At 72.4% G+C, this 113,303-nt stretch carries 103 protein-coding genes, 1 other RNA gene, 3 pseudogenes and 1 riboswitch (2 of these 108 cut by a window edge); of the genes and pseudogenes, 60 read left to right on the forward strand and 47 right to left on the reverse strand.

The genetic code is table 11. The features are described 5' to 3' along the window. A protein-coding gene (locus IE257_RS01675) for a PIG-L family deacetylase (RefSeq protein WP_189963767.1) crosses the window boundary here: on the forward strand, positions 1–2,309 show its 3' portion. It extends 574 nt beyond the left edge of the window; the window shows 2,309 of its 2,883 coding nt (coding positions 575–2,883); the start codon falls outside the window, past its left edge; the stop codon is at positions 2,307–2,309. 178 nt (positions 2,310–2,487) lie between these two features. Further along, positions 2,488–4,560, forward strand: a complete 2,073-nt coding sequence (locus IE257_RS01680) for a PIG-L family deacetylase (RefSeq protein ID WP_189963769.1) — start codon at positions 2,488–2,490, stop codon at positions 4,558–4,560. 50 nt (positions 4,561–4,610) lie between these two features. Here the strand turns inward: IE257_RS01680 and IE257_RS01685 are convergent, their stop codons facing one another. Beyond that, positions 4,611–5,621: a helix-turn-helix transcriptional regulator gene (locus tag IE257_RS01685; protein ID WP_189963771.1), complete on the reverse strand. Its 1,011-nt coding sequence runs from the start codon at positions 5,619–5,621 to the stop codon at positions 4,611–4,613. Between the two features lie 93 nt (positions 5,622–5,714). Here IE257_RS01685 and IE257_RS01690 point away from each other — a divergent pair, with 93 nt between their 5' ends. Both IE257_RS01690 and IE257_RS01695 read left to right on the forward strand, forming a co-directional pair. Further along, positions 5,715–6,113, forward strand: coding sequence for a VOC family protein (locus tag IE257_RS01690; RefSeq protein ID WP_189963773.1), 399 nt, complete (start codon positions 5,715–5,717; stop codon positions 6,111–6,113). Between the two features lie 49 nt (positions 6,114–6,162). Further along, a pseudogene (locus IE257_RS01695) lies at positions 6,163–7,150 on the forward strand (IS481 family transposase). Between the two features lie 22 nt (positions 7,151–7,172). Here the strand turns inward: IE257_RS01695 and IE257_RS01700 are convergent. Beyond that, positions 7,173–8,189, reverse strand: coding sequence for an SRA domain-containing endonuclease (locus IE257_RS01700; RefSeq protein WP_189963775.1), 1,017 nt, complete (start codon positions 8,187–8,189; stop codon positions 7,173–7,175). Positions 8,190–8,299: 110 nt separating this feature from the next. On the opposite strand from IE257_RS01700, the gene IE257_RS01705 reads away from it, so the two are divergent. Further along, positions 8,300–9,475 (forward strand): HNH endonuclease, encoded by a 1,176-nt coding sequence (locus tag IE257_RS01705; RefSeq protein ID WP_229920060.1) that lies wholly within the window; start codon positions 8,300–8,302, stop codon positions 9,473–9,475. Positions 9,476–9,553: 78 nt separating this feature from the next. Then, a complete protein-coding gene (locus IE257_RS01710; RefSeq protein ID WP_189963777.1) occupies positions 9,554–9,763 on the forward strand; it encodes a hypothetical protein in 210 nt (69 codons plus the stop codon). Positions 9,764–9,978: 215 nt separating this feature from the next. Here the strand turns inward: IE257_RS01710 and glnA2 are convergent, their stop codons facing one another. Then, positions 9,979–11,340 carry a gamma-glutamylpolyamine synthetase GlnA2 gene (gene glnA2, locus IE257_RS01715; protein WP_189963779.1) on the reverse strand — a complete coding sequence of 454 codons (1,362 nt, stop codon included), beginning with the start codon at positions 11,338–11,340 and terminating at the stop codon, positions 9,979–9,981. Positions 11,341–11,512: 172 nt separating this feature from the next. Between glnA2 and IE257_RS01720 the strand changes: the two genes are divergently transcribed. From IE257_RS01720 to IE257_RS01735, 4 genes are all read left to right on the forward strand, one after another. Further along, positions 11,513–11,911 carry a hypothetical protein gene (locus IE257_RS01720; protein WP_189963781.1) on the forward strand — a complete coding sequence of 133 codons (399 nt, stop codon included), beginning with the start codon at positions 11,513–11,515 and terminating at the stop codon, positions 11,909–11,911. A gap of 57 nt (positions 11,912–11,968) precedes the next feature. Then, the gene (locus IE257_RS01725; RefSeq protein WP_189963783.1) at positions 11,969–12,670 is read left to right on the forward strand and encodes a thioredoxin-like domain-containing protein; all 702 of its coding nucleotides are present in this window, start codon (positions 11,969–11,971) and stop codon (positions 12,668–12,670) included. Next, entirely contained in the window at positions 12,667–13,389 is a 723-nt protein-coding gene (locus tag IE257_RS01730; RefSeq protein ID WP_229920061.1) for a DUF305 domain-containing protein, read from the forward strand. The genes IE257_RS01725 and IE257_RS01730 overlap by 4 nt, the downstream gene beginning before the upstream one ends. A gap of 203 nt (positions 13,390–13,592) precedes the next feature. Then, a complete protein-coding gene (locus IE257_RS01735) occupies positions 13,593–14,012 on the forward strand; it encodes a CBS domain-containing protein (protein WP_189963786.1) in 420 nt (139 codons plus the stop codon). On the opposite strand, the gene IE257_RS01740 is transcribed toward IE257_RS01735, so the two are convergent. Continuing rightward, on the reverse strand, positions 13,997–14,887 hold the full coding sequence (locus IE257_RS01740; protein WP_229920096.1) for an alpha/beta fold hydrolase: 891 nt from the start codon (positions 14,885–14,887) through the stop codon (positions 13,997–13,999). The two genes, IE257_RS01735 and IE257_RS01740, sit on opposite strands and share 16 nt — an antisense overlap. A gap of 80 nt (positions 14,888–14,967) precedes the next feature. Next, entirely contained in the window at positions 14,968–15,669 is a 702-nt protein-coding gene (locus IE257_RS01745; protein ID WP_189963787.1) for a DUF998 domain-containing protein, read from the reverse strand. Between the two features lie 72 nt (positions 15,670–15,741). Between IE257_RS01745 and IE257_RS01750 the strand changes: the two genes are divergently transcribed. The 4 genes from IE257_RS01750 to IE257_RS01765 all read left to right on the forward strand — a co-directional run bounded on the left by IE257_RS01750 (position 15,742) and on the right by IE257_RS01765 (position 21,268). Further along, a complete protein-coding gene (locus IE257_RS01750; RefSeq protein ID WP_189963789.1) occupies positions 15,742–16,197 on the forward strand; it encodes a DUF6153 family protein in 456 nt (151 codons plus the stop codon). Positions 16,198–16,421: 224 nt separating this feature from the next. Then, positions 16,422–18,035, forward strand: coding sequence for a multicopper oxidase family protein (locus IE257_RS01755; protein ID WP_189963791.1), 1,614 nt, complete (start codon positions 16,422–16,424; stop codon positions 18,033–18,035). A gap of 122 nt (positions 18,036–18,157) precedes the next feature. After that, positions 18,158–19,420 (forward strand): DUF4352 domain-containing protein, encoded by a 1,263-nt coding sequence (locus IE257_RS01760; protein WP_189963793.1) that lies wholly within the window; start codon positions 18,158–18,160, stop codon positions 19,418–19,420. Positions 19,421–19,513: 93 nt separating this feature from the next. Continuing rightward, the gene (locus IE257_RS01765; RefSeq protein ID WP_189963795.1) at positions 19,514–21,268 is read left to right on the forward strand and encodes an NAD+ synthase; all 1,755 of its coding nucleotides are present in this window, start codon (positions 19,514–19,516) and stop codon (positions 21,266–21,268) included. 13 nt (positions 21,269–21,281) lie between these two features. On the opposite strand, the gene IE257_RS01770 is transcribed toward IE257_RS01765, so the two are convergent. Next, positions 21,282–22,310 (reverse strand): endonuclease/exonuclease/phosphatase family protein, encoded by a 1,029-nt coding sequence (locus IE257_RS01770; RefSeq protein ID WP_189963797.1) that lies wholly within the window; start codon positions 22,308–22,310, stop codon positions 21,282–21,284. Between the two features lie 288 nt (positions 22,311–22,598). Between IE257_RS01770 and panB the strand changes: the two genes are divergently transcribed. From panB to IE257_RS01785, 3 genes are all read left to right on the forward strand, one after another. Then, complete coding sequence (gene panB, locus IE257_RS01775; RefSeq protein ID WP_189963799.1) at positions 22,599–23,468, forward strand: 3-methyl-2-oxobutanoate hydroxymethyltransferase; 870 nt, start codon at positions 22,599–22,601, stop codon at positions 23,466–23,468. A gap of 120 nt (positions 23,469–23,588) precedes the next feature. Further along, positions 23,589–24,602, forward strand: coding sequence for an ATP-binding cassette domain-containing protein (locus IE257_RS01780; protein ID WP_189963801.1), 1,014 nt, complete (start codon positions 23,589–23,591; stop codon positions 24,600–24,602). Beyond that, positions 24,599–25,450 (forward strand): ABC transporter permease, encoded by an 852-nt coding sequence (locus tag IE257_RS01785; RefSeq protein WP_189963803.1) that lies wholly within the window; start codon positions 24,599–24,601, stop codon positions 25,448–25,450. The genes IE257_RS01780 and IE257_RS01785 overlap by 4 nt, the downstream gene beginning before the upstream one ends. Before the next feature lie 56 nt (positions 25,451–25,506). Here the strand turns inward: IE257_RS01785 and IE257_RS01790 are convergent, their stop codons facing one another. After that, complete coding sequence (locus IE257_RS01790; protein WP_189963805.1) at positions 25,507–28,857, reverse strand: AfsR/SARP family transcriptional regulator; 3,351 nt, start codon at positions 28,855–28,857, stop codon at positions 25,507–25,509. Between the two features lie 72 nt (positions 28,858–28,929). Here IE257_RS01790 and IE257_RS01795 point away from each other — a divergent pair, with 72 nt between their 5' ends. Next, on the forward strand, positions 28,930–29,730 hold the full coding sequence (locus IE257_RS01795; RefSeq protein ID WP_189963807.1) for a site-2 protease family protein: 801 nt from the start codon (positions 28,930–28,932) through the stop codon (positions 29,728–29,730). Here IE257_RS01795 and IE257_RS01800 read toward each other — a convergent pair. Next, the gene (locus IE257_RS01800; RefSeq protein WP_189963809.1) at positions 29,727–29,918 is read right to left on the reverse strand and encodes a hypothetical protein; all 192 of its coding nucleotides are present in this window, start codon (positions 29,916–29,918) and stop codon (positions 29,727–29,729) included. The genes IE257_RS01795 and IE257_RS01800 overlap by 4 nt on opposite strands. A 241-nt stretch (positions 29,919–30,159) precedes the next feature. On the opposite strand from IE257_RS01800, the gene IE257_RS01805 reads away from it, so the two are divergent. Continuing rightward, positions 30,160–32,199, forward strand: a complete 2,040-nt coding sequence (locus IE257_RS01805; protein WP_189963811.1) for a TerD family protein — start codon at positions 30,160–30,162, stop codon at positions 32,197–32,199. Between the two features lie 87 nt (positions 32,200–32,286). On the opposite strand, the gene npdG is transcribed toward IE257_RS01805, so the two are convergent. Continuing rightward, on the reverse strand, positions 32,287–32,991 hold the full coding sequence (gene npdG, locus IE257_RS01810) for an NADPH-dependent F420 reductase (RefSeq protein WP_189963813.1): 705 nt from the start codon (positions 32,989–32,991) through the stop codon (positions 32,287–32,289). Positions 32,992–33,085: 94 nt separating this feature from the next. On the opposite strand from npdG, the gene IE257_RS01815 reads away from it, so the two are divergent. Beyond that, entirely contained in the window at positions 33,086–33,694 is a 609-nt protein-coding gene (locus IE257_RS01815) for a hypothetical protein (RefSeq protein ID WP_189963816.1), read from the forward strand. Positions 33,695–33,697: 3 nt separating this feature from the next. Here IE257_RS01815 and IE257_RS01820 read toward each other — a convergent pair whose 3' ends face one another. After that, on the reverse strand, positions 33,698–33,946 hold the full coding sequence (locus IE257_RS01820) for a hypothetical protein (RefSeq protein ID WP_189963818.1): 249 nt from the start codon (positions 33,944–33,946) through the stop codon (positions 33,698–33,700). A gap of 71 nt (positions 33,947–34,017) precedes the next feature. Between IE257_RS01820 and map the strand changes: the two genes are divergently transcribed. After that, complete coding sequence (gene map / locus IE257_RS01825; RefSeq protein WP_189963820.1) at positions 34,018–34,875, forward strand: type I methionyl aminopeptidase; 858 nt, start codon at positions 34,018–34,020, stop codon at positions 34,873–34,875. 78 nt (positions 34,876–34,953) lie between these two features. On the opposite strand, the gene IE257_RS01830 is transcribed toward map, so the two are convergent. The 4 genes from IE257_RS01830 to IE257_RS01845 all read right to left on the reverse strand — a co-directional run bounded on the left by IE257_RS01830 (position 34,954) and on the right by IE257_RS01845 (position 39,418). After that, entirely contained in the window at positions 34,954–35,601 is a 648-nt protein-coding gene (locus IE257_RS01830; protein ID WP_189963822.1) for a biliverdin-producing heme oxygenase, read from the reverse strand. A gap of 202 nt (positions 35,602–35,803) precedes the next feature. Beyond that, positions 35,804–36,463, reverse strand: a complete 660-nt coding sequence (locus IE257_RS01835; protein WP_189963824.1) for a PhzF family phenazine biosynthesis protein — start codon at positions 36,461–36,463, stop codon at positions 35,804–35,806. 19 nt (positions 36,464–36,482) lie between these two features. Beyond that, positions 36,483–37,922, reverse strand: a complete 1,440-nt coding sequence (locus tag IE257_RS01840; protein WP_189963826.1) for an HtaA domain-containing protein — start codon at positions 37,920–37,922, stop codon at positions 36,483–36,485. Positions 37,923–37,972: 50 nt separating this feature from the next. After that, entirely contained in the window at positions 37,973–39,418 is a 1,446-nt protein-coding gene (locus tag IE257_RS01845) for an HtaA domain-containing protein (protein WP_189963828.1), read from the reverse strand. A 115-nt stretch (positions 39,419–39,533) separates the two neighbouring features. Here IE257_RS01845 and IE257_RS01850 point away from each other — a divergent pair, with 115 nt between their 5' ends. The 6 genes from IE257_RS01850 to efeU all read left to right on the forward strand — a co-directional run bounded on the left by IE257_RS01850 (position 39,534) and on the right by efeU (position 46,317). Next, a complete protein-coding gene (locus tag IE257_RS01850) occupies positions 39,534–40,550 on the forward strand; it encodes a heme/hemin ABC transporter substrate-binding protein (RefSeq protein ID WP_229920062.1) in 1,017 nt (338 codons plus the stop codon). Position 40,551: 1 nt separating this feature from the next. Beyond that, positions 40,552–41,946 (forward strand): iron chelate uptake ABC transporter family permease subunit, encoded by a 1,395-nt coding sequence (locus tag IE257_RS01855; RefSeq protein ID WP_229920063.1) that lies wholly within the window; start codon positions 40,552–40,554, stop codon positions 41,944–41,946. A gap of 17 nt (positions 41,947–41,963) precedes the next feature. Then, on the forward strand, positions 41,964–42,782 hold the full coding sequence (locus IE257_RS01860; RefSeq protein WP_229920097.1) for a heme ABC transporter ATP-binding protein: 819 nt from the start codon (positions 41,964–41,966) through the stop codon (positions 42,780–42,782). Positions 42,783–42,970: 188 nt separating this feature from the next. After that, positions 42,971–44,122: an iron uptake system protein EfeO gene (gene efeO, locus IE257_RS01865; RefSeq protein WP_189963832.1), complete on the forward strand. Its 1,152-nt coding sequence runs from the start codon at positions 42,971–42,973 to the stop codon at positions 44,120–44,122. 30 nt (positions 44,123–44,152) lie between these two features. Next, positions 44,153–45,424, forward strand: coding sequence for an iron uptake transporter deferrochelatase/peroxidase subunit (efeB, locus tag IE257_RS01870; protein ID WP_189963834.1), 1,272 nt, complete (start codon positions 44,153–44,155; stop codon positions 45,422–45,424). Positions 45,425–45,450: 26 nt separating this feature from the next. Then, positions 45,451–46,317 (forward strand): iron uptake transporter permease EfeU, encoded by an 867-nt coding sequence (efeU, locus tag IE257_RS01875; protein ID WP_189963836.1) that lies wholly within the window; start codon positions 45,451–45,453, stop codon positions 46,315–46,317. 54 nt (positions 46,318–46,371) lie between these two features. Here the strand turns inward: efeU and IE257_RS01880 are convergent, their stop codons facing one another. From IE257_RS01880 to IE257_RS01890, 3 genes are all read right to left on the reverse strand, one after another. Further along, positions 46,372–46,935 carry a GNAT family N-acetyltransferase gene (locus IE257_RS01880; RefSeq protein WP_189963838.1) on the reverse strand — a complete coding sequence of 188 codons (564 nt, stop codon included), beginning with the start codon at positions 46,933–46,935 and terminating at the stop codon, positions 46,372–46,374. Positions 46,936–47,008: 73 nt separating this feature from the next. After that, positions 47,009–47,875 (reverse strand): PhzF family phenazine biosynthesis protein, encoded by an 867-nt coding sequence (locus IE257_RS01885; RefSeq protein ID WP_189963841.1) that lies wholly within the window; start codon positions 47,873–47,875, stop codon positions 47,009–47,011. 101 nt (positions 47,876–47,976) lie between these two features. Beyond that, positions 47,977–48,738: an SDR family oxidoreductase gene (locus tag IE257_RS01890; RefSeq protein WP_189963843.1), complete on the reverse strand. Its 762-nt coding sequence runs from the start codon at positions 48,736–48,738 to the stop codon at positions 47,977–47,979. A gap of 108 nt (positions 48,739–48,846) precedes the next feature. Here IE257_RS01890 and IE257_RS01895 point away from each other — a divergent pair, with 108 nt between their 5' ends. Continuing rightward, positions 48,847–50,169, forward strand: a complete 1,323-nt coding sequence (locus IE257_RS01895) for a Bcr/CflA family multidrug efflux MFS transporter (protein WP_189963845.1) — start codon at positions 48,847–48,849, stop codon at positions 50,167–50,169. A gap of 63 nt (positions 50,170–50,232) precedes the next feature. Next, positions 50,233–51,231 (forward strand): small ribosomal subunit Rsm22 family protein, encoded by a 999-nt coding sequence (locus IE257_RS01900; protein WP_189963847.1) that lies wholly within the window; start codon positions 50,233–50,235, stop codon positions 51,229–51,231. A 6-nt stretch (positions 51,232–51,237) separates the two neighbouring features. Here IE257_RS01900 and ddaH read toward each other — a convergent pair whose 3' ends face one another. Beyond that, the gene (ddaH, locus tag IE257_RS01905) at positions 51,238–52,110 is read right to left on the reverse strand and encodes a dimethylargininase (RefSeq protein WP_372453030.1); all 873 of its coding nucleotides are present in this window, start codon (positions 52,108–52,110) and stop codon (positions 51,238–51,240) included. 81 nt (positions 52,111–52,191) lie between these two features. On the opposite strand from ddaH, the gene IE257_RS01910 reads away from it, so the two are divergent. Together IE257_RS01910 and IE257_RS01915 are read left to right on the forward strand one after the other, a co-directional pair. After that, the gene (locus IE257_RS01910; protein ID WP_189963851.1) at positions 52,192–52,803 is read left to right on the forward strand and encodes a TetR/AcrR family transcriptional regulator; all 612 of its coding nucleotides are present in this window, start codon (positions 52,192–52,194) and stop codon (positions 52,801–52,803) included. A gap of 170 nt (positions 52,804–52,973) precedes the next feature. Then, a complete protein-coding gene (locus IE257_RS01915; protein WP_189963853.1) occupies positions 52,974–53,723 on the forward strand; it encodes a bifunctional DNA primase/polymerase in 750 nt (249 codons plus the stop codon). A gap of 116 nt (positions 53,724–53,839) precedes the next feature. Here IE257_RS01915 and yaaA read toward each other — a convergent pair whose 3' ends face one another. Then, entirely contained in the window at positions 53,840–54,643 is an 804-nt protein-coding gene (gene yaaA, locus IE257_RS01920) for a peroxide stress protein YaaA (RefSeq protein ID WP_189963855.1), read from the reverse strand. Between the two features lie 142 nt (positions 54,644–54,785). Between yaaA and IE257_RS01925 the strand changes: the two genes are divergently transcribed. Beyond that, the gene (locus tag IE257_RS01925) at positions 54,786–56,243 is read left to right on the forward strand and encodes an RNB domain-containing ribonuclease (protein WP_189963857.1); all 1,458 of its coding nucleotides are present in this window, start codon (positions 54,786–54,788) and stop codon (positions 56,241–56,243) included. Positions 56,244–56,313: 70 nt separating this feature from the next. Here the strand turns inward: IE257_RS01925 and IE257_RS01930 are convergent. After that, a pseudogene (locus tag IE257_RS01930) lies at positions 56,314–56,421 on the reverse strand (MerR family DNA-binding transcriptional regulator); the annotation flags it as partial. A gap of 77 nt (positions 56,422–56,498) precedes the next feature. On the opposite strand from IE257_RS01930, the gene rnpB reads away from it, so the two are divergent. Together rnpB and IE257_RS01940 are read left to right on the forward strand one after the other, a co-directional pair. Then, positions 56,499–56,900, forward strand: an RNA gene (gene rnpB / locus IE257_RS01935) — RNase P RNA component class A. Positions 56,901–57,078: 178 nt separating this feature from the next. After that, the gene (locus IE257_RS01940) at positions 57,079–57,426 is read left to right on the forward strand and encodes a hypothetical protein (RefSeq protein ID WP_189963859.1); all 348 of its coding nucleotides are present in this window, start codon (positions 57,079–57,081) and stop codon (positions 57,424–57,426) included. 6 nt (positions 57,427–57,432) lie between these two features. Here the strand turns inward: IE257_RS01940 and IE257_RS01945 are convergent, their stop codons facing one another. Genes IE257_RS01945 through IE257_RS01955 form a run of 3 tightly spaced genes read right to left on the reverse strand, consistent with a single transcriptional unit; the run spans position 57,433 to position 60,367 of the window. After that, a complete protein-coding gene (locus IE257_RS01945) occupies positions 57,433–58,767 on the reverse strand; it encodes a bifunctional RNase H/acid phosphatase (RefSeq protein WP_189963861.1) in 1,335 nt (444 codons plus the stop codon). Next, positions 58,767–59,510, reverse strand: coding sequence for a zinc ribbon domain-containing protein (locus IE257_RS01950; protein WP_189964738.1), 744 nt, complete (start codon positions 59,508–59,510; stop codon positions 58,767–58,769). The genes IE257_RS01945 and IE257_RS01950 overlap by 1 nt, the downstream gene beginning before the upstream one ends. Continuing rightward, a complete protein-coding gene (locus tag IE257_RS01955) occupies positions 59,507–60,367 on the reverse strand; it encodes a Nif3-like dinuclear metal center hexameric protein (protein ID WP_189963869.1) in 861 nt (286 codons plus the stop codon). Before IE257_RS01955 ends, IE257_RS01950 begins: the two co-directional genes overlap by 4 nt. Before the next feature lie 458 nt (positions 60,368–60,825). Here IE257_RS01955 and IE257_RS01960 point away from each other — a divergent pair, with 458 nt between their 5' ends. Next, on the forward strand, positions 60,826–61,920 hold the full coding sequence (locus tag IE257_RS01960; RefSeq protein WP_229920064.1) for a hypothetical protein: 1,095 nt from the start codon (positions 60,826–60,828) through the stop codon (positions 61,918–61,920). An 81-nt stretch (positions 61,921–62,001) separates the two neighbouring features. On the opposite strand, the gene IE257_RS01965 is transcribed toward IE257_RS01960, so the two are convergent. The 3 genes from IE257_RS01965 to chsH3 are packed head-to-tail and all read right to left on the reverse strand — an operon-like array spanning position 62,002 to position 64,957. Beyond that, positions 62,002–62,943: a 3-oxoacyl-ACP reductase gene (locus tag IE257_RS01965; RefSeq protein WP_189963871.1), complete on the reverse strand. Its 942-nt coding sequence runs from the start codon at positions 62,941–62,943 to the stop codon at positions 62,002–62,004. 24 nt (positions 62,944–62,967) lie between these two features. Continuing rightward, entirely contained in the window at positions 62,968–64,044 is a 1,077-nt protein-coding gene (locus tag IE257_RS01970) for a Zn-dependent alcohol dehydrogenase (RefSeq protein ID WP_189963873.1), read from the reverse strand. Positions 64,045–64,102: 58 nt separating this feature from the next. Continuing rightward, positions 64,103–64,957, reverse strand: coding sequence for an enoyl-CoA hydratase ChsH3 (chsH3, locus tag IE257_RS01975; RefSeq protein WP_189963875.1), 855 nt, complete (start codon positions 64,955–64,957; stop codon positions 64,103–64,105). A 298-nt stretch (positions 64,958–65,255) separates the two neighbouring features. Between chsH3 and IE257_RS01980 the strand changes: the two genes are divergently transcribed. The 3 genes from IE257_RS01980 to IE257_RS01990 all read left to right on the forward strand — a co-directional run bounded on the left by IE257_RS01980 (position 65,256) and on the right by IE257_RS01990 (position 66,605). Beyond that, a complete protein-coding gene (locus tag IE257_RS01980) occupies positions 65,256–65,609 on the forward strand; it encodes a DNA-binding response regulator (RefSeq protein ID WP_229920098.1) in 354 nt (117 codons plus the stop codon). Positions 65,610–65,788: 179 nt separating this feature from the next. Continuing rightward, the gene (locus IE257_RS01985) at positions 65,789–66,349 is read left to right on the forward strand and encodes an RNA polymerase sigma factor (RefSeq protein ID WP_189963879.1); all 561 of its coding nucleotides are present in this window, start codon (positions 65,789–65,791) and stop codon (positions 66,347–66,349) included. Then, positions 66,336–66,605 (forward strand): hypothetical protein, encoded by a 270-nt coding sequence (locus IE257_RS01990; RefSeq protein WP_189963881.1) that lies wholly within the window; start codon positions 66,336–66,338, stop codon positions 66,603–66,605. The genes IE257_RS01985 and IE257_RS01990 overlap by 14 nt, the downstream gene beginning before the upstream one ends. A 297-nt stretch (positions 66,606–66,902) precedes the next feature. Here the strand turns inward: IE257_RS01990 and IE257_RS01995 are convergent, their stop codons facing one another. The 4 genes from IE257_RS01995 to IE257_RS02010 all read right to left on the reverse strand — a co-directional run bounded on the left by IE257_RS01995 (position 66,903) and on the right by IE257_RS02010 (position 71,703). Beyond that, the gene (locus IE257_RS01995) at positions 66,903–67,418 is read right to left on the reverse strand and encodes a YcxB family protein (RefSeq protein WP_189963883.1); all 516 of its coding nucleotides are present in this window, start codon (positions 67,416–67,418) and stop codon (positions 66,903–66,905) included. 45 nt (positions 67,419–67,463) lie between these two features. Next, positions 67,464–68,654, reverse strand: a complete 1,191-nt coding sequence (locus IE257_RS02000) for a lipid-transfer protein (RefSeq protein ID WP_189963886.1) — start codon at positions 68,652–68,654, stop codon at positions 67,464–67,466. A 15-nt stretch (positions 68,655–68,669) separates the two neighbouring features. Then, positions 68,670–70,802 carry an acyl-CoA dehydrogenase family protein gene (locus IE257_RS02005; RefSeq protein ID WP_189963888.1) on the reverse strand — a complete coding sequence of 711 codons (2,133 nt, stop codon included), beginning with the start codon at positions 70,800–70,802 and terminating at the stop codon, positions 68,670–68,672. A gap of 67 nt (positions 70,803–70,869) precedes the next feature. Continuing rightward, positions 70,870–71,703, reverse strand: coding sequence for a PIG-L family deacetylase (locus tag IE257_RS02010; protein ID WP_189964742.1), 834 nt, complete (start codon positions 71,701–71,703; stop codon positions 70,870–70,872). Positions 71,704–71,845: 142 nt separating this feature from the next. On the opposite strand from IE257_RS02010, the gene IE257_RS02015 reads away from it, so the two are divergent. Then, entirely contained in the window at positions 71,846–72,436 is a 591-nt protein-coding gene (locus IE257_RS02015) for a hypothetical protein (RefSeq protein ID WP_189963890.1), read from the forward strand. A 28-nt stretch (positions 72,437–72,464) separates the two neighbouring features. On the opposite strand, the gene IE257_RS02020 is transcribed toward IE257_RS02015, so the two are convergent. Genes IE257_RS02020 through IE257_RS02030 form a run of 3 tightly spaced genes read right to left on the reverse strand, consistent with a single transcriptional unit; the run spans position 72,465 to position 75,213 of the window. Further along, complete coding sequence (locus tag IE257_RS02020) at positions 72,465–74,102, reverse strand: serine/threonine-protein kinase (RefSeq protein ID WP_189963892.1); 1,638 nt, start codon at positions 74,100–74,102, stop codon at positions 72,465–72,467. A 36-nt stretch (positions 74,103–74,138) separates the two neighbouring features. Next, positions 74,139–74,405 (reverse strand): DUF397 domain-containing protein, encoded by a 267-nt coding sequence (locus tag IE257_RS02025; protein ID WP_189963893.1) that lies wholly within the window; start codon positions 74,403–74,405, stop codon positions 74,139–74,141. Beyond that, positions 74,365–75,213 carry a helix-turn-helix domain-containing protein gene (locus IE257_RS02030; protein WP_189963895.1) on the reverse strand — a complete coding sequence of 283 codons (849 nt, stop codon included), beginning with the start codon at positions 75,211–75,213 and terminating at the stop codon, positions 74,365–74,367. The genes IE257_RS02025 and IE257_RS02030 overlap by 41 nt, the downstream gene beginning before the upstream one ends. 206 nt (positions 75,214–75,419) lie before the next feature. On the opposite strand from IE257_RS02030, the gene IE257_RS02035 reads away from it, so the two are divergent. The 4 genes from IE257_RS02035 to IE257_RS02050 all read left to right on the forward strand — a co-directional run bounded on the left by IE257_RS02035 (position 75,420) and on the right by IE257_RS02050 (position 79,244). Beyond that, a complete protein-coding gene (locus IE257_RS02035) occupies positions 75,420–76,061 on the forward strand; it encodes a class I SAM-dependent methyltransferase (RefSeq protein WP_189963897.1) in 642 nt (213 codons plus the stop codon). A gap of 89 nt (positions 76,062–76,150) precedes the next feature. Next, positions 76,151–77,149 carry an N-acetylmuramoyl-L-alanine amidase gene (locus tag IE257_RS02040; protein WP_189963899.1) on the forward strand — a complete coding sequence of 333 codons (999 nt, stop codon included), beginning with the start codon at positions 76,151–76,153 and terminating at the stop codon, positions 77,147–77,149. A gap of 151 nt (positions 77,150–77,300) precedes the next feature. Beyond that, on the forward strand, positions 77,301–78,134 hold the full coding sequence (locus IE257_RS02045; RefSeq protein WP_189963902.1) for a DUF5336 domain-containing protein: 834 nt from the start codon (positions 77,301–77,303) through the stop codon (positions 78,132–78,134). A gap of 99 nt (positions 78,135–78,233) precedes the next feature. Further along, on the forward strand, positions 78,234–79,244 hold the full coding sequence (locus IE257_RS02050; protein ID WP_189963904.1) for an LLM class F420-dependent oxidoreductase: 1,011 nt from the start codon (positions 78,234–78,236) through the stop codon (positions 79,242–79,244). 11 nt (positions 79,245–79,255) lie between these two features. Here the strand turns inward: IE257_RS02050 and IE257_RS02055 are convergent, their stop codons facing one another. Continuing rightward, positions 79,256–79,681 carry a hypothetical protein gene (locus IE257_RS02055; RefSeq protein WP_189963906.1) on the reverse strand — a complete coding sequence of 142 codons (426 nt, stop codon included), beginning with the start codon at positions 79,679–79,681 and terminating at the stop codon, positions 79,256–79,258. A 516-nt stretch (positions 79,682–80,197) separates the two neighbouring features. Then, on the reverse strand, positions 80,198–80,767 hold the full coding sequence (locus tag IE257_RS02060; RefSeq protein ID WP_189964744.1) for a hypothetical protein: 570 nt from the start codon (positions 80,765–80,767) through the stop codon (positions 80,198–80,200). Positions 80,768–80,946: 179 nt separating this feature from the next. Here IE257_RS02060 and IE257_RS02065 point away from each other — a divergent pair, with 179 nt between their 5' ends. Then, positions 80,947–81,249, forward strand: coding sequence for a hypothetical protein (locus IE257_RS02065; RefSeq protein ID WP_189963908.1), 303 nt, complete (start codon positions 80,947–80,949; stop codon positions 81,247–81,249). A gap of 4 nt (positions 81,250–81,253) precedes the next feature. Here the strand turns inward: IE257_RS02065 and IE257_RS02070 are convergent, their stop codons facing one another. From IE257_RS02070 to IE257_RS02080, 3 genes are all read right to left on the reverse strand, one after another. Further along, positions 81,254–82,336, reverse strand: a complete 1,083-nt coding sequence (locus IE257_RS02070; protein ID WP_189963910.1) for a prenyltransferase/squalene oxidase repeat-containing protein — start codon at positions 82,334–82,336, stop codon at positions 81,254–81,256. Further along, positions 82,333–83,067 (reverse strand): class I SAM-dependent methyltransferase, encoded by a 735-nt coding sequence (locus IE257_RS02075; protein WP_189963912.1) that lies wholly within the window; start codon positions 83,065–83,067, stop codon positions 82,333–82,335. The genes IE257_RS02070 and IE257_RS02075 overlap by 4 nt, the downstream gene beginning before the upstream one ends. Before the next feature lie 64 nt (positions 83,068–83,131). After that, positions 83,132–84,451 (reverse strand): glycosyltransferase family 4 protein, encoded by a 1,320-nt coding sequence (locus tag IE257_RS02080; protein ID WP_189963914.1) that lies wholly within the window; start codon positions 84,449–84,451, stop codon positions 83,132–83,134. A gap of 217 nt (positions 84,452–84,668) precedes the next feature. Between IE257_RS02080 and IE257_RS02085 the strand changes: the two genes are divergently transcribed. After that, positions 84,669–85,292, forward strand: a complete 624-nt coding sequence (locus tag IE257_RS02085) for a TetR family transcriptional regulator (RefSeq protein ID WP_189963916.1) — start codon at positions 84,669–84,671, stop codon at positions 85,290–85,292. Between the two features lie 19 nt (positions 85,293–85,311). On the opposite strand, the gene IE257_RS02090 is transcribed toward IE257_RS02085, so the two are convergent. The 3 genes from IE257_RS02090 to IE257_RS02100 all read right to left on the reverse strand — a co-directional run bounded on the left by IE257_RS02090 (position 85,312) and on the right by IE257_RS02100 (position 88,202). Beyond that, positions 85,312–86,334, reverse strand: coding sequence for a hypothetical protein (locus IE257_RS02090; RefSeq protein WP_189963918.1), 1,023 nt, complete (start codon positions 86,332–86,334; stop codon positions 85,312–85,314). Between the two features lie 171 nt (positions 86,335–86,505). Next, complete coding sequence (locus tag IE257_RS02095; RefSeq protein ID WP_189963921.1) at positions 86,506–86,739, reverse strand: ferredoxin; 234 nt, start codon at positions 86,737–86,739, stop codon at positions 86,506–86,508. Next, a complete protein-coding gene (locus IE257_RS02100; RefSeq protein WP_189963924.1) occupies positions 86,739–88,202 on the reverse strand; it encodes an aldehyde dehydrogenase in 1,464 nt (487 codons plus the stop codon). Before IE257_RS02100 ends, IE257_RS02095 begins: the two co-directional genes overlap by 1 nt. A gap of 192 nt (positions 88,203–88,394) precedes the next feature. Between IE257_RS02100 and IE257_RS02105 the strand changes: the two genes are divergently transcribed. From IE257_RS02105 to IE257_RS02135, 7 genes are all read left to right on the forward strand, one after another. Continuing rightward, on the forward strand, positions 88,395–89,582 hold the full coding sequence (locus IE257_RS02105; RefSeq protein WP_229920065.1) for a Strvi_7410 family MBL fold metallo-hydrolase: 1,188 nt from the start codon (positions 88,395–88,397) through the stop codon (positions 89,580–89,582). 94 nt (positions 89,583–89,676) lie between these two features. Further along, positions 89,677–89,746, forward strand: a riboswitch (cobalamin riboswitch). A gap of 137 nt (positions 89,747–89,883) precedes the next feature. Further along, on the forward strand, positions 89,884–91,137 hold the full coding sequence (locus IE257_RS02110) for an SCO2321 family membrane protein (protein WP_189963926.1): 1,254 nt from the start codon (positions 89,884–89,886) through the stop codon (positions 91,135–91,137). Then, complete coding sequence (locus IE257_RS02115) at positions 91,137–91,802, forward strand: SCO2322 family protein (protein ID WP_189963928.1); 666 nt, start codon at positions 91,137–91,139, stop codon at positions 91,800–91,802. Before IE257_RS02110 ends, IE257_RS02115 begins: the two co-directional genes overlap by 1 nt. After that, positions 91,799–93,271: an energy-coupling factor transporter transmembrane component T gene (locus IE257_RS02120; RefSeq protein ID WP_372453028.1), complete on the forward strand. Its 1,473-nt coding sequence runs from the start codon at positions 91,799–91,801 to the stop codon at positions 93,269–93,271. The genes IE257_RS02115 and IE257_RS02120 overlap by 4 nt, the downstream gene beginning before the upstream one ends. After that, positions 93,268–95,016, forward strand: coding sequence for an ABC transporter ATP-binding protein (locus tag IE257_RS02125; protein WP_189963930.1), 1,749 nt, complete (start codon positions 93,268–93,270; stop codon positions 95,014–95,016). The genes IE257_RS02120 and IE257_RS02125 overlap by 4 nt, the downstream gene beginning before the upstream one ends. Then, positions 95,013–95,954 carry an ECF transporter S component gene (locus IE257_RS02130; RefSeq protein WP_229920066.1) on the forward strand — a complete coding sequence of 314 codons (942 nt, stop codon included), beginning with the start codon at positions 95,013–95,015 and terminating at the stop codon, positions 95,952–95,954. Before IE257_RS02125 ends, IE257_RS02130 begins: the two co-directional genes overlap by 4 nt. 300 nt (positions 95,955–96,254) lie before the next feature. Beyond that, on the forward strand, positions 96,255–96,659 hold the full coding sequence (locus tag IE257_RS02135; RefSeq protein WP_189963932.1) for an aggregation-promoting factor C-terminal-like domain-containing protein: 405 nt from the start codon (positions 96,255–96,257) through the stop codon (positions 96,657–96,659). A gap of 161 nt (positions 96,660–96,820) precedes the next feature. Here IE257_RS02135 and IE257_RS02140 read toward each other — a convergent pair whose 3' ends face one another. Then, positions 96,821–97,990: a steroid 3-ketoacyl-CoA thiolase gene (locus IE257_RS02140; RefSeq protein WP_030390693.1), complete on the reverse strand. Its 1,170-nt coding sequence runs from the start codon at positions 97,988–97,990 to the stop codon at positions 96,821–96,823. A 242-nt stretch (positions 97,991–98,232) separates the two neighbouring features. Here IE257_RS02140 and IE257_RS02145 point away from each other — a divergent pair, with 242 nt between their 5' ends. Beyond that, a complete protein-coding gene (locus IE257_RS02145) occupies positions 98,233–99,477 on the forward strand; it encodes a cytochrome P450 (protein WP_189963934.1) in 1,245 nt (414 codons plus the stop codon). A 742-nt stretch (positions 99,478–100,219) separates the two neighbouring features. Here the strand turns inward: IE257_RS02145 and IE257_RS02150 are convergent. Continuing rightward, positions 100,220–102,286 carry a bifunctional glycosyltransferase 87/phosphatase PAP2 family protein gene (locus tag IE257_RS02150; protein ID WP_189963936.1) on the reverse strand — a complete coding sequence of 689 codons (2,067 nt, stop codon included), beginning with the start codon at positions 102,284–102,286 and terminating at the stop codon, positions 100,220–100,222. A 295-nt stretch (positions 102,287–102,581) separates the two neighbouring features. On the opposite strand from IE257_RS02150, the gene IE257_RS02155 reads away from it, so the two are divergent. Both IE257_RS02155 and IE257_RS02160 read left to right on the forward strand, forming a co-directional pair. After that, positions 102,582–102,785 (forward strand): antitoxin, encoded by a 204-nt coding sequence (locus IE257_RS02155; RefSeq protein ID WP_189963938.1) that lies wholly within the window; start codon positions 102,582–102,584, stop codon positions 102,783–102,785. 160 nt (positions 102,786–102,945) lie between these two features. Then, on the forward strand, positions 102,946–103,278 hold the full coding sequence (locus tag IE257_RS02160; protein ID WP_189963940.1) for an antibiotic biosynthesis monooxygenase family protein: 333 nt from the start codon (positions 102,946–102,948) through the stop codon (positions 103,276–103,278). Positions 103,279–103,633: 355 nt separating this feature from the next. Here IE257_RS02160 and IE257_RS02165 read toward each other — a convergent pair whose 3' ends face one another. Further along, a complete protein-coding gene (locus IE257_RS02165; RefSeq protein ID WP_189963941.1) occupies positions 103,634–104,053 on the reverse strand; it encodes a nuclear transport factor 2 family protein in 420 nt (139 codons plus the stop codon). A 173-nt stretch (positions 104,054–104,226) separates the two neighbouring features. Between IE257_RS02165 and IE257_RS02170 the strand changes: the two genes are divergently transcribed. Next, positions 104,227–104,706 carry a GNAT family N-acetyltransferase gene (locus tag IE257_RS02170; RefSeq protein WP_189964750.1) on the forward strand — a complete coding sequence of 160 codons (480 nt, stop codon included), beginning with the start codon at positions 104,227–104,229 and terminating at the stop codon, positions 104,704–104,706. Positions 104,707–104,740: 34 nt separating this feature from the next. On the opposite strand, the gene IE257_RS02175 is transcribed toward IE257_RS02170, so the two are convergent. Then, positions 104,741–106,813 carry an MFS transporter gene (locus IE257_RS02175; protein ID WP_189963943.1) on the reverse strand — a complete coding sequence of 691 codons (2,073 nt, stop codon included), beginning with the start codon at positions 106,811–106,813 and terminating at the stop codon, positions 104,741–104,743. Between the two features lie 189 nt (positions 106,814–107,002). Here IE257_RS02175 and IE257_RS02180 point away from each other — a divergent pair, with 189 nt between their 5' ends. Both IE257_RS02180 and IE257_RS02185 read left to right on the forward strand, forming a co-directional pair. Next, complete coding sequence (locus tag IE257_RS02180; protein WP_229920067.1) at positions 107,003–107,887, forward strand: peptidoglycan-binding domain-containing protein; 885 nt, start codon at positions 107,003–107,005, stop codon at positions 107,885–107,887. A gap of 135 nt (positions 107,888–108,022) precedes the next feature. Next, positions 108,023–108,706 (forward strand): HAD-IA family hydrolase, encoded by a 684-nt coding sequence (locus IE257_RS02185; protein ID WP_189963946.1) that lies wholly within the window; start codon positions 108,023–108,025, stop codon positions 108,704–108,706. A 1,133-nt stretch (positions 108,707–109,839) separates the two neighbouring features. Here the strand turns inward: IE257_RS02185 and IE257_RS02190 are convergent. Then, a pseudogene (locus IE257_RS02190) lies at positions 109,840–110,368 on the reverse strand (DinB family protein). Between the two features lie 291 nt (positions 110,369–110,659). After that, a complete protein-coding gene (locus IE257_RS02195) occupies positions 110,660–111,241 on the reverse strand; it encodes a TMEM165/GDT1 family protein (RefSeq protein ID WP_189963948.1) in 582 nt (193 codons plus the stop codon). A gap of 595 nt (positions 111,242–111,836) precedes the next feature. Between IE257_RS02195 and IE257_RS02200 the strand changes: the two genes are divergently transcribed. Together IE257_RS02200 and IE257_RS02205 are read left to right on the forward strand one after the other, a co-directional pair. Beyond that, positions 111,837–112,481 carry an HNH endonuclease family protein gene (locus IE257_RS02200; protein ID WP_189964752.1) on the forward strand — a complete coding sequence of 215 codons (645 nt, stop codon included), beginning with the start codon at positions 111,837–111,839 and terminating at the stop codon, positions 112,479–112,481. A 95-nt stretch (positions 112,482–112,576) separates the two neighbouring features. After that, on the forward strand, positions 112,577–113,303 hold the beginning of the coding sequence (locus tag IE257_RS02205) for an alkaline phosphatase D family protein (protein WP_189963951.1). The gene runs 932 nt beyond the window's last position; 727 of the gene's 1,659 nt are visible here — the first part of the coding sequence; its start codon is at positions 112,577–112,579; its stop codon lies off the right edge, out of view.

Genomic DNA, 113,303 nt, shown 5'->3' on the forward strand with positions numbered 1-113,303 from the left:
AGGCCGACTTCGCGCCGCCGCAGGCCGAGCACGCCGAACTCCCCGACCGCGCCGCGCAGGCCGACCGCGAGGCGGGCGCAGCCGACGGGGCCGACAGGGCCGGGGCCGACGGGAGCCGACGCGGCCGTCGCCGCGCCTCGGCACCCGGGCCGCAGGCCCCGGCCGAGGGCGGGCGCGGGGCCGCGCGGCGCACCCGCCGCACCGGGACGCGCCGCGAGGCACACCGTCACCGACGGGCCGGCCTCGTCAAGGTCGTCGCCTTCTGCGCGGCCACCGCCGCCGGCAGCATGCTCCTGCTCCGGGGCAACGAGGCCCTCGACCGCCTCGGCTCCCCCACCGTCCCCGACAGCGCGGCCGGCGCCCCCGTCGCCGTCGTCGACCCGCCCGACCCCGGACGGGTGCTCCAGGTCGTCGCCCACCCCGATGACGACCTCTACTTCATGAACCCGGACCTGCGGTACTCCATATCCGCCGGCCACCCCGTCACCTCCGTCTACCTGACCGCGGGCGAGGCCGACGGCATCAACGCCGGCGCCGGCAAAGCGGCCACCACCCGCCCGAACAAGCCCGCCTACGCCGAGGCCCGCCAGAACGGCATCCGTGCCGCCTACGCCCTGATGGCCACCGGCGACCGCAGCAGCCCCTGGCAGCGCACCGTCGTCCCGACCAAGGGCGGCGGCCACGCCGAGGTCGACGTCCTCGTCGCCAAGCCCCAGCTCAACCTCGTCTGGCTGCAACTGCGCGAGGCCGGCACCGTCTACGACGACGCCCCGGACAGCCTGCACGGCCTGTGGGACGGCAGGGTTCCCCGCCTGGAGTCGATGCTCGCCTCCGGTACCCCCGTCAAGCAGCGCTTCTCGTACACGAAGGACCAGGTCGTCCAGTCCCTCGTCGGCATCCTGGAGCAGTACCGGCCGACGACCGTCCGCTCGCAGGACCCGACCCCGGGCCGGTTCGCCGACACCAAGCGGTACACCGACCACCAGGACCACTTCTACGGCGCCCGGTTCGTGCAGCTGGCCACCGCCGCCTACGCCAAGGACGTCAAGGACCGCCCGCACTTCGCGGTGCAGAACTACGTCGGCTACGTCAACGGCTCCCTCCCCAGCGCGCTGGACCCGGCCGAGGCCAAGGAGAAGCTGGACATCCTGGGCACCTACGCCTGGCTCGACCAGCAGAACCACTGCAAGAGCGACGCCGGCTGCGGGGACCTCAAGGTCTCCGACCAGCCCGGCGGCAACCGGTGGTCGGACTCCATCAACTACGCCCGCGGCACCAGCACCACCTGGCTCACCTCCGACAAGGACCACGGGCTGTGGGCCTTCAAGGTGCTCGACGGCCAGGTGGCCCTCTGGCACCGGCCCGGTCTCGTCGGCCGCTGGAAGGGCCCGGACCTGCTCCCCGGCACGGGGATGGACCCGGGCGTGAGCACCGTGATCCTGCCGGACGGCCGCACGGCCGCCTTCGGCACCCGCACCTCCTTCGGCGCCAAGGCCGCCGACTACCGGCGCGAGGTCGTCTACGTGGTCCAGAAGCGCCCGGGGGCCGAGGAGTTCACGGAGTGGCAGTCCCTCGGCACCCCCGAGACGGCGGACGAGACCTGGACCTCCGACATCAGCGCGCCGGCCGGCTCGGTCGACGGCACCGGGCAGTTGGCGGCGTACGTCCGCGACGGTGCGGGCACCCTGCGCGGCCGGGTGCAGCACGCGGACGGCACCTGGGGCCCGTGGGACAAGTACGGCGGCTCCGACCTGCACGGCAGCCCGGTCACCGCGACCGACGGCGCCGGGCGGCGCATGGTGTTCGCCGCCACCTCCAAGTCGGTGGTGGGCTGGGGGCAGCCGAAGCCGGGCGCCCCGCTGGGCCCGGTCACGCCCACCGGGCTGCCGGACACCACGCTCCCGCTGACCGCGCAGGGCCGCGAGGGCGGGGTGCGGCTGTGGTTCCGCAAACCCGGCTCGGGCAATGTCCGTACCGCCCTGATCACGGGCGAGGGCGGGCTGAAGGTGAGCCAGATGACCGACCTCGGTGGCCTCCAGGGCTTCGGCGCGGTGACGGCGAGCGGGCACGTACTGGCGGGCCGCACGGCGGGCGGGCAGCTGGGCTCGGAGGCCGGGTCGGGGCGGCCGTGGGAGCGGTCCCCGCTGATGTTCGTCGGGGCGCCCTCCTCCACGATGACCGGCCGGAGCATGGTCAGCCTGGCGGTGGTGGGTCTGGACGCGCGGCTGTACGTGACCTCGTCGCCGGACGCGCCGGACGCGCACCTGGCGCCGTGGCAGCCGGTGGGGCCGCGCAACAACGCTCCGTAGGGCGGCCGGTGGATCCGCCGGTGGCAGGCGGCGACGGTCGGACGACCCACCTCCGTTTGTCTTCCTTCGCCAAAAAGCGGAGTTGTCGGCGGAACGGGTGAACCAAGTACGCCGATTCTGCCTCTCTCTGACTGCTCAGCGTTTTTCTCCCGCCCGGAACGAACCAAGGCGTGACCCGATGCCGTTGCCCGTGACCCGTCGCCGCTTCGCGGCCCTGCTCACCGTGCTGACAGCCGGCGCCACCGGCGTGCTCTCCGTGGCCACCGGCCAGCAGACCGCCGCCGAAGGCACCCAGGAGAAGAACCCGGCCGCGGCCCTCCCCGCGAGCGTCACCGCCGGGTCGGTCGTCCAGATCGTCGCCCACCCCGACGACGACCTGTTCTTCATGAACCCGGACCTCAGCCGTTCCCTGCTGTCCGGCACCCAGGTCACCACCGCGTACCTCACCTCCGGCGAGTCCGACGGCCGCAACGAGGCCCACGGCGCCGGCGTCAACGACCCCGAGCAGCCCGCCGATCACGCGCACTACGCGGAGGCGCGGCAGAACGGCATCCGGTCGGCGTACGCCCAGATGGCCACCGGGGACCGCACCAGCCCGTGGAAGCGTACGGTCATCGCCACCGCCGGGGGCGGCCGGGCCGAGCTCGACGTCCTCATAGCGAAGCCGCAGGTCAACCTGGTGTGGTTGATGCTCCGGGAGGCACGCAGCACCGGCGGGGACACCCCCGAGAGCCTGCGCGGCCTGTGGAACGGCCGGATACCCGCGCTGGAGGCCCAGCTGACCTCCGGCACACCGGTCAAGCAGCCGTTCACGTACACGAAGGACCAGCTCGTCCAGGCGATAGCCGGGGTCCTGGAGCGGTACCGGCCGACGACGATACGGATGCAGGACCCGACGCCGAACCGGTACGGCGAGAACGGCACCGGCCGTTACACCGACCACCAGGACCACATGTACGGCGCCCGCTTCGTGCAGGCCGCCACCGCCGCCTACGCCGAGCGGGTCCGCAACCGCCCGCACTTCTCGGTCCAGAGCTACCTCGGCTACCACAACAGCACCCTCCCGCACTCGCTGGACCCGCAGACCGCCGAGACGAAGACCGGCTTCCTGCGGACCTACGCCTGGCAGGACCGCCAGGACTACTGCGGCAGCCCGTCGGGATGCGGCGACCGCAAGGTCGCGGGGAACCCGACCGGGCGCAACTGGGCCCAGTCACTGCGCTACTCCCGCGCCGACAACACCTCCTGGATGACGGAGGGAACGCCCGGACGCCTGTGGGCCTTCGCCACGCTGGACGGCCGGAGCGCGTACTGGACGCGCAGCCCCGGCGGCGAGTGGGCGGGCCCGGCCCTCCTCCCCGGCACGGGCATCGACCCGGGAGCCACGGCGGCCCGCTTCCCCGACGGCCGCGTCGGTGTCCTCGCCACCCGCACCACCCTCGGCTCCGCGCCCGCCGAGTACCGGCGCGAGGTCGTGTACGCCGTCCAGTCCGCGCCCGACGGCCCGTTCGGCCCGTGGCAGTCGCTCGGCACCCCGGAGCGGAGCGACGACGAGGGCACCTCCGCGATCAGCGCCCCCGCGGCGGCCGTGGACGCGGCGGGCCGCCTCACCGTCTACCTCCGCGACTCGCGCCGCACCCTGCGCGCGAGCACCCAGCGGCCGGACGGCAGCTTCTCCGTGTGGGACCGCCTCGGCGGCGAGGACCTGCAGAGCGATCCGGTGACGGCGGTCGACGCGGCCGGGCGGCGCCACGTCTACGCCACGACGACCACGTCCGTCCTGGCGTGGACCCAGCGCACCCCGGACGCCCCGCTGCTCGGCCCGGCCCCGACGGGCCTGCCCGCCACCACGGTCCCCCTGTCGGCCTCCCCGGACGGCGCGGGCGTCCGCCTCTTCTTCCGCCGCCCCGACTCGGGGGTCGTCCGCACGGCCCTGGTCACGGCGGCCCCGACGGCCCGGCCCCAGGTCTCCAGCGTCACGGAGGCGGGCGGCCGCGCGGGCTACGGCGCGGTGGGCGCGGCGGGCCGCCTGATGGTGGGCCGCGCGGACAGCGGCACGATCAGCACCACGGGCCTCGGCGGCCCCCCGGCCTGGGCGGAATCCCGCATGCACTTCGCGGGCGCCCCGTCGGCCGTCCTCGAAACCTCGGGCACCACGACCACGGCCGTCCTGGGCCTGGACGCCGAACTCCACACCACAACCACCCCCAAACCCCCCACCCACCCCACCTGGCACCGCGCGGTCCACTGACCCGCGAGGCGCTCGGCAGTGCCGTGCCGAGCGCGGCTAGCTGTGCCATCTCATGACATTGGTTCCTCGCGGTAGGTTTGGCGGGCGTAGGACGCAAGGCGATCGGCGAGCGCGGTGACGAGGTCGCGCAGTTCATGGGGGCGCTCGATGACGAACGGCCGGTCGAGTGAGGCGAGTACTGGAGGCAACCAGTCGAGCCGCTCCGCCCGCAGCTCGACGCGCAGCCAGCGCTCGGTCGCCCGGTCCTGGCCTGCCGCGGGCTCGTGCTCCTCCAGGCTCGCGACGCTGGCGGGAAGGTGGGCGCGGATCTGCTCAACTGTCCCGTGGATCCGCAAGGTCACCTCATGCCGGTACTCGGCCGTGGCGAACGCTGACAACACGCGCTGTGCCGGACCGGGACCCACGGGCGCTTCGAATGAGCCGGGCAGGGTCCGCGCGTCTGCGATGCGATCGAGCCGGAAGGTTCGGTCCTCGCCGATCTGGGTGTCCTTGCCCGTGACGTACCACCGGCCCGCATGGGCGACGATCCCGTACGCGTGCAGCGTGCGTTCGCTGCGCCGTCCGTCGCGGTCGGTGTAGCGGATCGAGACCGGTCGGCGGTGGCGCACCGCATCGGCGATGGTGAGCAGGACCCCAGCGTCCGGGGTGTCGAACTCGCCGAGCTGATCCGTGAAGGCGAGAGCCTCCAGAAGTGTGTCGAGCCGACGGGCGATGTGCTTGGGCAGCACCCGCCGGATCTTCGCCGATGCCGTCTCGCTTGCCGTGTGCTCCGTCGTCGTCAGCCCTGCTCGGCGGCCGGCGACCAGGCCGAGCAGCACGGCCAGCGCCTCGTCGTCGCTGAGCATGAGCGGAGGCAAGCGGTACCCGGGAGCGAGCCGGTACCCGCCGTAGCGGCCGCGCACCGATTCCACGGGCACATCCAGGTCGATCAGCTGGTCCACATACCGGCGCACGGTGCGCCCTTCGACGCCGAGCCGGTGGGCTAGTTCGGCCACCGTCCGGGTGCCGCCCGACTGCAGCAGCTCCAGGAGTGTCAGCACGCGGGCAGTGGGTCGGGGCATGTGCACAACCTAATGCGAATACAGGACCGATTCTGTCCACTATTTCTCCTAGCCTGCGACGTGCACGCCTCCAGCACAGCCAAGGAGATCCCCATGGAGTTCGTCTCGATCCGCATCATCACCAGCGACGTAGCGCGCCTCGTCGAGTTCTATGAGCGGGCCACAGGGGCGCGGGCGACGTGGGCCACCGAAGACTTCGCCGAACTCAACACCGCGGGCGCCACCCTCGCGATCGCCGGCTCCCGCACCGTCCCGCTGTTCGCCCCGGGCTCTGCCCGCCCGGCGGACAACCACAGCGTGATCACCGAGTTCCTCGTCGACGACGTGGACCGCGTTCACCAGAACCTGACCGGCTTCGTCACCGACTTCGTCACCGAGCCCACCACGATGCCCTGGGGCAACCGGTCGCTGCTCTTCCGTGACCCCGACGGCAACCTCGTCAACTTCTTCACCCCCGTCACCCCGGCGGCCATCGAAAAGTTTGCGCGCTGACGCCACGCACAGCCGCTCACGCGGGAGCCCTGAGATCCCAGGGCTCCCGGTGAACGCGGCCGCCGAGTCCAGGAGCGCCACCAGCAGGGGACATCGGAACGCACCGCTGACCCCTGAAGGACGTCTGCGCTTGTGCCTGCAAGTCGATGCCGGACGTCCGATCGCGCACGTGGCTGCGGAAGCAGGAATCTCCCGCCGCTGCCTGGCCAAGTGGTACGCCCGCTGGCGCGCGCACGGCGAGAACGGACTACTCGACCACTCCTCCCGCCCCGCCACCAGCCCCGCCCGCACCCCCGATGACATCGCCGACCTGGTGGAGGCGCTGCGGCGGCAGACCAAGCACGGGCCAGCCCGGCTCGCCGCCGACCTACAGCGGCTGCACGACGTCACACTCGCGCCCGCGACCGTCCACCGCATCCTGGTAAGGCGAGGACTCAACCGGCTCCGGGACCTCGACCCACCGACCGGCGAGCAGTTGCGCGAGGTCATCCGCTACGAGCACGACCGGGTCGGCGACCTGGTCCACGTCGACGTCAAGAAACTCGGGCGCATCCCGCCACTCCCGGCTCGCCTATACCGAGGCCCTGGACGATGAGAAGGCCATCACCGCGGTCGCCTTCTGGCACCGGGCCGTTGCCTTCTTCGACGCCCACGGCATCACACCGATCCGCCGCTGCCTCACCGACAACGGTGCGTGTTACCGGTCTACGACCTGGGCTGACGCGCTCGCCGCGACCGGTACGAAGCACAAGCGGACCAGGCCGTACACACCGCGCACGAACGGGAAGGTGGAGAGGTATAACGGGACGCTCTCCCGCGAGTGGGCGTACGTCCGCGACTACACAACCGAGCGTGAACGCCGCGTCGCACTCGCGGAGTTCGTGAACTACTACAACCACGAGCGGCCGCACGCCGCGCTCGGCGGCCGACCGCCCATCAGCCGGACCGCCGGGAGCAACTACCGAATCGTCTTCGACCAGCCGCCCGAACCACTCGCGGACATCCCGCAGCAGCTCACCTTCGAGGGCTTCGCGTAACCAAGGTCCCGAGACACCACAGCTAGCTGGTGAGGGTGGGTATCGGGAAACCGTCGAAGCCGTCCTCGGTCCGGTAGACCAGGGCGATCCTCTGGGCGGCGAGCAGGTCCTTCACGTCAGGGGTCGGCTCGCTGGGCAGGAGCACCGCGACGCGGAGCTTTTCGACATCGTGGAGGTGCCGGCGGTAGTCCGCCAGCTGCCCGATCGCCATCCGTACGTTGTCGCGGGTGGTCTGTCCCTTGGCCTCGTAGAGCACGTGGTCGGTCTCGTCGTAGACGTCGGGCGTCAGCGCGCCCGGCTCCCCCTCGATGGTGATCTGGAAGCTCTTGAAGGAGTGACCGGCTTCTTCCAGGTAGGACTCGAAGGCCTTGACGAGTTGGCCCTCACGACGGCGTACCTTGCGGGTGCCGACGGTGATGTTGGCGGTCGTCTCCGGCGTGCTGTGCTGTTCGGTCTTCTTGCCCTTCGTCCCGAACTGGGCGGGCAACTTCGCGAGCTTCTGCTCCAGGGACAGCTCGATCACCGTGGTCTGAGCAGCAGGCTTCATGGCGTCCTGCTCCAGCAACAACAACTCCGCGCCCTCGGCGGGCCTCAGCCTGAACACGATGATGCGACGCGAAGTGCCGTCACCGACCGGGCTCCACCGCACCTCGTAGGGCTCGATCGGATCGAGGACCACCTGCCCGACGTAGCGCTGCCGGACTTCCTTCTTGCCGGGCACCCTGCTGTCGGCGACGAACAGGTGCACTTCCTGCCCGTTCGTCGCCGTTTCGAGCAACGTCTTGTTCCCGCGGGCGAGCTCCTGGTCGCCCTTTCCTCCGGCGCCGGTGTAGAGGTACAGGGTTCCGAATTCGTCGTCCTCGGCCTGGCCGTCGAAGGTGTACCCGAACTTCTCCCCGACCGCCGGGTCGGAGTAGACGAACACCATGTCGGACTTGTTGGCCGGGACGATCCCACCGCTGTAGACCGAACCGCCGAAGGCCTCCACGAGCTCCGAACGCGTCGTGATCATGCCCGGAACGAGGTCGAGAGTCGTCATGCCGCGAACATAGCCGGCCCCTCGGACGACCGCCCGCCTTTTGTCCCACAACCGACTGTCAGTGCCATGTCGTATGTTACGTAGCAGTGCTGCTGACATGTGGGGGACCTGTGACCAGTCCAATCCTGTCCGACTCGGAATCCGTGATGAAGGCGCTCAAGGAGTACCGCGACAGCGGGCGCTCCACCTTCCTGGAGGACCACGGATTCGGCGAAGCGAGCCGCTACTTCTTGCAGTTCGACGGAGCTCTCTTCGATGCCAAGGCCATTGCGAACGTCGCGTACCGCCATCAGCACGGGCCGCGCGCCGACCGCATCATCAGCGGCGGGCAGTTGCACAGCAACCGACTGTTGGAGCAGCTCGGCTTCTCCATCGTCGACAGCCTCCCGGCAACGGTGGACGGGGAGCTGACGTGGCGCCTGGCGATCTGGTCGCACCTGAAAGCCTCCTACGACCTGGGGAAGTTGCCTCCCAAGGCGTTGAGGGACTTCGGGGCCTACGGCGGCGGTCAAGGAATCTGGGTCGATTCCGCACGCACGTCGCTCCTTCACGGGGGTGGAATCACCGTGGGGGTGCTGCACTCGGGCGCCCACTACCCGGATGACCTCGGGGAGCACTCGGTCCTGTACCACTACCCGAACACCGACCGGCAGCCCGGCCGTGACGCATCGGAGATCGCCGCGACCAAAACAGCCGCCGACCTGAAACTCCCCGTCTTCGTCATCGCCAAGCCGACCCCGAGTTCGCCGGTACGGGCCGTCCGGCTGGCTTGGGTGGAGGGGTGGGAGGACCGCAGCGAGCAGTTCCTCATCACGTACGGCGAGGAGGCACCCCGGACCGTCCTCCACCACGACGAATCCGATGAGGAAACGTTTCAGCTGTCCGGCAACCGTAGCCGTCGCCGCTACCGGAACGTCCAGGACCGCCCCGACCAAGCCCGGTTCAAGCTGCGGGTCTTCCATCGATACGGACCCCGCTGCCCGCTGACGGGCATCGCGGTGCCACAGATGATCGAGGCGGCCCACCTCCGCCCCGTGCCCGAGGACGGCTCGGACGATCCCCGGAACGGGCTCCCCCTCAGCGCCGGCCTCCACCGCGCCTTCGACGCGCATCTGTTCGCCATCCACCCCGACACACTGGAAGTCGTGACGCGCCCCGGCGGACCGACGATCGCCGACCTGCACATCACGACGCCGCACCTACGAAACCTCGCACGCAAGCCCCACCGCGAGGCTCTCGCCTGGCGGCACGAAAAATGGTCGGAACGAATCGGCCTGCCGTCCTGAAACAACGAGGTCCGACGACCCGGGTGGATCGACTTGTTCGCCGCCGAGGCTGCATTCACCTCCGCTTCAATGTCCACCATGGAACTCCGAGAGAAGTGCACATGGGCGGCGGACAACCACAGGGTCGGCACCGCTTCCGCACGGGGCGAGTGCACCTGGGCGGCCCCCTGCTCCCGCCCCGCCGTGTGGAGCGTGCTGGTCAGCGGCACCCGCGGCGACAGCTGGTGGGCTGCCTGCATGGATCACGCCGTCACATCCACGGTGCTTTCGCCCCCCACCACCGACTGAGCAGCAAACGGCTCCGGAAGCCCCGTGCAGTCTCGGCAAATGTGCTGGTTGGAGTTCCGCCACGTCCAACCAGCACGTACCTGGGGCACGGTGACCCCGGCTTCACGCACCGGACCCACACACACCTCCACGGCCGGTGAAACGGCTCCGGGCCGGTGGTCAGTGACCACCGGCCCGGAATGCCATACACGCCCCAAAGGGGCTCTGACCTGCCCTTAGAGCACCGGGAGGTTCTTGCGGAGTTCGAAGGCCGTGACCTCCGAGCGGTATTCCTCCCACTCCTGCTTCTTGTTGCGCAGGAAGAAGTCGAAGACGTGTTCGCCGAGGGTTTCGGCGACCAGTTCGCTGCGTTCCATCAGCGCGATGGCCTCGCCGAGGTTCTGCGGGAGGGGTTCGATGCCCATCGCGCGGCGTTCGGCGTCGGAGAGGGCCCAGACGTCGTCGTCGGCGCCCGCCGGGAGTTCGTAGCCCTCCTCGATGCCCTTGAGGCCGGCCGCCAGGAGGACCGCGTACGTGAGGTACGGGTTGGCGCCCGAGTCGATCGAGCGGACCTCGACGCGCGAGGAGCCCGTCTTGCCCGGCTTGTACATCGGGACCCGGATCAGGGCCGAGCGGTTGTTGTGGCCCCAGCAGATGTACGACGGGGCCTCGCCGCCCGCGCCGGCGCTGCGGGAGGAGCCGCCCCAGATGCGCTTGTACGAGTTGACCCACTGGTTGGTGACCGCAGCCGTCTCCGCCGCGTGCTTCAGCAGGCCCGCGATGAAGGAGCGGCCGACCTTGGAGAGCTGGTACTCGGCGCCCGACTCGTAGAAGGCGTTGCGGTCGCCCTCGAAGAGGGAGAGGTGGGTGTGCATGCCCGAGCCCGGGTACTCCGAGAAGGGCTTCGGCATGAAGGTGGCCTGCACGCCCTGTTCCAGGGCCACCTGCTTCATCACCAGGCGGAACGTCATGATGTTGTCCGCCGTGGAGAGCGCGTCGGCGTAGCGGAGGTCGATCTCCTGCTGGCCGGGGGCGCCCTCGTGGTGGCTGAACTCCACCGAGATGCCCATCGATTCGAGCATGGTGATCGCCTGGCGGCGGAAGTCCATGCCCACGTTCTGTGGAGTGTGGTCGAAGTAGCCGGAGTTGTCGGCCGGGACCGGGCGGGTGCCGTCCAGCGGCTTGTCCTTCAGCAGGAAGAACTCGATCTCCGGGTGGGTGTAGAAGGTGAAGCCCAGGTCGGAGGTCTTGGCCAGGATGCGCTTGAGGACGTACCGCGGGTCCGCGAAGGACGGCGAGCCGTCCGGCATCAGGATGTCGCAGAACATCCGGGCGGTCCCGGGGGCCTCCGCGCGCCACGGCAGTATCTGGAACGTGCTCGGGTCCGGCTTGGCGATCATGTCGGACTCGTAGACCCGCGCGAAGCCCTCGATCGCGGAGCCGTCGAAACCGATGCCCTCGTCGAAGGCCTGCTCCAGCTCCGCGGGGGCGACCGCGACGGACTTCAGGAAGCCCAGTACGTCGGTGAACCACAGGCGCACGAAGCGGATGTCGCGCTCCTCAAGCGTCCGGAGGACGAATTCCTGCTGCTTGTCCATGCCTTCATCCTCGCAGTTCAGACGGCCTGTGCACCACCGCCTCGACAGTCGGGGCACAGTCGGGCGCGCCCAGTATCGCCAGCCGTGGTTTCCGCCACATTACGCACCCTGTAAAGCTCGCGGCACCCCCGCACTGACCTGGGGCCCGTCATGAGCATTACCATCTGCGCCCATGGGGGGCCGGCAGTACACGCAGGCGGGGCGTCGCGGACGTCCCGGACTTCGCCGTGCCGTCCTGCTGACGGTCTTCGGGGTACTGGCCGGCGCGCTGCTGCTGTGCGCGCGTTCGGGCGAGTCGCACGTACCGCCGCCGCCGGTCGGTGACCGGTTGGTGGCGCAGGGGCACGGTTCGGCGGCGCAGGTCGTCTGCGTGTCTCCGTACGACCTGCCCGGGTGTTCGCCCCTCGCGCGCGTCACCCCGGGCGTGTTGCCCGTTCCGCCGCCCGCCGTGACCGTCGCGGGCGGCGGGCTGCCGTCCACCGCGACCCTGGCCGCGCCGGGGCGGATCCGGACGGCGGGCCCACCGGCTCGCGCCCCCGACCTGCATGCCCTCCAGGTGCTGCGGACCTGACAGGTCCGGTTTGGTTTCGCTTTCATCCACCCCCCTCAGCAGGAGGAACCAGGGCACATGGCCAGCAAGTCCGGCAGGACCAACCAGAACACCGACCCGAACTCCCGGCAGGCGCGCATAGCCGAGATGCGCCGCGCCGAAAAGATCCGGGAGCGGCGCAACAAGGCCATCGCGATCACGGCCGCGTCGGCCATCGTCGTCGGCCTGGTCGGCTTCGGCACCTGGGTGCTGATCGACCAGAAGCAGGCCGAGGAGCGCAAGCAGGCCGCTGCGGAGAAGATCCGCAAGGAGGCCGAGGAGATCCGCAAGAAGCCGGTCGAGGGCGAGCAGCTCTGGGACGTGAAGAAGCTCGGCCGCAACCACGTCGAGACCCCGGTGAAGTACGAGATGAACCCGCCGATCGGCGGTGACCACCACCCCCGCTGGATGAACTGCAACGGTGACGTCTACAAGAACCCGGTGCCGGAGGTGAACGCCGTGCACTCGCTGGAGCACGGCGCGGTCTGGGTGACGTACAACGAGAAGGCTCCCAAGGCCGACGTGGACAAGCTCGCCGCGACCGTCGGCAAGACCCCCTACACGCTGATGAGCCCGGTCAAGGAGCAGACCGGCTCGATCATGCTCAGCGCGTGGGGCAAGCAGCTGACCGTGGACAGCGCGGACGACCCCCGGGTGACGCAGTTCTTCACCAAGTACGTGCAGGGCGAGCAGACCCCGGAGCCGGGCGCGGCCTGCGCGAGCGGGCTGGCCGGCAAGTGAGCCGCCCGGTCCGTCCGGGCCGCCCGGGCCGTCCCGTTCCCCGTACGTACTGGGTCGCGGGCACGGCCGTACTGCTGGCCCTGCTCTTCGCGGCGGCGGCCACGGTCGCCGCCGCGAACGGCGGCGGCGGATCCACCGGATCCGGTACGCCGTCCCGCACGGAGCCCCGTACGCCGGGGCTCCGGTCGCCGGACGCCGGCTTCGCCCGGGACATGGCGGTGCATCACCAGCAGGCGGTGGAGATGTCCTTCATCGTGCGGGACCGCACCCAGGACGAGGCGGTGCGCACCCTGGCCTACGACATCGCCAACACCCAGGCCAACCAGCGGGGCATGCTGCTCGGCTGGCTGGACCTGTGGGGGCTGCCGAAGGTGGTGGCCGACGAGCCGCCGATGTCCTGGATGGGGGCCTCGGGCGGCCACGGCGGCCACGGGGCCCACGAGGCGGGCGCCGGGTCCGGCGCGCTGATGCCGGGGATGGCCACCAGGGAGGAGCTGGACCGGTTGGGCGCCGCCTCGGGCCGGGACGCGGAGGTGCTCTTCCTCCAGCTGATGACCGACCACCACAAGGGCGGCGTCGCGATGGCCGAGGGCTGTGCGCAGCAGTGCGAGACCCCGGTCGAGAAGGCGCTGGCCCAGGGCATGGTCGACGCCCAACGCTCGGAGCTCACCCTGATGGCGGACATGCTGAAGCAGCGCGGAGCTGCGCCGCGCGGGTGACGGGACACGCCCGTACGGTGGTGGGAGGCGCCCTCTCACCCGTACGGGCGTACTCCGCCGTGCGGGGGACCCGTACCGGAAGGGAAGCCGTCGCGGAAAGCCGTGTCGGAATCCGTGGCGGAACCCGTCCGAGGCCCGTGTGGGGACGCCCCGCCGGACGCGTCCGCGCCCGGTGTCCCAAGGCGTGCTCAGGAGGTTCAGCGATGACCACCGCCGCAGACATCATGCACCCCGGGGCCCAGTGGATTCCCGCCACCGAGACCCTCGACCGGGCGGCCCAGCTGATGGCCCGGCTCAATGTGGGCGCCCTGCCCATCAGCGATGCCGAGGAGCGGCTGTGCGGCATCCTCACCGACCGCGACATCGTCGTGAACTGCGTGGCCAAGGGCCACGACCCGGCGAAGATCACCTGTGGTGACATGGCCCAGGGCACCCCGCGCTGGATCGACGCGGGTGCGGACGTCACCGACGTGCTGGACGAGATGCAGAGCCACCAGATCCGCCGCCTGCCGGTGATCCGGAACAAGAAGCTGGTGGGCATGATCAGCGAGGCCGACCTCGCCCAGCACCTCTCCGACGACCAGATGGCGACCTTCGTGGAGAAGGTCTACGCGCGGGCCTGACCCCGCTCGGCCGTTTCCAGGACCGCCCGGACCACCTCGTCCGGGCGGTCCAGCATGACCAGGTGTCCGGCGGGCTCGGCGACCTCGAAGCGGGCGCCGAGCAGGTCGGCGAGGTCCGCCTGCCGGGAGAGCCAGTGCAGGGCCCCGCGGCCGGCCGAGCCGTCGTGACCGGCGAGGACGGTGGTGGGGGCGGCCAGCGGGTGCACGGCGCGCAGGGCCTGCAGTTCGGCGGCCATGTCCGGGTAGCGGGAGTTTTCCAGCAGCGCGCCGCGCCAGACGCGGCCGGTGCGGTAGCAGCGGCGTACGAGTTCCAGTGCGGCCGGGTCGGAGCCGCCGGTGCGGGAGGCCCGTACGGTGGCGCGCCGGGCCAGTGGCCCCAGCGCGGCCGGCAGCCCGACGGCGCTCACGGCCCGGCCGAGGGCCCGGGCGGCGGCGATGCGCAGCGCGACGGGTACGGCCGTACGGGGGGCCTCCTCGACGCTGCCGTCGACCAGGACCAGCGCGGCGGTGCGCTCGGGGTACAGGCGGGCGAAGGCCTCGGCGTGGAACCCGGCGATGGAGTGCCCGACCACGGTGACCCGTGAGGCGTCGGGCCCGGCGAGCCCGGCGAGCCCCGGCAGCCCCGGCTGCCCTCGCTCCCCCGCCTGCCCCAGCGCGTCCAGCAGGCCGGCGATCCGGTGGGCCTCCCCGGCCGTGGTGGGCGGCTCGGTGGCGGGGCCGCTGAGGCCGTGGCCGGGGCGGTCGAAGCGGACGACGGTGCGGCCCGCGGCGACGAGCGGTGCGACGACCGGGTCCCAGTCGAACCAGGCCATGGCCAGCCCGGCACTGAGCACGCACACGGGCCCCCGGCCCTCGACGAGGACGTGCAGCGGCACCCCGTCGACGCGGACGAACCGGCCGGCGCCGCTCGCGTACGGCCCCGTGCCCGGGTCCGCGTACGGGCTCGTGCACGGGCTCACGTACGGCCCTCCTTGTGGACGGAGTGGGCGAGCACGCCCAGCCAGATCGCCACCAGCAGCACCTGGAGCCGCTGGCCGGCGCCGAGGGCCCAGGTCCCGCGCCCGGCGGTGAACAGGGCGATCGCGGTCAGGGTCCAGACGGTGGCGAGCAGTTCGAGCACGACGATCGCGGGACCGTAGCGGGCGAGCGGGGCGAACCAGCCGTAGCGGCGGGCGGCCACCGTGAGGGCGACGAGGCCGACGAGGGCCCCGGTCATGGCGAGGCCGCTGCTGACGGCGTGGGCCTGATGGGTGGCGGGGACCAGCCCGGCGGTCTCCCGGGCGGCGCACACGGGGTCCACGGTGGGGGTGCAGCTCAGCGGCAGCCAGGCGTCGGCGGCGGTGGCCGCGCCGAAGAGCGTGACCCCGGCCCAGCCGATGACGGCCCAGGGGCGGCGGGACTCGGCGCGCTTCAGCAGCCGGAAGAGCGCCAGGAGTCCACCGGAGAAGGCCAGCAGCCCGGCGGTGAAGTCGGTGGCCCGGAACAGGCCGCCGAGCGGCTGGTCCTGGGCGGCGAGCTCGCTGACGTAGGTCTCGATGGGGTTGAGGCCCGTGGAGAGGACGACTTCGAGCACCCACGCGGTGTAGGCGGCCGCGGCGAGGCCGATCAGGGTGGCGACCGGCCAGGCGGTCCGCGGGGAAAGTCCGTGTCGGGACATAGTGTGACTAATCCTAAGCAGACCCGGGGTCGGTCCTCCGAACGGATACCCACCCCGGGTAGGGTTCCCTTCATGACGCGCAGTGCTCGGCGAGCCGCCCCGGGGGTCCGGTTGCTGCTGCTCGCCGCGCTGTTGCTGGGCATCGTCACCATGCACACCCTGGGCCATCCGACTGAGTCCCACGCCATGGAGGACGTGTCCCCGGCCCACTCCGTTGCCTCGGCGGGGCCGGCTGCCCCGGCCGGGCACGGTGGCACTCGCCACACCGCGGCCCCTGCCGTCGACGCGCCCGCCCCCACGTTCTCCTCGTGGGGTCACACCGTGCCCGCGACCGAGATGGACCCCATGTCGGTCTGCCTCGCCGTGCTCACGGGGCTCGTCGTGGTGCTCATCGGCACCGGCCGGTCCGGATCCCGCGCAGCCGCGCCGCTCGGGGGCGCGGCCCGCATACCGGGCCGGTCCGGTGGTGGCCCGGACCCGCCCGCCCCCCGCGAGCTCCTCACCCGGCTGGCGGTCCTGCGGATCTAGGCCCGACCGCTTCGTGTCCTTCGGATGGTGCCTGGCGGCCCGATTCGGAGGACACGACCGCGCCGCCCTCCCCGCACGCCCGCGCGCGTGCACAGGCATGCCCGCGCGCACGCCTGTGCATGTCCGCGCAGGCCCTGTGCATGTCCGCGCAGGCCCGCGCGGTCCCGGGGGCGGCGCCGAATCGTGCCCATGCGTCCGTAACACCACACCCACGAGGTGCTTCCATGCGCTCTCTTCCCACGCGTCGCGCCGTGCTCGGCGCCTCCGCTGCCGCCGTCCTCGGCTCCGGGCTGCTCTCCGCCTGCTCCGGCCCTTCCGACAGCTCCGGAGGCACCGGCTCCGGCCACGGCTCGATGAACCACGGCGGTTCCGCCGCCGACGTGCCCGAGGGGTACGTCGACCCGGCCGGGCCCGAGGTGCGGGCCGCCGAGGCCGCCCGCAAGGCCACCGGACCCGTCACCGAGGTCAAGGTGACCGCCACCGCCACCCCGCTCGACCTCGGCGCCGGGGTCACCGTCCGCTCCTGGGCGTACGGGGACAGGCTCCCGGGCCAGGAGGTCCGGGCCACCGCGGGCGGCACGCTCGCCCTCACCCTGGCCAACAACCTCCCCGAGGCCACCTCCTTGCACTGGCACGGCCTCGCCCTGCGCAACGACATGGACGGGGTGCCGGGGCTGACCCAGCGGGACATCGCCCCCGGCGGATCCTTCCCGTACCGGTTCGCCGTCCCCCACCCGGGGACCTACTGGTTCCACCCGCACACCGGGGTCCAGCAGGACCGCGGTCTGTACGCCCCGCTCATCATCGAGGACCCGAAGGAGCCCCTCTCCTACGACAAGGAGTGGGTGGTGGTCCTGGACGACTGGATCGACGGGGTGGACGGCGCCACCCCGGACGCCGTCCTCGCCGAGCTCCGCAAGGGCATGAGCGGCCACGACGGAGCCCACGCGGCCCACGGGCAGACCCCCTCGGCCGCCGCGCCCTCCCCCGGCGGCGGCAAGCAGCGCCCCTACGTCGCCATGGGCGGCCGCAGCGACTACCTCGGCGGGGACGCGGGCGACGTGGTCTACGCGCACTACCTGATCAACGGGCGGGTGCCGGACGACCCGTCGGTCCTCACCGCCCGCCCCGGGGACCGGATCCGACTGCGCATCATCAACGCCGGCGGGGACACCGCGTTCCGCATCGCCCTCGGCGGCCACGAACTGACGGTCACCCACACCGACGGCTACCCGGTGGAGCACACCACCACCGCCTCGCTGCTGCTGGGCATGGGCGAGCGGTACGACGTCGTGGTCACCGCCAAGGACGGGGTGTTCCCGCTCACCGCGCTGGCCGAGGGCAAGGAGGGTTCGGCACTCGCGGTGCTGCGCACCGGGTCGGGGGCGGCGCCCACGGCCGCGACCCGGCCGGCAGAGCTGGACGCGCCTGCGCTGATGGCCGACGCGCTCAAGGCCGCCGGGTCGGCCGCACTCGCCCCGCGCGATCCGGACCGTACGGTGCAGATCCGGCTGACCGGCTCCATGCAGAACTACAACTGGGCCTTCGACGGCAAGCCGTACACCCCCGACCAGCGGCATCCGGTGAAGGCGGGCGAACGGGTCCGGCTCGTCTTCGCCAACGCGACACCGATGTGGCACCCGTTGCACCTGCACGGGCACACCTTCGCGCTGGGCGAGCAGCCGGGCGGGGCGCGCAAGGACACCGCGATCCTCCTGCCCGGCCGCAGGCTGACGGTGGACTTCGACGCGGACAACCCCGGGCTGTGGATGACGCACTGCCACAACGTCTATCACTCGGAGTCCGGGATGATGACGGTGCTCGGCTACCAGCTGTAGGCGCCTCCCGCGCGGCCCCCCGGCGCCGGGGGGCCGCGCGGGAATTCGGGCGGGGCCCGGTCGCGGGCATGGCACCCTTGCCGTGATCACGACTGTCGCGAAAGAAGGACGACCCCGCCGGTATGAGCACCCCGCCGAACCCGCCCAGCGCCCCCGCCGGTCCGCCGACCGAGCCGGAGGGCACGCCGATACCCGAGACAGACTCCATACCGGCGCCCGCTCAGCCGCTCTCGCTGGAGAAGACCCCGGTCGTCCCGGAGCAGACCCCCGTGGCCTCCGAGGCTTCCGCGACGTCCGAGTCCCCCGCGACGCCCGTGACTTCCGACAGCGCCGTGGCCCCCGGGACCCCCGAGGACGACGCAGCGGCTCCCGAGGCTCCTGCGGACGCTGCGGCTCCTGAGGCACCCGCAGCACCAGCACCCGAGCCCCCCGCAGCCCCCGCCGCGGCCACCCCGGCCCCGTCGCCCTTCGCCCCGCCGTCGCCCACCCCCGCTCCCGCGGCCCCGGCCCCGGACTTCGGCGCCCCCGGCGTCCCCGCCGACGTGTGGGGCGCGCCCGCCCCCGGCTACACCGGCGCAGGGGCCCCGTACGGCGCCTACCCGCAGGCCGCCCCGCCCGGCAACGGCCTCGCCATCGCCGCCCTCGTCGTCAGCGGCTTCGGCATCCTCCTCGCCATCATCCCGTTCCTCTTCTGGGCCGGCGGCGTGACCGCCGCCGTCGGTGTGGGCCTCGGCATCGGCGGTATCGTCCGCGCCAACAAGGGCGCCCCGCACAAGCCGATGGCCGTCGTCGGCACCGTTCTCGGCGTGGCCGGCATGCTCGCCTCGGTCGGCGGCTTCTTCCTCACCGCCATGGTCGTCGACCGGGCCTCCGACCGCCTCGACCAGCAGATCGAGGACGAGGACTGGGGGCACGACCTGGAGGGGCTCGAACCCAGCGGTGAGCCCTGGCCGTCCAAGTCCCCGTCGCCGTCCCAGGTCCCCGGCCTGACCAGCGCGCTGCCGTTCGGCGAGACCTTCACCTACCCGAACGGCGTCAAGGTGAGCCTCTCCGCGCCGAAGAAGTACGAGCCGAAGGGCATCGTCGCCCGCGAGCGGATCGAGAACGCGATCCAGATCACCGTCACCATCACCAACGGCTCGACCTCCCCGCACGAGGTGATCTACGCCATGCCCAACGTCCGCGACGACAAGGGCATGACCGCGGACACCGTCTACGACAGCTCGGGCAATGTACCGAAGCTGATCCGCGGCTCCATCCTGCCGGGCGAATCCGCCAGCGGGGTCGTGGCCTTCGAGGTCCCCGAGGGGACCAAGAGCGTCACCGCGGACATCTCCGCGGGGACGATGCTCGACGACATCAAGTACGCCGGACCCATCGGCTGACGGAGCGTCACCACCGCCGGAAACAGCTGGAAAACAGCCGGAAGCAAGCGGGGCCCAGGACATCGCGTCAGAAAGACGATTACACTGGGCCCCGTGCCTCAACTTCGACTCGCTCTGAATCAGATCGACTCGCACGTCGGCGACATCGCCGCCAACGCCGACTCGGTCGTCCACTGGACCCGGCACTCCGCCGAGCAGGGCGCCCACCTGGTGGCGTTCCCGGAGATGATGCTGACCGGGTACCCCGTCGAGGACCTCGCCCTGCGCGGCTCCTTCGTGGAGGCCTCCCGTACCGCGCTGCGCGAGCTCGCCGAGCGGCTGGCCGCCGAGGGCCTCGGCGAGCTGCCGGTCGTCGTCGGCTACCTCGACCGCACCGAGCGGGCCACGCCCCGGCTGGGCCGCCCGGCCGGCTCCCCCGAGAACGCGGCCGCCGTGCTGCACCGCGGGCGGGTCGTGCTGCGCTTCGCCAAGCACCACCTCCCCAACTACGGCGTCTTCGACGAGTTCCGGTACTTCGTGCCGGGCGACACCCAGCCGGTGATCCGGGTGGGCGGCGTCGACGTGGCCCTGGCCATCTGCGAGGACCTCTGGCAGGAGGGCGGCCGGGTGCCGGCCACCCGGTCCGCCGGGGCCGGGCTGCTGATCTCCGTGAACGCGTCCCCGTACGAGCGGAACAAGGACGACCAGCGCCTCAAACTGGTCCGCAAGCGGGCCCAGGAGGCCGGCTGCACCCTCGCCTACCTGGCGATGATCGGCGGCCAGGACGAGCTGGTCTTCGACGGCGACTCGATCGTCGTCGGCGCCGACGGGGAGGTCATCGCCCGCGCCCCGCAGTTTTCCGAGGGCTGCGTCCTGGTCGACCTCGACCTGCCCGCGGCCCGCGCCGACGCGCCCGAGGGCGTGGTGGACGACGGACTGCGCATCGAGCGCGTAATCCTCTCCGAAGAGCCCGTGGAGCCGTACGACCCGGTCGTCACCGGCGGTTACGCCGACCGGCTCGACGACGACGAGGAGGTCTACGACGCGCTGGTCGTGGGCCTGCGCGCCTACGTCAGGAAGAACGGTTTCCGCTCCGTCCTGATCGGGCTCTCCGGCGGCATCGACTCCGCGCTCGTCGCCGCCGTCGCCTGCGACGCGATCGGCGCGCAGAACGTGTACGGCGTCTCGATGCCCTCGAAGTACTCCTCGGACCACTCCCGCAGCGACGCCGCCGACCTGGCCGAACGCACCGGTCTGAACTTCCGGACCGTCTCCGTCGAGCCGATGTTCGACGCCTACATGGGCGCGCTGGGCCTGACCGGCCTGGCCGAGGAGAACCTGCAGTCCCGGCTGCGCGGCACCATGCTGATGGCCCTGTCCAACCAGGAGGGCCACATCGTGCTGGCCCCGGGCAACAAGTCCGAGCTGGCCGTGGGCTACTCCACCCTGTACGGCGACTCGGTGGGTGCGTACGGGCCGATCAAGGACGTGTACAAGTCGGACGTCTTCCGGCTGGCGCAGTACCGCAACCGGGCGGCCGCCGAGCGCGGCGAGGTCCCGCCGATCCCCGAGAACTCGATCGTGAAGCCGCCGAGCGCCGAGCTGCGCCCGGGCCAGGTGGACACGGACTCCCTGCCGGACTATCCGGTGCTGGACGCGATCCTGGCCATGTACGTGGACCGCGACCAGGGCATGGACGCGATCGTGGCGGCCGGTTTCGACCCGGAGCTGGTGGCCAGGACGCTGCGGATGGTGGACACGGCGGAGTACAAGCGGCGCCAGTACCCGCCGGGGACGAAGATCTCCGCGAAGGGCTTCGGCAAGGACCGCCGGCTGCCCATCACGAACGGCTGGCGCGAGCGGGCGTAACCCGCCCCGGCCGTCAGGACCTGACGGTGACCCGGGCAGCGACGGGCAGGTGGTCGCTGCCGGTCCGTGGCAGGGTCCAGGAGGCCTCCGGCTTGATCCCGCGGACCATGATCTGGTCGATGCGGGCCATCGGGAACTGCGCCGGCCAGCTGAAGCCGAAGCCGTCGCCCGCCGCGCCCTGGGTGGAGCGCATCTGCGAGGTCACCTCGGACAGGGCGCGGTCGTTCATGGTGCCGTTGAGGTCTCCGAGCAGGATGACCTTCTTCAGCGGTTCGGCGGCGAGCGCGGCGCCCAGCGCGTCGGCGCTGTCGTCGCGCTGGTTGGCGGTGAAGCCGGCGTTCATCTTGACCCGGACCGAGGGCAGGTGCGCGACGAAGGCGGCGACCTCGCCGTGCGGGGTGGCGACGGTGGCGCGCATGGCCCGGGTCCAGCCCATCCGGATGTCGACGGGCGCGCTGGCGTGCAGCGGGTACTTGCTCCACAGGCCGACGGTGCCCTCGACCGAGTGGTACTTGTACGTGGCTGCGAGGGCCTTCTCGTAGACGGGTACGGCGCTGCCCTTGAGCTCGGTCAGGGCCAGGACGTCGGCGCCGGAGCGGGCGACGGACTCGGCGGTGCCGCGGGGCTCGGGGTTGTCGGCGTCGACGTTGTGGGTGGCCACCATCAGGTTGCCGCCGGATCCGGACTTGTCGGTGACCAGGCCGCCGAAGAGGTTCGCCCAGACCACGGCCGTCAGCAGGGTCGCGACGATCGCGGTGGCCGACCGGCGGTAGACGGCCCCGGCCAGCAGCAGCGGGACGGCCAGGCCCAGCCAGGGCAGGAAGGTCTCGGTGAGGCTGCCGAGGTTGCCCACGTCGTTGGGCAGGTCCGCGTGGAAGATCATGACGAGCGCGATCAGGGCGGCGATCCCGGCGAGGACCAGTCCGCGCCGCCAGATCCCCGGATCCTTGCGCAGTGCGGTCAGCCGGCGCCGGAGACGGGTTCCGGAGGGCTCGGGTTCCGAGCCGCCGTTCCCCGACTCCGTCATGTACGCCTGTGCCATACCACTGCCCTCACTGCCGTGCTCGCGCTCCGTCCCCGCCCCTTGACCCTAGGCGATGAACCGGAGCCTTCCGTGCCGTACGTCACGACCGCCGGTCACGGTCGTACGTCCGGGAGGACGAACGGCCGTACGCAGGGGGTTCCGCTTGTCACGAAACGCGCACATTGGAGCCCGTGGCCCGGCTCGCACCGCGGACCACTTCCGCCTTCGGCCACCCGGATGTCACCATGGGGGGTGAGTCCGGGGACGCCGTGAGGGCGCCTCGAGATGACACAAGGAGCAGTTGCAATGACGCCTGCCGTTTCGCCTGCCCGCGAACCCGCTACCGCGGCCTCCCCCACCTTGTACGGAGGCACGGGCACCCGGCGCATCACCGTCCGCGACCTTGCCCTCGCCAAGGAACGCGGCGAGAAGTGGCCCATGCTCACCGCATACGACGCGATGACCGCGTCCGTCTTCGACGAGGCCGGTATCCCGGTCATCCTCGTCGGCGACTCCATGGGCAACTGCCACCTGGGCTACGACTCCACCGTCCCGGTGACGATGGACCAGATGGCCATGCTCTCGGCGGCCGTCGTACGCGGCACGAGCCGTGCGCTGGTCATCGGCGACATGCCGTTCGGCTCGTACCAGGAAGGCGCCGTGCAGGCCCTGCGCAGCGCCACCCGCCTCGTCAAGGAGGCCGGGGTCGGCGCGGTGAAGCTGGAGGGCGGCGAGCGCTCGCTGGCCCAGACCGAGCTGATCGTGCAGTCCGGCATCCCGGTCATGTCCCACCTGGGCCTGACCCCGCAGTCCGTCAACGCCATGGGCTACCGGGTCCAGGGCCGCGGCGACGAGGCCGCGCACCAGCTGCTGCGCGACGCGAAGGCGGCGCAGGACGCGGGCGCGTTCGCGGTGGTGCTGGAGCTCGTTCCGGCCGAGCTGGCCGCGGAGGTCACCCGGTCCCTGCACATCCCGACCGTCGGCATCGGCGCGGGCGCGGAGTGCGACGCGCAGGTGCTGGTGTGGACCGACATGATGGGCCTGACCGGCGGGAAGATGCCGAAGTTCGTCAAGCAGTACGCGCAGCTCCACGAGACCATGACCGGCGCGGCGAGGGCCTTCGCCGAGGACGTGGTCGGCGGAACGTTCCCGCAGGCGGAGCACGCCTTCCACTGATCCCGCACACGATCGCTCCGACAGCCCGCCGACCGCGTGTCGGCGGGCTGTCGTATGTCTGTCGTACGTTTGTCGGTCGGCTGTCGGTGCTTTGTCAGCGGCGGCTGCTCCTATGGGGCCATGACGCGAAACGACAACAAGCCCAACGCCGTGGAGGTACGGGGGCTGGTCAAGCACTACGGCGAGACCAAGGCCCTCGACGGTGTCGACCTGGATGTCCGGGAGGGCACGGTCCTCGGGGTCCTCGGCCCCAACGGCGCCGGCAAGACGACGCTGGTCCGCTGCCTCTCCACCCTGATCGTCCCGGACTCCGGCACCGCGACCGTCGCGGGCTACGACGTGGTCCGCCAGCCGCGGCAGCTGCGCCGCACCATCGGCCTCACCGGCCAGTACGCCTCGGTCGACGAGAAGCTCTCCGGCTGGGAGAACCTCTACATGATCGGGCGGCTGCTCGACCTCTCCCGCAAGGACGCCCGCCGCCGCGCGGACGAGATGCTGGAGCGGTTCTCCCTGACCGAGGCGGCCAAGAAGGCCGCCATGAACTACTCCGGCGGTATGCGCCGGCGGCTCGACCTCGCCGCCTCGCTGATCGGCAACCCGGCCGTGCTCTACCTGGACGAGCCGACCACCGGTCTCGACCCCCGCACCCGCAACGAGGTGTGGGACGAGGTCCAGCGCCTGGTCGCCGAGGGCGCCACCGTGCTGCTCACCACCCAGTACATGGAGGAGGCCGAGCAGCTCGCCAGCGAGCTGACGGTCATCGACCGCGGCAAGGTCATCGCCAAGGGCAAGGTCGACGAGCTGAAGGCCCGCGTGGGCGGCCGCACCCTGAAGATCCGTCCCGTGTCCTCCGCGGACCTGCCGGGCATGGCCCGCTCGCTGGCCGAGGCCGGACTGGACGGTGTCGCCGGCAGCCAGGCCGTACCGGACGAGGGCATCCTGCTGGTCCCGATCCTGAGCGACGAGCAGCTGACCGCCGTCGTCGGCCTGCTGGCCGCCCGCGGGTACGCGATCGCCGACCTCGGCACCTACCTGCCCAGCCTCGACGAGGTGTTCCTGTCCATCACCGGCCAGAAGCCCACCTCCGTCGAGGACTCCGTTCCCACCGAGAAGACCGAGGAGGTCGCGGCATGAGCACCGTAACCACGACGAAGCCCGCTCCCACCGCGCCCGGTCCGGCCCCGGTGGACGGGGGGTCCGGCGAGGGCCGGATCGGGCTGCGCGCCAACCTGCGGCACATCGGCGCGCTGGTGCGCCGCAACGCCCTGCAGATCAAGCAGGACCCCGAGTCGATGTTCGACGTCCTGTTCATGCCGATCATCTTCACGCTGCTGTTCGTGTTCGTGTTCGGCGGCGCCGTCTCCGGCAAGGGCAACCAGGGCGAGTACGTCAGCTATCTGGTTCCGGGCCTGATGGCGATGATGGGCATGAACATCGCCATGGCGGTGGGCACCGGGGTCAATGACGACTTCAAGAAGGGCGTGATGGACCGTTTCCGGTCCATGCCGATCGCCCGGTCGTCCGTACTCCTCGCCAAGATCGTCGTAGAGATCGGCCGGATGCTGATCGCCATCACGATCCTGCTCTGCGTGGGCTTCATCCTCGGCCTGTCGATCGCCGGCTCGGTCCTGAACCTGTTCGCCGCCATCGCCCTGTCGGTCGTCTTCGGCAGCGCACTGATGTGGATCTTCATCCTGCTGGGTCTGACCATGAAGACCGCGCAGGCCGTCCAGGGCATGGCGATGCTGGTCCTCATGCCGCTGCAGTTCGGCAGCTCCATCTTCGCGAAGCCGATCACCATGCCCGGCTGGCTGCAGACCTTCACCGACTACAACCCGCTGTCGAACCTGGCGGACGCCGCCCGCGCCCTGATCAACGGCACTCCCGTGGGCGACTCGGTGTGGATGACGCTGGCCTGGTCGCTGGCCATCACGGCGGTCACCATGCCGCTCGCGGTGCGGAAGTTCCGCCAGAAGACCTGACCCAGGACCGATCCGTTCCGGATCGCGTCCCGGACGGACACCGGCCCGGGGCCGGGTCAGATGAGGGCGGTGGCCTCCTCCAGGGAGAGGCCGCCGCCCTCGGCGTATGCCTTCTCGAAGCCGGCGTCGCCCAGCGCCGCCCGGGTCAGCTGCTGCGCGAGGGCGAAGTCCTCGCGTTCCGTCGTCACGGGGAAGTGCGCGGGCGGCAGCTGCGCGTGGTAGGCGCCCAGCAGCCGGGCGGCGTCGTACTCCCGGCGCGGACCGCCGAGCGAGACCAGGGAGAGCGCCGCGGTCATCAGATAGACCGCAGGCATCTGCGGGGCCACCATCCGTGCCATCGGGTCGGTGGCGGTCCCCAGGGCCTCCCGGATCCGGTCGAGGGCCTCCTCGTAGCATCCCTGCCGGTTGTCCAGCCAGGCCATCGTGCCGAGCAGGAAGCCGTCGAAGATGGCGAACTCGCCGAATACGAACTCGTCCCGCAGCCGTTGCAGCTGGTCGCGCGCCTCGGCGATGCGTCCCGTCCGGCCCAGGATGCCCGCGAGGAACATCCGGGCAGCGGGCATGGCCTCGTTGCCGTACCCCTGCACCGTGGCGGTGATCTCGGTGAGGATCTCCTCGGCCTCCTCGATCCGGCCGGCCTCGGTCATCGTCCCGGCCATCCGTACCCGCAGCACGGTCACCTGTGCCATGGCCCCGAGACGCTCGGCGTACGCGATCGCCTCGCGGTAGTCGCGGGCGGCGAACGCGTACTCGCCGCGCTTCTCCCGGGCCTCGGCGCGGGCGGACAGCGCCTCGGCGCAGCCCCAGGCATCGCCGAGTTCGCGGAACAGGGCCAGGCTCTCGTCGGCGTCGCGCGAGGCGTCCCCGGCCCAGTCGGCCCGGTTGGCGAGGATGTTGGCGCGCAGCTGGAGCCCGGACGCCAGCTCCCATCGGTCGCCGAGCTCGCGGGCGGTCGCGACGGTCGCGTTGACGACCTCCTGGAGCAGCCCGGGGTCGCCGGCGATCATGACGGCGTAGATCCACAGCGAGGCGGGGGTCCGGCAGGTCTGCGGGAGTCCGGGCCGGTAGATGGCGAGGACCCCGTCGATCAGGGCGCGGACCGAGGGGGTGTTCCAGGTCTCGTTGGTCTGGTCGCGGGAGGCCAGCAGGACCAGGTGCAGCGCGCGCCAGCCCTCGGTGCGCATTTCCTCGGAGTAGGGCGGCGGCGTGTCGACGAGCCGTCCGTAGACGGGCTCGGCGGGCACGAACGGCGGCTCGAAGGGGTTGGGGCCGAGCGCGGCGGCGGCCTCGGACCAGTGCCGGGACTCGGAGCGCAGGTCGTGCATGTGCCAGTACCAGCCCAGCGAGTGGAGCAGGCACAGCACCTCGTCGGTGTCGCGGACGGCGATGGCCCGGCGCAGCACGGTACGCAGGTTCTCGTACTCGGCGGCGAGCCGGTCGGCGGCCGCCCGCTGGCCGTGGCCGCGCAGCAGCGGCTCGGTGGTGCGGGCGAGTTCGCGGTAGTGGACGAGGTGGCGCTGCTCGGTCGCCTCGCGGTCGCCGGGGGACTCGGCGAGGCGCTCGGCAGCGTACTCGCCGACCGTTTCCAGCAGCCGGTAGCGCATGGCGCGGCCGTCGGGACCGGGCGCTGCCACGACGAGGGACTTGTCGACGAGGGAGCCGAGGACGTCCGCGACGTCGTACGGGGCCGCATCGCGCGGGTCGGCGCAGACCGCCTCGGCGGCGGCCAGGTCGCAGCCGCCCGCGAACACGGACAGCCTGCGCAGCACGGTGCGTTCCGACTCGTCGAGGAGGTCCCAGGACCAGTCGACGACCGCGCGCAGGGTCTGCTGGCGCGGCAGGACCGTACGGCTTCCGCTGGTCAGCAGCCGGAACCGGTCGTCGAGGCGATCGGCGATCTGCCGCGGGGTGAGCAGCCGCAGCCGGGCGGCCGCCAGCTCGATCGCGAGCGGCAGCCCGTCCAGGCGACGGCAGATCTCGGCGGCCGCGGCCGGGTCCTCCTCGACGCTGAACCCGGCGCGGGCCGCGGCCCCGCGGTCACCGAGCAGCCGCAGCGCGATCGGGTCGGGCAGGGGTTCCACCGGGCGGACCGTCTCGCCCGGGACGCCGAGGGGTTCGCGGCTGGTGGCCAGGATCCGCACGCCCGGGCAGTGCGTGAGCAGGCGCTCGGCGAGCTCGGCGGCGGCTCCGACGACGTGCTCACAGTTGTCGAGCAGCAGTAGGAGCCGGCGCCGAGCGCAGTGTTCGGCGAGCCGGTCGAGGGGGTCGTCGCCGACGCGCTCCGTGAAGGCCCGCAGTTCCTCGGCGGCGGCGCCGCGCAGCTTGGTCTCGCGGGCGCCGAGCGCGGCGAGGGTGGCTTCGGCGACGTCCTCCGGGTCGCCGGACCCGTCGATGGGGGCCAGTTCGACGAGCCAGACCCCGTCGGGCCAGGCGCTCTCGTCCTGGGCCTCGGCGGCCTCCTGGGACAGCCGCGTCTTGCCGGCGCCGCCGGGGCCCAGCAGCGTGACGAGGCGGGACCGGGTGAGGTCGTCGCCGATGGTGCGGATGTCGTCCTCGCGCCCGACGAAGGTGGTCAGGCGGGCGCGCAGGTTGCCCGCGGACACGGGGGCGGGAGCGGAGGCGGGGGCGGACGCGGGGGCGGGGGCCGGGACGGGCGCTGGGGCAGCGGCCGCGGGGGGCGGCGGCCCGGGAGCCGGGCCCGAGGCGAGCAGTTCGGTGTGCAGGGCACGCAGGTCCGGGCCCGGGTCCGTGCCCAGCCGGTCGGCGAGCTCCCGGCGGACGCCGTCGTAGGCGGCCAGCGCCTCCGCCGGGCGGCCCGCGTCGCGCAGGGCCCGGATGCGCAGGGTGTGCAGGGGCTCGTCCAGCGGGTGCTGCGCGCACAGCGCGGTCAGCTCCGGCAGTGACCGCTCCGCCTCGCCCAGCGCCAGGGCCGCGGCGAGCCGGCCCCGGCGCGCGTCCGTCCGTACGGCCTCCCAGCGCGCGGCCTCCGCGCCCGGGTCCGGCAGGTCGGCGAGGGCGGGGCCGCGCCACAGGGCGAGGGCCTCGTCGTACCGGGCCGCCGCCTCGGCCGGGTCGGGGGCCGCGCCGCCGGCCCGGACCAGCCGCTCGAAGCGGTACAGGTCGACGTCCTCCCGCGCGGCGGCCAGCTCGTAGCCGCCCTCCGCGGACCGCACGGCCGCATGCCCGAGCGCCCTCCGCAGCCGGGCGACCAGCGCCTGCAGGGCGGCCACCGCTTCGGCCGGCGGGTCCGTGTCCCACACCTCGGCGACGAGCAACCGGGTCGGCACCACCCGCCCCGGACGCAGCGCGAGCGCGGTCAGGAGCGCCCGAAGGCGCGCTCCGCCGACGGCCACGGGGGTCCCGTCGTCGTGAATGGCCTGGGCGGTTCCGAGGATCGCGTAACGCACCGGCCCATTGTCCCCGCAGCCGGACCCGGACCCGCACCGTTTTACGCCGGGGCCGCGGGATAGGTTGCCCGCATGGGTCATCAGGGCGGCCGCGGCGAGCGGCGGATCAGTTCGGTATTCCTCGGCATCGTCGCGATCATGGCCGTCACGGGATGGGCTGTGTGGACGGGGTACTCGGCGAGCGCCGGTCTGGCCGTGTTCCTCTTCGTGACCTCGGCGTGGATCGTCTCCCTGTGCCTGCACGAGTACGCGCACGCCCGCACCGCCCTGCACGGCGGCGACCTCACGGTGGGCGCCAAGGGCTACCTGACGCTGAACCCGCTCAAGTACACGCACGCGCTGCTCAGCATCGTGCTGCCGGTGATCTTCGTGATCCTGGGCGGCATCGGCCTGCCCGGCGGCGCGGTCTTCATCGAGCGCAACCGCATCCAGGGCCGCTGGAAGCACAGCCTCATCTCGGCGGCGGGCCCCCTGACCAACGTGGCCTTCGCCGTCGTGTGCACGGCGCCCTTCTGGCTGGGCGCCCTCGACGGGGTGCCGTTGGCCTTCCGCTACGCGCTCGCCTTCCTCGCCATGCTCCAGGTCACGGCGGCGATCCTGAACTTCCTGCCGGTACCGGGCCTCGACGGCTACGGGGTCATCGAGCCCTGGCTGTCGTACCGGGTGCGCCGCGAGGTGGAGCCGCTGGCGCCGTTCGGCCTGCTGGCCGTGTTCGCGCTGCTGTGGATCCCGGGGGTCAACGCGTTCTTCTTCGGCGCGGTGGACGGCCTGATGTCCGCACTCGGCGTGTCGGACCTGGAGACGTACTGCGGCCGCGACCTCTACAGCTTCTGGCGGGACACGGACGGCTTCTGCACCGTCCCGCAGGACTAGACGGCGTTGCGCGCGGCGGCGGCCTTCTCGGCCTTCGCCTTGCGCAGGTAGTACCAGGCCATGTTGGACGTGAGGCCGGCGAGCAGCACCCACACGATCCCGAGGAAGCTGCCCTCGACGAAGGCGACGACGGCCGCGGCCACCGCACAGACGCAGACGACAACGGCGAAGACGGCAAGGCGGGGCATGGAAAGAGCTCCTCGGAAACACTGAACGGGGTCGAGCTCCACCAGTGTCCCCCATGCCCCGCAGTGCTGCCGTAAGGACGTCCGCGATCGCATCGGGCTCGTTTTGCGGCTTTGCCTGACCGCCTGTACCGCACGGCGTTACGGTTCGGCGGGTACGCGCCGTATTCCGCGCGTGACAGAACGAACAGCCCGGCCTGCTCGGACCGCGACGGACGACGCCGGGCGAGTGGGGGGAACGCGCATGCAGGAGATCTCCAAGGGCGCCAACGTCAGCCTGACCGCCCTCAGTGAGGATGCCGGAGCGGTCGTCGTGAGCCTCGGCTGGACCAGCGCCACCGGAGCCGGCGATGCCGATGTCTCCGTGCTGCTCCTGGACGAGAACGGCAAGATCCGCAGCGAGAACGACTTCTACTTCTACAACAACCCCGCCGCCGCGGACGGGAGCGTCCAGCTCCTCGGCAAGACACCGACCGCCAACGGTGACGAGGACCGCATCAGCGTGGACCTCACGGCCGTTCCCGAGGACGTGACACGCATCGTGGTGGCGGCCAGTCAGTACGGGGGCGCGCGGTTCGGGGATCTGGACGACCTGCGCATGACCGTCGCCGACCGGTCGGGGGAGCCGCTCGTCGGGTACTCGATCGAGGACGCGGGCGTCGAGACGGCCTTCATCTTCGGTGAGCTGTACCGGCGCGCCGAGGACTGGAAGTTCCGCGCCGTGGGCCAGGGGTACGAAACCGGGCTCGCCGGGCTGGCCACGGACTTCGGCATCGACGTGGAGGAGGACACCGACGAACCCCAGGGGTCCGCCGCTGTCCCCGATGGACCCGCCGAACCCGCGGCCGCGGAAGCGGCCGTATCCGGCACCGTGGCGGTGGCCGTGCTGCCGGAGGAGGGCGCGGCGCCGGCCGTGGTGGTGGCCGTGGAGGCGGTGAGCGCCCTCGTGCCCGCCCAGACCCGCGGCCGGGCGCCGCGCACGACGAAGAAGAAGGTCACCCTGCCCAAGGTGGCCAGGAAGTCGCTCGCCGAGAACGACTCCTGGCGGACCGCGCGGCTCTTCCCCGTGCCGTCCCTCAAGAGCGACAAGGAGCGTGAGGTCCGGGCGACCTCCGTACTGCTCTCCGTCATGGCACAGGTTCCCGAGCTGGGCCGTCGGCTCACCGCCGGGTTCGGGGCGCCCGCCGGCCGCATGCAGACCTTCACCGAGGTCCCCCTCCCCCACGGCGACACCCCGAAGCGCCCGGACGGGGTGATCCGGGTGGAGCGCGCGGGCAAGCTGTGGACGGCCCTCGTGGAGACGAAGACGCACGGCAACCCGCTCAAGGACGAGCAGGTCCAGCAGTACATGGACATCGCCGCACGCCGCGGCTACGAGGCGGTGATCACGCTCTCGAACGACGTGGCCCTGGACGGCTCACCGGTGGTCGACGTCAAGATCGACGGGCGGCGCAAGCACAAGGTCAGTCTCTGGCACCTGTCGTGGGCGGAGGTGGCCCACCAGGCCCAGATGCTGATCCGCCACGAGGGGGTCGGCAACGCCGCCCACGCCTGGCTGCTCCAGGAGCTGCTGGAGTACCTCCACCACGAGAACTCGGGCTGCCACGGGTTCCAGAACATGGGCCCCGCCTGGGTGCCCGTGCGCAAGGGCATCGAGGACGAGACCATCAGCCCCGACGACGTGCGCGCCGTCGACGTCGTCGAGAGCTGGGAACGGTTGATCCGCCAGGTCTGCCTGCGCCTCGGCGGAGAGTTGGGGCAGAAGGCCCTCCCCGTGCAGCGCACCCGGCGCGAGAGCGACCCCCGGGCCCGGCGGGTCGGAGCGGCCGCGGCGCTGTGCGCCGACGGGAGGCTGTCGGCCGAACTGCGCATCGACGGAACGAGTTCCGTCATCGCCGTCACCGCCGATCTGCGGACCGGCAAGGTCCGTACCTCCGTGGACATCCCCGCCCCGGAGGGCTCGTACCCGCTGGCCACGGCGAAGCGGCTGCTGCGGGTGCTGGCCGAGGCGCCGGCCGACCTACACGTACAGAGCCTGGTGGAGGGCGAGAACGGGCCGCGCGGGACGCTGGAGCGGCTGCGCCCCGAGCCCGGCGACCTGCTGCCCAAGGACGGCTCCGCCCCGACCGGGTTCCGGCTGTCGCTGATCAAGGGGATGGGCAACACTCGCGGCAACACGGAATCCGGCTTCATCCGCGGCGTCGACGATGCCGTCGACCGCTTCTACCACGGGGTGGTGACCCACCTGGGCGCCGTCGAGGCGCGCGGCGGCCGCCGGGGCTGACCGGGCGCCCGGTGGCCTGGTGGTCCGGTCCCGGCCCGAGAGGGCTGGGACCGGACGCCCCGGCTCGGCGTGGCGTCGGGACCCGGGTCAGACGTCCGTGATGCGCAGGCCTGCGTGGGCCTTGTAGCGGCGGTTCGTGGAGATCAGGTTGGCGACCAGGGACTCGACCTGGTGGGCGTTGCGCAGGCGGCCCGCGAAGACGCCGCGCATGCCCGGGATGCGGGCGGCCAGGGCCTGGACGAGGTCCGTGTCGGCGCGGGCCTCGCCGAGGACCATCACGTCGGTGTCGATCTCGTCGATCGACTCGTCCTGGAGCAGGACGGCCGAGAGGTGGTGGAAGGCCGCCGTGACGCGGGAGTCCGGGAGCAGGGCGGCGGCCTGCTGGGCGGCGCTGCCCTCCTCGACCTGGAGGGCGTACGCGCCCTGCTTGTCAAAGCCCAGCGGGTTGACGCAGTCCACCACGAGCTTGCCCGCGAGGTCCTCGCGGAGCGCTTCGAGGGTCTTGGCGTGGCCCTCCCACGGCACCGCGATGATGACGATGTCGCTGCGGCGCGCGCACTCGGCGTTGTCCGCGCCCTCCACGCCGAGGCCGAGCTCTTCGGCCGCGGTCCGCGCGCGGTCGGCCGCGCGGGAGCCGATGATCACCTTCTGGCCGGCCCTGGCGAGCCGGTAGGCCAGGCCCCGGCCCTGGTCTCCGGTGCCGCCGAGGACGCCGACGACGAGGCCGGACACGTCCGGCAGCTCCCACGGGTCCTTGACCGGCGGCTTCTGCGTGTTGTCTGAGGAAGTCATGGGGGCGAGGGTACTGCCGGGTAGCCCACAGTCGAAGGGTGGCGAAGGGGAAGGAACCGCTCCCCGTGTGCGCCGCATGGTGCAGGATGCCGATATGGACGCCGTGAGGGTCGCGCTGCTGCGCGAGGTGCTCGCCGGCACGCAGTGGCCGGGCTCCGCCCGCCGCTTCGCCGGGTCGCTGCGCCGGTCGGTCGTGCCGGCCGGCGGGCAGCTGCTGCTGGTGGGGACCGAGGGCTACGAGCCCTGGCACCTGGCGGCGCACCTGGTGGACGAGGCCGCCTGGTCGGGCCTGCCGGAGCTGGCGCCCACGCTCGTACGCCACCACGTGCGGCCCGGGGAGCCGCCGCACCTGTCGGTGGGGCTGGGCAGGCTGGCGGCGGCCCGGCGCGGGCACACCCTGCTGGTGGTGGCGCCCGGGGCGCCGGGCGAGGGTCTGCTGGAGCGCGTCCACGACGCCCGGCGCGCGGGGGCGACCGTACTGTCCCTCGACGGCGGGGACCCGGACCTGGGCACGCTCGCGCACGATGCGCTGTCGGTGCCGGAACCCGACGGCGAGATGGATCTCGACACCGTGCAGCACCTGGTCAGCGCGGCGGCCGGGGAGAACGGCCTGCCGGTGCAGCGCGGCGGTCCGCGCCGGTTCCGGGACCGGCTGGCGCGGCTGGCCGACCGGCTGACCGCGCCGCCGCCCAGCCGCTGGTAGGGCTTACGCCCCACCCGTGCCGGTGGCGCCCTCTTCGCCCTCGCGGGTCCTGTCGTTCCACTTGGGGTCGTTCTGCCATTCGAGGTTGCGCTCCTGCGCCGTCTCCATGGCGTGGTTCGCCTCCTCCGGGGTCGCGTAGGGCCCGAACCGGTCCTTGGCCGGGCACTCGGGGCCTTCCTCGACCTTCTTGTGGACCAGGCAGTAGTACCACTCGCCGGGTTTGCCCACCTGACGCTTCTTGAACAGGGCCATCGTCGTCGGGCTCCTCTCGTACCTCTCTGTGCCGCCATGCTGCCCCATCCCCGCTGGATACACTCGCTCGCATGTCTGGCCAGTCGCTGCTCGTACCAGGCGAGCTCTCTCCCGTCCGTTCCGTTCCCGGAAACATCCGCCGGCCCGAGTACGTGGGCAAGCCCGCGCCCACTCCGTACACCGGACCGGAGGTGCAGACGGCCGAGACCATCGAGGCCATGCGCATCGCCGGCCGGATCGCCGCCCAGGCGATGGAGGAGGCCGCCAAGCACATCACTCCGGGGGTGACCACCGACGAGCTGGACCGGGTCGCGCACGAGTACATGTGCGATCACGGCGCCTACCCGTCGACGCTGGGGTACCGGGGCTTCCCGAAGTCCCTGTGCTCCTCGCTGAACGAGGTCATCTGCCACGGGATCCCCGACTCGACCGTCCTCAAGGACGGCGACATCGTGAACCTCGACGTGACCGCGTACATCGGCGGCGTGCACGGCGACAACAACGCGACCTACCTGTGCGGGGAGGTGGACGAGGAGTCGCGGCTGCTGGTGGAGCGCACCCGCGAGGCACTGAACCGGGCGATCAAGGCCGTCAGGCCGGGCCGCCAGATCAACGTCATCGGCCGGGTCATCGAGTCGTACGCGAAGCGCTTCGGCTACGGCGTGGTCCGGGACTTCACCGGACACGGCATCAACTCGTCCTTCCACTCCGGCCTGATCATCCCGCACTACGACAGCCCGCACGCCACCACCGTCATCGAGCCCGGGATGACCTTCACCATCGAGCCGATGCTGACCCTGGGCACCCACGAGTACGACATGTGGGAGGACGGCTGGACGGTCGTCACCAAGGACCGCAAGCGCACGGCGCAGTTCGAGCACACGCTGGTCGTGACGGACTCCGGCGCGGAGATCCTGACCCTTCCGTAGCCGTGACCACACCTGCGTCCGGGCCCGGTGCACCTAGTGCACCGGGCCCGGACCTGTTTCCGCGGACTTCCCGTGGGGCTACGCGCTGAGCGGGAACTGCTCGCCCAGCTCGCGGAAGACCGCGCCGTTGAAGTCGAAGGCGCGCTTGCACTCGTCGATGATGCGCTGCTTCTCCAGGTCGTCCGCGGCGATGGCGTCGAGCAGCTCGCGGTAGGTCCGCTTGAAGGCCGCCGGGTTGGAGATGTCCGCGAAGACGTAGAACCGGACGCCGTCGCCCTTGCGCTCGAAGCCCCAGGTGCGCTCGGCCTTGTCGCGGATGATCTGGCCGCCGGAGAGGTCGCCCAGGTAGCGGGTGTAGTGGTGGGCGACGTACCCGCCCGGCCACTCCGCGGCGCACTGGGCCACCCGGTCCGCGTACGCACGCGTCGCGGGCAGGGCCACCGCGTTCTCGCGCCAGTCCGGGCCCACCAGGTGGGCGAGGTCGCGCTCGATCTCGGCGACGCGCATGAGCTCGGGCCGGATGAAGGGGCCGGCCACCGCATCGTCCTTGAGGGACTCCGCCGCGTCCTCCAGGGCCCGGTACACGAACCACAGCTGCTCGGTGTAGCGCGTGTACGCGTCCACGCCGAGCCGTCCGCCCAGCAGATCGCTCATGAAGGTCGACGTCTCGGCCTCCGTGTGCTGCTCGTGCGAGGCGACGCGGATGACCGTAGAGAAGGCGTCCAAGGCGGACCTCCAGGAAGAGGAATCGGGCGTGACGGCACCGCCGTCACGCCCGATCTTCCTACTTAGGCTTGCCTAAGTCAATGAGTTCCCGACGTCCTGTCGGTAAAAAATCCCGGCCCTGCGCCCTCTGCGTCCCCTGCGGCGCGCAGGCGTTCGTGGAGGGTTCGAGGCGGGTTTCGAGGCGGGGTGGCGCAGGGCCCGGTCAGGCCGGGTTCGGGGCGAAGCGGACGCGGCCGCCGATCTCCACCGTGCCGTCCGGGCCGGGCGCGGTGAGGATCTGGGAGCCGGCACCCTGGGTGATGTTCAGGGCGCGGTTGAGCTGGGCCGTCAGCAGGATGGCCGCCGAGCCGGTGGCCTCGTCCTCCGCGATGATCCCGTCGGGGCGGCGCGGGAACCCCCGGGCGCGCACGCGGCCCGCGGCCTCGTCCTCCCAGGCCCAGGCGTACAGCCAGCCCTCGCCGGGCGGCGGGGCCGGCAGCGCCTCGACCTCGGCGACGGATCCGAACTGCTCGGTGCGCTTGCCCTCGACCCACTCGGGGCGGGCCGTGATCCAGGTGAACTCCCCGTCGTCACGGGCCCATACGGATCCGGCGGGCGGCTGGAGCTCCTCGATGTCCAGCAACCACGCGACCCCGACCAGCGGATGCCCCGCGAAGGACATCCGTGTGCCGGGGGTGCGGATGTCGACGACCCCGCGCTCGGGGTCGTCGACGAACACCGTCTCGCTGTAGCCGAGTTCGGCGGCCAGGGCCTGCCGCGACGCGTCGTCGGGGCAGGTCCGGCCGTCGCGTACGACACCGAGCAGGTTGCCGAACCGGCCGTCACCCGCGCAGAAGACCTTCAACACGTCGAGATCGTTCACGCGGGAATTGAAGCACGGCTCAGTTCTGGGCCGTACGGCGCCTGCGCGCGAAGTACACCGCGCCCGCACCGGCCGCGATCACCACGCCGGAGGTGGTGAGCAGGGCTCCGGCGGGGATCTCGGCGCCGGTGTTCGCGAGGTTGCCGCCGACGGTGGAGGAGCCGCCGCCCACGGTGCCGCCCGTACCGCCGGTGGTGCCGGTGGTGCCGCCGGTCGTACCGCCCGTGGTGCCGCCGTTCGAGCCGCCGGTGGTTCCGCCCGTCGTGCCGCCGGTGTTACCGCCGGTGCTGGGCAGGGTGGCGTCCTTGTCCACCGCCACAGCGAAGGTGAGCGGGTCGATCGCGTCGCCCGCCTTGTACATGGAGCCGGTGGTGTCGTTGGCGAAGGCCCCGGCACCCTCGGCGGTGAAGACCGCCGGGACGGCGTTCAGCGCCAGGACGCCGTTCTTCGTCTTGTAGTCGGTCTTCGACAGGTCGAGCGTGGCGAAGCGAAGACCCGTCCTGGTGCCGGAGCCGTTCTTGACGTCCACGTAGAGGGTGCCGGTCTTGCCGGTGGCCTCGACGCGGGGGTTGCCGAAGGTCATGTCGATGCCGTGGGCGGCGTACTGGAAGCGGAGGTTGCCCTCGAAGGAGGCGTTCAGCTTCTGCTTCTTGACGTCGAGATCGCCCTTGCCGAAGGCGAAGTCGAAGGTGTCGCCGTTCCTGGCGGCGCCGCCGGCCGGGGTGATCGAGCCCGCGCTGAGCACGTACTTGCGGAAGGACTCCTTCACGCCCCAGGTCAGCTTGCCGCTGAGCACCTTCTGCGTGTCGTCGGCCGGAGGCGTCGGATTCTTGGTGGTGGTGGTGGACGGAGTCGGCTCGGGCGCCGGCTTCTCGAACTCCAGCTTGGCGTTGAGCGGGTCGCCCGGCTTGTCCTTGTAGCTCGCCGAGCCGAGGGCGTCCGCGGCCTCCTGGGTGAGCGTGGTCGCCAGGTTGGCCATCGACTGGCCGGCGAAGGCCACGGTTGCCATGGGCACGTCCTGGGTGGTCGTGCCGCCCTTGGTGACGTCCGCGGTGAGCTTCTTGGTGCCGGTGTCTATCCGGATGTCCGAGAGCTTGACCTCGAAGCCGTGGCCGGTCGGCGGGGCGGGCGAGGAGAAGGTGACGCTGCCCTTGAAGGCCGCCTTCACCACGTGCCCGTTGGCCGGCTCGTACGCACCGGTCGGCTCGACGAAGCGCAGGGTGCCGTCCTCGTTCTGCTTGGCGCCGTCCGCGACGGTGATCGTGCCCTTGGCCATGCCGGTCACGTAGGCGCGGTAGCTCGCGAGCACGCCCCAGTCCAGGGTGCCACCGGTGATCTTCATCGGGTCGGTGGGCGGGCCGCCCGCGGCGGTGGCGGGCAGGGCGTAGACGGTGGCGCCGAGCGCGGCAGCGGTCAGGACGGCGGCCGCGAGGGAGATCGGGCGTCGAATGGACGACATGGCTGGGTACTCCTGAAGGAACAGAGAAGGGGGAATGAAGGAGGAGGGGCCTACTGGGGCGCGTCGGTGGGCGCGTTCGCGGGGCCTGCGGCATCCGGGTCGGAGCCTGCGGCCGAGGCCCCGGCCGTACGCCGCTTGCGCACGGCCAGGAAGGCGCCACCGCCGGCCACGACCAGGACGGCCACGGCGAGGGCGATGAACAGCCCGGTGTCGGAGGACTCCGCGTCCTTCGCGACCGGGGCGGGCTCGGTGGACGGCGACGCGGACGCGGGGGCGGGCGAGGCCGTCGAGCCCAGGTCGGGCAGGGCGGGCAGCTGGGCGGTGGAGTCCAGGGCGACGGCGAGCGAGACGGGGTCCATCTCGGTGCCGGCCTTGTACATGGCGTTGAAGGCCTGGGAGCCGCCCTCGGTGAGGGTGGCCGGGGCTTCGGTCAGGGTGGCCAGCTTGCCCTCGGTCTTCAGACCCTTGGCGTCGAACTCGACGAGCGGGACCGCGTTCTTCGTCTGGCCGCCGGTGGTGACGTCCGCGGACAGGACGCCCTTGCCGTTCTCCACCTTCACGCTCATCCTGCCGAGCGTGAGGTCCAGGTGGGCGCCGGTGAACCGGACGGTACCGGCGAAGGCCGCGTCGAACGTGCCTTTCGCACCGTCGAACGAGCCCTTGCCCTGGGGGAAGCGGAAGAGCGCACCGCCGTCCTGGGCGCCCTCGGCGAGGACCCACTTGCCCTGGCCGATCGAGCCGGTGACGTACTCGCGGAAGGTGCGGCGCACCCCCCAGTCGACGGCGGCGTCGGCGAAGGCGCCCGGCGCCTGCGTGGCAGCGTCACCGGCACCGGCACTCGGCTGCGCGGTCGCCGACGGCGAGGGCGCGGCGGCCGGGGCGGTCTTGACGTCGGCGGAGAGCGAGACGGGGTCGAGCTGGGTACCGGCGCCGTAGTAGCCCGCGAAGGCCTTGGCGCCTTCCGCGGTCAGGGTGGCCGGGAGGTTGGTGAGGGTCAGCGGGCTGGCGCCGCCCTTCATGTTGATGCCGCCGACGCCGAGGGTGGCGAAGGCGACCTGCGACTGGTCGGTGACCGCGCCGCTGTCCTTGGCCTTGCTGGAGACGTCCACGTACAGGGTGCCCCTGCCGCCGGAGATCTTGACGGTCGGGCGGCTGATCGTCATGTCCAATTCGTGGACACCGTCGGGCTTCTGGTGTCCCTGGAAGGTCACCCCGCCCGAGTAGGAGGCCTCGAAGGTGCCGGAGTCGGGGTCGTAGGAGCCGTTCGCGGAGTGGAAGCGGAACAGGCTGCCGCCCACCGTGGCGGCTCCGCTCTTCAGCTTGAAACTGCCTTTTGCCACCGGACCCGTGACATAACTCTGGAAAGACGATTTGATGCCCCAGTCGAGTCGACCCCCCTGTACGGTGCCCGCCTGAGCGGCGGTCGCCGGGAGCAGAGCGCCGAGCAGGGCCGCCAACAGGGCGACGGCGAACGTACGGACGGGTCTCGTGGGCATGAATGCCCCCTCCTAAGGTCTAGCGAGCAAGGTTAGGCTAACCTAAGCTAACCCCGGCCGGATGAACACCCCCCGGTCTCCACAACCTCAGTCGGACGATCAGGACGGTGCCTTCGTGCCTACGCCCGCCGCGTCATACCGCTTTCCCCGTCTCGCCGTTGCCGTGGCAGCACTGGCACTCGCGCTGACGGCCTGCGGAGGTACGGCCACCACCCCGGACCGGGCGACCCCCGGCGCAGCCGCGGTCCCGGACCGGGTGGAACCACTCGCTCCGGCGCCACAGCCCGCGCTCCCGGTCACCGTGTCCTCGGTCGACGGCGCCCGGGTCACCGTCACGTCCGCCGACCGGGTCGTTCCGCTGAGCGGCAGCCTCAACGAGATCGTCCACACCCTGGGCCTCGGCCGGCAGGTCGTCGCCCGGGACATCACGGCCACCTTCGAACAGGCCGCCCAGCTCCCGGTGGTGACACGCGGCCACGACGTCTCCGCCGAGAGCGTGCTCTCGCTGCGCCCGACGCTGGTGCTCGCGGAAACCACCAGCGGTCCCGGAGAAGCGATTCAGCAGATCCGCGACGCCGGTATCCCGGTGCTCGTCATCGCCCCCGCCAAGGGGCTGGACGACGTCCCGAAGCGAATCGAAGCGGTGGCCGCCGCACTCGGCGTCAAGGAGGCCGGCACGCAGCTGAACCAGCGCACCGCCGACCGGATCGCCACCGTCCGCAAGGACATCCCGGCCGCCTCCGGCAAGAAGCCCCGGGTGGCCTTCCTCTACCTCCGCGGCACCGCCTCCGTCTACCTGCTGGGCGGCTCGGACTCCGGCGCCGCCTCCCTGCTGGAGGCCGCCGGTGCGGTCGACACCGGCAAGGACTCCGGACTCGGCAAGGACTTCACCCCGATCACCAGCGAGGCCCTGGCGGCCGCCGCCCCCGATGCGATCCTCGTCATGTCCAAGGGGCTCGAATCGGTCGGTGGCGTCGACGGCCTGGTGAAGATCCCGGGCGTCGCCCAGACCCCGGCCGGCATGGACCGCCGGGTCCTCACGGTCGACGACGGCGTCCTCCTCAACTACGGCCCGCGCACCGACCAGGTCCTCTCCTCCCTGGTCACCCAGCTCTACAACAAGGGCGCCTGACATGGCCCTGCACGACCGTTCCGACGGGGCCGGAAGCCTGCCGGGGCACCCCCCACAGACCGAACGCACCGCCACCACCACCGCACCCGCCGACCGGCCGACCGGTTCCGACGGGGCCGGGTGTGTGTCGGGGCGCTCCCCGCAGGGCGCCGAATGCACCGCCGCCGCGCCCTCCGACGCCTCGTCACATTCGGCGTCCGAGGAGACGCCCCGGCGCGCGCCCGGCCCCGGCGGAACCACCCCCGCCGATCCCACCCCCGCCGAAACCACCCCCGCCGACCCCGGCCCCGCCGAAACCGCCCCGCCCGCCCCGCCCGCCCCGCCAAAACCCAAGCCCCGCAACCGCAACCGCAGCGGCAGCGGCAGCGGCAGCCGCAGACCCGCACTCCTCACCACCGCCCTCGTCGCGGCCCTGGCCGTCCTCGCCCTCGTCTCCGCCGGAACCGGGGCTTACGACATCCCCCTCGGGGACGTCCTCGCTTCCGTCCAGCACCACCTCGGCCTCGGCGGCGCCCCCCTCGACCGCGTCGGCGAGAGCGTGCTGTGGAACGTCCGCCTTCCCCGGGTCGTGCTCGCCCTGCTCGTCGGCGCCAGCCTCGGCTGTGCGGGCGCGCTGATGCAGGGCGTCTTCGGCAACCCCCTCGCCGAGCCCGGCGTCATCGGCATCTCGGCCGGCGCCGCCGTCGGCGCGGTGGCCGCCATCGGCCTCGGCCTCAGCTTCTTCGGCAACTGGACCATCACCGTCTGCGCGTTCGTCGCGGGCCTGATCACCGTCAGCTCCGTCTACCTCCTCTCCCGCAACGGCGGGAAGACGGAAGTCGTCACCCTGATCCTCACCGGGATCGCCGTCAACGCCTTCGCCGGCGCCCTCATCGGCCTGTTCGTCTTCTTCGCGGACAGCGGCCAGGTCAACCAGATCACCTTCTGGCAGCTCGGCTCCCTCGCCCAGGCCACCTGGCCCAAGGTGCTCGCCGTCCTCCCCTGCGCCCTCGCCGGTCTGCTGGTCGCCCCGTTCCACTCCCGCCGGCTCGACCTGCTCGCGCTCGGCGAACGGCCCGCCCGCCACCTGGGCATCGACGTCGAACGGCTGCGCATCGCCCTCATCCTGGTCGTCGCGCTGCTCACCGCCGCGGCCGTCGCCGTGGCCGGCGTCATCACCTTCATCGGCCTGCTCGTCCCGCACCTGCTGCGCATGGCCAACGGCCCCGGCCACCGCTTCCTGATCCCCGGCAGCGCCCTCGCCGGCGCCCTGGTCCTGGTCGCGGGCGACCTGGCGGCCCGGACCCTCGCCCAGCCCGCCGAGCTGCCGCTCGGTGTCCTGACCGCCCTGCTCGGCAGCCCGTTCTTCTTCTGGCTGCTGCGCCGCACCCGCCGCAAGCAAGGAGGCTGGGCGTGACCAGCAGGCTGACGGGGCTGCTCACCCGCACACGAAGGACCGTCCCGGCCCGCCCCGCCCCGGGCGCCGCCCTCGCCGAGGCCGTGGGCCTGCACGTCCGGCTCGGGCAGCGCAAGGTCCTCGCCGGTATCGACCTGACCGCCCGGGCCGGTGAGGTGCTCGCGCTCGTCGGTCCGAACGGCGCGGGCAAGTCCACGCTGCTGGCCGCGCTCGCCGCAGACCTGCCCGCCGCCTCCGGGGAGATCCGGATCGACGGCCGACCGGTGGGTGACTGGAGCGCCGCGGACCTCGCCCTGCGCCGCTCCGTACTCCCGCAGTCGGCCGCGCTGTCCTTCCCCTTCCCCGTGAAGGACGTCGTACGGATGGGCCGCGCACCCTGGTCCGGCACCCCCCTCGCGGAAGCCGACGAAGAGGCGGTGGCCGTCGCCATGGCCGCCACCGAGGTCACGGACTTCGCCGCGCGCCCCTTCTCCGCCCTTTCCGGCGGCGAGCGGGCCCGGGTCGCACTGGCGCGCGTACTGGCCCAGCGGGCCCCGCTGCTGCTGCTCGACGAACCGACCGCCGCCCTCGACCTGCGCCACCAGGAGCTCGTACTGCGGATCTGCCGGGAGCGGGCCGGGGCGGGGGACGCGGTCGTCGTCGTCCTGCACGACCTGGGGCTCGCCGCCGCGTACGCGGACCGGGCCGCGGTCCTGCACGACGGGCGGATCGCCGTGGACGGCCCGCCGGCCGAGGTGTTCGGGGACGAACTGCTGAGCCGGGTCTACCGGCAGCCGGTGGAGGTCCTTCCGCACCCGCGCACCGGTGCTCCGCTGGTGGTTCCCGTACGGGCTTGACCTCCGCTTGACCGTGCCATGGGGCTGCCGTGGAGGGCCCGTGACAGGGCCGTGTCCAAGACCCGAAGGTATGAGCTGAATCACGGTACGAGGGGGTATGGGTGAGGTAAGCCTCGGTTAAGTTAGGTCCGCCTCATCGGCCTCTCCCCCTCGGGACGGCCCCTTCGTCCGACGCCAGGAGCCTCCGTATGCGCCCCGCTCGCCTCACTGTCATCGCCGCGGCCTCCGTGGCGGCCGCACTGACCGCCGTCACCGGCTGCTCGCAGAAGAGCGACACGGGCGGCAGCGACGCGATCAAGGTGGCGGCGTCCGACAGCGCCTGCGACGTGTCGAAGACGGAGTTCCCGTCCGGCAAGGTGCAGATCGACGTCGAGAACAAGGGCTCCAAGGTCACCGAGGTCTACGTCCTCTTCCCGGACGCCCGCATCGTGACCGAGCGCGAGAACATCGGCCCCGGCACCAAGGCCTCCATCACCGCCGAGATCAAGGCGGGCGACTACGAGATCGTCTGCAAGCCCGGCATGAAGGGCGACGGCATCTCCCAGAAGGTCAAGGCCACCGGCAAGGGCGGCGGCGAGAAGCGCTCCCCCGAGATGGACGCCGCGGTCGCCGCCTACCGCGCGTACGTGGTCACGCAGGCCGAGGAGACCCTCCCCAAGGCCCAGGCCTTCGCGGACGCGGTCAAGGCCGGTGACGTCGAGGGCGCGAAGAAGCTCTATGCCGCCTCCCGCATCGGCTGGGAGCGCACCGAGCCGGTCGCCGAGTCCTTCGGCGACATCGACCCCAAGGTCGACGTCCGCGAGGACGGCCTGGAGGCCGGCCAGGACCTGGAGAAGGACTGGACCGGCTGGCACCGCCTGGAGAAGGCCCTGTGGGCCGACAACAAGATCGGCGACCGGGAGAAGGAGCTCGCGGGCCTCCTGATCACGGACCTGACCGACTGGCAGAAGAAGGTCGGCCAGGCCGAGATCACCCCGACCTCGATCGCCAACGGCGCCAAGGAGCTCCTGGACGAGGTCGCCACCGGCAAGGTCACCGGCGAGGAGGAGCGCTACTCGCACACCGACCTGGTCGACTTCAAGGCCAACGTCGAGGGTGCGCAGAAGGCGTACGAGCTGCTCAAGCCGATCGCGTCGAAGAACGACCCCGAGCTGGTGAAGCAGCTGGACGCCCAGTTCGCGGCCCTGACGGTGCTGCTGGACAAGTACCGCGCCGACAAGGCCTCCTACGAGTTCACCTCGTACGACAAGGTCGGCGAGGCGGAGCGCAAGGAGCTCTCGGACGGTGTGAACGCACTGGCCGAGCCGCTCTCCAAGCTCGCCGCAGCCGTCACCAAGTAAGCAGGGTCGAGGAGAGGGCGGGAGAGGGCGATGACCGAGTCGGACTCGGCTGCGGAGCAGCACGAGCGGGCGGAAGGCGCGCCGTCGCGGCGCGCGGTGCTGGGCTGGGGCGGGGCCGGGTTCGCACTCGGCGCCGCCGCGGCCGGCGGAGCGGTCGCGGCGTTCGGCCCCGGCTCGGACATGGTCACGGCGGCCTCCACCGGCGCGGCCGTGCCCTTCCACGGCGAGCACCAGGCGGGTATCGCCACCGCGGTCCAGGACCGCCTGCACTTCGCGGCCTTCGACGTGAAGACGAAGGACCGCGCGGAGCTGATCAAGCTCCTCAAGGAGTGGACCGCGGCCGCCCGGCTGATGACTGCCGGCCTGCCGGTCGGCGAGGGCGGCTTCGGCGGCCTCCCGGAGGCCCCGCCGGACGACACGGGCGAGGCGCTGGGCCTGAAGGCCTCCCGCCTCACCCTGACCATCGGCTTCGGGCCGGGCCTGTTCGCCAAGGACCGGTTCGGGCTGGAGGGCAAGCGCCCCGAGGCCCTGGTGGACCTGGAACTGTTCCCCGGCGACAACCTGGACCCGGCCCGCTCCGGCGGCGACCTCTGCGTCCAGGCCTGCGCCGACGACCCCCAGGTCGCCGTGCACGCCATCCGCCAGCTGGCCCGCATCGGCTTCGGCCGCACCGCGATGCGCTGGTCGCAGCTCGGCTTCGGCAAGACCTCGTCGACCACGCCCGACGAGCAGACCCCGCGCAACATGATGGGCTTCAAGGACGGCACCCGGAACATCGCCGGCACCGACCGGGCGGCCCTCGACAAGCACGTGTGGGTCGGCTCGGGCGACGGCAGCGAGTGGCTGACCGGCGGCTCGTACCTGGTGGCGCGCCGGATCCGGATGAACATCGAGACCTGGGACCGCACTCCGCTCCAGGAGCAGGAGGACATCTTCGGCCGCGACAAGGGCGAGGGTGCCCCGGTCGGCAAGTCCAAGGAGCGCGACGAGCCCTTCCTGAAGGCGATGAAGCCGGAGGCGCACGTCCGCCTCGCGCACCCGGACACCAACAACGGTGCGACGATCCTGCGCCGCGGCTACTCCTTCACCGACGGCACGGACGGTCTGGGCCGCCTCGACGCGGGCCTGTTCTTCCTCGCCTACCAGCGCGACGTCCGCAAGGGGTTCGTCCCGATCCAGCGCAACCTGGCGAAGTCCGACGTCCTCAACGAATACATCCAGCACGTGGGTTCGGCGATCTTCGCCGTCCCGCCGGGCGTCCGCGACAAGGACGACTGGTGGGGCCGGACGCTGTTCGCGTAGTCCCCGCCGGAGAGGAAGCACCAGCCGTGTTCGGCAACTATCTGATCGGCCTGCGCGAGGGGCTGGAGGCCAGCCTGGTCGTCTGCATCCTCGTCGCGTACCTGGTGAAGACCGGGCGCCGGGACGCCCTGCGTCCCGTGTGGATGGGCATCGCGATCGCCTGCGCGCTGTCCCTCGCCTTCGGCGCGATGCTCGAATTCGGCACCCAGGAGCTGACCTTCGAGGCGCAGGAGCTGCTCGGCGGCACCCTGTCGATCATCTCGGTGGGTCTGGTGACGTGGATGGTCTTCTGGATGAAGCGCACCGCGCGCCACCTGAAGGCCGATCTGCACGGCAGGCTCGACACGGCGCTCGCCATGGGCACCGGCGCGCTGGTCGCCACCGCCTTCCTGGCCGTCGGCCGTGAGGGCCTGGAGACGGCGCTGTTCGTGTGGGCGTCGGTACGGGCCAGCGGCGAGGGTTCGTCGGCGCCGCTGATCGGTGTGCTGCTGGGCATCGGCACGGCGATCGTGCTCGGGTACCTCTTCTACCGGGGCACCCTGAAGATCAATCTGGCGAAGTTCTTCAAGTGGACCGGCGCCATGCTGGTGGTCGTCGCCGCGGGCGTGCTCGCGTACGGGGTCCACGACCTCCAGGAGGCCCGCTTCCTGGGCGGTCTCGGCAACAAGGCCTTCGACATCAGCGAGACGGTCCCGCCGGACAGCTGGTACGGGACCCTGCTCAAGGGCGTCTTCAACTTCCAGCCGGACCCCACCGTCCTCCAGCTCACGGTGTGGCTGCTGTACCTGGTCCCCGTGCTGACGCTGTTCCTCGTGGACCGCGGCCGCCCGGCGGCGCCCCCGCTGAAGGCGCGGCCCGCGGACGCGGGGACGGACTCCACTCCCGCCGGCTGACGGGCGGCAGCAGAATGTCGGCCGACAGGCTGTGGTGCAGGGCTCTCGGGCCCCTCACCACAGCCTGTCGGTGTTTCCGGGGTACAGCGGGACGCGGGCTCCCGTGAAGGCGGCGCGGTCCCGGGCCGGTTCGTCCGTGAAGAAGGCCGCCACCACCACCTTGTCGAAGCCCGGTGCGTCGGTGGCCAGGGGTTGCCCGGGGGTCCCGCCGACCAGCACCGTGCCCGGCAGCACCGGGAAGCCTGCCGCCTCGTAGAACGGCGCCAGCGGCCGGTCGCAGCTGAACAGCGCCAGGTCCACGGCCGGGTCCGCCGCCAGCTCGGCGCGGGCCGCCGCCACCAGCCGCGCCCCGCATCCCCGGCCACGCAGCGTGGACCGGGTCACGACCGCGCTCAGCCCGGCCGCCCGGTACGTCCGCCCCGCGAGCCGGATCTCCTTGAACAGCAGTGCCAGCGAGGCGGCCACGGTGCCGTCCGCGGTCAGCAGGAGCAGGGCCCGCGGGGCCAGCGCCGGGTCGTGCCCGGGCTCGGCCCCCGGCCAGGCCGCGGCCTCCAGCTCCGCGACCTGCCGCGCCGGCCCTGCGGGCAGGTCCGCCTCCGCGTAACGGACCACCCTCACGAATCCAGCCCCTCCGGAGTTCGAGGCGCGGGGTCCGGGGCGGAGCCCCGGGAATCCGGGCCGATGGATTCGCTCACGGGATGCGCACGCCCTCGCCGCCCACCCTGACCCGGGGGTCACCGGCGCGCAGTTCCACGGTGAGCACTCCGGGGCGGCCCATGTCCGCGCCCTGGTGGAGGGTGAGCACGGCGTCCGCCGGGACCAGGCCGCGTTCGCGGGCGTACGCGCCGAAGGCGGCCGCGGCGGCTCCCGTGGCGGGGTCCTCGACCACTCCGCCGACCGGGAAGGGGTCCCGTACGTGGAACTCCGCCGGGCCCGCCCGGTGCACCAGCTGGACCGTGGTGAGGTCCAGACGGCGCATCAGGGCCTCCAGCCGGGCGAAGTCGTAGGCGAGGTCCGCGAGCCGGGCCCGGGTGCGGGCGCCGAGCACCAGGTGCCGGGCCCCGGCATAGGCGATCGCGGGCGGGAACGCCGGATCCAGGTCGGCCTCGGGCCAGTCCAGGGCGGCCAGCGCTTCGGCGAGGTCCGCGGCGCCGATCTCCTCGGTGTGCGGCTCGACGCTGGTGAGCGTGGCCCGCAGCTGCCCGCCCTCGGAGGTGACGGACACCGGTACGGTGCCGGCTCGGGTGGCGAGGAGGATCTCCCCCGGTCCGATCCGCTCGGCCAGCGCGACGGCCGTGGCCACGGTCGCGTGCCCGCAGAAGGGGACCTCCGCCTTGGGGCTGAAGTAGCGCACGGTGAAGGCCCGGCCCTCCCCCTCCGGACCGCCGAACCCCTCGGGCGGCGCGGTCAGGAAGGCCGTCTCGCTGTAGCCCAGCCCGGCGGCGATCTCCAGCATGGCGCTCTCGTCGAGGCCTGCGGCGTCGAGCACGACCCCGGCGGGGTTGCCGCCGTCCGGGTCGTGGGAGAAGGCGGTGTAGCGCAGCACTTCGGTCGTCATGATCGGCTCAACCCCGGCCGCCCGTGCGCCATTCCCGGCCGCCGGCCGGGCCGTCCGCCGGGCCGTCGGTCACACGGTCGGCCACACGGTCGGCCGCGCCGTCAGCCGCGGCCGATGTACGGCATCGAGGTCGCCATCACCGTCGCGAACTGCACGTTCGCCTCCAGCGGGAGCTCCGCCATGTGCAGGACGGTGCGGGCCACGTCGGCGGCGTCCATCACCGGCTCGACGGCCAGCTGCCCGTTGGCCTGGAGGATGCCGGTCTGCATCCGCTCGGTCATCTCGGTCGCCGCGTTGCCGATGTCGATCTGGCCGCAGGCGATCCGGTACGGCCGTCCGTCCAGCGACAGGGACTTGGTCAGGCCCGTCATGGCGTGCTTGGTCGCGGTGTACGCGATGGAATTCGGGCGGGGCACGTGCGCCGAGATGGAGCCGTTGTTGATGATGCGGCCGCCCTGCGGCTCCTGCCGCTTCATCTGCCGGAAGGCGGCCTGCGCGCACAGGAAGGCGCCGGTCAGGTTGACGTCGACGACCGAGCGCCAGGCCTCGTAGCTGATGTCCTCCAGCGGAACCCCGCCGGGGCCGAAGGTGCCCGCGTTGTTGAAGAGCAGGTCGAGGCGCCCGTATCGCGCGCGAACCGACTCGAACAGAGCAGTCACCTCGTCCGGGTCGCTCACGTCCGCCCGTACGCACAGCACGTCGGCGCCGTCACCGGCGGCCCTCGCGGTCTCCTCCAGCGGCTCGGCCCGGCGACCGGCGACGGCCACGGCCCAGCCGGCGGCTGCCAGCGTCAGCGCCACGGAGCGACCGATCCCGGAACCGGCGCCGGTCACCACGGCGATTTTCTTCGTACTTTCGTCCATGGGGCCGCAGGGTACGTCACACGGCGCCCCGCTCCCCGGACGTTCCGTTTGCTGAGAGCATGGGTCGGTCAGGGGTGCGTAGATCAGATGAGAAGACTGGAGTCCCGCATGCCGGAGAGAGGCCCCGCGACGGCCCCCTCGCACGACTCGTCGCCCGATTCGCCCTCTGCCCCCACTCCCCCCATTGCCACGGTTCCCCTGACGGCCGCACGCCGCACGAGCCTTCTGGTCACCTTCATACTCGGCGGGCTCACCGCCCTCCCCCCGCTGTCCATGGACATGTACCTGCCGGCCCTGCCGCAGGTCACCGACGCCCTGCACAGCCCTGCCGCGACCGTCCAGCTCACCCTCACCGCCTGCCTCGCCGGTATGGCCCTGGGTCAGCTCGTCATCGGCCCGATGAGCGACAAGTGGGGCCGCCGCCGGCCCCTGCTCACCGGGATGGTCGTCTACGTCCTGGCCACCGCGATCTGCGCGCTCGCCCCGACCACCGAGCTGCTGATCTCCTTCCGGCTCCTCCAGGGTCTGGCCGGCGCCGCCGCCATCGTCATCGCACGGGCCGTCGTACGCGACCTGTACGACGGCGACGAGATGGCCCGGTTCTTCTCCACCCTGATGCTCATATCCGGGGCCGCCCCGATCATCGCCCCACTGATCGGCGGCCAGGTGCTCCGCTTCGCCGACTGGCGCGGGGTCTTCCTCGTCCTCACCGTCGTCGGCGCGGTGCTCACCCTGATGGTCTGGCGCGGCCTCGGCGAAACCCTCCCGCCCGAGCGGCGGCACACCGGCGGGGTCGGCTCGGCGCTGCGGACCATGCGCGGGCTGCTCGGCGACCGCGTCTTCGCCGGCTACACCCTGACCGGCGGCTTCTCCTTCGCCGTGCTCTTCTCCTACATATCCGCCTCGCCGTTCGTGGTGCAGGAGATCTACGGGGCCTCGCCCCAGGCCTTCGCCCTGCTCTTCGGGCTCAACTCCGTCGGCCTGATCCTCGTCGGCCAGATCAACGGCAAGCTGCTGGTGGGCCGGGTCCGCCTGGACAAGGTGCTGGCCGTCGGGCTCGCCGTCGTCACGGCCGCCGCGGTGGCGCTGCTGCTGATGTCGACCGGGGTGTTCGGGGAGGTCGGGCTGACCCCGATCGCGGCCGCCCTGTTCGTCCTCATGTCGGCCATGGGTGTGGTGCTGCCGAACACCAACGCGCAGGCCCTGATGCGGACCCCGCACGCGGCGGGATCGGCCTCCGCGCTCCTCGGCACGTCCTCGTTCCTGATCGGCGCGATCGCCTCGCCGCTGGTGGGAATCGCGGGCGAGGACACGGCCGTCCCCATGGCCGTGGTCCAGCTGGTGTGCGCCCTCCTCGCCGTGAGCGCCTTCCTCGGCCTGTGCCGCCCCTGGCAGAGCGCATCCGCCAAGGCCGGCCTCGCCGGCGTTTGAGGCCCGGGGTCCGGGGCGCAGCCCCGGGCAGTGGCCGACCCGGTCGCGGCATAAACTTCGCAGGTGAACGCCTCCGCCCCCACCACCGCCGAATCCCTCCGCAGCACACTCGGCGGGCTGCTCGACGGACTCCCGCCCAAGCAGGCCGCGGCCGCCGTCGAGCGGCTCATCGCCAGCTACCGGGGGCAGACCCCGACCGACGCGCCCGTGCTGCGCGACCGCTCCGACGTGGCGGCGTACGCGGCGTACCGGATGCCCGCCACCTTCGAGGCCGTCCGGGGCGCCCTCGGCGGGCTGGCCGAGGCGGCCCCCGACTGGGCGCCCGCCTCCCACGTGGACGTGGGCGGCGGTACGGGAGCGGCGACCTGGGCCGTGGACGCCACCTGGGACGGCCCCCGGGAGACCACGGTGCTGGACTGGGCGGAGCCGGCGCTGACCCTCGGCCGCGAGCTCGCGGCCGCCTCGGCCTCCGAGGTGCTGCGCGGCGCCGCGTGGCGGCGGGCCGTCATCGGCGCGGGGCTGAGCCTCCCCGAGGCCGACCTCGTGACGGTGTCGTACGTACTCGGCGAGCTGACCCCGCAGGCGCGCACGGCCGTCGTCGCCGAGGCGGCGCGGGCCGGGCAGGCCGTGGTGCTGATCGAGCCGGGCACGCCGGAGGGCTACCTGCGCATCCGGGAGGCCCGCGACCAGCTGATCGCGGCCGGGCTGCGGATCGCCGCCCCGTGCCCGCACGACGGGACCTGCCCGATCCAGGTCGGCCAGGACTGGTGCCACTTCTCGGCACGGGTCAGCCGGTCCTCCCTGCACCGGCAGGTCAAGGGCGGCTCGCTCCCCTACGAGGACGAGAAGTTCAGCTACGTCGCCGCGACCCGTTTCCCGACGGAGCCGGCCACCTCCCGGATCACGCGGAAGCCGCAGATCCGGAAGGGGCTCGTCCTGCTGGAGCTGTGCGGCCCCGAGGAAGCGGGCCTGACGAAGGTCAACGTGACCAAGCGCCAGGGCGATCTCTACAAGGCAGCACGGGACGTCGACTGGGGCCGGGCCTGGCCCCCGGCGCCGTAACGGGCCCTACGGCCGCAGCTCCTGGGTGCAGCACTTCACGCTGCCGCCGCCCTTGAGCAGCTCGCCCAGGTCCATCGGGACCGGCTCGAAACCGCGGTCGCGCAGCGGCGCCAGCAGCCCGGTCGCCGCCTGCGGGAGCAGTACGTGCAGGCCGTCGGAGACGGCGTTCAGGCCGAGGGCCGCCGCGTCCCGGCCGTCGGCGATCAGCGCGTCCGGGAAGAGCCTCCTGAGCACCCCCTGGCTGCCGGGCGAGAAGGCGTCCGGGTAGTACATGATCTCGTCGCCGTCGAGGACGCTGAGCGCCGTGTCCAGGTGGTAGTAGCGCGGATCCACCAGGTCGAGGCCGATGACCGGGCGGCCGAAGAACTCCTGGGTCTCGTCGTGCGAGAGCGGGCTGGAGCGGAAGCCCCGGCCGGCCAGGACGTAGCGGTCGGTGACCGCGAAGTCCCCCTCGCCCTCGTTGACGTGGGACGGCTCGTGGATGTCGGTGTAGCCGTCGGCACGGAACCAGTCGAGGTGGATCTCGGCCTCGGCGGCCCGTTCCGGATAGGCGAACCGGGCGCCCAGGACCCGGCCGTCGACGACGAGCGCGCCGTTCGCCGCGAAGACCATGTCGGGCAGCGCGGGGTCGGGTTCGAGGGTCTCGACGATGTGCCCGAGGGCGCGGTAGCGGTCCCTCAGGTCCTCCCACTGGGCCATTGCGAGGGGCAGGTCCACCGGTTTCGTGGGATCCATCCACGGATTGATGGAGTACGTGACCTTGAAGTGTGCGGGTGGGCACATCAGGTAGCGCCGGGGTGTGGCGTCTCTGCGCAAAGAAGGCTCCTCACGACTTTCACGACTCTGGACGAGTGCTGGAGAGAATCGTCTCTCCTCCACCAGGACAGCACAGTGAACTGATTGGGTGGTTTAAGCAAACCTCTGGAAAGACGAGACGTCTCGCTTTGGTAGTTTCGGGCCATGCCCAAGACCCCTGACGCCACCCGCCGCAGCGACCGCTCCCGCCGCGCCATCCTCGACGCCGCGCTCGTCCTCGTCGGGGAGGTCGGCTACAACAAGCTGACCATCGAGGCCATCGCCGCCCGCGCGGGCGTCGGCAAGCAGACCATCTACCGCTGGTGGCCGTCGAAGGCCGCCGTCCTCCTCGACGCCTCGCTGGCCCTCGCCGGGGACGCGGAGACGGAGGCCGAGTGGACCGGCTTCCCCGACACCGGGGACCTCGCGGCCGACCTGAAGCACGTCCTGCGGGCGACGGTCGACGAGTTCAACGACGAGAAGTACGACGCCCCCGCGCGCGCCCTGACCGCGGCCGGGGCCACCGAGCCCGAGCTCGGCGCCCGCTTCACCGAGCAGTTGCTGGAGCCCCAGCTCGCCCTGTACGAGGCACGGTTGCACACCGCCCGGGAGGCCGGCCAGCTCGTACCCGACACCGACCTGCGGCTGACGGTGGAGATGCTGCTGGGGCCGCTCACCTACCGCTGGCTGCTGCGCACCGCGCCCCTGACGCACGCGTACACCGACGCGCTCGTGGACCGGGTCCTGGGCGGGGTGGCCAACGTCACCGCCCGCTGACGGGCCGATGGCCGGGAACAGGTCGGGCAGATTTGGCCTGATTCTTGGGTTTTGTGGTGGTTTCAGGCCACCCATCTCCAACCCCCCGGTCGTCGGTAGCGGTCACCCGGGGCTCAGGATGGTGGGACCATGGGTTGGTCCGCCGGGGATACGGTGAGGTGAGGGGATAGATGGGGTCTGAGTCCGGCCGCGTCAAACGCGGCGAGCAGAGCAGGATTTCCCAGTGGCTGCGCCGGCGGCAGAAACCCATCGCCGAGGACCCCGGAGTCGAGCGCGAGGCGCTCCTCCTGGCCGTCGCCGCCACGGGCCTGCCGCTCGCCCCCGCCGCCCATCCCGCCGGTTACCGGTGTTCGTGCGACCGGATCGGCTGTCCGACGCCCGCACGGCACCCCGTCTCCTTCGCCTGGCAGACCCAGTCGACCACCGACCGCGCTCAGGTCGAGCGCTGGGCGCGCAACGAGCCCCAGGCCAACTTCATCACCGCGACCGGCATGGTCCACGACGTGCTCGACGTCCCGCTGGAGGCCGGCGCCGACGCCCTGGCCCGCCTGCTGGAGGCCGGGATCGAGGTCGGCCCCGTCGCCGAATCGGGCGGCACCGGCGACCAGGCCCGGATGCTCTTCTTCACCGCCACCCGCGGCACCCCCGAGGACGAGGACGAGTGGTGGCCGTGCGCCCTGGACTGCCACCCCGAGACGATGGACGAACACCCGGGCCTGCGCTGGCACTGCCGCGGCAGCTACGTCCTGGTCCCGCCGGCGGCCCTGCCCGGTGACCAGGCGGTGACCTGGGTCCGCGGCATCGAGCACACCCTCCCGGACCCGCTCACCCTCCTGGAAACCCTCACGGACGCCTGCGCCGCGTACGCGGACACCACGGACCGCACCCCGGCCACGGTCGCCTGGCCCCTGGGCCGCTAGGCCGGCTCTTTCGGATCCTGCCGGGCCCGCGACGCCCGGCACCGTACCCGGCCGAATTCAGCCTCGCCGGCGTTTGAGGCGCGGGGGTGCGGGGGCAGAGCCCCCGGTACGGCGCGTCAGTGGTGGATCTGCGTGACCACCACGTCGAGGGACCACGCCTTGCCCGCCTTCGCAGGGGCCTCGGCCTCGACCGTGTAGCCCAGGTCCCGCAGGGCCGTGACCAGTTCGGCGGGCGAAGCCGGAGCGGCCCCGGCCAGCAGCAGGTCCCGTACCAGCCGCCCCTTGGTCGCCTTGTTGAAGTGGCTCACCACCGACCGCTTCTCCACCCCGTCCACCATCTGCGAGTGCAGCACGCGGACGCTCGCGGTCCGCCCCGCCACCTCGCCCTTCGGCTTCCATGCGGTCCCGTAGGCCGCCGACCGCAGGTCCAGCACCAGCCCGTCCCCGGCCGCCTCCGGCATGACCTCTTCCATCGGCCCCCGCCAGTACGCGCCGAGCGCACCCAGCCCGGGCAGCTTCACCCCCATCGAGCAGCGGTACGAGGGGATCGCGTCGGTGATCCGGACCGCGCCCCACAGCCCCGAGAAGACCAGCAGCGCGTCCTGCGCCAGGGCCCGTGCCGCCGCCGGCAGGTCGGCCAGGCCGAGCGCGTCGTAGAGCACGCCCGTGTAGATCTCGCCCGCCGGACGGGCGCCCGCCGTGCGCAGTTCCACGTTCTTGGCGACCTCGCCGCGCAGCCCCTCGCTCAGACCCAGTATCTCGCGCGCCTTCGTCTCGTCCGCCGCGCACAGCTCGACCAGCTCCTCCAGCACCGCCGCACGGGCCGGGGCGAGACCGGGCAGCGACAGCGTCTCCGGCTTCAGGGGTGCGCCGGAGCCGCCGGCGGCCTTTCCTTCGGACGGCGGCAGCAGCACGAGCACGGTGGTTCTCCTTCGGTACGACATCGCAGGGGGTGCGGCCCCCGGGCCAGGGTAGACGTCCGCGGCCCCCGCCCGCCGCGCCGTCCGGGCCCGCGGCCCCACTCGCCGCGCCGTACGCGCCCGCCGCACCTACGCTCGACGCATGCCACGCCGTCAGATGCACATGACCGGCGCAGACGGGGCTGCTCTGCGGGCCGCGCTGCGTGAACTGCGGACGAAGCTGGAGGTGCCGGAGGCGTTCCCGGCGGCGGTCCTCGCGGAGGCCGAGCACGCGGCGGCGCACCCCCGGCTCCCGGACCTGGACAGCACCGACATCCCCTTCTTCACGATCGACCCGCCGGACTCCGTCGACCTCGACCAGGCCATCCACCTCGCGAGGCGCCCCGGCGGCGGCTACACGGTCCGCTACGCCATCGCCGACGTCGCCGCCTTCGTCACCCCCGGCGGCCCGCTCGACACCGAGGCGCACCGCCGCGTCACCACCCTCTACTTCCCCGACGGAAGGGTCCCGCTGCACCCGGCCGTCCTCTCCGAGGGTGCGGCCAGCCTCCTGCCCGACCAGGTCCGCCCGGCGCTGGTGTGGCGGTTCGACCTGGACCCCGACGGCCGGGTGGAGACCGTCGACGTCCGCCGGGCCCTGATCCGCAGCCGGGACAGACTCGACTACGAGGGCGTCCAGAAGGCCATCGACACCGGCACGGCGGAGGAGCCGCTCGCCCTGCTGAAGGACATCGGCCGGCTCCGCGAGGCCCTGGAACAGGCCCGCGGCGGCATCTCCCTCAACGTGCCCGAGCAGGAGGTCGTCGAGCGCGACGGCTCGTACGCGCTGACCTACCGCGCCCCGCTGCCCGCCGACGGCTGGAACGCGCAGATCTCCCTGATGACCGGCATGGCCGCGGCCGATCTGATGCTGGCCACCGGCACGGGCATCCTGCGCACCCTGCCCAGCGCCCCCGACGGCGCGGTCGGCAGGCTGCGGCGGACGGCGAAGGCCCTGCGGATCGACTGGCCGCACCACGTCCCGTACGCCGAACTCGTACGCTCCCTCGACCCGCACCGCCCCGCCCACGCCGCCTTCCTCCAGGAGTGCACGGCCCTGCTGCGCGGCGCGGGCTACACCGCGTTCACCGGCGGCGAGAGCCCCGACCCGGCGATCCACTCCGCGGTGGCGGCCCCGTACACGCACTGCACGGCGCCGCTGCGCCGCCTCGTCGACCGGTACGCGGGCGAGCTGTGCGTGGCGGCGGTGGCCGGAACCGAACCGCCGGACTGGGTGATGGCGGCGCTCCCCGCGCTCCCGGACGAGATGGCGCAGGGCGCGCGGCTGGCGAACACGGTGGAGCGGGAGTCCGTGGACCTCGTCGAGGCGGCCGTGCTGAAGGACCGGGTCGGGGAGACCTTCGAGGCCACGGTCATCGATGTCAAGGACCGGGAGCCGCTGGTGGGCACGGTCCACCTGGAGGACCCGGCGGTGGTCGGCCGCGTCGAGTCCACCGGGTCCGCCCTGCCGCTGGGCGACCGGATCCGGGTCCGGCTGGCGCAGGCCGACCCGGGCACGTCGAAGATCCTCTTCGCGCCGGTCCCGGAGGGGAGCGGCTAGGCGGGGGTGGGTTGCCGGCGCAGGGCGGCGACGAGGGCGCGCGGGTCGTCGGCGTGGAAGAGGTCGGCCCGTAGCCGTTGGGGCGCCGCTCCGGTTCCGGGAGCAGCCCGACATGGTGGTAGTGGCGGATCGCCCGGGTGGTGACCCCGACGACCGCGGCGATCTCTCCGATCCGCATGCGCCCAGTAGAAACCCTGCCGCTGCGTCAAGGTCAAGCGAGGCCGTCGCCACGGGTAACATGGTCGCCACGGCAGACGAGTCGGCCGGGCGGCCGCGTCGGGATCCTCGGATCCCGCCGAGGAACGTCCGGGCTCCACAGGGCAGGGTGGTGGGTAACGCCCACCCGGGGTGACCCGCGGGACAGTGCCACAGAAAACAGACCGCCAGGGGCTTCGGCCCCCGGTAAGGGTGAAACGGTGGTGTAAGAGACCACCAGCGCCTGAGGTGACTCAGGCGGCTAGGTAAACCCCACCCGGAGCAAGGTCAAGAGGATCCGTCCCCGGACGGGTCTGCGCGAACGCTTGAGGGCTGCCCGCCCGAGTTCGCGGGTAGACCGCACGAGGCCGGTGGCAACACCGGTCCTAGATGGATGGCCGTCTCCCCGGCGACCGCGAGGTCTCCGGGCGACAGAACCCGGCGTACAGGCCGGCTCGTCTGCCGCTTCCACTCCCGTTCGGAGCAGCGGCCCCCGCTCCGGCCCGCTCGGCGGCGGACCGGCCCGACCCGGGCTCTGCCCTCGGGCGCCGGCGGGCTCGGACTGCGTCCCCGCCACCGGATCCCGGCAGTCGGTGCACACGCCTTCCGGCGGTCCGGCCGATGCGGCACTCTCAGCCACATGAGCGATCACCCCGCCCGCGCGGCCGCGGCTGCCGCGCACATACGCGACCTCGCCGAAGCGACCACCGACCCCCGCCACGCCTACGCGACCCCCGCCGAGATCGCTGCCGTGACCGGGAGCCTGCGCGAACTCGGCCGCCATCTCGAAGACGCGTTGCGCCATCTGGAGGTCCACATCGGGCGGCGTGACGACGGCGACTGGGCCGCACCGGACGGGGCACGGCCCCGGCCGTACGCGCGACAGGCGGGCGGCGCCGTCCAGTCCGCCCGGGCCGAGGCGCGGAACATGGTCCGCGCCCTCGACCGGGCGATGGAGGCCCTCGGCCCCTTCAAGCCCGCGCCCTGACGAGGCCTACCGCAGGTGCGACGTGTCGTTCAGGAGGCGGACCGAGGCGTTGCCGTCCGCGTAGTAGGCCACCGCCGAGAGGGAGGCCGCCGACAGTTCCATGCGGAACAGGGCTTCCGGCGGGGCGCCCAGGGCGAGGCGGACCAGGATCTTGACCGGGGTCACGTGGGTGACCAGCAGGACCGTGCGGCCCGCGTGCGCGGCCAGCAGGCGGTCGCGGGTCGCCGAGATCCGGCGGGTGGCGGCCATGAAGCTCTCGCCGCCACCGGTGGGTGCCGCCTTCGGGGAGTCCAGCCACGCCTGGAGGTCCTCCGGGAAGCGCTCCTGCACCTCTGCGAAGGTCAGACCCTCCCACGCCCCGAAGTCCACCTCGCGCAGGCCCTCTTCGACCGTCACGGTGAGCCCGAGGCGGACCGCGACGGCCTGGGCGGTCTCGCGGCAGCGGCGCAGCGGGGAGCTGATGACCGTCTGGATGGTGCCGCGGGCCGCCAGCGCCTCGGCCACCGCGGCGGCCTGGCGCCGGCCCGCCGGGGACAGTTCCGGGTCGCTGCCGCCGCTGCCCGAGAAGCGCTTCTGCGGGGTGAGGGCGGTCTCGCCGTGCCGCAGCAGGACGAAGGTCGCGGGGGCGCCCATGTCCGGGCCCCAGCCGGCCCCGGTCGTCACCGCCGGAGCCTCGGAGTCCAGGCAGGGCTCGATCGCGTCCGCCAGGGCCCCGGCGTCGGCGAACAGCGTGTCGGCGAGCTCCTGTGCCGCCGCGGCCCCGGCACCGGAGGCACCAGCGGCACCCACGGCTGCGGCCAGGGCCGAGCGGACCGCCGCCGCGCCCGCTGCGGCGTCACCGGGCGGGCCCGACGGCGCCGGCGCCGTGGCCAGGGCGCGCGCCGCCCCGTGGTCGAGGGCGGCCGTGGACGCCGACGGCTCCCACTGCTCGCCGCGCTTGCCCGCGTCCATCGCCTCGTTGGCGAGCCGGTCCGCGTGCTTGTTCCGCTCGCGCGGGATCCACTCGTACGTCACCTGCGCGCGCGGCAGGATCCGCGCGGCCTCGGCCGCGAGCGGCTTCATGTCCGGGTGCTTGATCTTCCAGCGGCCCGACATCTGCTCGACGACCAGCTTCGAGTCCATCCGCACCAGGACCTGCGCGTCGGACGCCAGGTCACGGGCGGCCGCGAGCCCGGCGATCAGGCCCTTGTACTCCGCCACGTTGTTCGTCGCGACGCCGATGTACTCGGCGCGCTCGGCCAGCGTCTCGCCCGTCGCCGGGTCGAGCACCACCGCGCCGTAGCCGGCGGGCCCGGGGTTGCCCCGGGACCCGCCGTCCGCCTCCACGACAAACTGCGGCATCAGATGCCCGAGTCGGCCGTACGGACCAGGATGCGGCCGCAGTTCTCGTGACGGACGACCTGGTCGCGGGGCGCGGCCTTGATCTCGTTGACCTCGGCCATGTCCAGCTCCAGCCGGCAGCCCTCGCAGCGGCGCTGGTAGAGGCGCGCGGCGCCGACCCCGCCCTGCTTGACGCGGATCTTCTCGTACAGCGCCATCAGATCGGTCGGCATGGACGCGACGATGACCTCGCGGTCCTTGGTGACCTTGGCGACCTCGGTGTCGATCTCGGTGGTGGCCGCGTCCCGGCGCGCGGTCGCGTCCGCGACCTTCGCCTCCAGGGCGGAGACGCGCTCGGTGAGCCCGGTGACGCGCTCCTGCGCGCCCTCCAGGCGCTCCATGACCTCCAGGACCACGTCCTCCAGGTCACCCTGGCGCTTGGCGAGGGAGACGACCTCGCTCTGCAGGTTCGCCAGGTCCCGGGCCGAGACGCCCACGCCCGAGTCGAGCCGCTGCTGGTCGCGGACGGCGCGCTGGCGCACCTGGTCCACGTCCTGCTCCGCCTTGGTCTGCTCGCGCGCGGTGTCGCTCGCCTGGGTCTGGGCGGCGACGAGCAGGTCGCGCTGCTGCGCCAGGTCCTTGGTGAGCGAGTCGAGCTCGGCGTGCTCGGGCAGCGACTTGAGCTTGTGGGCGAGCTGAGACAGCCGGACGTCCAGCGCCTGGACGTCGAGAAGTCGGATCTGGTCGGCGGGCTCGGCGTTCAGTTGGGGGCTCCAGAGATAGAAGGGGGTGTGACGGACGGCGCGTGGGCCGTCCACGGGTCGGTGACCGTGCGCGAGACGTGGGTACGCAGACCCCAGCCGTGGCGCTCGGAGATGGCGTCGAGCTGCGCGGCCGCCTGCTCGCACCAGGGCCACTCGGTGGCCCAGTGGGCGGCGTCGACGAGAGCGAGCGGGCGGCTCTGCTCGCGGGCCTCGGAGACCGGGTGGTGGCGCAGGTCGGCGGTCAGGAAGACGTCCACACCGGCGGCGCGGACCTGCTCGAAGAGGCTGTCTCCGGAGCCGCCGCTGACGGCGACGCGGCGGACCGGCATGTCCGGGTCCCCGGCCACGCGGATGCCCTGGGCGGTCGGCGGCAGCCAGGCCGCGGCGCGCGCGGCGAACTCGCGCAGCGTCTCGGGGTGGTCCAGTTCGCAGATCCGGCCGAGGCCGCGGCGGCCCTCCGGGTCGCTGGGGTCGGGCACGAGCGGCCCGGTGATCCGCAGGTCCAGGGCGCCGGCGAGGGCGTCGGAGACTCCGGGGGAGGCGGTGTCGGCGTTGGTGTGGGCGACGTGCAGCGCGATGTCGTTCTTGATCAACGTGTGCACGACGCGGCCCTTGAAGGTGCCGGCCTCGACGGTGGTGGTGCCCCGCAGGTAGAGGGGGTGGTGGGTGATGATCAGGTCGGCGCCCAGCTCGACCGCCTCGTCGGCGATCTCCTGGACCGGGTCCACGGCGAACAGGACCCGGGTGATCTCGGCGTCCGGGTCGCCGCAGACGGTTCCGACGGCATCCCACTGCTCGGCCCGCGAGGGGGGCCAGAGAGCGTCCAGCGCGGCGATGACTTCAGAGAGACGGGGCACGGGCCAAGGCTACCGTCCGGGGCGACCGTCCCGGTCAGCCCCGTCCGGCCCCATCCGGCGCCGCGCGCCCGGGACGCCGCGCAGGTCGCCCGGGACCCGGTCGGCGGCGGTCACGGCGGGGCAAGGGTGTGCCGGGTCCCGTCCGGTACGCCCTCGGCCCGGACCTTCCGCACGGCCGCGGCCCGGGGCGGCGGTGGACCTGGGGCGGCAGTGGACCCGGGGCGGCGGTGGACCTGTGGCGGCCGGCTTCTCCGCGCTCCTCGCCGCGGTCCTCGCTGCACGCCTCGCCGCGCTGCGCTGCGACCGCGGTGAGGACGACGGCGGTGGCCGCCCCAGCACAATCGCCTCGTCCGCCACGCGCGAATCGCCGAGCGGACACCCGTATGTGTGAAGCGGTGTTGGTGGTGTTGTTCGCCAGGTTGCCCGAAAACTAGCTTCCACCCCGGAGGTGACCACGGATGACTGTCTGTGCCATCGAAATGACGACCACGGCCGCGTTCACCATCGCCGCGGACGGGTCGTACGCCGCCCGGCTGGCCGGGGAGGGCGAGTCGCTCTACGCGGAGCGCTGGACCCTGGCCGGGCCCGAGGCGTACGCGGTACCGCTGCCGCTCGCGCAGCCCGAGGAGGCGGACAGCGAGGTGCTGCCGCTGGCCGACGGGCGGGTCCTGATCCACCGGCGGGTGGCCGAGCGGCACGCCTTCGCGCTGCTGTACCCGACGGGCGCCGCGAGCGGCCCGCGCACCGGGGAGCTCCAACTGGGCGGGGTGGAGGCACAGGAGGGCGTACAAGTGCGCCTGCTCCCGCCGTCCCCGGACGGTTCCTGTGCCTTCGCCCTGGCCGCGGAGGACACCGTGACCACGGTCTGGCAGGTGGCCGGGGCTCCCTTCGGCCCGACGCCCGTCGCCCGGATCGCGGGACGCTGCTCGGGGGGCGTCTGGCTGGACCGGGCGGGCCGGCTGCTGGCCCTGGACCGCGAGCTGGACGGCACCACCAAGGCCGTCGTCGTCGACCTGGCGCTGGGCGGGGTCTCCCCGCTGCTGCAGATCACCGAGGACAGCGACGACCTGCTGCTGCTGGCCGACCCCGACAGCGGGCTGCTGCTGATCCGCTCCGACGCACCGGGCGAAGCGCGCCTCGGCTGGGGGGTGCTGGGCAGCTCCCTGCCCGTCCGCTTCCCGGAGTGCCTGGCCCGGCTGGGGGACGCCCGCCCGTTCGCGGTCCAGCCCGGCCAGGCCCTGATGCCGGAGACCTGCGGGGTGGCGCTGCGGCTGCCCGGGGGCGACGTGGGGCTGTGGCGCCCCGCCGACCGGCATGCCTTCCGGATCGGCGCACCGGCCGGGTGGCTCGGCGGCAGCGGCCTGTGGAGCCCGCAGGGGCGCCTGCACCTCCCGTACGCGACCCCCGAGGTGCCCTGCGGGATGGCCGGCTTGAACCTGCCGGTCGCCCCTCCCCCGCCGGTGGTCCTCGATCCGCCGGTGGTCCTCGATCCACCTGCGGCGACCGTCCCCCGCCCGGTCCCCCTCCAGCAGGCACCGCTGGCCGGACGGTAGGACGGGAGCGCTCGGCGGGGAATGCCGCCTGGGCCGTCCCTTCCGGATCCTGCCGGTCCCGCAAGATCCGGAAGAGACGGCCTAGGCGTGCTTGAGGCCCAGTACCTCGGTCGCGGCGAAGGTCTCGTTCGCCGGGCGGGACGCGTAGTGCGGGGTGAGCAGCTCGTCGAGCTCCTCGTAGGAGAAGGATTCCTTGGCCGTGTCGAACTTGGCGGCCACCTTCGGGCGTTCCATGACGACGACGATCCCGCCGTGCACGACGAACAGCTGACCGTTGGCCCCGGCCGAAGCGGGCGAGGCCAGGTACCCGACGAGCGGGGAGACGTGCTCGGGGGCGAGGGCGTCCAGCTTGCCGTCCTGCGGGACCTCGAAGCCGGCGAAGACGTCCTCGGTCATCCGGGTGCGGGCGCGCGGGCAGATGGCGTTGGCCGTCACCCCGTACTTGGCGAGCGCGAGCGCGGTCGAGGTGGTCAGGCCCACGATGCCGCCCTTGGCCGCCGCGTAGTTGGGCTGGCCGGCCGAGCCGCCGAGGAAGGCCTCGGAGGAGGTGTTGACGATCCGGCCGTAGACCGGGCCGCCCGCCGCCTTGGACCGTTCGCGCCAGTGCACGGACGCGAAGTGCGTGGTGTTGAAGTGGCCCTTGAGGTGGACCCGGATCACCGAGTCCCACTCCTCCTCCGACATCGAGAAGACCATCCGGTCGCGCAGGATGCCCGCGTTGTTGACCAGGATGTCCAGCTTCCCGAAGCTGGACACCGCCAGCTCGACCAGCTCCCGCGCCTGCTCGAAGTCGGCCACGTCGCCCAGGTGCGCCACCGCCCGGCCGCCCGCGGCGCGGATCTCCTCGGCGACCTCCTCCGCCGGGGCGGCCGAGGCCTCCCCGGAGCCGTCCCGGCCCGGCTGGCCGAAGTCGTTGACGACCACGCTCGCGCCGAGCCGCGCGAGCTCGATCGCCTCGGCGCGGCCGAGCCCGCGGCCCGCGCCCGTGACGATGGCGGAGAGCCCCTCAAGTGGGAGTGACATCCGTACGGTTCCTCTCGAAGCGGGTCAGAGTTCGATGCAGGTGCGCAGGGCCACGCCCGTACGCATCTGGTCGAGCGCGTCGTTGATCTCGGCGAGCTGCACCCGGTGCGTGATCAGGCTCGCCAGGTCCACCCGGCCGGCCCGCCACAGCGCGATGGTGCGCTCGTAGGAACGGAGCACGTCCCCGCCGCCGTACATCGACGGCAGGATCTTCTTCTCGTCGAAGAAGAGCGAGAACATGTCGATCTGGAAGTTGTCGTCCAGCGCGCCCGCCCCGACGATGACCACGCTGCCGCCGCGGCGGGTCATCTTGTACGCGGTCTGCGCGGTGGCGGACTTGCCGACGACCTCGAAGACGTAGTCGAAGCCCTCGCCGCCGGTGATCCGGTTCTTGGCGTCGTCGAAGGCCTCCGGCCCCACGGCCTCGGTGGCCCCGAACCTCCGGGCCGCCTCGCGGCGCGATTCGACCGGGTCGACGGCGATGACCTGGGCCGCGCCCTGGACCTTGGCGCCCTGGATGACGGAGATGCCGACGCCGCCGCAGCCGATGACGGCGACCGAGGAGCCGGCCTCCACCTTGGCCGTGTTGATGGCCGCGCCCAGGCCGGTGGTGACCCCGCAGCCGATGAGCGCGGCGATGTCGAAGGGCACGTCGTCGGGGATCGGGACGGCGCACGCGGCGTCGACCACGAGCTCCTCGGCGAAGGTACCGGTCGCGGCGAAGCCGAAGATGTCCCCGCCCGCGCGGCGGAAGTTGGGGGTGCCCGCGTTGACCAGGCTCGCCAGGCACAGGTGGCCCTGGCCGCGCTTGCAGGACGGGCAGTGCCCGCACGGCGGCAGCCAGCAGACGAGGACCCGGTCGCCCTGCTTGAGGGAGGTGACCCCGTCACCGACGTCGGCGATCACCCCGGAGCCCTCGTGTCCCGGGACGAAGGGGGCGGGCTGCGGCAGGACGCCGCTCATCGCGGAGAGGTCCGAGTGGCACAGGCCGGTGGCCTTGACCCGGATCCTCACCTTGCCGGGGCCGAGGCCCACGGCCTCCATGTCGTCGACGACCTCCAGCTTGTCCTGGCCGATCTCGCTCTGCAGTGCTGCGCGCACGGTGCGGCTCCTTGGGTCTCGTACGGTCCGTACTCGTTCTCGGTGCTCGTTCTCGTGCCTACGCGTGCTCGACGACGGTGTCGGCGAGGACCGGCGCGTCGTCCCGTTCGACGGCGGTCACCGACACCAGCACCCGGCCGGGCTCCTGCCACATCCGGATGCGCAGCGTCTCGCCGGGGAAGACGATCCCGGCGAAGCGCGTGCGGTAGGCACGGACCCGGGAGACGTCCCCGCCCAGGACCGTGTCCACGACGGCCTTGAGGGTCATCCCGTACGAGCACAGGCCGTGCAGGATCGGCCGGTCGAAGCCGGCCAGCTTGGCGAACTCCGGGTCGGCGTGCAGCGGGTTCCAGTCGCCGGAGAGCCGGTAGAGCAGCGCCTGCTCCTCGCGGATGTGCCGCTCCTCGACGCGGTCGGGGGCGCGCTCGGGCAGTTCCTCCTTGGCGGAGGGGCCGCGCTCGCCGCCGAACCCGCCCTCTCCCCGTACGAAGATCTGCGCGTCGCTGGTCCACAGCGGCCCGTCGGCGTCGGCCACCTCGGTGCGCAGGACGACGACGGCGGCCTTGCCCTTGTCGTAGAGGGCCGCGACCCTGGCGGTGGAGGTGGCGCTGCCCTTGACGGGGATGGGCCGGTGCAGCTCGATGGACTGGCCGCCGTGCAGGACGTTGGCGAGGTTGATCTCGATCCCGGGTGCGGCGAGGCCGCCCATCATGGCCATCCCGGCGCCCGCGACGGTCGCGAAGCTGGGGAGGACGTGGAGCTTGGATTCGAGGGTGTAGCGCAGCTCGTCGGGGTCGGTGGCCGGCCTGCCCGCGCCGAGGCCGAGGTGGTAGAGCTGGATGTCCTTGTGGTCCCAGCCGATCTCCCCGAGGCGGGGGTCGGCGGCGAGGGCCTTGGCGGCATCGATCGGCATGGGGATGCTGCTCCCTGTCGTTGGAGAACCGGGGCCGTTGAAGAGCCGTTTGAAGAGCTGTGGAAGAGCCGTTGAAGAGCTGTGGAAGACCTCGGTGCGGCCGTCCGCACCGTCGGCCGCACCGAGGTCGCATACGGGGGCCGGTTCTAGAACGCGTTCTAGCTCCGACCGGTGAGGGAATGTATAACGCACGCCCCCGCACTTGGGAAGAGTCTTGACTTCACGTCAGATTGGCTGCGTGCGGGGCGTGTTGCCAGCCCGCCGACGGCCTGGGCCATACCCTGCCCGCGTGGACGAAATGCCTGTTGATCACCGTGCGGCCCGCGCCCTGCGCGTCCTGCTGGAGCCACCGAATCCGGCCCTGGCGCTCCAGCTCGGCCTCCAGCCGGACATCGAGGTGGTCCGGGACCCCATGGCCCGGCCCGCGGTGGCCCTGGTGGAGGATCTCGCGGCCGTCACCGCCCTGCTGGCCGACGATCCGGAGTGCCGGGTGCTGGTCCTGACGGGCTCGGCGCACCCGGGCCTGGCGGAGGCCGCCCTCGCCGCCGGCGCGGTGGGACTGGTGCTGCGGGACGGCCCGATCGGGGACCTGGCAGACTGCGTCCGGCGCGCCTCGACGGGCGAGACGGTGGTGGACCCGGCCCTGGGATGAACCCGATCGGATTCCGGTGAATCCTTTCGCGGTGCCCACGCCTCTTATGCATGTGCCGACGCCGAGATCGGCACCTGACCCGGAGGTTGTCGTGATCACTCTTGTCGCCGTGGGCGCCGTCGTCCTGCTCCTGCTCTGCACCTGCACCGTCCTCGTGGTGCGCCGGCGGAGCCGCTCCCGTGGCTGAGTCGACCTGGCCCGCCGAGCCACTGATCGTCGCCGCGCAGCGCGGGGACCTCGACGCGGTCACCGCGCTGGTCTCCGGATCGCACCCGAACGTGCGGAAGTTCGCGTACTCGCTGTGCGCCTCCCCCGAGGACGCCGAGGACGCGGCCCAGGAGGCGCTGATCATCCTCTACCGGCGGATCGGCATGCTGCGCGCGTCCGGCGCCCTGGCCTCGTGGATGTTCCGCATCGTCCGCAACGAGTGCCTGCGCCGGGCCCGGCTGGTGCCCCGCGAGCGCGCTCCGCTGCCGGACACCGGCGAGGCGGTGATGTCGGCGGAGGAAGAGGTGTTGGAACGCCTGGAGGCCGCCCGGGTGGCGCGGGCGATCGCCGCCCTCCCCGCCGACCAGCGGCGGGTGCTGATCATGCGGGACATCCAGGGCTACAGCGGCCGCATGGCCGCGGACGCGCTCGGGCTCAGCCCCGCCGCGATGAAATCACGGTTGCATCGGGCCCGCGCGGCCCTTCGACACACCCTTTACCCGACTCCTGGAGGCGACGATGCCGATCACTGACGGCCCCGACTTCGCGAGCTCCACCCTGCCCCGACACCTGGTCCGCGGCGCGATCGGCCTCGGCGCCCTGGCCGGCTCCGTCGCCCTCCTCCCGCTCTACGGCCCGATCACCCTGGCCCTCGCCCCGGTCGGTCTGCTGGCGCTGCGCGGCTGCCCGATGTGCTGGGCGATCGGACTGGCCCAGACGCTCTCCCGGGGCCGCCTGCAGCGGGAGTGCACGGACGGCCGCTGCGAACTGAAGGCGGCACCCCACTGATCCGGGCCTGCGGGCAGGGGCGCAAGTGTTCCGTCCCGGCCACCGATTTTCACCGGCAACGATCGTGACTGCGCCTGGCTGGACTGGAACGACCCGCACAACCCCAACGGCTGGAGCAGCCTGACCAGCGAGCCCTCCTGCAGCGGGATCGGCCTGGGGGAGTACCCCGACAGGATCATCAAGGCGCCGGCCGGCCATCGCTCAAGGTACGCCTGGCCGCCTACCACTCCGACTCGGCCGAAGTGAAGCACAAGGACATCGAGAAGCTCTGACCGGGAGTGGGGCGGGCCGGGGCCGCTACGAGCCGTCGCCGGCCTGCTCCTGCCCGAAGGCGGCGAGGAGCTCGCTCTCGCCCGGGGCGGTGAACAGCCGCTTGGGCAGCACCACGAGACACGTCCGGCGGCGGGTGCGGCCCACGAACACGTGCAGCCGGGGCGTCTCGTGGTAGTAGCGCATCTCGTCCCACACGATCCGCTGCGACTCCTCGCCCCGGAACACCTCGATGCCCGTACCGTCCACCACGACCCGCTTCTCCTCGGCGGCCCTGCCCGTGCGGAAGCCCCGGCCCACCACCCACCGCGGCAGGACCACCAGCACGAGGAGGCCGTACGCCGCCGCGATCCCGAGGACGGCGGGCCGCACGGTGAGGCCGTCGGAGGACAGCGTCACGCCCGCCGCGGCGAGGAAGACCGTACTGAGGGCAGCCACCGCCCGGCCCCTGCGGAACAGTCCCGCCGCGCGGGCGGCCTCGTCGTACTCGTCCCTGGTCGGGCTGCCGGTGGCGCTGAAGGATGCCTCGCGTATCTCGCTCACGGGGGCGGAGCCTAACGCCCCGCCCCCGTGGCCGAAAGCGCGTTCCTATCCCCGCCGCAGGAGGGTCACGACGGCCGCGCCGCCCAGCCCGATGTTGTGCGCCAGCCCCACCCGCGCCCCCGCGACCTGCCGCGGCCCGGCCTCGCCGCGCAGCTGCCAGACCAGTTCGGCGGCCTGGGCGAGGCCGGTCGCCCCCAGCGGATGGCCCTTGGAGATCAGCCCCCCGGAGGGGTTCACCACCCACCGCCCGCCGTAGGTCGTGGCCCCGCTCTCCACCAGCTTCCCGGCAGCGCCGTCCCCGCACATGCCCAGCGCCTCGTACGTCAGCAGCTCGTTGATCGAGAAGCAGTCGTGCAGCTCCACCACGTCGACGTCCTCGATCCCGAGCCCCGACGCCTCGTACGCCTGCCGCGCCGCCGCCGCCGTCATCGGCTTGCCCACCACGTCGATGCACGAGCCCGACGCGAAGGAGGCCTCCGTGTCCGTCGTCATCGCCTGGCCGACGATCTCCACCGCCTTGTCGTGCAGCCCGTGCCGCACCACGAACCGCTCCGACACCACCAGCGCTGCCGCCGCGCCGTCCGAGGTCGGCGAGCACTGGAGCTTCGTGAGCGGCGCGTGGATCTCCTTCGCCGCCAGGATCTCCTCCACCGAGTACACGTCCTGGAACTGCGCGTTCGGGTTGTTCGCCGAGTGCCGGTGGTTCTTCGCGCCCACCATCGCGAGCTGCGCGGCCGTGGTCCCGTACCGCTCCATGTGCTCCCGCGCCGCGTTGCCGAAGATCTGCGCCGTGGGCGGGGACATCTCGAAGCCGTGGCCCGCGGCCATGATCCCGTAGTGCCGGGCCACCGGCGAGGTCGTGAAGTCTCCTCCGTCGGCGCCCCCGCCCAGCGCGCCGCGCTTCATCTTCTCGAAGCCCAGCGCCAGCACGCAGTCGCTGATCCCGCCCGCCACGAACTGCCGCGCCATCATCAGCGCCGTCGAGCCCGTCGCGCAGTTGTTGTTGACGTTGTAGACCGGCACCCCGCTCAGCCCCAGCTCGTACGCCGCCCGCTGGCCGGCGGTGGAGGCCTGGAAGCAGTAGCCCACCGGGACCTGCTCGACGAGCCCGTAGTCCACGCCCGCGTCCGCGAGCGCCGCCGTCCCGGCCTCCTTCGCCATGTCCCAGTACTGCCAGTCCCGCGACTCCGGCTTCTCGAACTTCGTCATGCCGACGCCCACGATGTACGACTTCATGCCCCTGGTGTCCCTTCAGTCCCTCGGGAGGCCGAGAATCCGCTCGGCGACGACGTTGAGCTGGACCTGTGTGGTGCCACCGGCGATCGTCAGGCAGCGGGACATGAGCATCCCGTGCACCGCCCGCTCCCCTGCCCCCTCCCGCACCGCGCCCGCCGGTCCCAGCAGTTCGAGCGCGAGCTCGGCGGTCCGCTGCTGGTGCGGGGTCTGGACGAGCTTGCGTACGGAGGCGCCCGCGCCCGGCTCCAGCCCCGACACCTGCTGGAGCGTGGTGCGCAGCCCGATGCAGGCGAGGGCGTGCGCCTCGGCGGCCAGGGCGCCGATCCGTCTGCGGTACGTGCCGTCGAGCTCGGCGGCGTGCGCGAGGAGCGCCTCCAGGCCGGTGTCGAAGGTCATCTGGTCGGCCATGTGGACGCGTTCGTTGCCGAGGGTGTTGCGGGCCACCTTCCAGCCGCCGTCCACGGCGCCGACCAGCGCGTCCGCCGGGAGGGCCACGTCGTCGAAGTACACCTCGTTGAAGAGGGCCTCGCCGGTGATCTCCTTCAGCGGCCGGACGTCGATGCCGGGGGTGTTCCTCATCTCGACGACGAAGTAGCCGAGCCCCTTGTGCTTGGGCACGTCCGGGTCGGTGCGGGCGAGCAGGATCCCGTAGTCGGCGCTGTGCGCGGAACTCGTCCACACCTTCTGTCCGTTGACCCTCCAGGAGCCGTCCTCCCGCCGCTCCGCGCGGGTCCGCAGCGAGGCCAGGTCGGAGCCCGCGCCGGGCTCCGAGAAGAGCTGGCACCAGGTGATGTCCCCGCGCAGGGTCGCCGGCACGTAGGCCTCCCGCTGCGCCTGCGTCCCGTAGGCGATCAGCGAGGGCACCACCCAGGTGGCGATCCCCAGGTCGGCGACCTTCACCCCGGCCGCGGCCAGCTCCTGCTGGACGACGAGCTGCTCGACGGGCCCCGCGCCGAGCCCGTACGGGGGCGGCAGGTAGGGGGCTGCGTAGCCGGTGGGAGCCAGGATCCGGCGGGCGGCCGCCGGGTCGAGCCCGCGCGCGTCCGCGACGGCGGTACGGGCCTTCGCGCGGTACGCCTCGGCCTGCGCCGGGAGTTCCAGGCGCAGCTCGCGCCGCGCACCGCCCGCCGCGCAGCGCACGGCCCGGACCCGGTGCCCGTCGCCGGGCCCCAGCAGCTGGCGGGCGACGAGCGCCCGCCGCAGGTAGATGTGGGCGTCGTGCTCCCAGGTGAAGCCGATGCCGCCGAGGATCTGGATGCAGTCCTTGGCGCAGGAGTAGGCGGCGTCCAGGGCGGTCCCGGCGGCGAGGGCGGCGACCAGCGAGCGCACCTCGGCCGGTTCGTCCATGGCCTGTGCGGCGTCCCAGGCCAGCGCCCGGGCCTGTTCCAGCCGGACCAGCATGTCGGCGCACAGGTGCTTGACGCCCTGGAACTGCCCGACGGGCCGACCGAACTGCTCGCGCACCTTCGCGTACGAGGCGGCCGTGTGCAGGGCCCAGGCCGCGGTGCCGCAGGCGTCGGCGGCGAACAGCGTGCAGGCCAGGTCCCGGACCAGCGCCGCGTCCAGCTCCAGCAGCCGGTCGGGGGCGGTGGCGACCCCGCGCGCCCGCACCTCGGCGGTGGGGCGCGTCGGGTCGGCGCTCTCGTGCGTACGGATGTCCAGCGCGCCGGCGTCCACGGCGAACCAGCAGGTGCCGTGCGCGGCCTCGGCGGCGAGCAGCACCAGGTCGGCCTCGCCCGCGCCGAGCACCGGCGGGGCGATCCCGTCGAGCAGGTACCCGCCGCCCTCGACGGCCACGGCGGTCAGCGACCCGGGCCCGAGCGCGACCGCCCCGACCCGGCCGGAGAGGGGCTCGGCCCCGGCCCGCTCCAGCAGTACGGAGGCCAGCGCGCTCGGCAGGTACGCCCCGGGCAGCGCGGCCCGGGCCGTCTCCTCGACGACGACGGCCAGGTCGAGCAGGGTCCCGCCGTCCAGGTGCGGCTCCAGCAGCCCCTGCTCGATCATGGCGTCCCAGTAGGCGGGCCGCACACCGGTCTGCGGCGGGGTGTCGAGCAGCTTGCGGACCTCCTCGGGAGGCACGGCCCGCGCGACCCAGCCGCGCACCGCCTCGGCCAACTCCCGCTGCTCCTGCGTGATTCCGATGCCCATGCGCGGCAGACTAGAACACGTTCCAATCTGACGGAAGGTCAGATGAGTGCTCGGATCGACTTGTGGGTCAGCGCAGGCCGGTGAAGAGATCGTTCTCGGGCACGGCCGCGCCGGTGGCGTCCTGGACGCGTACGAAGGTCTCCATGCCCATCAACTCGCCGAACCTCTCCTTGCCCATCCTGAGGAAGAAGATGTTCTCGCCCTGGCTGGCGTGCGCGGCCAGCGCGTCGAACTTCTGGCCGCTGAACGCGGTGGTGTCCACCCACGTGGTGATCTCGTCGTCGGGGAGGCCGATCTCGGCCATCGCGGCGGTCTCGGCGGGATCCGGCTCCGGCATGTCCTCATGGAACTCGCGCATGATCTCCCCGAACCGCTGCATCCCCGAGCGGGGCATCGTCGTCCAGTACACCTTCGGTGTCAGCTCGGTCATCTCCAGCGCCGCCATCGTGATGCGGTGGGCCTGGATGTGGTCGGGGTGGCCGTAGAAGCCGTTCTCGTCATAGGTGACGACCACATCGGGCCGGTAGTGCCGCATGAGTTCCGCGAGTCGGGCGGCGCCCTCCTCCACGGGGGTCTTCCAGAACGATCCGGGGGCGTCGTTGCTGGACCAGCCCATCATCCCGGAGTCGGCATAGTCCAGCATCTCCAGATCGCTGATCTTCAGGACCTCGCAGCTCGCCTCCAGTTCCTGTCGGCGCAACGAGGCGACGGCCGCCGGATCGTGCCCGGGATCACCCGGCTTGACACCCCCCGGCCCGTCACCGCAACCGCCGTCGGTACACGTCACGAGCACCGTGCGGATGCCCTCTGCCGCGTACCGCGCGAGGACCCCTCCGGTCCCGGTGGCCTCGTCGTCGGGGTGGGCGTGCACTGCCATGAGCGTCAAGGGCCGGTCGGTCATGAAGGAGTCCTCCTGAAGAGACATGTGCGGGTCCGGCCTGCACGGACCCCCGGTCGGTACAACGCTGCTGGCCGGACCGCCTGTTCCCGGCGCGACGACACGGCCCGCCGGGGCCGGCCTCCAGGCGGATAGCGTGCGGGGCATGGCAATGACAACGAAGCGGCGGGTCCTGTACCGGCAGGGCAGCGGGTTCTGGCGGATGACGGCGAAGTGGGCCCTGGTCTTCGGGGCCCTGTACCTGCTGGACGGCGGCCTGATCCGATCGTGGGGCGACGCCGTGACCTGGCCGATGATCGGGATCCTGCTGTGGGCGCCGTTCGGGATAGGCGTCGTCTGGTACCCGAAGAAGGACCAGCAGCTCACGCTCACGACGCGTGAACTGCGCGTGCGGCGCAAGCGGCTGCCCATGGAGAAGGTGAACCTGCTGCACGTGGCACGGCTGTGGCTGGACGGGTACTCGACCGCGGACGAGCGGCCGGTGTCGGAGTGGCCGCGGGCCGTCCGGGTGCTGTGGGTGCCGCTTTCGGACGGCCGGGCGTTCGGCGTGGAGATCCGCGACCCGGCCGCGTTCGCCAAGGTTTTCGGCGCCTTCGCGGTAGGGGCGTGCGGCGGGCCGGACATCGTCCGCGCGAGGGCCTCGGCGGAGACCTACCCGGATCCGCGCCCCATGCGGGCCCGCTCCGCCGGCGGCGACGGCGGAGCCTGGACAGACGTCCTGGACATCTTCGACTGAGAGCCGGAAACGCCGCCGACGCCGCAGTTCAGGAGCCGGGCACCGCCGCGAGCGCCGCCTTGGCGACCTCCTTGGCCTTGGCCTCGCAGCCTCCGGGGCGGTACAGGCCGACCCATACGACGAGGTTGCCCTGCCGGACGGAGAGCGCGCAGGTCCACTCGGAGTCGGCGGAGTCCCAGTACGCCCCGTCGCCGAACCCGAGGCCGTTCGCCCGCCGGCCCCCGGCTGCATCCGCCGCGAAACCGGTCTGCTGGAGCTTCGCGTTGGCGACGTCGTCGCCGCCCCGCTTGACGTCCCAGCGGACCAGGGCGGTCCGCCGCTCGGTCGGCTCGACCGAGTACCAGGAGCACATCGTGTGGGCCTGGTTGGCGCCCCCGCTGTGGAAGTCGTCCTTCGGCTCCCGCCCGGTCAGCGGAAAGTTCCGCGAGACCTCCCGGCAGACCGGTACGTCGGCGTACGCGGTGGGATAGTCGCTCACGTCCCGGTCCAGGACGTACGCACCCACGCCGACGCCCGTCGCGACGAGTACCCCGGCGGCCAGCAGGGCCACGGTGCGCTGCCGGATCCGCGGGACCGGTCCCGGCGGGACGGTCGGCCGGGGCGGGACGACGGGCGGGTCGCTCTTCGTGGCCCCGTCCGCGCGCTCCACCACCGCGTCCACGGGCCCGGGATCCGCAACGGCCGCGGGCTCCAGCTCGGGCTCCGGATCCGGATCCGGATCCGGATCCGGATCCGGTGGTGCCACAATCGTGTCGGCCACCGGCTCTCCGCCCGAGAACAACCGGTCGATGTCCGCCCGTTGCGCGGCCAGCATCCGGTACACGGCGGGCGGCCACTGCCGACCGGCCGGAGCGACCGGCCCGAGGAGTTCGAGCAGCTGCGCCGGGGTCGGCCGGGCGGCCGGGTCCTTGGCCAGGCACCGCTCCACGATCCCGCGCAGCCCGGCGGGCAGCGCGCTCAGGTCGGGTTCGGAGTGCACCACGTCGTAGAGCGTCTGGAGGGTCGAGGTCCCGGCGAAGGGGCTGTTGCCCGTCACCGCCATGACCAGCATCGAACCGAGCGAGAACACATCGCTCGCCGGCGTCAGCGGCTTGCTCTCGGCCTGCTCGGGCGACATGAACGCGGGCGAGCCGATCACCCACCCGGTGCGCGTCAGCCCGGTGTCGCCGTCGGACTCGCCCTCGGTCGCCCGGGCGATCCCGAGGTCGATGACGCGCACCCCGTCCTCGGTGAGGAGCACGTTGTCGGGCTTGAGGTCCCGGTGGATCAGCCCGGCCCGGTGGATCTCCGCGAGCGCCGACGCCAACCCGGCCGCGAGCCGGTGGACGACGGCCCCGTCCAGCACCCCGTCCTTCTTGACCACGGCGCCCAGCGAGGGCCCGGCCACGAACACCGAGGCGAGCCACGGCGTCGGCGCGTCCGGGTCGGCGTCCATCACGGCCGCCGTATAGGCACCGGAGACCTTGCGCGAGGCGGCCACCTCACGGCGGAACCGGGCCCGGAAGCCCTCGTCGTCGGCGAAGTGCGCGAGCACCTGCTTGACGGCGACGAGCCGCCCGTCGGGCCCGGCGCACAGCAATACCCGCCCCATCCCGCCCTGGCCGAGCACACCGGCCACCTTGAACGGCCCCACATGCGTCGGACCGGCCGGCCCCACGTGCTCCATGTCCCCCCGACTCCCTCCCCCTCGGCAGGGAGCGGATCATACCGAGACGGACCTCACGAAGGCCTCGAACGCCGCGGGCCGGACGGTGAAAACAGGACCCTCGGGGTCCTTGGAGTCCCGCACGGCGACGAGACACGGCTGAGCGGCGACCTCGACACAATCACCGCCGGTGTCCCCGCTGTACGAGGACTTGAGCCAGCCGGTGTCACCGAGGGGGGCGCACTCGACGCACTGGCCGCCGGTATCAGAGCTGTACGAGGACTTACGCCATCGTGCGCCCGTCAGGTTCTGGATGATCTCCATAGCGTTCCTCCATTACTCGGGCGATCCGGACCGCCGATTCCTCTACGGAGAGCGCGGCAGCCTGCAAGTGATCGTAACGGAGCGAACCTTCCCTGAGAGCCTGAGGATTGGCCGTCATATAGCCCTGCACGAAGTCCTCGGTATAGACGATGTCCGGGTCGCCGTCGAACCGCATCAGACTGAACGAACCCGGCTGCCCAGCATGGGCACCCGCCTCGAATGGCAGGATCTGCACCTGCACCCACTGCCGCCTCTGCTGGGCCAACAAGTGAGCAAGTTGATTCCGCATGACCTCCCGGCCGCCGATCTCTTGGTGCAGCACGGCCTCGCTCATCACCACCCACATCAGCGGCGGAATCTCGCGGTCGAGTACTCGCTGGCGCTCCATCCGGGCGCCCACTTTCACATCAAGGTCGCCCTCACTCCACACCCCCAGCACCGCACGGGCGTATGCCTCCGTCTGCAGCAGTCCATCCACCAATTGCGCCTGATAGGTGGAGAGGTAGGTGGCCCGAGCCTCCATCTCCGCGTACGCCTGGAACCACGTCGGGAGCACGCTCCGCAACACCAGCCCCACCAGTCGCGAGAACACCCCGCCGGTGCCCAGCGCCGCGTCCACGCGCTCCGAGAAGTCCCGGGTCGGCACGCGCTTCGTCGTCTCGATCTGGCCGATCAGGGAGCCCGTACAGAAGATGATCTCGCCCAGCTGCGCCTGCTTCAGCCCGGCCTGCTCCCTCAGCCGCCGCAGTTCGTAGCCGTAGTAGTCCAACGGCGAGGCGCTGGGATCGAGCTCGCGGATCTTGACCATGAGGCGGTCACCCCCAAGTTCACGCTGTGCGTTCGGCGTTCGTTTCGCCCTGTCGCCGAGCGTAATCAGCCCCGTGCGCTCCGGTATCCCGAACCGGGCAAGCGGTCACGCTCGGTCGGAAAGCGACGCACTCCACCCCGGCCGTAGCGTCCTACCAGCGGGTAAGGCACCATGGGCCGCCACACACGATCACCGCCGGAGGAACCATGGCCACCCCCAAGCCGGAGACCCTCGCCGCCTTCGAGGCCGCCAAGGGGTTCATGCCCGTACGGGAGGGTCTCGCCCTGTACGAGGCGGCCGCCGCGGCCGGGGCGCTCGGGCTGCCGCTGCTGGAGGTCGGTACGTACTGCGGCCGCTCCACCATCCTGCTCGCCGACGCGGCCCGCGAGGCCGGCGTGGCCGCGATCACCGTCGACCACCACCGGGGCAGCGAGGAGCAGCAGCCGGGCTGGGAGTACCACGACCCGACGGTCGTGGATCCGGAGATCGGGCTGATGGACACGCTGCCGACCTTCCGCCGGACCCTGCACCGGGCCGGGCTGGAGGACCACGTGATCGCAATCGTGGGCCGCTCCCCGCAGGTGGCGGCCACCTGGGGCGGCGAGCTGGGCTTCGTCTTCATCGACGGCGGCCACACCGACGAGCACGCGAGCGGCGACTACGAGGGCTGGGCCCCGCACGTCGCGGTGGGCGGCACCCTCGTCATCCACGACGTCTTCCCGGACCCGGCCGACGGCGGCCAGGCCCCGTACCGGATCTACCTGCGGGCCCTCGCCTCCGGCGCCTTCGAGGAGATCTCCGTCACCGACTCCCTGCGCGTGCTGCGCCGCACGGGCGCGGGTATCTGAGCCGACAAGCGGCAGACCGACAATCACACCACGCCCTCGGATGGCTCAGGGTCCGGCCGGGCGACCGCTCGGCGGTCTAGCATCGCCGCGTGCGCAATGACGACAGCCCCCCGCCCCCCGAGTCCGGCTCCTCCGTGAACCCGGACCGGCCCTGGTTCACCCGACGCTCGACGCTCGTCGTCGGGGTGGCCGCGCTCGCGCCGGCCGCTCTGGCGGGCTGGGTCCTGACCCAGGCGTTCGCCGGGTCGGGGTCGGACGGGGTCCGCTCGGCGCCGCAGCCCGCCTCCCACTCGGCCCTGTCACCGGGCCAGCGGGACGCGAAGCCCGGCTCCACCCCGAGCGAGAGCGCGAGTACGAGCCCCAGTGCGAGCACGAGCAGCCCGGCCGCCGCGCCCGCGCCCGCACCCGCCAAGGGCCCGCTCACCGGCAAAACCGTGGTCGTCGACCCCGGCCACAACGTCGGCAACTTCAACCACACCGACGAGATCGACCAGCAGGTCGACATCGGCACGGCCCGCAAGGAGTGCGACACCACCGGCACCACCACCAACGCCGGCTACAAGGAGGCGGACTTCACCCTCGACGTCTCCCGGCGCCTGCGGACCGCGCTGGAGGCCCAGGGAGCCAAGGTGGTCCTCACGCACCAGGCCGACCGTCCCTGGGGCCCCTGCATCACCGAGCGCGCCCGCATCGGCAACGAGGCGAAGGCCGACGCCGTCGTCTCCGTCCACGCCGACGGGGTCTCGGCGGGCAACCGCGGCTTCCACGTCATTCTTCCGGCCAAGGTCAAGGGCGGTGCCGCCGATACCGCGAAGATCGTCGCGCCGTCCCGGGAACTCGGCGAGCGGATCGCCGGGAACTTCGCCCGGACCACCGGTTCCGCCCCCGCCAACTACCTTGGCAGCGGCACCGGCTTGGTGGTCCGCGACGACCTCGGCGGACTGAACCTGTCAACTCAGCCCAAGGTGTTCATCGAATGCGGCAACATGCGTGACGCCAAGGACGCGGCGCAACTGACGAGTCCGGAGTGGCGGCAGAAGGCGGCCCAGGGCATCGCTGACGGCATCGTCGGCTTCCTCGGCGGGTAGCCCTCCTCGGGGAGCCCGGCGGGACCGCCCGCCGACCCGATCATCTCGGCCGCCGGAAACCTCCGTACGATGGTGCCGCCCGCCCCGCTGCAGGCATGCTCTGCGACCGCGGCACCACGAGACGACCGAGACCGAGAAGGACACCTGAGACGTGAACATCCGCTCCCTCACTCGAGGCGACGGCGTGGTGATCGGAGCAGCGGCGCTGCTGTTCATCGCCTCGTTCCTCGATTTCTATTCCGCGACCAACAGCGACCTGCCGAGCGCGTGGGACACCGACTCCTACCACCTGGTGCTCCCCAGCGTCTTCCTGATCGGCTTCGTCGCCGCGGGCCTGCTGATCGCGGCCCGCTTCCAGCCGGAGACCCGTAAGGTCCTCGGTCTGCCGCTGTCGGCGTGGGGCACCGTTCTCGCCGTCTCGGCCGCCTGGTCGGCGCTGTGGTCGCTGATCACCTGCCCGACCCTGCTCGACCTGGGCGCGGGCTCCATCCTCGCCTTCCTCGCCACGCTGGTCCTGGCCGGCGTGGCCGTGGCCGGCGCGAAGATCCCGGCGCTGGCCGGGCAGTTGGTGCCGGAGCCGAAGCCCGCCGCCGTCCCGCCGTACGCGGGCCAGCCGGGCCAGCCGGGCCAGCCGCAGCCGGGCGCCGGGTACGGCTACCCGGGCGCGCAGCAGCAGACCCCGTACGGTTCCACCCCGCAGCCGGTCCCGCCGTACGGCGGCAGCCCGAACCCGGGCCCCGGTCCGCAGGACTCGCAGCAGACCCCGGCCCCGGCCCCGGCGGCGGACTTCACGCCGTTCTGGTTCGCGGTGCCGGTGGCCCGTCCGCTCTACGGGGAGGACGGCTCCCCGTCGCCGATCGCCGAGCTCGCGCCCGGCACCTGGTACCTGGCCGTCGAGCAGCGTGGCGCGGCCACCCTGATCGCCCAGACCCAGGACGGACGCCGCGGCGTCCTGAACGACACCTCGGGCATCCAGCGCGGCTGACCGCGCCCCGGACCCGGCCGACCGCCCCCCGCCCTTCCGGGCGGGGGGCGGTTGCCCTACAGTCACCTGACGCCTCGTCAGATTCTGAAGGGACCGCAGATGCGCCTCGGACTCGCACTCGGCTACTGGGGCCGCGGCCCCAGTCCCGCCCACCTCGACCTCGCCACCGAGGCCGAGAACCTCGGCTACCACTCGGTGTGGACGGCCGAGGCCTGGGGCTCGGACGCCTTCACCCCGCTGACCTGGATCGCCGCGCACACCTCGCGGATCCGCCTCGGCACGGCCATCGCCCAGATGGCCGCCCGCACCCCGACCGCCACCGCCATGCACGCCCTGACCCTGGACCACCTCTCCGGCGGCCGGATGATGCTCGGCCTCGGCCTGTCCGGGCCGCAGGTGGTCGAGGGCTGGTACGGGCGCCCCTTCCCCTCCAGCCCGCTCACGGCCACCCGCGAGTACGTGGACGTCATCCGCCAGGTACTGCGCCGCGAGGCCCCCGTCGCCCTGGACGGCCGCTTCCACAGCCACCCGTACCGCGGCGCCGACGGCACCGGCATCGGCAAACCCCTCAAGCCCATCACCCACCCGCTCCGCGCGGACCTGCCGCTCCTCCTCGGCGCGGAGGGCCCGAAGAACATCGCCCAGACCACCCGCATCGCGGACGGCTGGCTGCCCCTGTACTGGTCGCCGACCCGCACCGACGTCTACCGGGCCTCCCTCGCCGACCTCCCCGACGGCTTCATGATCGCGCCGATGGCCCGTGCCAAGGTCTGCGACGACGTCGCGGAGGGGCTGCTGCCGGTCAAGGCGATGCTCGGCTTCTACATCGGCGGGATGGGCCACGCGGCCCGCAACTTCCACGCCGACCTGATGGCCCGCATGGGCTACGAGAAGGAGGCCCGGCGCATTCAGGAGCTGTTCCTCGCGGGCCGCAAGGAGGAGGCGGTCCTGGCGGTGCCGGACGCGTTCGCCGACGAGATCTCCCTCATCGGCCCCCGGGAACGGATCGCCGAACGCCTGGAGCTCTGGCGCAAGGGCCCGGTGACCGACCTCCTCCTCACCGCCCCGGACCCGCACACGCTGCGCGTCCTGGCGGAACTCAACAGCTAGGGGCCCACCGTCTACGGGGTGTCCGGCTCCGCCTCCGCCTCCGCCTGCGGCACCGCGGCCAGCAGTTCCCGGACGTCCAGCGGCATGACGGCGATCTCGATGCTGCCGCCGCGGTCGCCGTCGCCGTCGCCGTCGTAGGAGCAGGTCACGATGCGCGAGCCGGGGTGGATGGAGATCCCCTCCTTCACGGAGGGCATCCGCACGCCGGTGGCCCGGCCGCCGGGCAACTCCACGGCCTCCCCGCGCTGCGGGACCCACCGGGCCGCGCCGTCCTCGGCGTACACCCGCCCGGGCCGCCACCTGCCCGCGCCGGCCGGGACCCGGACCATGCACGGAATCCCGGGCACGGGTCCGGCCGCCACCCGCGCACGATGCTTGCGCCGCAGCAGCCACCCGGCCCCGACGACGCCGAGCCCGACCACCACGATCTCGATCACCCACCCATTGAACCAGGGGTCGTCCGACTGCGCCCCGGTGGCCTTTGCCCTGGCCGGGCGGTACGGGTTTCCGTTCCGGGTGCGGCCCGGTGGCCGCGCCTCAAGCGCCGGCGGGGCTGGGGTGTGCCGCCCGGGCGGGGTCGGGTCCGGGGGTGGGGGCGCGGCGCCGCCGGGGGGTGTCTCCTCGGCTTGCGGACTCAGCGGTACGGAGATGCCGGGCGGGGGTGGATCCGCGTCGCCTGCGGGGACACCCCCCACCGTCGCCGCACCCCCACCCCGGCAGACCTACCCGGGGGCCGTGGGGCGGTGACACTCCGGGGGCTCCCCGCAGGACGAGCGCGCAACCCAGGCCGTACGGCAGAACCACCGCCGCAGGCGCGAGCCGAGGAGAGCCCCCGGAGGGGCACCGCCCCACCCGAAGCCAAACCCAGCCCCGCCGGCGCTTGAGGCGCGGGGTCCGGGGCGGAGCCCCGGCGGGCCGGGCCGCACCCGGAACGGAACCCGCACCGCCGGGGGCTAACCGCCCAGCTGCGACGCGCTCGGGACCTTGTCCGTCACCGGCGCGCCCGCACTCTGGCCCGCTCCCTTCACACTGTTGATGACGCTGTCGAAGGCGTCGATGTCACCGTCACCCGCCTGCCCCTTGCGGAGCTTGCTCCCCAGCCCCTTCAGGGACTCGATGCCGGCCGCCAGCGGGGCCACCGCCTTCGCCAGCAGCGGGTCCCCCTTCGCGTTCTGGGTCGCCGCCTTCAGCCGGTTGTACGCGAACGCGCCCGCCAGCCCCGCCTTGATCAGCGCGAAGGTGCGCCCCTTGGCGCCCTTCTTGAACTTGCCCGCGCGGTACGGCTTCACGATCCACTGGTACGTCGCGCCGGCCGCCAGGCTCGCGTTGGCGACGAACCGGGTCTTGGCGAACTTCTGCTTCTCCGCGGACGTGCTGGGAGACGGCGTCACCGCGGCCAGTTCGTCGGCCTCGGCGGCGACGGGCTCCGCCGCCGCGAGGGCCGCCAGCTCCCCCATCGACGCGGCGGAGAGCTCCTCGCGCGGCCCGCCGCCGCCACTGCCGCATGCGGTGGCGCCGACCATCAGCGCGGTGGACAGGACCACCGCCGTGACGGCGCGGCGGAATCGGACGGTCGTGGGTACGGACACGGTTTCCCTCCGGGGACTGAGGCGTCCTCCGCAGCCTCACTCCCGTCCCCCGGCCCCGCCACCGGGGGAACCCGTTCGGGTTTACGACACCTCAAGGCGGCAACACGGGCCGTATGAGCACTCACACTCGAGCACGCACCCGAGGAAGCAGTCAGGCAGGCCGTGCCGTCGCGCTGGTGGCGGACGTGCTCGCCTTCGTGATCGCACTCTGGGTCCTGCTGTACTTCCTGGACGCCAACCAGGGCAACGCCCTGGTCGACCTCATCCACGACGTCGCCTCCTGGCTCGCGACCTGGTCCTACGACCTGTTCACCTTCAGCCGTGAATGGGTCCAGGTCGTGGTGGGCTACGGCATCGCCGCCGTCACCTACCTCCTGGTCGGCCATGCCATAGCCGGCTGGCTCTACCGCCGCTGACCGCTCAGCCGCAGCAGTCCGGCTCCAGCCCGGCCGGGAGCGAGGCCCCGCCGAACACCTCGGTGGTGGCCTCGTCCCCGCCGAGCGCCGCGACGGCGAGCAGCAGGGACCCCGCGGTCCAGGTGGTCTGCTCGACCGGCCAGACGGCGTCGTCCTGGAACACGTAGCCCGTCCAGTACATGCCGTTGTCCGCGCGCAGGTGCGTGATCGAGCGCAGGATCTCCAGCGCCCGGTCCGACTCCCCCGTCGCCCACAGCGCGAGCGCCAGCTCGCAGGACTCGCCGCCCGTCACCCACGGGTTGGGCAGCACGCAGCGCACGCCCAGGTCCGGGACCACGAACTCGTCCCAGCGCCCGTCGATGCGCGCCTTGGCCTCGGAGCCGGTCAGGGCCCCGCCGAGGACCGGGTAGTACCAGTCCATCGAGTAGTGGTTCTTGTCGAGGAACCGCTCCGGGTGGCGCCAGATGGCGTGCCGCAGCGCGCCCGCCGCGAGCTCCCAGTCGGGCTGCGGCTCCTCGCGGTGCTCGGCGATGGCCAGGGCGCAGCGCAGCGCCTGGTGGATGGAGGAGGAGCCGGTGAGCAGGGCGTCGGTGACGGCCGTGCCGTCCGCCTCCCGCTTCCAGCCGATCTCGCCGCCCGGCTGCTGGAGCGTCAGGACGCACTCCATGGCCGCGTAGACGGCCGGCCACATGCGGTCGAGGAAGGTGTCGTCGCCGGTGGAGAGGTAGTGGTGCCACACGCCGACGGCTATGTAGGCGGTGAAGTTGCTCTCGCGGCTCGTGTCCTGCGGCTCCTCGGTGTCCACGCCGTCCGGCCGGTCGGCGTAAGCCGCGTACCAGGAGCCGTCCTGGTTCTGGTGGCGCGCCAGCCAGGCGTACGCCCGGTCCGCGGCCTCGTGCTCACCGGCCGCGTCGAGCGCCATCGCGGCCTCGGTGTGGTCCCACGGGTCCAGGTGGTGCCCGCGGAACCACGGTATGGCGCCGTCGGCGCGCTGCGCGGCGAGGATGCCCGCCACCGTCAGGGCGGCCTGCTCGGCCGTCAGTACGCCGTCCAGGACCAGGTGTTCGGTGCGCCCGGGCGTGCTCACTGGGTGGCGCCGACGGGAAGGTGGGGCTTGGTGGCGTACGCCACGAAGCTCTTGCCGATGAGCGGGTTCAGGGCCTGCTCCGCGAGCCGCGTCGCCATCGGCTTCTTCATGATGTCCCAGACCAGGAGCTTGTGGTACGCCTTGACGGGCAGCGCCTTGTCGTTGTCGACGCCGAAGGCGCACTTGAGCCACCAGTACGGGGAGTGCAGGCCGTGCGCGTGGTGCGTGCCGTACGGCTTGAGGCCCGCGGCCTTCATCTTGCCGAGCAGCTCGTCCGCCTTGTAGATGCGGATGTGGCCGCCCTCGACCTCGTGGTAGGCGTCGGAGAGCGCCCAGCAGATCTTCTCGGGGCCGTAGCGCGGCACGGTGATGGCGATGCGCCCGCCGGGCTTGAGCACGCGGACCATCTCGGCGAGCACGCCCTTGTCGTCGGGGATGTGCTCCATCACCTCGGAGATGATGACGACGTCGAAGGAGTCGTCGGGGAAGGGCAGGGCGAGCGCGTCGCCCTCCATGGCGGTGGCGGTGGCGCCGACCGGGGCCTCACCGGCCTCCTTCATGGCGGCGAACCACTTGGCGACCTCGCGGATCTCCTCGCCGTTGCGGTCGACGGCGACCACCTGGGCGCCTCTCCGGTAGCACTCGAAGGCGTGCCGGCCTGCGCCGCAGCCCAGGTCGAGTACGCGGTCGCCTGCGGCGAGCGGGAACCGGGAGAAATCGACGGTCAGCACGGGGTCCTGCCTTCGCGGTCGCGGGGGTGTTCGGGGATGGGGAAGAAGCGGGGGAAGCGGAAGGTCAGCGCGCCCGGCGGGTACGGCCGGCGGCGGCCTGCTCGATGGCGGCGCGGTAGTGCGCGACGGTGCCCTCGGCCGCCTTGGCCCAGGTGAACCGGGTCAGGACCCGCTCGCGCCCGGCGGCGCCGAGGCGGGCCCGCAGCTCCGGGTCGCCCAGCATCCGGCCCAGCGCGGCGGCCAGCGCGCCCGCGTCGCCCGGGGGCACGGCGAGGCAGGTCTCGCCGTCGGGCCCGGCGACCTCGGGGATCGCGCCGCCGGTGGTGGCGACGAGCGGGGTACCGGTGGCCATGGCTTCGGCCGCCGGGAGCGAGAAGCCTTCGTAGAGGGAGGGCACGCAGGCGATCTGGGCGCTGCGGACGAGGTCGACGAGTTCGGTGTCGGTGATGCCCTTGACGAAGCGGACGGCGTCCTGGAGTCCGTACGTCTCGATGGCGCGGGCGACGGGGCCCTGCTCGGCACGCTTGCCGACGACGACGAGGTGGGCCTCGGGCTGCTCGGTGCGCAGCTTCGCGAGCGCCTCGACGAGGTACACGAGCCCCTTGAGCGGCACGTCGGCGCTGGAGGTGGTGACGATGCGGCCCGGCACCTCGGCCACGGACGGGTCCGGCGACCACAGGTCGGTGTCGGCGCCGATGTGCACGACGTGGATGCGCTCGTCGCGGACGCCGAGGTGCTGGGCGATCTCCTGCTGGGAGGACCCGGAGACGGTGAGCACAGACGGCAGGCGGCGGGCCACGCGGCCCTGCATGCGGGTGAAGGCGTACCAGCGGCGCACGGAGGCCCGCTTGACGCGGCCGGTCGCGGCGTCGAGGTCGAGCTTGCGGTCGACGGTGATCGGGTGGTGGATCGTGGTGACCAGCGGGGCGCCGAGGTCGGCGAGGAGGCCGTACCCGAGCGTCTGGTTGTCGTGGATGACGTCGAAGTCGCCGGCGCGCGCGGCCAGATGACGGCGGGCGCGCAGCGAGAAGGTCAGCGGCTCGGGGAAGCCGCCGGTCCACATGGTGGCGACCTCGACGGCGTCGATCCAGTCCCGGTACTCGTCGCGCCCCGGCGTACGGAAGGGGTCGGGGCTGCGGTACAGGTCCAGGCTCGGGAGCTCGGTGAGCGAGGCGCCCGTGTCGAGCACCGGGTAGGGCTGCGCTCCGATGACCTCGACGGAGTGGCCCAGCTGTACGAGCTCGCGCGAGAGGTGGCGGACGTAGACGCCCTGGCCGCCGCAGAACGGGTTCCCCTTATAGGTGAGGAGTGCGATACGCAGCGGGCGGTCGCCGTCGGCGGCGGAACCCTCGAAAGGGCTCGTCACCATGGCCTCAGCGGTCACTCTCGGCCCCCTTCTCACTGCAACTTTCGCCGGAGCGTAACCGCTCGCATAATGTAGAACAAGTTTCAGACTTGATCCGTTGAGACCATTGAATCTACCGGCCGGAAACTACACCGTAAGAGGCGGAGCAGGTGATTCGCGCCACGGCTCCTGCGCCTGCGATGCTGACTGCGGACCAGCCCGGATTCAGCCCGCGCAACGACACGGAACGGGACACATGACAGCGGAAGTGAAGGCCGTCACCACATCGGCGTCGCCTCCCCTGACGGAGCGCCAGGAAGCCCGCCGCCGCCGGATCCTGCACGCCAGCGCCCAGCTGGCCAGCCGGGGCGGTTTCGACGCGGTCCAGATGCGCGAGGTCGCGGAGGCGGCGGGCGTGGCGCTGGGCACGCTCTACCGCTACTTCCCGTCCAAGGTGCACCTGCTGGTCGCCACCATGCAGGACCAGCTCCAGCACATGCACACCACGCTGCGCAAACGCCCGCCGGCCGGGGACGACCCGGCGGCCCGGGTCGCGGAGACCCTGATGCGGGCCTTCCGCGCCCTCCAGCGGGAGCCGCAGCTGGCCGACGCGATGGTGCGGGCGCTGACGTTCGCGGACCGCAGCGTGAGCCCCGAGGTCGACACGGTGTCCCGGCTGACCACGGCGATCATCCTGGACGCGATGGGCCTGGAGAAGCCGCCGACGGCGGAACAGCTCTCGGCGGTCCGCGTCATCGAGCACACCTGGCACTCGGCCCTGATCACGTGGCTTTCCGGCCGCGCCTCGATCGCCCAGGTCAAGATCGACATCGAAACGGTGTGCCGCCTGATCGACCTGACGTCCCCGGAAAAGGCCTGAAGCCGTTGCTCCGGACGCCTCAACGGCGTGTGAGCAGCGCTCCCCACACGGCCCGGGTGCGGTGCAGCCGGTAGGAGAGCTTCCCCCACGGGAGGTACCTCCACGGGATGGCGTCCGTATATCCGTCGACCTGGCGGAACTGTGCGAGGGCCGCGCGGTGGCGGTGCTGGCGGACGAGGAAGTAGGCGAGCAGGTGCCGCGCCTCGGGCAGCCTCGGGTGCCCCTTCGCCGCGGCGACGTCCTCCAGCGCCGCGTCGACCATCGCGATCACGTGCGGCATCCCGTGGCGCCCCGTACTGTCGCCCTCCTCCTCGTGCTCGAACCACACGAGGAGGGGCAGCAGGGTCATCAGGTGCCCGCGCGGCGCCTGCTGCACCGCCCGCGCCACGAACTCCTCGGCCTCGGCCCGGGAACCGCGCCACTTGCGGCTGTAGTACTGCACCGCGGCATGATGGGCGGCGAAGTGATGCGGCGCCCTCGCCTCGACCTCGGCCCACAGGGCAGCCATGTCGTCCTTGGAGTAGCCCAGCCCGAGCGCCACCCAGACCGTTTCGACCAGCGGCGTCGGGTCGTCCGGGCACACCCGTGCCGCATGCGCCAACGCCCCGCGCGCCGCGTGGAGCTCACGGTGGAAGGCGTCGAACTGCTCCTGCGACGTCGCGATCGCCCGCCGCGCCCCGCGCAGCTTCCACGCGTGGTGGACGCGCGCACTCGCGGCGACCATGACCGCATCGGGGTCGTCCGGGGCGGCCGCCTGCCACGCCCTCAGCCACGCGTCGCCGTCGTGGACGGCCGAGTACGCGAGGACCCGCGTGTACTGCGTACGGCGCTCCCAGTCGGTGCCGGCCGCCGCGAGAAGGTCGGCCGCCGGCTGCCACGCTCCGGAGCGGACGGCCTTGAGCGTGCGCTGCAGTTGGGGATCGGGGCCGGCCAGACGTCCGTTCAGGAAGCGCAGGGGCATCAGGGTGGTGAGGAGAAAGCACGCCGCCACGACCGCCACCGAGGTGAGGAAGACGGGGACGGACACGGATGGATCGACCACGGGCGAAACATCCGTCGGAGGAAGGGCCACTGAAGTTCCTGTCGTTGAACTCGCACACTCGCCCGCTCGCCTGTTCGAGACATGAGCGCAGCGGAGTATGCAACACCGGCAGCGAAACCTCCAAGGGCCGCCCGGGACCCCACCCGGGGGCCCGGACGCCGCTCCGCCCCCCTACTCCTCCGGCGGGAAGACCGGCTCCCCCGTCTCCGCCAGGGTGATGAGGATGGCCTCCACCGGGCAGCCCTCCGCCGCCGTCAGGATCGGCTCGTTCGCGTCCGACTCTGCGGTGCGCGGGTGGGACTGGCGTGCCGAGTCCAGGACGAAGCCGTCCGGGGCGTGGTTCACGCACATGCCCGAGCCGATGCAGACCCCGCGGTCCACCTCGACCTGCCAGCGGTCACCCATCAGGCACCCGCCTCATAGCCCGCCGGGAGGTGGATCATCTTGTGCTCCAGGTACTCGCTCAGGCCCTCCGGGCCGAACTCCCGCCCCACACCGCTGTTCTTGTAGCCGCCGAACGGCCCCAGCATGTCCAGGCTGAAGGTGTTCACGTTGAAGGTGCCGGTGCGGATCTGCCGGGCGAAGTCGATGCCGTGCTCGACGTCGCCGGTCCAGACGCTGCCGCTGAGGCCGAACTCCGAGTCGTTGGCCACCCGTACCGCCTCCGCCTCGTCCCCGTACGGGATCAGGCAGACGACCGGGCCGAAGATCTCCTCGCGCGCGATCCGCATGGAGTTGTCCACGTCCCCGAAGAGGGTGGGCTCCACGTACCAGCCGCGGTCCAGACCCGCCGGGCGGCCGCCGCCCGACAGGACCTTCGCACCCTCCTCCTGCCCGATCCGGATGTAGTCCAGGGAGCGCTGCTGCTGCCGCCGGGCCACCAGCGGGCCGAGCTGCGTCGCCGGGTCGAGCGGGTCGCCGACCACCAGCGCGCCGGCCGCCGCCGCGAGGGCCTCGGCCACCTCCTCGTACCGGCTGCGGGGAGCCAGGATGCGGGTCTGGGCCACGCACGCCTGGCCGTTGTTCATCCAGGCCGCGGGCACGATCCCGGCGACCGCGGTCGCCACGTCCGCGTCCGGGAGGACCACGGCCGCCGACTTGCCGCCGAGTTCGAGGGTGACGCGGGTGAGGTTGCGCGCGGCGACCTCCATCACGCGCCTGCCGGCCGCGACCGAGCCGGTGAAGGCGACCTTGTCGATGCCGGGGTGGCCGACCAGGTACTCGCTGACCTCGCGGTCGGCGGGCAGGATCGACAGCACGCCCTCGGGGAGTCCGGCCTCGCGCGCGATGTCGGCGAGGATGTAGGAGTCCAGCGGCGCCTCGGGCGACGGCTTGAGGATCACCGTCGAACCCGTCAGGAGCGCCGGCGCCAGCTTGGCCGCCGCCACGAACTGCGGGACGTTCCACGGGATGACGGCGGCGACCACGCCCACCGGCTCCCGGCGCACCAGGATCGGGCCGAGCACGCCCTGGCGGTGCTCCTCGTACGGGTAGGCGCGGGCGACCGTGATCGCGGCGTCGTAGACCATCATCGGGCCGAGCGCCTGGGCGAGGACGCTCCAGGAGTACGGGGAGCCGTTCTGGGAGCTGATGGAACGGGCTATCTCCTCGTGCCGGACGGCGATGGCGTCCTTGATCCGGGAGACGACGGCGATCCGCTCGTCCAGGGTCATCCGCGGCCAGGGCCCCTCGTCGAACGCCTTCCGCGCGACGGCGACGGCGCGGTCGACGTCCGCCTTCGAGGCGTGCGGGACGGAGCCGATGACCTGCTCGGTGTGGGGGGAGACGATCCGGATCGTGTCGGTGCCCAGCGGATCCGTCCACTCCCCGCCGATGAACAGCTTTCCGTGTTCCACGAGCTCGGTCATGGCTGAGGCCTCCTGCGGCTTGCCCTGCGGCTTGGCGTTCCAGAACTGATACCAGTTCTAGTTAGAGGAGTCCACGGCCAGGACGGAACAGCGAAGAAGATCGAACGGCTGGTCAGGAAGCTGGGAAAGTGGTCGACTTGGGCTACTACTGAAACACGTTCTCATCCGAGGACGGCGACAGGGGGAGGACACATGACGGAGGACACCTCACAGCCCGCGGAGCAGACGCCACAGGCCCCGGATGGCCCGTCACAGGCCGCGGATGGCTCGTCACAGGCCGCGGATGGCTCGTCACAGGCCGCGGATGGCTCGTCACAGGCCGCGTCACCCACCACCGAGGACACGCCACAGGTCACCGATCACGGTGGAGGCGTATGGGCCATCAAGGTCCCCATCCCGGACAACCCCCTCGGCCACACCCTCGTCCACGTCCTCGACACCGACCGCGGCCCCGTCCTCATCGACACCGGCTGGGACAACCCCGCCTCCTGGGACACCCTCGTCGCCGGCCTCGCCGCACTCGGCACCGCCGTCGCCGACATCCACGGCGTCGTCATCACCCACCACCACCCCGACCACCACGGACTCTCCGGCCAGGTCCGCGAGGCCTCCGGCGCCTGGATCGCCATGCACGCCGCCGACACCGAGGTCGTGGTACGGACCCGCGCCTCCGAGCCCGGCGTCTGGTTCGACTACATGAGCGACAAGCTCGCCGCCGCCGGAGCCCCCGAGGAGCACATCGCCCCGCTGCGCGCCGCCCGCGCGAGCGGCCGCATGCGGACCCTGCCCGGCCTGCGCGCCGCCGTCCCCGACCGGGAGATCGTCCCGGCCGAGCTGCTCCCCCTCGCCGGGCGCCGGCTGCGCGCGATCTGGACCCCCGGCCACACCCCCGGCCACGTCTGCCTGCACCTGGAGGAGCAGCACCCGGCGAACCTCCCCGGCAACGGCCGCCTCTTCTCCGGTGACCACCTGCTGCCCGGGATCTCCCCGCACATCGGCCTGTACGAGGCCCCGGAGGACCCCCGCGTCACCGACCCCCTCGGCGACTACCTCGACTCCCTCGAACGCATCGGCCGGCTCGGCCCCGCCGAGGTGCTCCCCGCCCACCAGCACGCCTTCACCGACGCACCCGCCCGCGTACGGGAGCTCCTCGACCACCACGAGGAACGCCTCGCCGGACTCCGGGCACTGCTGGCCGAGCCGCTGACCCCGTGGGGTCTGGCCGAGCAAATGGAGTGGAACCGGCCCTGGGAGCAGATCCCGTACGGCTCCCGCAATATCGCCGTCTCGGAAGCGGAGGCCCATCTGCGACGGCTGGTGAAGCAGGGCCATGCCGAGGCGGTGCCGGGCACGGACCCGGTGACGTACCGGGCCCTGTGAGCGGACCGGCAAGGGGGCGCCCGGCGCCTGCGCCCCGGAGCCCGCCGGTTACGGGCCGGTAGAGTGCACCTGTCGTCCACACCTCTGTACGGGGGGAAGCCGGTGCAATTCCGGCGCTGACCCGCAACCGTGACCCACACCCGGCGCCGCCCGGGCGGGGAGCCGGAATGCCCCGTACCGCAGGTGCGCGGCTCGTGCCGCCGGAGCCCCCGGCGGCCGGCACCGTCGAGGTAAACGGAGCCGGAGCCCGGTGCCTGTGCGTGCCTGCTGCCGGTTTCCCCGTACGAGAGGCACGCCCCCCATGAACGTCCGCCGCAGCGCAGCCGCGCTCGCCGCCTCCGCCGTGCTCTGCGTGGGCGCCGCCCCCGCAGCCCTCGCCGACACCGCGCCGCCCGCCTCCCCCTCCGCGCCGCCGGTCATCCCCTCCGGTCTCCACGGCAAGAACGACCCCACCTACGACGGCGTGTGGCGGCAGTCCTTCGCGCTGCTCGCCCAGCACACGGTCGGCGTCAAGCCCTCCCGCCAGGCCGTGATCTGGCTGCTCGGCCAGCAGTGCCAGACCGGCGGCTTCCCCTCCTTCCGCCCGAACCCCGGCGTGGAATGCGACGCGAAGACGATGTACGACACGAACGCCACCGCGGCGGCCGTGCAGGCGCTGCAGGCCCTCGGCGGCCAGGACCCGGCCGTCAGGAAGAGCGTGGACTGGCTGAAGTCCGTCCAGAACGAGGACGGCGGCTGGAGCTACGTCCCCGGCTCCCCCAGCGACGCCAACTCCACCGCCGTCGTGATCAGCGCGCTGGCCGTGGCGGGCGAGAAGCCGGCCGAGGTCAAGTCCAAGGCGGGCAAGTCGGCCTACGAGGGCCTGCTCCCCTTCCAGCTGGGCTGCACCGCCGAGCCGGCCGCCGACCGGGGCGCCTTCGCCTACCAGCCGGCCGACGGCAAGCTCGTCGCCAACGCCGACGCCACGGCCGCCGCGGCCCTGGCCGGCCTCGGCAAGGGCGCGGCCGTCGTCCCCTCCGCCGAGAACACCCCCGCCGCCCCGCTGGCGTGCCCGGCCGCGAACGCCGCCGACCCGGTGGCCGCCGCCCAGGGCGCGGCCGGATACCTGGCCGAGGCCCTCAAGAAGGACGGCCACCTCACGGCCGTCACCCCGGGCGCGGACCAGCCCACCCCGGACACCGGCAACACCGCCGACGCCGTGCTCGCCCTGGCCGCCGCCGGGCACAAGGAGTCGGCCGCGGGCGCCCTGGAGTGGCTGAAGGCCAACTCCGCCGAGTGGGCGAAGGGCAGCCCGGCGGCCCTGGGCACGCTGGTGCTGGCCGCGCACGCCACGGGTACCGACCCGAAGTCCTTCGGCGGCACCGACCTGGTCGCCGCGCTGAACGCGACCGGCCCGGCCCCTCAGGGCGCGGACACCGAAGCGACCGAGGTGGACGGCGAGAAGGACAAGCCCTCCGGCGGCCAGAACATCTGGTGGATCGTCGGTACGGGCGCCGCGGCCGGTATCGGCATCGGCATCCTGCTGAGCGGCCGCCGGAAGAAGAACCAGTCCTGATGCGCCGCCGCCCGCCCGCCGTGGCCCTCGCTCTCGGGATCGCCCTGGCCCTGCTGGCCGCCACTCCGGCGCTGGCGGCCGGCTACCGCTACTGGTCGTTCTGGGACGGCGCGGCGGGCGGCCGGTGGTCGTACGCCACGCAGGGCCCGTCGATGGCCCGCCCGGCGGACGGCACGGTCCAGGGCTTCCGCTTCTCGGTGAGCAAGGACGCGGCGGCGCAGGCCGCCCAGCCGCGCACGGCGGCCGACTTCGAGGCCGTGTGCGGGGCCACCGCTCCGGCGGAGGGCCGCAAGCGGGTGGCACTCGTCATCGACTTCGGCGTCCCGGCCGACGCCCCGGCGGGCGACGCCCCGCCCGAGGCCGCCCCGCGCACGGCCTGCGCGCAGGTGGCTCCGGACGCCACGACGGCCGAGGCGCTGGCCTCGGTCGCCAAGCCGCTGCGCTACAACAGCGCGGCGCTGCTGTGCGCGATCTCCGGCTACCCGAAGCAGGGCTGCGGCGACCAGGTCGCGGACACCTCGGCAGCACCCGAAGCCTCCGCTCCGACGCAGTCCTCCTCCGCCGAGTCGGGCGGCGGCCCGTCCGCGGGCCTGCTCGCGGGCGTCGCCGCGGTGGCCGCCCTGGCCGCGGCCGGCATCTGGCAATCCCGCCGCCGCACCCGATGACTCCCCCCGTCGACCCCCGGCCGGCACCCGGGCCGACCCCGCCGACGGACGGCGCCGTCCGCCCGCCCGCCGCCGATGCCCGGCCCGACGGCGTGACTCCGGCCGACGGCGTGACTGCGGCCGACGGCGTGACTGCGGCCGACGGCGCCGCCCGGCGGGCTGCGCGCGAACCCGCACGCGACGGCTCGACCGCAGCGCCCCTCCGGAGCCCGGCCGCGGCGCGGGAGGTGCCGCACCCGAAGCCCCCGCCCGGCGGTGCCCGCCTGCGGCCACGGCGGCCCGCCCCCACCGGAGCCGCACCCGGCGACGTGACACCGGCCCGCCGGAGTCCGGCCGCGGCGCAGGTCCCCCCGCACCGGTCGACGTACGAACGGTGGAAGCCCCCGCAGGCCGGTCGGGCCACCGCCCTGCACGCGGGGGCCTGGTGGCTGTGGGCCCTCGGCCTCGCCACCGCCGCCTCCCGCACCACCAACCCGCTCCTGCTCGGGCTGATCATCGGCGTCGCCGGGTACGTGGTCGCGGCGCGCCGCACCGACGCGCCCTGGGCCCGTTCCTACGGCGCCTTCCTCAAGCTCGGGTTCTTCGTCATCGGCCTGCGCCTGCTCTTCTCCATGCTCCTCGGCTCCCCCATCCCCGGCTCGCACCTGCTGTTCACCCTCCCGGAGATCCCGCTCCCGGCCTGGGCCCAGGGCATCCGCTTCGGCGGCCGGGTCACCGCCGAGCAGCTCGTCTTCGCCTTCTACGACGGCCTGAAGCTGGCCACCCTCCTGGTGTGCGTCGGCGCCGCGAACGCCCTCGCGAATCCGGCGCGACTGCTGAAGTCCCTCCCGGCCGCCCTGTACGAGGCCGGCGTCGCCGTCGTCGTCGCCATGACCTTCGCGCCGAACATGGTCGCCGACGTCGTCCGCCTGCGGACCGCCCGCCGACTGCGCGGCCGCCCCACCGGCGGGGTGAAGGCGATCCTCCAGATCGGCCTGCCGGTCCTGGAGGGCGCCCTGGAACGCTCCGTCGCCATCGCCGCCTCGATGGACGCGCGCGGCTACGGCCGCACGGCCGAGGTCCCGCCCGCCGTCCGGCACACCACCAACGCCCTCACCCTCGGCGGCCTGCTCGGCATGTGCGCGGGCACGTACGGCCTGCTCGCCGCGCAGGGCGCCGCGTACGGGCTCCCCGTGCTCGGCATCGGCGCCGCCCTGGCCGTCGCCGGCCTGCGCCTGGGCGGCCGCCGGTCGGTGCGCACCCGCTACCGGCCGGACCGCTGGGGGCCGCGCGCCTGGCTGGTCGCCGGTTCGGGCGCGGCCGTCGCCGCCCTGCTGATCCACGCCGGTTCCGTCGATCCGGGCGCCCTGCACCCGGGCGTGGTCCCGCTGGCGGCCCCCACGCTTCCCCTGTGGCCGGCGGCCGCGATCCTGATCGGCCTGCTGCCCGCCTTCGTGGCACCCGTACCGCCCAAGGAGGCGTCGCAGTGATCCGCTTCGAGCAGGTGTCGGTCACCTACGAGGGAGCGGCCGGCCCGTCCCTGCGGGACGTCGACCTGGAGATCCCCGAAGGGGAGCTGACGCTGCTGGTCGGCCCGTCGGGCGTCGGCAAGTCCACCCTGCTGGGGGCGGTCTCCGGCCTGGTCCCGCACTTCACGGGCGGCACCCTGCGCGGCCGGGTCACGGTCGCCGGCCGCGACACGCGCACCCACAAGCCGCGCGAACTCGCGGACGTGGTGGGCACCGTCGGCCAGGACCCGCTCGCGCACTTCGTGACGGACACGGTGGAGGACGAACTCGCCTACGGCATGGAGTCCCTGGGCCTGCCACCTGCGGTGATGCGCCGCCGTGTGGAGGAGACCCTGGACCTGCTGGGCCTGAACGAGCTGCGCGACCGGCCGATCGCCACGCTGTCCGGCGGCCAGCAGCAGCGGGTCGCGATCGGCTCGGTCCTCACCCCGCACCCCAAGGTGCTGGTGCTGGACGAGCCGACGTCCGCGCTCGACCCGGCGGCGGCGGAGGAGGTCCTCGCGGTCCTCCAGCGCCTGGTCCACGACCTGGGGACGACCGTGCTGATGGCGGAGCACCGCCTGGAGCGGGTCGTCCAGTACGCCGACCGGGTGCTGCTCCTGCCCTCGCCGGGCGCGGCACCGGTCATCGGCGGCCCGGCGGAGATCATGGCGGTCTCCCCGGTCCACCCGCCGGTGGTCTCCCTGGGCCGCCTCGCGGGCTGGTCCCCGCTCCCCCTGTCGATCCGCGACGCCCGCCGCCGCTCCGCTCCGCTCGTGGCCCGCCTGTCGGCCGCGGCGGGCCCGGCAGATCCGGCCACACCGGCGTTTGAGGCAGATCCGGCCTCGCCGGCGTTTGAGGCGCGGGGGTCCGGGGGCGGAGCCCCCGTTGCCGAAGCCCCTGGGCTGCTCGCGCGCCTGCGCCGCCGCGGCAGGCCGACCCCCGCCACAGCCACCCCCACGGCCCCCGCCGAGGTCCGCGACGTCTCCGTCCGCCGCGGCCGCGTACAGGCCCTGCACGGAGTCACCCTCACCGTCTCCCCCGGCGAAACCATCGCCCTCATGGGCCGCAACGGCGCCGGCAAGTCCACCCTCCTCTCCACCCTCGTCGGTACGGTCACCCCCACCACCGGCGAGGTGACCGTCGGCGGCCGCACCCCCCACCGCACGCCCCCGCCCGAGATGGTGCGCCGCGTCGGCCTCGTCCCTCAGGAACCCCGCGACCTCCTCTACGCCGACACGGTCGCCGCCGAGTGCACCGCCGCCGACTCGGACGCCGCCGCGGCCCCCGGCACCTGCCGCGCCCTCGTCTCCGCGCTGCTTCCGGACGTCCCCGACGACATCCACCCGCGCGATCTCTCCGAGGGCCAGCGCCTGGCCCTCGCCCTGGCACTGGTCCTGACGGGCCGCCCCGCCCTGCTGCTCCTCGACGAGCCCACCCGCGGTCTGGACTACGCCGCCAAGGTCCGCCTGATCGAGATCCTGCGCGGCCTGGCCGCCGAGGGCCACGCCATCGTCCTGGCCACCCACGACGTGGAGCTCGCCGCCGAGCTGGCCCACCGCGTGGTGATCCTGGCCGGCGGCGAGGTCGTCGCGGACGGTCCGACCGCCGAGGTCGTCGTCTCCTCCCCCGCCTTCGCGCCGCAGGTGGCGAAGGTCCTGGCGCCGGGCCACTGGCTCACCGTGACCCAGGTCGTCGAGGCCCTCAAGGCGGCGGAGGCCCGATGACCCGCCCCGCTCGCTCCTCCCGCCCTGCCCGCCCCTCCCGCCCCGCCCACCCGGTACGCCCCGTCCGCCCCGTCCGCATCGGCCCCCGCGCGGCCGTCGCCCTGATCCTCGTCACCCTCATCGGCATCGCGGCCTTCGGCTGGCCGCTGCTCGCCGACCGGCAGTCGGGCCTCGCCCATTCCCAGGACGCCCCCTGGCTCTTCGCCGCGCTCCTCCCGCTCCTGGTGGCGGTCGTCGTGGCGACCATCGCCGACAACGGCATGGACGCCAAGGCGGTGGCGATGCTCGGTGTGCTGGCCGCCGTGGGGGCGGCGCTGAGACCGCTGGGCGCGGGCACGGCCGGGCTGGAGCCGATGTTCTTCCTGCTGGTGCTCAGCGGGCGCGTGCTCGGCCCCGGGTTCGGTTTCGTCCTGGGCTCGGTGACGATGTTCGCCTCCGCCCTGCTGACCGGCGGGGTGGGGCCGTGGATGCCGTTCCAGATGCTGGCCATGGGCTGGTTCGCGCTGGGGGCGGGGCTGCTGCCGGGCCCGGAGCGGATCCGGGGGCGGGCGGAGCTGCTGATGCTGGCGGCGTACGGCTTCGCGGGCTCGTTCGCGTACGGCACCGTCATGAACCTGCAGGGCTGGGTGATCCTGCAGGGCATGGGGCAGGGCATCTCCTTCCGTCCGGGGGAGCCGGTGGCCGCGAACCTGGCGCGGTTCGTCGCGTACTGCCTGGCGACGTCGGTGGGCTGGGACCTGGGCCGGGCCGTGCTGACGGTCGTACTGACACTCACGCTCGGGGCGACCCTGCTGAAGGCGCTGCGCCGGGCGACCCGCAAAGCCGCCTTCGACGTCCCCGTTTCCTTCGATCCTGGGGTCGGGTCCGCGCGCGAACCGACCTCTCAAAGGCAGACAAACGCGCACACAAATGGAGATACGGGCGACTGCGGAGGGTGACACCCGGGCCCTCGGCCGGTGACCCGCCCCATAGGACCCACGTCACATACGACCCCGGCTAGTAGGCCCGGTCCCCACCTCCTGCGGGGATTCGCCGGGAGCGGCCGATCACCCGCTGCGAGGACCGCTAGTACGCGGCACCTTTGCCAGGCCGCCGGGGCGTCTGTAGAACTGGATGAGTCGCCGGGCGGCACGGGTGCTTCACCCGCCGCCTGCGAACCCCTCTCCTTTGCGTGAGTGGCTCACGCATGTCCTCGACATGCCGTGCGACCGCCCTTGTCCCCTTCGGAAGGTCAATCCGTGTCCAACCCCGTCATCCGCCGCATCGCCGCTTCGAAGAAGACCCTCGCCGGTTCCGTCCTCGCCCTGGGCATCGCCGGCTCCATGCTGGCCGCGGTCCCCGCGCAGGCCGCCCCGACGAGCGCCAAGGCGATCGCCCAGCAGATGATCAAGGACCCGGCCCAGTTCGCCGCCTTCGACAAGATCATCTCGCACGAGAGCGGCTGGGACTACACCGCGACCAACGCCTCCTCCGGCGCGTACGGCCTGGCCCAGGCCCTGCCGGCCTCGAAGATGGCCTCCGCCGGTGCCGACTGGAAGACCAACCCCGCCACCCAGATCAAGTGGGGCCTGGACTACATGAACGACCGCTACGGCAGCCCGGTCGGCGCCTGGAACTTCTGGTCCGCCAACCACTGGTACTGAGCCACCGACACACGGTAGGCAGTACGCGGTAGGCAGCACGCGCAGGCAGCGCGCCGCACACGGCGCGCAGCACCAAGACATACGAGGGCCCCGGTGGCCGGCCTCCCCAGGTCCGGCCGCCGGGGCCTTCTGCATCCCATCCCACGGGACTCAGTGGCGCCTCACAGGCGCTGGATGATCGTGCCGGTCGCCAGCGCGCCTCCCGCGCACATGGTGATCAGCGCGAACTCCTTGTCACGGCGCTCCAGCTCGTGGAGCGCGGTGGTGATCAGCCGGGCGCCGGTGGCGCCGACGGGGTGACCGAGCGCGATGCCCCCGCCGTTGACGTTGACCTTCTCCAGGTCCTGATCGAAGACCTGCGCCCAGGACAGGACGACGGAGGCGAAGGCCTCGTTGATCTCGACGAGGTCGATGTCCCGCAGCGACATCCCGGCCTTGCCCAGCACGGCCCGGGTCGCGTCGATCGGCCCGTCCAGGTGGTAGTGGGGGTCGGCGCCGACGAGCGTCTGGGCGACGATCCGGGCGCGCGGCTTGAGCTTGAGGGCGCGCGCCATCTTGCGCGAGGCCCACATCACGGCGGCGGCGCCGTCGGATATCTGCGAGGAGTTCCCGGCGGTGTGCACGGCGGTGGGCATGACCGGCTTGAGCCGGGCCAGCGCCTCCATGCTGGTGTCGCGCAGGCCCTCGTCCCGGTCGACCAGGCGCCACATGCCCTGCCCGGCGGCCTGCTCCTCCTCGGTCGTCGGCACCTGCACGGCGAACGTCTCGCGCTTGAACCGCTCCTCGGCCCAGGCTGCGGCGGCCCGTTCCTGGGAAAGGAGCCCGAGCCGGTCGACGTCCTCGCGCGACAGGCCGCGGTGGCGGGCGATCCGCTCGGCGGCCTCGAACTGGTTGGGGAGGTCGACGTTCCACTCGTCCGGGAAGGGTTTGCCCGGACCGTGCTTGGATCCCGAACCCAGCGGCACACGGCTCATCGCCTCGACGCCGCAGGCGATCCCGATGTCCATCACCCCGCCGGAGATCATGTTGGCGACCATGTGGTTGGCCTGCTGCGAGCTGCCGCACTGACAGTCCACGGTCGTCGCGGCCGTCTCGTACGGGAGCCCCATGGCGAGCCAGGCGTTACGGGCGGGGTTCATCGACTGCTCGCCGGCGTGCGTCACGGTGCCGCCGACGATCTGCTCCACGCAGTCGGGCTGGATTCCGGTACGGGCCAGCAGTTCGCGGTAGGTCTCACCGAGCAGGTAGGCGGGATGGAGGTTGGCGAGAGCGCCCCCGCGCTTACCGATGGGGGTGCGTACGGCTTCGACAATGACGGGTTCCGCGGCCATGAGCTCGTCCTCTCCTGCACTGCGTCAGCATGGCGGGCCGTCCCGGCGCCCCGCCCCGAACTAGTACGCGTTCTAGTTCTCCCCGCAGTCTTATGACTTGAGGCCCCGGCACGCAAGGGTCTTGCACGCGCCCTGCACGGATTCCACACGCAACAGTTGGCGCCACGACCCTTGTCACTTCTAGAACTCGTTACTACCTTCAAGCCAACTTCTGATGGTCCGTCAGACTTTGGAGTTGCCCGATGTCCTGCCCCGCACTGCCCGAAGGCTTCGACGCCACCGATCCAGACCTGCTCCAAAGCCGCGTCCCCTTCCCGGAGTTCGCGCAGCTGCGGCAGACCGCACCCGTGTGGTGGTGCCCGCAGCGGCGGGGCATCACCGGCTTCGACGACGAGGGCTACTGGGCCGTGACCCGGCACGCGGACGTCAAGTACGTCTCCACGCACCCGGAACTGTTCTCCTCGACGACCAACACCGCGATCATCCGCTTCAACGAACACATCGCGCGTGATGCGATAGATGCCCAGCGCCTGATCATGTTGAACATGGATCCGCCGGAACACACGCGTGTACGGCAGATCGTGCAGCGCGGCTTCACCCCGCGGGCCATCCGCGGCCTGGAAGAGGCCCTGCGGGACCGCGCCCGGAAGATCGTCGAGGAGGCCGCGGCCACGGCGGCCGACGGCAGCTTCGACTTCGTCACGCAGGTGGCGTGCGAGCTCCCGCTGCAGGCCATCGCCGAACTGATCGGCGTACCGCAGAAGGACCGCACCAAGATCTTCGACTGGTCGAACAAGATGATCGCCTACGACGACCCGGAGTACGCGATCACCGAGGAGGTCGGCTCCAACGCGGCGATGGAGCTCATCGGCTACGCGATGAACCTCTCCGCCCAGCGCAAGGAATGTCCGGCCAAGGACATCGTCACCCAGCTGGTGGCGGCCGAGGGCCAGGGCAACCTCGGCTCCGACGAGTTCGGCTTCTTCGTACTGCTGCTGGCGGTCGCGGGCAACGAGACCACGCGCAACGCCATCAGCCACGGCATGCACGCCTTCCTCACCCACCCCGAGCAGTGGGAGCTCTACAAGGCGACCCGGCCGTCGACGGCCGCGGAGGAGATCGTGCGCTGGGCCACCCCGGTGGTGTCCTTCCAGCGCACCGCCACCCAGGACACCGAACTGAGCGGCCAGAAGATCAAGGCGGGCGACCGGGTGGGGATGTTCTACTCCTCCGCCAACCACGACCCCGAGGTCTTCACGAACCCGGACGTCTTCGACATCACCCGCGACCCCAACCCCCACCTGGGCTTCGGCGGCGGCGGCCCGCACTTCTGCCTGGGCAAGTCCCTGGCGGTCATGGAGATCGACCTGATCTTCAACGCCCTGGCCGACACCCTCCCCGACCTCCGCCTGACCACGGACCCCCCTCGCCGCCTCCGCGCAGCCTGGCTCAACGGCATCAAGGAACTCCGCGTAACCCACCCCTGACCCCCACTCCCCCAGCCCACCGCCCCGAGCCCCGCCGACGCTTGAGGCACGGGGCCCGGGGCAGCACCCCGGATCCTCCAGCCCCACCAGCACCCCACCCAGCCCCGCCGGCACCCCACCCAGCCCCGCCGGCGCTTGAGGCGCGGGGTCCGGGGCGGCGCCCCGAATCTTTCAGCCCCGCCGGCGCTTGAGGCGCGGGTCCGGGCAGCGCCGCGGATCTTTCAGCCTCGCCGGCGTTTGAGGCGCGGGGTCCGGGGCGGCGCCCCGGCAACGGCGCCGCACCCGTCCGAGTGGCGCCCCGCCCCGAACGGAGAAATCCTGGCAAGCAGCGGCGATCCAGCCGAAGGGGCGCCGGGGCAATCCACGCCCCGGCGCCCCTTCGGCCGCCGGCCTCCGGCCACCGGCCACCCGTCAAGCCACCCGCCGCGCGACCCGCCCGCCCGCCCGCCACCACGCTCAGCGTCCACAGGCTGGGGAGGGCCAGCAGCAGGGCCAGCACCAGCAGCAGCCCGGTGGCGAGCCGGCCGTCCACGGCCGCCCCCACCCGCTGCGACCACCAAGCGGAATGGTGGCCGCGAGGACGAAGTGGGACACGACGAGCGCGGCCGGCGCCCCTCCCCCGAACAGGATCCGCTTGCGCCCGTCGGATCCGGCCGGCTCTGCGCTCATGGTCCGATGCCAGCACCGGGTCGGGAGCGGCGCCTGCGGGCACCGCGGCGAGACCGCGTACCCGCCACCCCGCCTACGAGTTCCGCGCGGACACCCCCACCTTCCGCTCCCCCTCGTTCGACCCACTCGACCCACTCGACCCGTTCGACCCCTCGCCCGGCTCCTCCCCGCCCCTGCGCTGTGCGGGCAGGTTCAGCTGGAGCCCCCGCGGCCCGGACAGCACGTACACGAGCCCGAAGCCGGCGGTCACGACGACGGCGCCGCCCACCGCGTCCAGCACCCAGTGGTTGGCGGTGGCCACGATCGCGCACACCGTGATCAGCGGGTGCAGCACGCCGAGCAGCTTCTGCCAGCCCTTGGGCGCCAGCACCACGATCACGATCCCGCACCACAGCGACCAGCCGAAGTGCAGCGAGGGCATCGCCGCGTACTGGTTGGAGATCGCGGTCATGGCCCCGTACGAGGGGTTGGCCAGGTCCTGCGGCCCGTGCACGGTGTCGATGAAGTCGAGACCGGGCATCAGGCGCGGCGGCGCGAGCGGGTAGAGCCAGAAGCCGACGAGGGCGAGGACGGTGGCCAGGCCCAGGGAGGCGCGGGCCCAGCGGTAGTCGCCGGGACGGCGCCAGTACAGGACCGCCAGGATCGTCAGCGGGACCACGAAGTGGAAGGAGGTGTAGTAGAAGTTGAAGAACGCCTCCATCCAGGGCGTGCCCACCACGGCGTGGTTCACGGCGTGCTCGATGTCGATGCCGAGCGCCTTCTCCATCGCGTGGATCTGGCTGCCGTTGCCCTCGGCGAGGCTGCGGCTGGTGGGTGCGGCGGCCCGGATGTGCGAGTAGAGCGAGTAGCCCACCCGTATCAGCAGGAGCTCCAGCAGCAGGTTCGGGCGGGACAGCACGCGCCGCCAGAACGGCAGCAGCGGCACCCGCGCCCAGCGGGCCGCCGCAGGCCGCCCGTAGTCGGTCGGAACGGGCTCGCGCCAGTACGGCGAGGAGCGCGGCAGAAACGGTACCGCGCAGGCCGCGGCCACGGCGGCGAGCAGCAGCACGTTGTCGCGTACGGGGGCCAGCGCGGCCAGGTTCGGCAGCAGCACCGCACTCGGCAGGGTCATGGCGAGGACCACGGCCACCGGCCACACGGGGCGGTCGGCGGCCCGCTTGCCCACCTTGCCGGCGACGGCGAGCAGCACCCACAGCAACTGGTGGCGCCAGCCGGCCGGGGACACGGCGACGGCCACGCAGCCGGTGACGGCGACGGCGAGCAGCAGCTGGCCGTCGCGGGCGTAGCGGACCGCGCGGCGCAGGCCGAACCAGATGATGGCGCCCGCGAGGGCGGCGTAGAGCAGGATTTCGAGCGGCCCGGTCAGGCCGAGACGCAGCAGCGCGCCGTGCACGGACTGGTTGGCGAGGCCGTCGGGGGCGCCGCCGAGGCCGGTACCGGCCAGGTGCTGCACCCAGTACGTCCAGGAGTCGCGCGGCATGGCCGCCCAGGACAGCGCGGTGGCTCCGGCGAAGGTCACGGCTGCGGTGTGCGCGGTGGGACGGCGTCCGGTCAGCCACAGCAGCGGGGCGAAGAGCAGGAGCGCCGGCTGGAGCGCGGCGGCGAGGCCGACGAGGAAGCCCGCGGGCCGGTCTCCGGGCACGCGGAAGACGGCCAGCAGCACCAGAAGGACGGGCAGGACGGCGGTCTGGCCGGGCGATGCGGCCTCGCGGACGGGAATCGAGACCATCATCAGGGCCGTGAGGACGGGCGCGGCAAGCAGCGCGGTGCGCCGCGGCACCGGGTCGGGCAGGCCGCGCGCGGCGACGAGCCCGATGGCGGCGACGCACAGCAGCGTCATGCAGGTCCAGGCGATCTCCAGCGACGGGGCGGCAAGGCCGACCAGGGGCTTGAGGACCAGCCCGGCGAAGGGCGTGCCGGAGAACTGGCCGGTATCGTAGACCGATCCGGGCAGGCTGCCGGGGAGGTGGAAGCCGCTCAGCCACTCCCCGGGTGGCACGCGCAGCACGGCGGCGGCCTGTCTGACGGCGAGGGCGCCCGCCAGAGCCCACAGGAGGAGACGTGCCGCCCCGAGCCTGCTGTTGTCGCCTATGACTCCGGCATGTCCGTTCGCACCGCTGTGCTCTGCCGCGTTAGCCACGCCTCGCCGGCCTCCCGCCCTGTTGACCGCAACCCTGACTTTGCCTGGCTGCCGCGCTCCATTACCCGCAAGACGATATCTCCCGCGGGATACCTCGGACGGCCCTCACGGACATCGAGAAGATCAACCGGGCCGCCGGCGCAGGGCAGATGGGGTCTGACCTGCGGGCGCCCGTCCGGGGAAGCGACCCGACTGCTGCGGGGTACTCGGAGGGTGCTCGGGGGTGCTCAGGGTGCGGACACCGCACTTCCTGGCGAAGCTGAACGTGACACGTATTCCGTGGAGAGGACGGCTCATGTCCATGCTTGACAAGCTCAAAGGCCTGATCAAGGGACACCCTGACCAGGCCCGCCAAGGCGTCGAGAAGGCCGGAGACGCCTTCGACGCGAAGACCGGCAACAAGTACCAGAGCCAGGTCGACACGGCGCAGCAGAAGCTGAACGAACAGATCGGCAACCAGCCGCCCACCTCCGGGGAGGGGCGTCCGCCCCAGCAGTGACCACGCGGGCACTGACCACGCCGTGGCCGAGTCCCGGCGGTCCGAGTGACCGCCGGGACTCCTGCGCGCCCGCGGGGACGCAGCAGCGGATGTAGGAGACTGCAGGCACGTCGTCGAGGCCGGGCGCACAGCCCGGCTTGCGTTTCATGAGAGGTGCCACGTGCCGAGTGTTGTAAAGATCAACGTGCTGACGGTTCCCACCGAGCAGCGGGAGGTGCTGGAGCAGCGCTTCGCGTCCCGCGCCGGGGCGGTGGAGAGCTCGGACGGCTTCGAGTGGTTCGAGCTGCTGCGCCCGGTGGAGGGCACCGACCAGTACCTGGTCTACACGCGCTGGCGTTCGGAGCAGGACTTCCAGGCATGGATGGAGGGGCCGATGAAGGCCGCTCACCAGGGCGGCGGCCAGGGCGGCGGCGAGCGCCCGAAGCCCGCGGCGTCCGCCTCGACGGTGTGGTCGTTCGAGGTAGTACAGCAGGCGTCCCCGAAGAAGCCCTGACCTCCGGCAGCGTTCGAGGTGCGGGGCCCGGGCCGGAGCCCGGCTCTTCCAGCCCCGCCGGCGCTCGGAGCGCAGGCCCCGAGCCGGGAGCGCTCCTCCAGCCCCGCCGGCGTTTGAGGCGCGGAGCCCGGGCCGGGGTCCGCTCTTCCAGCCCCGCCGGCGTTCTAGCGCAGAGGACCCGGGCCGAAGCCCCGCTCTTCCAGCCCCGCCGGCGTTTGAGGCGCGGGGTCCGGGGCAGCGCCCCGGCAACGGCGCCGCACGGCCCCGCCTGGCGGCAACGACCGGTCGTCGGGGCCGGGCGCCGGGGGCCAAGCACCGGCGCAGGGCCAAGGGCGCGGGGCTAAGGCCGCACGGCTCAGCCCCCCGCACCCGGAAGGACCGAGCCCCAGAAGATGTCTTCCTCGTCGATGTCCGCCGTGCACTGGTCGATGTCGGTGATCTTGTCGCCGATGATCGTGAAGAAGAGTCCCTGACGGATCTCGATCCCGCGGTCACCGCGGTCGCCGCGCGCCGTGTGGAAACTCATCACGTGCCCCCGCCCGTCCGCCAGCACCGATTCCAGGTGGACCTGGAAGGTCCCGTTCGTCTCCTCGGAAAGGCGGCGGAAGAGGTCGAGGACGTTCTCCCGCCCCTTGTGGTGCCCGGACAGCGGGTTGCCGCCCGGCACGTGGTGGATGACATCGGCCGTCAGCAGCGTGCTCATCGTCTCCATGTCGCCCTTGCCGAAGGCCTCGTAGCCGCGGCGGACCAGGGCACAGTCGGGGTGCTCTGACATGGCGTTCCCACCCTCCGGGTACGCAGGAAATGTCCTTTTTCCTATCATCGGCCCGGCCCTGTGGATATTCCACGCGGGAGATCTCCCGCGAACTCCACAATGACGCCATGACCACTCACAGCGAACACCCCACCCTCACCGCTCCCACCACCAAGCCCACCGCCGCTCCCGCCCTGTCGTGGACCGTGACCCCCGAGGCGTTCACCACCCGGGACGCGACCGCCCTGCGCCGTGCGTACTACGCCGAGGTCGCCGGCCGGTACTGGAAACGGCAGGTCACCGAGGCCGAGATCGACCAAGGCCTGCTGGACTTCCCGGACGACGGGCTCGTCCCGCCGACGGGGCAGTTCGTCGTCGGCAGGCTGGGCGGCGAGCCCCTGGCATGCGGCGGCGTCCGGCTGCTCGACCCCGGCACCGCCGAGCTCACGAGGGTGTACGTGGACCGGCGCGCCCGCGGCACGGGCGGCGGGGCGGCTCTGCTGGAGGTCCTGGAGGCGGAGGCCCGTGCGCTGGGCGCCGTGCGGGTCCGGCTCGACACCCGATCGGATCTCGTGGAGGCCCGCGCGTTGTACGCGCGGCACGGGTACGCGGAAATACCCGCCTACAACGACGGCCAGTACGCCCAGCACTGGTTCGAGAAGCCCCTGCCCTGAGCCCACGCGGCGGCCAGGCGGCCGCCACGCCGCGCTACGGGGCGGCGTGGTCCCGGCGCGGCGCGGAATCGTAGGGCTCCTCGGCGTCGGACCCGCACAGTTCCGTGTTGATCTCCTGCACCAGCTTCACCAGGTCGGTCGGGCGGTCCGGGCCCCACCAGTCGCCGAGCAGCTCGGCGAGGGACTCCTGCCTGGCCTCGGCGAGCCTGGCGGCGGCCACCTGGCCCTGTTCGGTCAGGACCAGCGCCAGGCCTTCCCGGGCGGCGAGCCCGCGCTCCTCGACCTGACGGGCGGCATCCGTAATGACCTTCAACGGCACGTTGGCGCGCTCGGCGAGCATCGAGGGCTCCGTGGAGCCGTACTTCTTGATCCGCAGCAGCATCCAGCTGGCGGCGGGCAGCAGGTCGTAGCCGGCCTTCTCGGTGATCTTCTCGTAGACGTGCCGGCGGCCCTCCCGGGTACCGAGGACCGACAGCGCGCGGGCCACCTCGTCGCGTGAGGAGCGTTGGACCGGGTTGGAGGCCAGGGTCTCCGTCACATCGGGTGCGGTGACCGAGGTGCGGAGCTTGTCCTCCTTCAGGAACCAGGCGATCACGAAGGCGACCAGCACGATCGGCACGGCGTAGAGGAACACGTCGGTGATGGCGGTGGCGTAGGCGTCGAGCACCTGCGGCTGCAGCCCGGCGGGAAGCGCGCTGATGGCCCGCGGATCGGCCTCCAGCTGCGCGATGCTCGCACCGGCCGGCAAGGTGACGCCGGCGAGCGCGGCGGCGAGCTTGTCGTCCAGCTGGTTGGTGAAGACAGTGCCGAAGATCGCGACGCCGAAGGAGGCCCCGATGGAGCGGAAGAAGGTGGCACCCGAGGTGGCGACTCCGAGGTCGGCATAGCTGACCGCGTTCTGCACCACCAGGACGAGTACCTGCATGACCAGGCCGAGTCCGGCGCCGAAGACGAAGAAGTAGATGCTCATCTCCCAGGTGGAGCTGGTGCGGTGCAGCTGGTGCAGGAGGAGCAGACCGATCGCGGTCACGCCCGTGCCCGCGATCGGGAAGACCTTCCAGCGCCCGGTGCGGCTGACGATCTGGCCGGAGGCGGTGGAGGAGATCAGCATGCCGATCACCATCGGCAGCATGTGGACGCCCGACATGGTCGGCGAGACGCCCTGGACGATTTGCAGGAAGGTCGGCAGGTAGACCATCGCGCCGAACATGGCGAAGCCGACGATGAAGCTGATCACCGAGCAGAGGGTGAAGGTGCGGATGCGGAACAGACCCAGCGGCAGGACGGGTTCGGTGGCCTTGCGCTCCACGAAGAGGAACACGGCGAGCAGTACGGCGCCGAGGACGGCGACGCCGATGATCCGGGCCGAGCCCCAGCCCCAGGTGCCGCCGAGGGAGGCGACGAGCACGAGGCAGGTGGCGACGCAGGCGATGAGGAAGGTGCCGAGGTAGTCGATGGTGTGCTTCGAGGAGCGTTTCGGGATGTGCAGGACGGCGGCGATGACGACGAGCGCGACGAGACCGATGGGGAGGTTGATGTAGAAGACCCAGCGCCAGGACAGGTTGTCCACGAAGAGACCGCCGAGCAGCGGGCCCAGCACGCTGGTCGCACCGAAGACCCCACCGAAGAGGCCCTGGTACTTGCCTCGTTCGCGGGGCGGGACGATGTCGCCGACGATCGCCATCGACAGCACGATCAGACCGCCGCCGCCCAGGCCCTGGAGCGCGCGGAAGCCGATGAGCTGGGGCATGTCCTGGGCGAGCCCGCACAGTGCCGACCCGAGGAGGAAGAGGACGATCGCGTACTGGAAGAGCCTCTTGCGTCCGTACTGATCGCCGAGCTTGCCCCACAGCGGGGTGGCTGCGGTGGCGGCGAGCATGTAGGCGGTGACGACCCACGACAGGTGTGCCATGCCACCGAGGTCGCTGACGATGGTCGGCAGGGCGGTGGAGACGATGGTCTGGTCGAGTGCGGCGATCAGCAGGCCCAGCAGCAGCGCCCCGATGGAGACGAGTACCTCGCGGGAGGTGTGCTCGGAGGCGGGGCCGGTCTTCTTCTCCGGGTCGGGAGCGGGATCCGTGCCGTGCGCGGTCACATCCTGAGCCATCGATACCTCCTCAGGCCGGATCAACATCTCCATCCTGAGCGGTGTGTCCGGTTATGGCCTCTCGGGCGGTTGGGAGGGGCCCCGCGGGTCTGCATAATCGCAGGCAATAGCCAGGGAGGGAGTCCAGTGAGCCGTCAGCACTGTCCAGAATGCGGCGCCCCCGGCGCCGGCTGCGGGTGTGTGCCCGGGGTGGGTTTCAACCCCCTGCGCATCCGCCCGTACGTGACGTTGCCCGACCCCGGCGAGCCGGACACCCCGGTGTCCCCGCAGCCGGTGTCCGGCGCGGTGGCTCCGGACACGCGCCCGGCGCCGATTCCGGCGCCGGAGCAGGAGCAGGACGACACCCCGGCGTACGGGATACCCGTACCGCCGGTGGACGGACCGTGGCCGGCCGCGCCCGCCGTGCCCGCACACGCGCCGCACCCGGCGGAGACGGTACAGCTCCGCGCGATCCCGCAAGCGGGCCGCACGACCGGAGGGGGAGGAGGGGGTGGGGGTGGGGGCCCGAAGAAGCGAACCGGCCCGGCCTCCCGCAAGCCCCTCGCGCTGCTCCTGGGCGCCGCGGCGGTGGTAGCCCTCAGCGGGACTGCGGCGGCGATGTGGGCGCTGCCGAGCTCCGACGGTAGTGATGCCGCGCTGGTGGAGGCCAAGGCGCCGGCGCCGTCGGCGAGCGCCGCCCCGGCCGCGCCCTCCGCGAGCCCGTCCCCGAGCAGTACCAGCGCGTCCCCCTCGGCCTCCCCGTCGCCGAGCGCCTCGAAATCGGCGTCGCCGTCACCGTCACCCAGCGCGTCCCGTTCGTCTGCGCCCCCGTCCCCCAGCCCGAGCCCGAGTGCGAGCCGTGCTTCCAACTCGCCGCCCGCGCAGGCACCGATCCTGCGGATCGGGGACACGGGTCCGGAGGTGGAGAAGCTCCAGCGGCTGCTGGCGGGGCGTGGCCTGTACCGCGGCAAGATCAACGGACGGTTCGACTGGCGGGTAGAGGACGCACTGTCGGAGTTCCAGTACGACAGGGGCATCGACGATCAGGAGTGGGGTTTCTACGGCCCGGTGACCCGCAAGGCTCTGGAGGGATGAGGGTCACATGCCCGCGGTTGGCGCAGACCGCCCTTTGTTTTGTATCGTGAGGGAACAAAGTGGTTCCGTCCTCTCTCCCTGACCGGTGGACGGAACCACTTGTTCTCTTTTCCTGCCCCGTCTGGAGCCCCGCCCATGCCGGCCAGCACCACCACCGCACCCGTCGCCCTCACTGCCAAGGCCCTGCTCCTGGACATGGACGGCACGATCGTCAACTCCGACGCGGTGGTAGAACGCTGCTGGCGCGACTGGGCACTGTCCCACGGGCTGGACCCTCAGGAAGCCATGAAGGTGGTCCACGGCCGCCAGGGCTACGCCACCATGGCCGTCCTCCTGCCGGACCGCCCCATGGAGGTCAACCACGCCGAGAACGCGGTGATGCTGGCCCGGGAGACGGCCGACACCGACGGCGTGATCCCGGTCGCGGGTGCCCCCGAATTCATGGCCGCGATAGACGGCCTGCCGCACGCCCTGGTCACCTCGGCCGACGCCGCCCTGGCCACGGCCCGGATGACGGCAGCCGCCCTGCCGATGCCCGACGTACGGGTCACGGCCGAATCCGTCCAGGCCAGCAAGCCCGACCCCGAGGGCTTCCTCATGGGCGCAGCCGCACTGGGGGTGGACCCGGCCGACTGCATCGTCTTCGAGGACTCGGCCGCGGGCATCACCGCGGGCCGGGCAGCGGGCATGCGCGTGATCGGCGTGGGCCCCCGCGCGGCCGCCCACGCCCCGACGGCCCACGTCCCGGACCTGACCTCACTCCAGGTCACGACCGCCCCGAACGGCGCGATCACCATCACGGTGAAGCCGGCGGAGTAGCCGCTACGGGACCAGGTCGGGCGGAGCCGGGATGCGGGGCGGCGACTTCGGTAGGCGGAATCCACTCGGGCGGCAGTCAGAGACGTGTATGGGGGTTTCCCGTCAGTCTCATCGTCTCTCCGTGTCGGGCCGGTCCCTCAAGGGCGCTCCTCCTTCGTCGTCGCGTCGCTGCGCGATGGCCTTCGGCCACCCTTGACCGACCGTCCCGCCCCGGAAATCCGAAGACTGCCGGGAAACCCCCAAAGGAACGGGCCGGGCCTTCCTTTCATGGACGGGGACATCAGAGATCCGCGACCCGGCCGGGGTGGGCGCACTTCCGAGGCCGGGCCATCGGGAGCGGCCTGCCGGGTCGGGGGAAGCGCATCCAATCGCTACGCGCTCCTCATCTCTCAGCGTCCGACGACCGTCCGGGGCTGGACATAAGCCGCCCACGACCCGTTGTCGCTTCCCCTTCGCGCGTCCGACGACCGGCCGGGGCCGTTGAGAGGGACTGACGGCTGATCCCTCGGCCATGTCGTCGTGGATCCGGGGCGGCGAGGGACTGAGTCCATGAGCAAGGGTGCAGACAAGGGTTATTGGGGCAAATGGCCGGCCTTTTGAGACGCCTACGTGCGCTGACCCGTCCCCATGACGACATAGCCGCTGTCCGGCGCCTTTCCGCCCCCGAGAGGGGCCGGACGCCGTCGATGAGAAGCATCCGAGGCCCGTGGGCGGCCTATGTCCGGCCCAAGACGGATCGCAGGCGCTGAGGGATGAGGAGCGCGTAGCGATTGGATGCGCCCACCGACCCGGAGGGCCTCTCCGGATGGGCCCGTCTCTTGGACGCCTCACCCCTGGCCCGCTCGGGCGTCTCAGGCTGCCCCGTTTCCAAAGACTTGGTCCGGCCCGTTCCTTTGGGGGTTTCCCGGCAGTCTTCGTATGTCCGGGGCGGGACGGTCGGTCAAGGGTGGCCGAAGGCCATCGCGCAGCGACGCGACGAAGGAGCGCCCTTGAGGGACCGGCCCGACACGGAGAGACGATGAGACTGACGGGAAACCCCCATACGCGTCCCTGACCACCGGCCCCGTGGACCCCGCCCACCGACCCCGCCCACCGAAGCCGCCCCGAACGTCAACGACCCCGCCCCGCCCCCCCTACTGCCCCGCCCGCCCGTCGATGCGTTCCCGCAGGAAGTCCGCGTGGCCGTTGTGGCGGGCGTACTCCTCGATCATGTGGACCAGGACCTCGCGGAGTTCCATCCGCTCGTCGTCGTGTGCGGTCTCACCTGTGACGTCCAGGCCGGGAGCTTCCGCAACGAGTTGTTCCGCGAAGTCGACTTCGGCCCGCCAGGTGGCCCATGCGTCCGCGACCACCGCCGGGTCGGCCACCGCGCCGGTGAACTCCCCCGCACGGTCCTCCTCCGGAGCGGTAGTGCCGACGTACCGCCTGGCCCGCCATGACCTGCCGGAACCAGTACTGCTCGACGCCCGCGAGGTGGCGTACGAGACCCAGTAGGGACAGGTTGGACGGTTCCACCGAGCGTCGCGCCAAGGCCTCCGCGTCAAGGCCCGCGCACTTGAGCTCCAGCGTCAGCCGCTGGTCGCGCAGGTAGCCGGCGAGCACGGCGCGCTCGCCCTGGAATCCGCCGTCGGTCCGGGTGTCCTCGTCGGGGTGGACGAACATGTTGGACCAGCCGAACTGCCGGTCCTCGGCGGACACGGGCGCAGGCACGAGGGCAGGTACGGAAACGGGAGCAGGCACGGGAGCAGGCACGGGAGCGGGCGCCTGCACGGGCGCCGGCACAGGCTGGGTGGAGAGGCCGGCGGAGGCCCCGGCCGAGGTGGTGGTATCGGTCACGCGCACGAGCGTGACCGGTGCGTTCTCCGCCCGCAAGGAAATATCCCCCACCACCGCGGCCCACCGCCTCCGCCCACCGTCGCGGCCCACCGCGGCCCGCACCCGGGCACTGGCGACTCAGCCCGCGATGGCCTCGTACAGCGAGAACGCGGCCAGTGCTGCCATCACGGCAGCCGCGATTTTGGTGATGAGCCGCAGCGGGACGTACTTCATCAGCGTGCGCCCACCCAGGATGCCGATGCCCGCGACCGCCCACAGGGCGAGTACGGCTCCGATACCGACCGAGACGGGGTCGTCGTAGCGCGCGGCGAGGTTGGCGGTCATGATCTGGGTCAGGTCACCGAACTCCGCCACCAGGATCAGCATGAAGCCCGCCCCGGAGACCTTCCAGAAGGACTGGTCGGCGGGCGGCTTGATCTCCTCGTCCCCGTCGTCCTTCTTCAGGAGCAGCATGGCCGCGCCCAGGAGGAACAGGACGCCGACGACGGCCTGGACGAGCCGGTGCGGGAGCAGCGTGAGGACGCTGCCTGCGGCGATGGCGAGTGCGACGTGTACGGCAAAGGCGGCGGCGACGCCTGCGAAGACGTAGGAGGCGCGGTAGCGCGTGCCGAGCATCAGGCCGGCGAGGGCCGTCTTGTCGGGGAGTTCGGCAAGGAAGACGACGCCGAAGGCGATCGCCGTGATGCTGAAGCTGAACACGGGGGTGAAACCTCAATCGGTCGGGCAGGGCGCCATCGGGACCGAGAGACCTGGGGTGCTTGTTCAGGGGTCGCTTCGGCTCGGCGGCGCCCTGGGTTGTGCATGCGCGTACGAAACGCGTCTGCACGTGAACAGGACACTGCGGCCGAAGGTCTCGCTGGCCGGCCGCTGTCCGCGTCCTGCCTCCGGGCGCCGGCTGGTGTGACCCAGCAGTATGTCGACGGTCCGGCGAAGAGCTACTCCCCTTCTGCTCAGAACAGGGTACGCGACGCCCACGACCGGCCGGAATAGGCCTTTGGTACCGGTCCCGCCCACCCCCTCCCCACGCCGCTACCGCCCGGCTCCGCCCCCGCTCCCGCCCCACCACACCTCTGACCTGGGCCCCAGCGGCTCACGTCGCCACAGCCGCCTCCCCCCGCGGAACCTCAACCTCCGTTTAAATCTGGAGCGTTGGGTGACTTGATGTGACGTGCTCATGTCGCCAGGCTGTCATCTGGCGCCCACCCCAGCGACACCCGGCGCCAGCACCATGGCCACGCCCCACCGGGGTCGCACGGCCACACCCCCCGCACCCAGGGAGCCCCTCATGGCACTCATACCCAGCATCTACGCGCGTCGAATTGGCGTGCTCGCGTCAGCCGCCGCACTCGCCGCGCTCACCTCCCTCCTGAACGCCCCCACCGCCCAGGCCGCCCCGCCCACCCCCATCAGCGCCTCGGCCGCCCGCGCCTACCTGGCGACGGTCACCCCCAAGACCGAGGGATCTACCAGCGGCTACAGCCGCGACCTCTTCCCGCACTGGAGCACCGTCTCCGGCACCTGCAACACCCGCGAGACCGTCCTCAAGCGCGACGGCGTCAATGTCGTCCAGGACTCCGCATGCGCCGCCGTCAGCGGAAGCTGGTACTCCGAGTACGACGGAGCCACCTGGACCGCGGCCTCCGACCTCGACATCGACCACGTCGTCCCGCTCGCCGAGGCCTGGCGTTCCGGCGCCAATTCCTGGACCACGAGCAAGCGCCAGCAGTTCGCCAACGACCTCACCCGGCCGCAGCTCATCGCGGTCACCGACAACGTCAACCAGGCCAAGGGCGACCTCGACCCCGGCAAGTGGCTGCCCTCGCGGACGGCCTACCGTTGTACGTACGCACGGATGTGGGTCAACGTGAAGCAGTACTACGGTCTGAGCATGGACTCCGGCGAGAAGACGGCCCTGGTCAACATCCTGAACGGCTGCTGACCAAGCCGGCCGATCTTTCCCCCGTCAGGGGGAGGCGTGGCTCCCCCCACCCGTCGTACCGTGATCGAAGGGGCTTACGGAGGAGGGGGAGTTGCATGGCCGGACTGCGTCTGGGGCCACTGCTGCGTCACGTCGACTGGGACACGGGCGGGGCGGCCACGATATGGGTCGAGGCCGACCGCCCGTGCACGGCCGAGGTGCGGTGCGCCGATGGGGCGGGCGGCAGTGCGCGCACCTTCCAGGTAGCCGGTCACCACTACGCGCTGGTGCCGGTGACCGGCCTGACCCCGGGCGCGACCACGGCGTACGAGGTGCTGCTCGACGACCGGCCGGTGTGGCCCCTGCCCGACAGCGGCTTCCCGCCGAGCACGATCACCACCCCGGCGGCGACCGGCCCCGGCCGTCCGGGCCCCGGGCTGCGCGTCACCTTCGGCTCGTGCCGGCAGGCGGCGCCGCCCGCCGGCCGGCACGGTCCGCACGGCGCGGACGCGCTCGACACCCTCGCGGCGCGGTTGGCCGCCGACCCGGAGGCGGTGCGCCCGGACGTCCTGCTGCTGCTCGGCGACCAGGTGTACGCCGACGCGCTGTCGCGGGAGACCCGGGCGTGGCTCGCGGCCCGGCGGGACCTTCGGGAGCCGCCGGGTGCCCAGGTCGCGGACTACGAGGAGTACACCCGGCTGTACTACGAGTCCTGGCTCGACCCGGAGATCCGCTGGCTGCTGTCGACCGTGCCCAGCCTGCACATATTCGACGACCACGACGTCATAGACGACTGGAACACGAGCGCGGCGTGGCTGGCGGAGATGCGGGCGACGCCGTGGT

Source organism: Streptomyces avidinii (assembly GCF_014650695.1).
In the GTDB taxonomy this organism is placed as follows: domain Bacteria; phylum Actinomycetota; class Actinomycetes; order Streptomycetales; family Streptomycetaceae; genus Streptomyces; species Streptomyces avidinii.

Bases quoted from the DNA above. Each gene is read 5' to 3' on its own strand.
- IE257_RS01680 (WP_189963769.1), top strand. From the start codon at position 2,488: ATGCCGTTGCCCGTGACCCGTCGCCGCTTCGCGGCCCTGCTCACCGTG.
- IE257_RS01685 (WP_189963771.1), bottom strand. From the start codon at position 5,621: ATGCCCCGACCCACTGCCCGCGTGCTGACACTCCTGGAGCTGCTGCAG.
- IE257_RS01690 (WP_189963773.1), top strand. From the start codon at position 5,715: ATGGAGTTCGTCTCGATCCGCATCATCACCAGCGACGTAGCGCGCCTC.
- IE257_RS01700 (WP_189963775.1), bottom strand. From the start codon at position 8,189: ATGACGACTCTCGACCTCGTTCCGGGCATGATCACGACGCGTTCGGAG.
- IE257_RS01710 (WP_189963777.1), top strand. From the start codon at position 9,554: ATGGAACTCCGAGAGAAGTGCACATGGGCGGCGGACAACCACAGGGTC.
- glnA2 (WP_189963779.1), bottom strand. From the start codon at position 11,340: ATGGACAAGCAGCAGGAATTCGTCCTCCGGACGCTTGAGGAGCGCGAC.
- IE257_RS01720 (WP_189963781.1), top strand. From the start codon at position 11,513: ATGGGGGGCCGGCAGTACACGCAGGCGGGGCGTCGCGGACGTCCCGGA.
- IE257_RS01725 (WP_189963783.1), top strand. From the start codon at position 11,969: ATGGCCAGCAAGTCCGGCAGGACCAACCAGAACACCGACCCGAACTCC.
- IE257_RS01735 (WP_189963786.1), top strand. From the start codon at position 13,593: ATGACCACCGCCGCAGACATCATGCACCCCGGGGCCCAGTGGATTCCC.
- IE257_RS01745 (WP_189963787.1), bottom strand. From the start codon at position 15,669: ATGTCCCGACACGGACTTTCCCCGCGGACCGCCTGGCCGGTCGCCACC.
- IE257_RS01750 (WP_189963789.1), top strand. From the start codon at position 15,742: ATGACGCGCAGTGCTCGGCGAGCCGCCCCGGGGGTCCGGTTGCTGCTG.
- IE257_RS01755 (WP_189963791.1), top strand. From the start codon at position 16,422: ATGCGCTCTCTTCCCACGCGTCGCGCCGTGCTCGGCGCCTCCGCTGCC.
- IE257_RS01760 (WP_189963793.1), top strand. From the start codon at position 18,158: ATGAGCACCCCGCCGAACCCGCCCAGCGCCCCCGCCGGTCCGCCGACC.
- IE257_RS01770 (WP_189963797.1), bottom strand. From the start codon at position 22,310: ATGGCACAGGCGTACATGACGGAGTCGGGGAACGGCGGCTCGGAACCC.
- panB (WP_189963799.1), top strand. From the start codon at position 22,599: ATGACGCCTGCCGTTTCGCCTGCCCGCGAACCCGCTACCGCGGCCTCC.
- IE257_RS01780 (WP_189963801.1), top strand. From the start codon at position 23,589: ATGACGCGAAACGACAACAAGCCCAACGCCGTGGAGGTACGGGGGCTG.
- IE257_RS01785 (WP_189963803.1), top strand. From the start codon at position 24,599: ATGAGCACCGTAACCACGACGAAGCCCGCTCCCACCGCGCCCGGTCCG.
- IE257_RS01795 (WP_189963807.1), top strand. From the start codon at position 28,930: ATGGGTCATCAGGGCGGCCGCGGCGAGCGGCGGATCAGTTCGGTATTC.
- IE257_RS01800 (WP_189963809.1), bottom strand. From the start codon at position 29,918: ATGCCCCGCCTTGCCGTCTTCGCCGTTGTCGTCTGCGTCTGTGCGGTG.
- IE257_RS01805 (WP_189963811.1), top strand. From the start codon at position 30,160: ATGCAGGAGATCTCCAAGGGCGCCAACGTCAGCCTGACCGCCCTCAGT.
- npdG (WP_189963813.1), bottom strand. From the start codon at position 32,991: ATGACTTCCTCAGACAACACGCAGAAGCCGCCGGTCAAGGACCCGTGG.
- IE257_RS01815 (WP_189963816.1), top strand. From the start codon at position 33,086: ATGGACGCCGTGAGGGTCGCGCTGCTGCGCGAGGTGCTCGCCGGCACG.
- IE257_RS01820 (WP_189963818.1), bottom strand. From the start codon at position 33,946: ATGGCCCTGTTCAAGAAGCGTCAGGTGGGCAAACCCGGCGAGTGGTAC.
- map (WP_189963820.1), top strand. From the start codon at position 34,018: ATGTCTGGCCAGTCGCTGCTCGTACCAGGCGAGCTCTCTCCCGTCCGT.
- IE257_RS01840 (WP_189963826.1), bottom strand. From the start codon at position 37,922: ATGTCGTCCATTCGACGCCCGATCTCCCTCGCGGCCGCCGTCCTGACC.
- IE257_RS01845 (WP_189963828.1), bottom strand. From the start codon at position 39,418: ATGCCCACGAGACCCGTCCGTACGTTCGCCGTCGCCCTGTTGGCGGCC.
- IE257_RS01855 (WP_229920063.1), top strand. From the start codon at position 40,552: ATGGCCCTGCACGACCGTTCCGACGGGGCCGGAAGCCTGCCGGGGCAC.
- efeO (WP_189963832.1), top strand. From the start codon at position 42,971: ATGCGCCCCGCTCGCCTCACTGTCATCGCCGCGGCCTCCGTGGCGGCC.
- efeB (WP_189963834.1), top strand. From the start codon at position 44,153: ATGACCGAGTCGGACTCGGCTGCGGAGCAGCACGAGCGGGCGGAAGGC.
- IE257_RS01885 (WP_189963841.1), bottom strand. From the start codon at position 47,875: ATGACGACCGAAGTGCTGCGCTACACCGCCTTCTCCCACGACCCGGAC.
- IE257_RS01890 (WP_189963843.1), bottom strand. From the start codon at position 48,738: ATGGACGAAAGTACGAAGAAAATCGCCGTGGTGACCGGCGCCGGTTCC.
- IE257_RS01895 (WP_189963845.1), top strand. From the start codon at position 48,847: ATGCCGGAGAGAGGCCCCGCGACGGCCCCCTCGCACGACTCGTCGCCC.
- IE257_RS01910 (WP_189963851.1), top strand. From the start codon at position 52,192: ATGCCCAAGACCCCTGACGCCACCCGCCGCAGCGACCGCTCCCGCCGC.
- IE257_RS01915 (WP_189963853.1), top strand. From the start codon at position 52,974: ATGGGGTCTGAGTCCGGCCGCGTCAAACGCGGCGAGCAGAGCAGGATT.
- IE257_RS01925 (WP_189963857.1), top strand. From the start codon at position 54,786: ATGCCACGCCGTCAGATGCACATGACCGGCGCAGACGGGGCTGCTCTG.
- IE257_RS01940 (WP_189963859.1), top strand. From the start codon at position 57,079: ATGAGCGATCACCCCGCCCGCGCGGCCGCGGCTGCCGCGCACATACGC.
- IE257_RS01945 (WP_189963861.1), bottom strand. From the start codon at position 58,767: ATGCCGCAGTTTGTCGTGGAGGCGGACGGCGGGTCCCGGGGCAACCCC.
- IE257_RS01960 (WP_229920064.1), top strand. From the start codon at position 60,826: ATGACTGTCTGTGCCATCGAAATGACGACCACGGCCGCGTTCACCATC.
- IE257_RS01965 (WP_189963871.1), bottom strand. From the start codon at position 62,943: ATGTCACTCCCACTTGAGGGGCTCTCCGCCATCGTCACGGGCGCGGGC.
- chsH3 (WP_189963875.1), bottom strand. From the start codon at position 64,957: ATGCCGATCGATGCCGCCAAGGCCCTCGCCGCCGACCCCCGCCTCGGG.
- IE257_RS01980 (WP_229920098.1), top strand. From the start codon at position 65,256: ATGCCTGTTGATCACCGTGCGGCCCGCGCCCTGCGCGTCCTGCTGGAG.
- IE257_RS01990 (WP_189963881.1), top strand. From the start codon at position 66,336: ATGCCGATCACTGACGGCCCCGACTTCGCGAGCTCCACCCTGCCCCGA.
- IE257_RS02000 (WP_189963886.1), bottom strand. From the start codon at position 68,654: ATGAAGTCGTACATCGTGGGCGTCGGCATGACGAAGTTCGAGAAGCCG.
- IE257_RS02005 (WP_189963888.1), bottom strand. From the start codon at position 70,802: ATGGGCATCGGAATCACGCAGGAGCAGCGGGAGTTGGCCGAGGCGGTG.
- IE257_RS02010 (WP_189964742.1), bottom strand. From the start codon at position 71,703: ATGACCGACCGGCCCTTGACGCTCATGGCAGTGCACGCCCACCCCGAC.
- IE257_RS02015 (WP_189963890.1), top strand. From the start codon at position 71,846: ATGGCAATGACAACGAAGCGGCGGGTCCTGTACCGGCAGGGCAGCGGG.
- IE257_RS02020 (WP_189963892.1), bottom strand. From the start codon at position 74,102: ATGGAGCACGTGGGGCCGGCCGGTCCGACGCATGTGGGGCCGTTCAAG.
- IE257_RS02025 (WP_189963893.1), bottom strand. From the start codon at position 74,405: ATGGAGATCATCCAGAACCTGACGGGCGCACGATGGCGTAAGTCCTCG.
- IE257_RS02030 (WP_189963895.1), bottom strand. From the start codon at position 75,213: ATGGTCAAGATCCGCGAGCTCGATCCCAGCGCCTCGCCGTTGGACTAC.
- IE257_RS02035 (WP_189963897.1), top strand. From the start codon at position 75,420: ATGGCCACCCCCAAGCCGGAGACCCTCGCCGCCTTCGAGGCCGCCAAG.
- IE257_RS02050 (WP_189963904.1), top strand. From the start codon at position 78,234: ATGCGCCTCGGACTCGCACTCGGCTACTGGGGCCGCGGCCCCAGTCCC.
- IE257_RS02060 (WP_189964744.1), bottom strand. From the start codon at position 80,767: ATGGTCGGCGCCACCGCATGCGGCAGTGGCGGCGGCGGGCCGCGCGAG.
- IE257_RS02065 (WP_189963908.1), top strand. From the start codon at position 80,947: ATGAGCACTCACACTCGAGCACGCACCCGAGGAAGCAGTCAGGCAGGC.
- IE257_RS02085 (WP_189963916.1), top strand. From the start codon at position 84,669: ATGACAGCGGAAGTGAAGGCCGTCACCACATCGGCGTCGCCTCCCCTG.
- IE257_RS02095 (WP_189963921.1), bottom strand. From the start codon at position 86,739: ATGGGTGACCGCTGGCAGGTCGAGGTGGACCGCGGGGTCTGCATCGGC.
- IE257_RS02100 (WP_189963924.1), bottom strand. From the start codon at position 88,202: ATGACCGAGCTCGTGGAACACGGAAAGCTGTTCATCGGCGGGGAGTGG.
- IE257_RS02105 (WP_229920065.1), top strand. From the start codon at position 88,395: ATGACGGAGGACACCTCACAGCCCGCGGAGCAGACGCCACAGGCCCCG.
- IE257_RS02110 (WP_189963926.1), top strand. From the start codon at position 89,884: ATGAACGTCCGCCGCAGCGCAGCCGCGCTCGCCGCCTCCGCCGTGCTC.
- IE257_RS02115 (WP_189963928.1), top strand. From the start codon at position 91,137: ATGCGCCGCCGCCCGCCCGCCGTGGCCCTCGCTCTCGGGATCGCCCTG.
- IE257_RS02120 (WP_372453028.1), top strand. From the start codon at position 91,799: ATGACTCCCCCCGTCGACCCCCGGCCGGCACCCGGGCCGACCCCGCCG.
- IE257_RS02130 (WP_229920066.1), top strand. From the start codon at position 95,013: ATGACCCGCCCCGCTCGCTCCTCCCGCCCTGCCCGCCCCTCCCGCCCC.
- IE257_RS02140 (WP_030390693.1), bottom strand. From the start codon at position 97,990: ATGGCCGCGGAACCCGTCATTGTCGAAGCCGTACGCACCCCCATCGGT.
- IE257_RS02145 (WP_189963934.1), top strand. From the start codon at position 98,233: ATGTCCTGCCCCGCACTGCCCGAAGGCTTCGACGCCACCGATCCAGAC.
- IE257_RS02155 (WP_189963938.1), top strand. From the start codon at position 102,582: ATGTCCATGCTTGACAAGCTCAAAGGCCTGATCAAGGGACACCCTGAC.
- IE257_RS02165 (WP_189963941.1), bottom strand. From the start codon at position 104,053: ATGTCAGAGCACCCCGACTGTGCCCTGGTCCGCCGCGGCTACGAGGCC.
- IE257_RS02175 (WP_189963943.1), bottom strand. From the start codon at position 106,813: ATGGCTCAGGATGTGACCGCGCACGGCACGGATCCCGCTCCCGACCCG.
- IE257_RS02185 (WP_189963946.1), top strand. From the start codon at position 108,023: ATGCCGGCCAGCACCACCACCGCACCCGTCGCCCTCACTGCCAAGGCC.